The organism is Lamprocystis purpurea DSM 4197, assembly GCF_000379525.1.
Classification (GTDB): Bacteria; Pseudomonadota; Gammaproteobacteria; order Chromatiales; family Chromatiaceae; genus Thiodictyon; species Thiodictyon purpureum.
Window position 1 is genome coordinate 1 of record NZ_KB902492.1, and the last position, 83,160, is coordinate 83,160.

At 64.5% G+C, this 83,160-nt stretch carries 80 protein-coding genes and 1 pseudogene; 41 read left to right on the forward strand and 40 right to left on the reverse strand.

Annotated features, from left to right (window positions below):
- Positions 1-288 (forward strand): annotated as a pseudogene (locus tag A39O_RS42160) (hypothetical protein); the annotation flags it as partial.
- Between the two features lie 13 nt (positions 289-301).
- Here A39O_RS42160 and A39O_RS0112120 read toward each other — a convergent pair.
- From A39O_RS0112120 to dsrA, 15 genes are all read right to left on the reverse strand, one after another.
- Positions 302-1,429, reverse strand: coding sequence for a hypothetical protein (locus tag A39O_RS0112120; RefSeq protein WP_020504922.1), 1,128 nt, complete (start codon positions 1,427-1,429; stop codon positions 302-304).
- Between the two features lie 6 nt (positions 1,430-1,435).
- Positions 1,436-1,750 carry a HesB/IscA family protein gene (locus A39O_RS0112125; protein ID WP_020504923.1) on the reverse strand — a complete coding sequence of 105 codons (315 nt, stop codon included), beginning with the start codon at positions 1,748-1,750 and terminating at the stop codon, positions 1,436-1,438.
- Between the two features lie 71 nt (positions 1,751-1,821).
- Positions 1,822-3,207: a cobyrinate a,c-diamide synthase gene (locus A39O_RS0112130; protein ID WP_026199354.1), complete on the reverse strand. Its 1,386-nt coding sequence runs from the start codon at positions 3,205-3,207 to the stop codon at positions 1,822-1,824.
- Between the two features lie 56 nt (positions 3,208-3,263).
- Positions 3,264-4,511, reverse strand: a complete 1,248-nt coding sequence (gene nrfD, locus A39O_RS0112135) for an NrfD/PsrC family molybdoenzyme membrane anchor subunit (protein WP_020504925.1) — start codon at positions 4,509-4,511, stop codon at positions 3,264-3,266.
- Between the two features lie 21 nt (positions 4,512-4,532).
- Entirely contained in the window at positions 4,533-5,363 is an 831-nt protein-coding gene (gene dsrO / locus A39O_RS0112140) for a sulfate reduction electron transfer complex DsrMKJOP subunit DsrO (protein WP_020504926.1), read from the reverse strand.
- Entirely contained in the window at positions 5,360-5,866 is a 507-nt protein-coding gene (locus A39O_RS0112145) for a hypothetical protein (RefSeq protein ID WP_051088803.1), read from the reverse strand. Before A39O_RS0112145 ends, dsrO begins: the two co-directional genes overlap by 4 nt.
- Before the next feature lie 32 nt (positions 5,867-5,898).
- Positions 5,899-7,863, reverse strand: coding sequence for an NAD(P)-binding protein (locus A39O_RS0112150; protein ID WP_020504928.1), 1,965 nt, complete (start codon positions 7,861-7,863; stop codon positions 5,899-5,901).
- Positions 7,864-7,962: 99 nt separating this feature from the next.
- Complete coding sequence (gene dsrK / locus A39O_RS0112155; protein WP_026199357.1) at positions 7,963-9,540, reverse strand: sulfate reduction electron transfer complex DsrMKJOP subunit DsrK; 1,578 nt, start codon at positions 9,538-9,540, stop codon at positions 7,963-7,965.
- Positions 9,541-9,623: 83 nt separating this feature from the next.
- Positions 9,624-10,355 (reverse strand): respiratory nitrate reductase subunit gamma, encoded by a 732-nt coding sequence (locus A39O_RS0112160; RefSeq protein ID WP_020504930.1) that lies wholly within the window; start codon positions 10,353-10,355, stop codon positions 9,624-9,626.
- Between the two features lie 229 nt (positions 10,356-10,584).
- Positions 10,585-10,923, reverse strand: coding sequence for a TusE/DsrC/DsvC family sulfur relay protein (locus A39O_RS0112165; protein WP_020504931.1), 339 nt, complete (start codon positions 10,921-10,923; stop codon positions 10,585-10,587).
- Between the two features lie 37 nt (positions 10,924-10,960).
- Positions 10,961-11,269 carry a sulfurtransferase complex subunit TusB gene (tusB, locus tag A39O_RS0112170; RefSeq protein ID WP_020504932.1) on the reverse strand — a complete coding sequence of 103 codons (309 nt, stop codon included), beginning with the start codon at positions 11,267-11,269 and terminating at the stop codon, positions 10,961-10,963.
- A gap of 11 nt (positions 11,270-11,280) precedes the next feature.
- Positions 11,281-11,691 (reverse strand): sulfurtransferase complex subunit TusC, encoded by a 411-nt coding sequence (tusC, locus tag A39O_RS0112175; RefSeq protein ID WP_020504933.1) that lies wholly within the window; start codon positions 11,689-11,691, stop codon positions 11,281-11,283.
- 13 nt (positions 11,692-11,704) lie between these two features.
- Positions 11,705-12,097 (reverse strand): sulfurtransferase complex subunit TusD, encoded by a 393-nt coding sequence (gene tusD / locus A39O_RS0112180; RefSeq protein WP_020504934.1) that lies wholly within the window; start codon positions 12,095-12,097, stop codon positions 11,705-11,707.
- A 132-nt stretch (positions 12,098-12,229) separates the two neighbouring features.
- Complete coding sequence (gene dsrB, locus A39O_RS0112185; RefSeq protein WP_020504935.1) at positions 12,230-13,300, reverse strand: dissimilatory-type sulfite reductase subunit beta; 1,071 nt, start codon at positions 13,298-13,300, stop codon at positions 12,230-12,232.
- Between the two features lie 96 nt (positions 13,301-13,396).
- Positions 13,397-14,650, reverse strand: coding sequence for a dissimilatory-type sulfite reductase subunit alpha (dsrA, locus tag A39O_RS0112190; protein ID WP_020504936.1), 1,254 nt, complete (start codon positions 14,648-14,650; stop codon positions 13,397-13,399).
- Between the two features lie 545 nt (positions 14,651-15,195).
- Between dsrA and A39O_RS0112195 the strand changes: the two genes are divergently transcribed.
- The 8 genes from A39O_RS0112195 (at position 15,196) to A39O_RS0112235 (ending at position 22,621) form a co-directional block, all read left to right on the forward strand.
- Complete coding sequence (locus A39O_RS0112195) at positions 15,196-15,387, forward strand: hypothetical protein (protein WP_020504937.1); 192 nt, start codon at positions 15,196-15,198, stop codon at positions 15,385-15,387.
- A 7-nt stretch (positions 15,388-15,394) separates the two neighbouring features.
- Positions 15,395-16,126 carry a hypothetical protein gene (locus tag A39O_RS0112200; protein WP_245561884.1) on the forward strand — a complete coding sequence of 244 codons (732 nt, stop codon included), beginning with the start codon at positions 15,395-15,397 and terminating at the stop codon, positions 16,124-16,126.
- Between the two features lie 83 nt (positions 16,127-16,209).
- On the forward strand, positions 16,210-16,896 hold the full coding sequence (gene cas6 / locus A39O_RS0112205) for a type I-MYXAN CRISPR-associated protein Cas6/Cmx6 (protein ID WP_020504939.1): 687 nt from the start codon (positions 16,210-16,212) through the stop codon (positions 16,894-16,896).
- Between the two features lie 197 nt (positions 16,897-17,093).
- Positions 17,094-17,432, forward strand: a complete 339-nt coding sequence (locus A39O_RS0112210) for a TusE/DsrC/DsvC family sulfur relay protein (protein ID WP_020504940.1) — start codon at positions 17,094-17,096, stop codon at positions 17,430-17,432.
- A gap of 79 nt (positions 17,433-17,511) precedes the next feature.
- A complete protein-coding gene (locus A39O_RS0112215; protein WP_083924646.1) occupies positions 17,512-18,525 on the forward strand; it encodes a polysaccharide deacetylase family protein in 1,014 nt (337 codons plus the stop codon).
- Between the two features lie 266 nt (positions 18,526-18,791).
- Entirely contained in the window at positions 18,792-20,393 is a 1,602-nt protein-coding gene (locus tag A39O_RS0112225; protein ID WP_020504943.1) for an acyl-CoA ligase (AMP-forming), exosortase A system-associated, read from the forward strand.
- Positions 20,393-21,655 carry a pyridoxal-dependent decarboxylase, exosortase A system-associated gene (locus tag A39O_RS0112230; protein WP_020504944.1) on the forward strand — a complete coding sequence of 421 codons (1,263 nt, stop codon included), beginning with the start codon at positions 20,393-20,395 and terminating at the stop codon, positions 21,653-21,655. The genes A39O_RS0112225 and A39O_RS0112230 overlap by 1 nt, the downstream gene beginning before the upstream one ends.
- Positions 21,656-21,664: 9 nt before the next feature.
- Positions 21,665-22,621 carry a glycosyltransferase family 2 protein gene (locus A39O_RS0112235; RefSeq protein WP_051088804.1) on the forward strand — a complete coding sequence of 319 codons (957 nt, stop codon included), beginning with the start codon at positions 21,665-21,667 and terminating at the stop codon, positions 22,619-22,621.
- Positions 22,622-22,782: 161 nt separating this feature from the next.
- On the opposite strand, the gene A39O_RS0112240 is transcribed toward A39O_RS0112235, so the two are convergent.
- Positions 22,783-24,678, reverse strand: a complete 1,896-nt coding sequence (locus A39O_RS0112240) for a SufS family cysteine desulfurase (protein ID WP_020504946.1) — start codon at positions 24,676-24,678, stop codon at positions 22,783-22,785.
- A gap of 120 nt (positions 24,679-24,798) precedes the next feature.
- On the opposite strand from A39O_RS0112240, the gene A39O_RS33230 reads away from it, so the two are divergent.
- The 6 genes from A39O_RS33230 to A39O_RS0112270 all read left to right on the forward strand — a co-directional run bounded on the left by A39O_RS33230 (position 24,799) and on the right by A39O_RS0112270 (position 29,843).
- Positions 24,799-25,890, forward strand: coding sequence for a GNAT family N-acetyltransferase (locus A39O_RS33230; RefSeq protein ID WP_020504947.1), 1,092 nt, complete (start codon positions 24,799-24,801; stop codon positions 25,888-25,890).
- A gap of 74 nt (positions 25,891-25,964) precedes the next feature.
- The gene (locus A39O_RS0112250; protein ID WP_026199360.1) at positions 25,965-26,216 is read left to right on the forward strand and encodes an acyl carrier protein; all 252 of its coding nucleotides are present in this window, start codon (positions 25,965-25,967) and stop codon (positions 26,214-26,216) included.
- A 9-nt stretch (positions 26,217-26,225) separates the two neighbouring features.
- Positions 26,226-27,053 (forward strand): hydrolase 2, exosortase A system-associated, encoded by an 828-nt coding sequence (locus tag A39O_RS0112255; RefSeq protein ID WP_020504949.1) that lies wholly within the window; start codon positions 26,226-26,228, stop codon positions 27,051-27,053.
- On the forward strand, positions 27,040-27,894 hold the full coding sequence (locus A39O_RS0112260) for a hydrolase 1, exosortase A system-associated (protein ID WP_020504950.1): 855 nt from the start codon (positions 27,040-27,042) through the stop codon (positions 27,892-27,894). The genes A39O_RS0112255 and A39O_RS0112260 overlap by 14 nt, the downstream gene beginning before the upstream one ends.
- Positions 27,864-29,123, forward strand: a complete 1,260-nt coding sequence (locus tag A39O_RS0112265; protein ID WP_020504951.1) for a glycosyltransferase — start codon at positions 27,864-27,866, stop codon at positions 29,121-29,123. The genes A39O_RS0112260 and A39O_RS0112265 overlap by 31 nt, the downstream gene beginning before the upstream one ends.
- Positions 29,124-29,435: 312 nt before the next feature.
- The gene (locus tag A39O_RS0112270) at positions 29,436-29,843 is read left to right on the forward strand and encodes a septal ring lytic transglycosylase RlpA family protein (protein ID WP_020504952.1); all 408 of its coding nucleotides are present in this window, start codon (positions 29,436-29,438) and stop codon (positions 29,841-29,843) included.
- A 3-nt stretch (positions 29,844-29,846) separates the two neighbouring features.
- Here the strand turns inward: A39O_RS0112270 and mtnA are convergent, their stop codons facing one another.
- Positions 29,847-30,902, reverse strand: coding sequence for an S-methyl-5-thioribose-1-phosphate isomerase (gene mtnA, locus A39O_RS0112275; RefSeq protein ID WP_020504953.1), 1,056 nt, complete (start codon positions 30,900-30,902; stop codon positions 29,847-29,849).
- 173 nt (positions 30,903-31,075) lie between these two features.
- Here mtnA and A39O_RS0112280 point away from each other — a divergent pair, with 173 nt between their 5' ends.
- Both A39O_RS0112280 and A39O_RS33235 read left to right on the forward strand, forming a co-directional pair.
- Complete coding sequence (locus tag A39O_RS0112280; RefSeq protein WP_020504954.1) at positions 31,076-32,389, forward strand: TRZ/ATZ family hydrolase; 1,314 nt, start codon at positions 31,076-31,078, stop codon at positions 32,387-32,389.
- 191 nt (positions 32,390-32,580) lie between these two features.
- Positions 32,581-34,929, forward strand: a complete 2,349-nt coding sequence (locus A39O_RS33235) for a putative bifunctional diguanylate cyclase/phosphodiesterase (RefSeq protein WP_211211574.1) — start codon at positions 32,581-32,583, stop codon at positions 34,927-34,929.
- Between the two features lie 349 nt (positions 34,930-35,278).
- Here A39O_RS33235 and A39O_RS0112290 read toward each other — a convergent pair whose 3' ends face one another.
- The 10 genes from A39O_RS0112290 to A39O_RS0112340 form a co-directional block, all read right to left on the reverse strand.
- Positions 35,279-36,061, reverse strand: a complete 783-nt coding sequence (locus A39O_RS0112290; protein ID WP_020504956.1) for an adenosylcobinamide-GDP ribazoletransferase — start codon at positions 36,059-36,061, stop codon at positions 35,279-35,281.
- The gene (locus tag A39O_RS0112295; RefSeq protein WP_020504957.1) at positions 36,058-36,654 is read right to left on the reverse strand and encodes a histidine phosphatase family protein; all 597 of its coding nucleotides are present in this window, start codon (positions 36,652-36,654) and stop codon (positions 36,058-36,060) included. The genes A39O_RS0112290 and A39O_RS0112295 overlap by 4 nt, the downstream gene beginning before the upstream one ends.
- Entirely contained in the window at positions 36,651-37,703 is a 1,053-nt protein-coding gene (gene cobT / locus A39O_RS0112300; protein WP_020504958.1) for a nicotinate-nucleotide--dimethylbenzimidazole phosphoribosyltransferase, read from the reverse strand. The genes A39O_RS0112295 and cobT overlap by 4 nt, the downstream gene beginning before the upstream one ends.
- A 284-nt stretch (positions 37,704-37,987) precedes the next feature.
- Positions 37,988-38,533, reverse strand: coding sequence for a bifunctional adenosylcobinamide kinase/adenosylcobinamide-phosphate guanylyltransferase (gene cobU, locus A39O_RS0112310; protein WP_020504960.1), 546 nt, complete (start codon positions 38,531-38,533; stop codon positions 37,988-37,990).
- Complete coding sequence (gene cobO, locus A39O_RS0112315; protein WP_020504961.1) at positions 38,530-39,135, reverse strand: cob(I)yrinic acid a,c-diamide adenosyltransferase; 606 nt, start codon at positions 39,133-39,135, stop codon at positions 38,530-38,532. Before cobO ends, cobU begins: the two co-directional genes overlap by 4 nt.
- Complete coding sequence (locus A39O_RS0112320) at positions 39,135-39,707, reverse strand: hypothetical protein (protein ID WP_020504962.1); 573 nt, start codon at positions 39,705-39,707, stop codon at positions 39,135-39,137. The genes cobO and A39O_RS0112320 overlap by 1 nt, the downstream gene beginning before the upstream one ends.
- Before the next feature lie 342 nt (positions 39,708-40,049).
- Positions 40,050-40,502 carry a hypothetical protein gene (locus A39O_RS0112325; RefSeq protein WP_157640017.1) on the reverse strand — a complete coding sequence of 151 codons (453 nt, stop codon included), beginning with the start codon at positions 40,500-40,502 and terminating at the stop codon, positions 40,050-40,052.
- A gap of 79 nt (positions 40,503-40,581) precedes the next feature.
- A complete protein-coding gene (locus A39O_RS0112330) occupies positions 40,582-41,466 on the reverse strand; it encodes a choice-of-anchor Q domain-containing protein (RefSeq protein WP_169338436.1) in 885 nt (294 codons plus the stop codon).
- Positions 41,467-41,623: 157 nt separating this feature from the next.
- Complete coding sequence (locus A39O_RS0112335) at positions 41,624-43,279, reverse strand: choice-of-anchor Q domain-containing protein (protein WP_157640021.1); 1,656 nt, start codon at positions 43,277-43,279, stop codon at positions 41,624-41,626.
- Complete coding sequence (locus tag A39O_RS0112340) at positions 43,251-44,060, reverse strand: hypothetical protein (protein WP_157640023.1); 810 nt, start codon at positions 44,058-44,060, stop codon at positions 43,251-43,253. Before A39O_RS0112340 ends, A39O_RS0112335 begins: the two co-directional genes overlap by 29 nt.
- Before the next feature lie 250 nt (positions 44,061-44,310).
- On the opposite strand from A39O_RS0112340, the gene A39O_RS40725 reads away from it, so the two are divergent.
- The 3 genes from A39O_RS40725 to A39O_RS33240 are packed head-to-tail and all read left to right on the forward strand — an operon-like array spanning position 44,311 to position 46,229.
- Entirely contained in the window at positions 44,311-44,454 is a 144-nt protein-coding gene (locus A39O_RS40725) for a hypothetical protein (protein WP_157640025.1), read from the forward strand.
- Between the two features lie 18 nt (positions 44,455-44,472).
- Positions 44,473-45,444 carry an SLAC1 anion channel family protein gene (locus tag A39O_RS0112350; RefSeq protein WP_026199364.1) on the forward strand — a complete coding sequence of 324 codons (972 nt, stop codon included), beginning with the start codon at positions 44,473-44,475 and terminating at the stop codon, positions 45,442-45,444.
- Between the two features lie 35 nt (positions 45,445-45,479).
- Positions 45,480-46,229, forward strand: a complete 750-nt coding sequence (locus tag A39O_RS33240) for an OmpA family protein (protein ID WP_020504969.1) — start codon at positions 45,480-45,482, stop codon at positions 46,227-46,229.
- A 3-nt stretch (positions 46,230-46,232) separates the two neighbouring features.
- Here A39O_RS33240 and A39O_RS0112360 read toward each other — a convergent pair whose 3' ends face one another.
- The 8 genes from A39O_RS0112360 to A39O_RS0112390 all read right to left on the reverse strand — a co-directional run bounded on the left by A39O_RS0112360 (position 46,233) and on the right by A39O_RS0112390 (position 53,754).
- Entirely contained in the window at positions 46,233-47,018 is a 786-nt protein-coding gene (locus A39O_RS0112360) for a DUF2189 domain-containing protein (protein ID WP_020504970.1), read from the reverse strand.
- A 15-nt stretch (positions 47,019-47,033) separates the two neighbouring features.
- Complete coding sequence (locus A39O_RS42165) at positions 47,034-47,414, reverse strand: phospholipase D-like domain-containing protein (RefSeq protein ID WP_211211577.1); 381 nt, start codon at positions 47,412-47,414, stop codon at positions 47,034-47,036.
- Positions 47,415-47,438: 24 nt separating this feature from the next.
- A complete protein-coding gene (locus A39O_RS0112365) occupies positions 47,439-47,891 on the reverse strand; it encodes a DUF29 domain-containing protein (RefSeq protein ID WP_020504972.1) in 453 nt (150 codons plus the stop codon).
- A 32-nt stretch (positions 47,892-47,923) separates the two neighbouring features.
- On the reverse strand, positions 47,924-48,277 hold the full coding sequence (locus A39O_RS42170; protein ID WP_020504973.1) for a hypothetical protein: 354 nt from the start codon (positions 48,275-48,277) through the stop codon (positions 47,924-47,926).
- Between the two features lie 31 nt (positions 48,278-48,308).
- Positions 48,309-48,551 (reverse strand): CCDC90 family protein, encoded by a 243-nt coding sequence (locus tag A39O_RS0112375; protein ID WP_020504974.1) that lies wholly within the window; start codon positions 48,549-48,551, stop codon positions 48,309-48,311.
- A 165-nt stretch (positions 48,552-48,716) separates the two neighbouring features.
- Positions 48,717-51,842 carry an efflux RND transporter permease subunit gene (locus A39O_RS0112380; RefSeq protein ID WP_020504975.1) on the reverse strand — a complete coding sequence of 1,042 codons (3,126 nt, stop codon included), beginning with the start codon at positions 51,840-51,842 and terminating at the stop codon, positions 48,717-48,719.
- Entirely contained in the window at positions 51,839-53,035 is a 1,197-nt protein-coding gene (locus A39O_RS0112385) for an efflux RND transporter periplasmic adaptor subunit (RefSeq protein WP_211211575.1), read from the reverse strand. The genes A39O_RS0112380 and A39O_RS0112385 overlap by 4 nt, the downstream gene beginning before the upstream one ends.
- The gene (locus tag A39O_RS0112390; protein ID WP_020504977.1) at positions 53,032-53,754 is read right to left on the reverse strand and encodes a CerR family C-terminal domain-containing protein; all 723 of its coding nucleotides are present in this window, start codon (positions 53,752-53,754) and stop codon (positions 53,032-53,034) included. The genes A39O_RS0112385 and A39O_RS0112390 overlap by 4 nt, the downstream gene beginning before the upstream one ends.
- Before the next feature lie 273 nt (positions 53,755-54,027).
- Between A39O_RS0112390 and A39O_RS0112395 the strand changes: the two genes are divergently transcribed.
- The 9 genes from A39O_RS0112395 to A39O_RS36540 all read left to right on the forward strand — a co-directional run bounded on the left by A39O_RS0112395 (position 54,028) and on the right by A39O_RS36540 (position 64,449).
- Positions 54,028-55,500, forward strand: a complete 1,473-nt coding sequence (locus A39O_RS0112395; RefSeq protein ID WP_020504978.1) for an isochorismate synthase — start codon at positions 54,028-54,030, stop codon at positions 55,498-55,500.
- Positions 55,497-57,278, forward strand: a complete 1,782-nt coding sequence (gene menD / locus A39O_RS0112400; protein ID WP_020504979.1) for a 2-succinyl-5-enolpyruvyl-6-hydroxy-3-cyclohexene-1-carboxylic-acid synthase — start codon at positions 55,497-55,499, stop codon at positions 57,276-57,278. The genes A39O_RS0112395 and menD overlap by 4 nt, the downstream gene beginning before the upstream one ends.
- Positions 57,279-57,416: 138 nt before the next feature.
- Entirely contained in the window at positions 57,417-58,262 is an 846-nt protein-coding gene (gene menB / locus A39O_RS0112405) for a 1,4-dihydroxy-2-naphthoyl-CoA synthase (protein ID WP_020504980.1), read from the forward strand.
- Positions 58,263-58,312: 50 nt separating this feature from the next.
- On the forward strand, positions 58,313-59,263 hold the full coding sequence (gene menA / locus A39O_RS0112410) for a 1,4-dihydroxy-2-naphthoate octaprenyltransferase (protein WP_020504981.1): 951 nt from the start codon (positions 58,313-58,315) through the stop codon (positions 59,261-59,263).
- Positions 59,264-59,291: 28 nt separating this feature from the next.
- Positions 59,292-60,365, forward strand: coding sequence for an o-succinylbenzoate synthase (menC, locus tag A39O_RS0112415; protein WP_020504982.1), 1,074 nt, complete (start codon positions 59,292-59,294; stop codon positions 60,363-60,365).
- A gap of 102 nt (positions 60,366-60,467) precedes the next feature.
- Complete coding sequence (locus A39O_RS33250; RefSeq protein WP_245561885.1) at positions 60,468-60,938, forward strand: acyl-CoA thioesterase; 471 nt, start codon at positions 60,468-60,470, stop codon at positions 60,936-60,938.
- A 476-nt stretch (positions 60,939-61,414) separates the two neighbouring features.
- Entirely contained in the window at positions 61,415-62,620 is a 1,206-nt protein-coding gene (locus A39O_RS0112425; RefSeq protein WP_020504984.1) for an ammonium transporter, read from the forward strand.
- Between the two features lie 312 nt (positions 62,621-62,932).
- Positions 62,933-63,160 carry a hypothetical protein gene (locus A39O_RS0112430; protein ID WP_020504985.1) on the forward strand — a complete coding sequence of 76 codons (228 nt, stop codon included), beginning with the start codon at positions 62,933-62,935 and terminating at the stop codon, positions 63,158-63,160.
- Between the two features lie 89 nt (positions 63,161-63,249).
- Positions 63,250-64,449, forward strand: a complete 1,200-nt coding sequence (locus A39O_RS36540) for a ferritin-like domain-containing protein (RefSeq protein WP_020504986.1) — start codon at positions 63,250-63,252, stop codon at positions 64,447-64,449.
- On the opposite strand, the gene A39O_RS33260 is transcribed toward A39O_RS36540, so the two are convergent.
- The 5 genes from A39O_RS33260 to A39O_RS38385 all read right to left on the reverse strand — a co-directional run bounded on the left by A39O_RS33260 (position 64,433) and on the right by A39O_RS38385 (position 68,451).
- Positions 64,433-65,095, reverse strand: a complete 663-nt coding sequence (locus tag A39O_RS33260) for an ankyrin repeat domain-containing protein (protein WP_020504987.1) — start codon at positions 65,093-65,095, stop codon at positions 64,433-64,435. The genes A39O_RS36540 and A39O_RS33260 overlap by 17 nt on opposite strands.
- A complete protein-coding gene (locus A39O_RS33265; protein WP_020504988.1) occupies positions 65,088-65,720 on the reverse strand; it encodes a DUF4172 domain-containing protein in 633 nt (210 codons plus the stop codon). Before A39O_RS33265 ends, A39O_RS33260 begins: the two co-directional genes overlap by 8 nt.
- A 207-nt stretch (positions 65,721-65,927) precedes the next feature.
- Positions 65,928-66,146 (reverse strand): hypothetical protein, encoded by a 219-nt coding sequence (locus tag A39O_RS0112450; protein ID WP_020504989.1) that lies wholly within the window; start codon positions 66,144-66,146, stop codon positions 65,928-65,930.
- A 922-nt stretch (positions 66,147-67,068) separates the two neighbouring features.
- Positions 67,069-67,419, reverse strand: a complete 351-nt coding sequence (locus tag A39O_RS40730; RefSeq protein ID WP_026199366.1) for a type II toxin-antitoxin system VapC family toxin — start codon at positions 67,417-67,419, stop codon at positions 67,069-67,071.
- A 438-nt stretch (positions 67,420-67,857) separates the two neighbouring features.
- Positions 67,858-68,451 carry a hypothetical protein gene (locus tag A39O_RS38385; RefSeq protein ID WP_083924651.1) on the reverse strand — a complete coding sequence of 198 codons (594 nt, stop codon included), beginning with the start codon at positions 68,449-68,451 and terminating at the stop codon, positions 67,858-67,860.
- A gap of 1,449 nt (positions 68,452-69,900) precedes the next feature.
- Between A39O_RS38385 and A39O_RS0112465 the strand changes: the two genes are divergently transcribed.
- The 12 genes from A39O_RS0112465 to A39O_RS0112525 form a co-directional block, all read left to right on the forward strand.
- Positions 69,901-70,821, forward strand: a complete 921-nt coding sequence (locus tag A39O_RS0112465; RefSeq protein WP_020504992.1) for a response regulator — start codon at positions 69,901-69,903, stop codon at positions 70,819-70,821.
- Positions 70,822-70,834: 13 nt separating this feature from the next.
- Positions 70,835-71,179 (forward strand): circadian clock protein KaiB, encoded by a 345-nt coding sequence (kaiB, locus tag A39O_RS0112470; protein WP_020504993.1) that lies wholly within the window; start codon positions 70,835-70,837, stop codon positions 71,177-71,179.
- Positions 71,172-72,710 (forward strand): circadian clock protein KaiC, encoded by a 1,539-nt coding sequence (kaiC, locus tag A39O_RS0112475; RefSeq protein ID WP_026199368.1) that lies wholly within the window; start codon positions 71,172-71,174, stop codon positions 72,708-72,710. The genes kaiB and kaiC overlap by 8 nt, the downstream gene beginning before the upstream one ends.
- 642 nt (positions 72,711-73,352) lie before the next feature.
- Positions 73,353-74,408: a sulfate ABC transporter substrate-binding protein gene (locus tag A39O_RS0112485; protein ID WP_020504996.1), complete on the forward strand. Its 1,056-nt coding sequence runs from the start codon at positions 73,353-73,355 to the stop codon at positions 74,406-74,408.
- Positions 74,405-75,235: a sulfate ABC transporter permease subunit CysT gene (gene cysT, locus A39O_RS33270; protein ID WP_020504997.1), complete on the forward strand. Its 831-nt coding sequence runs from the start codon at positions 74,405-74,407 to the stop codon at positions 75,233-75,235. The genes A39O_RS0112485 and cysT overlap by 4 nt, the downstream gene beginning before the upstream one ends.
- Positions 75,228-76,055, forward strand: a complete 828-nt coding sequence (locus tag A39O_RS0112495) for a sulfate ABC transporter permease (protein ID WP_020504998.1) — start codon at positions 75,228-75,230, stop codon at positions 76,053-76,055. Before cysT ends, A39O_RS0112495 begins: the two co-directional genes overlap by 8 nt.
- 3 nt (positions 76,056-76,058) lie before the next feature.
- A complete protein-coding gene (locus tag A39O_RS0112500) occupies positions 76,059-77,123 on the forward strand; it encodes a sulfate/molybdate ABC transporter ATP-binding protein (RefSeq protein ID WP_020504999.1) in 1,065 nt (354 codons plus the stop codon).
- Between the two features lie 87 nt (positions 77,124-77,210).
- A complete protein-coding gene (locus A39O_RS0112505; RefSeq protein WP_020505000.1) occupies positions 77,211-77,594 on the forward strand; it encodes a hypothetical protein in 384 nt (127 codons plus the stop codon).
- Between the two features lie 468 nt (positions 77,595-78,062).
- A complete protein-coding gene (locus A39O_RS36545) occupies positions 78,063-80,552 on the forward strand; it encodes a WD40/YVTN/BNR-like repeat-containing protein (RefSeq protein ID WP_169338437.1) in 2,490 nt (829 codons plus the stop codon).
- Positions 80,553-80,915: 363 nt separating this feature from the next.
- A complete protein-coding gene (locus tag A39O_RS0112515) occupies positions 80,916-82,058 on the forward strand; it encodes a PqqD family peptide modification chaperone (RefSeq protein ID WP_157640029.1) in 1,143 nt (380 codons plus the stop codon).
- Between the two features lie 7 nt (positions 82,059-82,065).
- Positions 82,066-82,983 (forward strand): nucleotidyltransferase family protein, encoded by a 918-nt coding sequence (locus A39O_RS0112520; RefSeq protein ID WP_020505003.1) that lies wholly within the window; start codon positions 82,066-82,068, stop codon positions 82,981-82,983.
- A gap of 31 nt (positions 82,984-83,014) precedes the next feature.
- On the forward strand, positions 83,015-83,160 hold a 146-nt coding region (locus tag A39O_RS0112525; RefSeq protein ID WP_020505004.1), incomplete at its 3' end, for a transposase.

Below are 83,160 nucleotides of genomic sequence, written 5' to 3' on the forward strand. Positions count from 1 at the left end.
GCTTATAATCATCTCGGGGAAGCTGATCGTTTACATGTGACGGTGTGTCATACGCCCGGCAAGCGCGTCTGGGCCAGAGATGATGACGGAGACGGCATTCGGGAAGTGCATGTAAATACCAGCGAGGGCTTTTGGACAGGATTGCGCAATTTTCTCCGCCCATTTCGTGGTGTCAACAAGGTCTATCTTCAGCAGTATGTCGCCATTCATGAATGGGCTCACAACATCAAAATATGCTGCATAGAATTTCTCCGAATGCTGTGTGGCGTCACACAGTTGGCCTCATGAGCCGAAATGATGATCACTGCCGCCCGCCCCGCAAGAGCCTGATCCGCTCCATCAGCGGGTCGACCACCGGCGCCAGCCGGCGCTGCATCAGGGTGCCCTGGGTCGTCGGATCGGGAAGCACCGGCCGCATGACCCCAAGGCCCACTCCGGAGAGCACGTGCATCGCCGCCACTTCAGCCGCCAGCGACGGCGACTGGCGCAGACACGCGGCAATCGGGCTGTCGTGTTGCGCCGCCGCGACGAAGCGCTCGGCTTCCGCCACCAACTCGGTAAACACGGCATCCGGGTCGGGTCCCTCGCGCAGTGCGCCGAAATAGGCGCGCAGGCAATCGAAGGCGGCAGTCACCACGTCCTGATTCGGCGGCTTGGCAAGGACGGCAGCCAGGGTCTTGAGCCAGGTCTGACCGGGGCCTGAACAGATCCGCAGAATCAGGCCGGCCCAAGGGTCGCCGCTGACCGCCACGGAGCGCAGTGAATCAGCAACGGCGGGGTCCGGCGCACGTTCCGGTTCCGTTTCGGGCAGCGCATCCGCACCGGCGCGCAGGAATCCGACCAGATAGGTCTGTTTACGCGCGGCCTTTCGCCACAGTTCGGCTCGTGCGGGCGCGTCCAGCAAGCCGGGCTGCAGGATCAGCCGCACGGACTCCATGATCGGCACCGCCTCGGTTTCGAAGGGCAGGTAGTCGAGCAGGTAGGCGGCCAGGACTTGGCCCATGGTGCCATTGGCGATGATCGGGTTACCGAGCATTCGGCGGGCATTCTCCGCGTCCTCCATGGCCCACCAGGCGCTCCTCGCCAGTGCATCCGTGAGGCCTGGCGCACAGACGACCGCGACCACCGCTTCCGGCTCTCCTAAGAGCAGGAGTTGTTCCAGCCGCTCCGCGCGCGCCTGGCCCATCCGGGTCCAGCGGCTGAGGTAAACCGGATAGCCCCCGGGGGAGCCGAGCACGCGGCTGGAGAGCCATTCCCTGACCATGCGAACATAGGTGTCCGGACGGGTATTCGGCGTGAGGCGCACCGTCGCCTCGCCGCGCGGCCCCAGCCCATAGAGGATCAGCTTGCCTTCATCGATACGGATGGCCTGGGGCTGGTTCGCCAGCAGGACATTGAGGCGGAACGTGTCTTCGCTGCTCAGTTCCAATGCGGTTCAGCGCTCGGTTGGCGGCTGATAGTTCGCGTCCTTGGGATTGAGAAAAATGAAGTGGAATTGGCCGGGCTCGATCTCGACATAGTCCATGATGGCCTCATCCAGCAAAGGCACCTGTTCCGGCGTCATGACGACATCGACCCCATCACAGCGCACGCGAATGTCGTCCTCGGTGGCTTCGTCGAACCCCATCCGGTAGTCGATCGATCCGTCGGGTTGACGCCCGGCTGCCAGACGCAATGGCAGGCCCAGTGCGCCCCCTTGCTTTGCCGCCGTGAGAACTTGTTGCGCCGCCGCCGTCGTCAGTTTGAACATCGCGGATCTTTCCCGTTATACATGGTTAAACCGTCGTCAGTGTCATCCCCACGGCGCTTGGGCGGCCACGCTCAAGCGCCCAGGCAACGCCGTACTTGAGTCAAAAAACGTTCGGTCCAGTTCAGGCCGCCGACGTCGCGCAGATGCGCGTAGCTTGCCAACAGGTGACCTTGCACGATTCCGTCATGGCGACCATCGACTCCGACCCCGCGCAGCACCTGATAGGCGTAGGTCCAGTCCGGGTGCGGTGCCACCACGGCCGAATGGTGGAATTCATGGGCCTGGACTGTCCGCCGCCGTGGATCCTTCGTCGTCATTGGTTCAGGCCAGGGAAAAGCAGCGGTCTCCCGCAGACTCACGTAGCCACGGCCTTGAGGCCGCGGACGCATCTCGACCTCCGCATTCAGCGCACCGACCATGACGCGCCGCTCATCGCCCCAACGCAGGGCGTTACATAGATACATGAGCCCGCCGCACTCGGCATAGACCGGGCCGCCGCGGGCGATGAAATCCGCGACGCCCTCGCGCATGGATCGGTTGGCCTCCAGTTCCGCCATCCGGTACTCCGGGAACCCCCCGCCGAAAAACAACCCATCCACCGCCGGCGGCTCGGGATCCGTCACCGGGCTGAATTCAACCAGTTCGGCCCCGCCCCGGGCAAGGGCACGCAGGTCATCCGGATAATAGAAGCCGAAGGCCGCATCCCGCGCGATGCCGATACGCACCGCGGTCGCCGCCGGAACGGCCGGAACCGGTGCCCCCATGGTCGGCCGCGGGGCCACTTCGGCCAACCCAAGCAACCGATCCAGATCAATGTGTTCGGCAACCAGCGAGGCAATGCGATCGATCCAGGCCTCGGCCTGGTCCGCTTCATTGGCCGGCATCAGGCCCAGATGCCGTTCGGCGATGGTCATGGCGGGGTCGCGCGGCAGCACGCCCAGGACCGGGATGTCCGTAAAGTGCTCGACTGCCCGAATCAGGTTATCGGCATGGCGGGTGCTCGCAACCTTATTCAGCACCACGCCGCCGATGTGCAAATCCGGATCGAAGGCGCGGTAGCCGAGCAATAGGGGCGCGATCCCGCGGGCCATGCCCTGGCAGTCGATCACCAGAATCACCGGCGCTTGCAGGTGTTTGGCCAACGCCGCGTTGCTGTTGGCGCCCGCGAGATCGGTGCTGTCATAAAGCCCGACGTTGCCTTCGATCAACCCCAGATCCGCACCGTGCAGCTCCGCCGCGAAGGCCGCGCTGATCTCATCCCGCTCCATGGTATGGAAGTCCAGGTTGAAGCAGGCGCGCCCCGACGCTCGGCCCAGCCACAAGGGATCGATGAAATCCGGTCCCTTCTTGAATGGCTGTACCCGCAGACCACGCGTGCGCCAGGCGCGGCACAGGCCGATGGACAAGGTGGTCTTACCCGATGACTTATGAGCAGCGGAAATATAGAGATGAGCCATGGAAGAGACGAATCGGCTATGCGAGTGGCCGAGGACGCGGCCACCCTTTCCGCTAATCAGGTCCCGGCGAGTTCCGGTGCCGCGTGCCCGAGGTCCTCGGGCGGCAGGTCCGCGTCCGCCAGCGATTCCGGCAGGAACTGAAGCACGCGAACGCCGACCGCGGTGATGAGCATCGCGACCCCAATCCCGCCCAGCCCCAGCAGGACCTCGGGAATGGTCGGCCAGTAATGTGCCGCCTCGCCATTGACTCCGTCGAAGAAACCGGACTCAAGAATGGTATGACCAGGGAACATCTGCAACGGGAACGCTTGGCTGCCGATGATGATGACATACAGGCTCGCCATGCCGCCCAGGATCACCAAGGCGCAGGCGGCCACGATCCAGTTGCGATCCTGACTGAGCACCGGATGATAGATGATCCCCAGGGGCGCCAGGCTGCCCATCAGGATCCAGCCGAACCAGAACATGAAGGAGTAAATTCCGCCATGGAACAGGACCCAGCTCACCAGCTCATAATTCTTGGCACCGTAGACCTTCGTCAAGTAGTAGATGACCGTGAGAAAGAGCACCGCGGCGACGAAAGTCCCGAGCAGATTCATGAGTCGTCCGCGGAGCTTATGACCCAGCGGCCGCCCCTCCTGGTCGAACGTGAACATGAGCACCAGCAGCATGATGGCCAGCCCGTAGGCGAACGACATGACCACGAACATCGGCGCCAGAAAGGCGGTGTCGAAGGCCTGCCGGGCCACCAGGAAGCCGAAGATCGATCCGGTGCCGGCCGTCAGTGCCAGGCGCCAGACCATCGCGAAAATACCGATCGGCTTCACGAAAGGCCCGCCCATCCGATCGGCCATGCTCCACAGATAAGCGATCACAATGACCATGAAGCCGGTATAGAGATAGATATTCCAGGCGAAGATGGAGCGGAAGTTATAGTGGGTGATCGCCACCAGCAGACGATCCGGACGTCCCAAGTCCAGCACCAGGATCAGGAGCCCGCCTACCAGCAAGGCCGACGCGAGCAGCCCGGACAGCCGCCCCAGGGGCTTGTAGGCACCCTTGCCGAACACGGTACCGATGGTGGCGATGTTGAGCGCTCCGGACGCGGAGATGATCAGCATCACCGCGAAGATGTGGGGCATCCCCCAGACCACCGCGTTGCTCATCCCGGTCACCCAATGACCATTGTGCTCCATATGCAGCGCGGCCAGGCCGCCCAGACCGACGACCGCCGCCAGGATGCCGAGCAGGCTCCAATAGCGTTCCGATGGGATACGCCACTCGCGATAAACGATGCGCTTCATGGTCACTCTCCCCTGTTTGGCCTAGACGCCCGCATAACGGACACCGGTATTGAGGTCCAGGTCTTCGCGAATCTGCCGGCTGGGCATCGTCTTGAGGGCCTGACTGATTGCGCTTGCCGGGTCTTTGAGGTCACCGAACAGGATCGCGCGATGACCGAGCGCGGTGCAGGCATCGGCACAGGCGGTTGAATCCAGCCCTTGGTCCCGCCGACTCACGCACAGATTGCAGCTCTCCACGCAACCCTTGCCGCGCGGTACCCGCGTGAGTTGATCTTCGACCACCTCGTGGATGAAGCTGCGCGCCTTGTAGGGACAGGCCATCATGCAGTAACGGCAGCCGATGCAGGTATGCCGATCGACCATCACGATGCCATCGGCGCGCTTGAACGAGGCGCCTGTCGGACAGACGTCCACACAGGGCGGACTTTCGCAATGCTGGCACATCATCGGCAGGTTGGATACGCGGCCGGTGAGATTGTCCTGCAGTTTGACCTTGCGCAGCCAGACCGCTTTCTGGGTATCCCATTCGGCCTCGGATTGGCCCGGCTGCTTGCGCTGGAGATCAAGCCCGTTCTCTTGATCACAGGCTTCGACACAGGCACGGCAGCCGTCGACACAGCGGTTGGTATCGACCAGCAAACCCCACCGGTGGACGTCGCTCACCCGCTCGGCGCGCGGATTGCCGACGGCCTGTGCCTGGAGGACAAACCCCGGAGCAACAACCGCCGCGGTCGCACCCGCGGCGATCCCCAGGAAGGCGCGGCGTGACGGATCCGGGCTTGCATCGAGGCTGGAATCCGGTGGCGAACCAAGACTGGGATCCAGCGGTGCTTCTTGATGCTTCATGGTCATTGCCCTCCCGCGCGACCGGTCGCCGACCCCGGCGTGTCGGACATGATCTGCCCTGCGGATGGCCGCACGCCCGCGGCGGCATCACCATGCGCGGCCAGCGCCGCCGGACTCAATAGTCCGCCGCGCGGCACATTGGCATGGCAGCCAAAACAGTTGACGTCCACGGCGCTGAAGGCATGGCAGGCGCCGCAGAACTGATCGCGACCGTTGATCGCGAGCGCATGCCCCTCCGGACTGACACTGACGTGACAGTTGATACAACCGGCCAGGCTGTGCTTCGTGGACCGAATGCCATGATGCACGGTCGCATCACGCTGGTGCTTGATCAATTCCATGTGGTTGCGGCGCATGAAGTTCGTTTCCTCCACGCAGGCCGCGCTGTGGGCGGCCTGCGACCCCGGCTTCACGTACCGCTGTGCGTCGCCCGCCAGCACGGTCTGAGCGGCCAGCACCCAGACCAAACCAACGGCGACAAGGCTTACTCTAATGACGGCTATAGCCATCGACGCCTCCTTCGGTGCCGATTCGCGACCACTCACTCACCAAGACCCATCTTGATGTAGCCGGTCGGGCAAACGTCGGCGCAAATATGGCAACCGATGCACTTGGCATAGTCGGTAGCCACATAGCGACCCGTCGTCCGATCAGACTTCTCCACCCGATAGACCGCCGTCTGAGGACAGTAGATCACACAGTTGTCGCATTCGAAGCACATCCCGCACGACATGCAGCGCTTGGCCTCGTCGATGGTCTCGGCCTCGGTCAGACCGATGACACGCTCTTTGAAATGACCGAGCACTTCCTCGGAACTCGGCACCTCCTCTTTGCGCAGATTGCGGGCGTGATAATTGAAGTGCCCCAGGAACAACTCATCCTGCCCGATGACCTCGGCGCCGGAGCGATCCTCATAGTTATGGATCGCCCAGTTCCCGGTGGAGGTTCCGCGCAGATCGCCCAACTTGCTCGCCTCGAAGGCGGTCGGGGCCAGATTCGCCTCATTCATCTTCGCCAACAGGTCGAAATGGTGAACGTCCACCTTGGGACGGCGCCGGTGCTCGACCTGCTTGAGATATTCGTCGATCGAATCGGCGGCGATCCAGGCCTGGCCGATCGCGGTGGTCAGCAGGTGCGGACGAATGATATCCCCGGCGACGAAATGACCCGGCTTGTTCGGCACCTGGTAATACTTATCCGAATTGATGAGACCGCGGCCGTTGTCGAGATCCGCAAGGCCCGTCAGGTCCCCGCCCTGGCCGATGGCGGACACGATCAGGTCGGCCGGAAGCACGCGCTCGGTGCCGTCAACCGCGGTCGGTCGACCGTCATTCAGGGTGCAGTCGGCGATCTTGAGACCGGTGGCACGACCGTCGGGTCCCAGCATGACCTCTACCGGCATGACGCCGTCAAGGATGGTGACACCCTCATGGGTCGCATCGTGCACCTCATGTTCCGAGGCGGTCATCTTGTCGCGGGTAAACAGCGAGGTGAGCGTCACCGCGGCGCCCTGGGCCGCCGCGGACATGGCCGCATCATGGGCGACGTAGCCGTCATGGACCACGGTTTCCGGCAGATCGCTGTGGCCCGGCTTATTGATGTGGCCCAGACGCCGCGCGACCGACACCACATCGATCGAGGTATCGCCGCCGCCGACGCAGACCACCCGCTCGGCGGTGACCTTCATCCGGCCTTCATTGAAGGCCTTGAGGAACGCGACGCCGGAGACACAGTTCGGTGTCCCCTGCCAACCGGGCACCGGCAGCCCACGGCCACTCTGACAGCCGATCGCCCACAGGATCGCGTCGAAATCACGCTCCAGGTCGGCGACCTGGACGTCGACACCCACCCTGGTCTTGAAACGGACATCCACCTGGCCCAGGTCCAGGATGCGTTGAATCTCCGCATCCAGCTTGTCACGCGGGACCCGGTAACCGGGAATGCCGTACTTGAACATTCCGCCAAGCGTCTCGTTCGCCTCGAAGATGGTGCAGGCGTGGCCCTTGCGGCGCAACTGATAGGCCGCCGCCAGACCGGCCGGCCCGCCGCCGATGATGGCGACCCGCTTGCCGGTGTCCGCGGGAGCCGCGTCAAACCGGTAACCGTTGGCGATGGCGGTATCGCCGATGAACTGCTCGACCGCGTTGATCCCGACGAAGTCTTCGAGTTCATTGCGGTTACAGCCGTCCTGACAGGGCGCCGGGCAAACCCGGCCCATCATCGACGGGAACGGATTGGCATCGGTGGAACGGCGGAAGGCATATTCCTGCCAGGTCATTCCGGCCGGCGGCTTTTCGGTCTGCCGCGCGATGGCGAGCCAACCGCGGATATCCTCACCCGAGGGACAACTCCCCTGGCATGGCGGGGTCTTGTGCACATAGGTCGGACACTTGTGGGAGGTATCCTGCACAAAAATCTTGTCGGTCCAAGCTTCCCAGGTGCTATTACCGTCCTCGTAACGGCGCCAGGAGGGCTTGTTCTTCTGCTCATTGCCGGGAGTTGCCATCGGATCACTCTCCTTACCAGTTGAACCAGTGGGTTCGATTCAGTTCGAAGACCGGGGCGACGCTGTCGCGTCGCGCCAGTGGGAATTATCGGGTCAGGCTCAGGCCGCCTCGTCTACGGACTCACTGTCATCGTCGTCCAGGGCTTGCGAATCGTCTTCGTCATCGTCATCCTCGTCGTCGTCTTCACGAGGCGTCAACACGATGGCGTTCGAGACCAGTTGATGGAGGCTGACGATCTGGTCCATCTCCATCCCGTAGTAGGGCAGGACCTTGGTGAACTGACTCTTGCAGATGGCACAGATCGCGGCCATGTGCGTCACGCCCTTTTCCTGCATGACATTGTTCAGCGCCTCGACACGCGGTTGCGCACCCTTGACCCGTAACTCCATCAGGTCGTCGGTCAGCAGTCCGCCGCCGCCGCCGCAACAGAAGGTTCGATCACGGATCGTATCTTCATCCATGTCGTAGAAGTGATTGCAGACCGCCTTGATGATGGCGCGCGGAATATCGAACTGACCGCCGGGCTGATCGCCCATCCGCGAGGCCCGGGCGACATTGCAGGAGTCGTGATAGGTGAGGACCTTGTCATCGTTCTGGGTCTTGTCGAAGGTCAACTTCCCCTGCTGGATCAGGTCGTAGGTAAACTCGCAGATATGCTGCGGCACCGGGTACCGGGAATCCAGGAAGTCCCAGGGACCGGCGAGGGTGTTCAGAAAGCTGTAGGCGACGCGCCAGGCATGACCGCATTCACCGAAGATGATGCGCTTGACCTTGAGCCGGATGGCCTCTTCGCGAATGCGCTGCGAAATCCGCCGCATGTTCTCATAGGAGCCGATGAACATGCCGAAGTTGGCCGCTTCCGAGGCATAGGAACTCAGCGTCCAGGAGACACCGGCCTCGTGTAAGACCTTGCCGTAGCCGATCAGGCCGTCCACGTGGGGTTCGGCAAAGAAGTCCGCGGACGGCGTGACCAGCAGGATGTCGGCACCCACCTGATCGATGGGATAGCGCACCTTGACGCCGGTTTCGTCATAGACGTCCTCTTCCAAACCCTCCAGCGTATCCCGCAGGGCGGGACCCGGCAGACCCAGGTTATTGCCGATCGTATAGACCTTGCCGATGATCTCGTTACAGTATTTTTGACCGACCCCGATACTGTCCATGATCTCCCGCGCGGCCATGGAGATCTCCGCGGTATCGATGCCGTAAGGACAGAAAACGGAGCAGCGGCGACATTGAGAGCACTGGTGAAAGTAACTGTACCAGTCGTCCAGCACCTCTTTGGTGAAGTCGGTCGCTCCCACCAACTTGGGAGCAATCCGGCCCACCAGCGTGAAATAGCGCCGATAGACTTTGCGCATCAGGTCCTGACGCCCGACCGGCATGTTCTTCGGATCCTTGGTGCCCAGAAAATAGTGGCACTTATCCGTACAGGCGCCACATTTGACACAGGAGTCCATGTAGACGCGCAGCGAGCGGTACTTGCCCAGCAACTCGCCCATCTTCGCGATCGCCTGCGCCTGCCAGTCGTCCGCCAACTCGCCGGGAAAGCCCAGCGGGGCCTGGAATTCCGGTTTGGCTACAAAGGGCGCGCTGTGAGCCATGGTACCTGGCGTCACCGCCGGTACCTGCGGGTACTGCCGCAGCGCAGGGACTACAAAAGTGGCCTTAGCCATGGTTCAACCTCATGTTCGGACGCCTGCTTACCCGGAGACCCTGATCAATGCAGGTGATGACGAAATGCAATCCGTGTCGGCCATCACCGCTGTTCGAACCGCGCCGCCCAAGGGGCCAGGTGCCGCCGCTCCCTCGGGTTGTCGACCTGATTGCGGGTCGGGCTGAAGAAGAGCCCAGGCGCATGCAGCAGCTTGCTGAAGGGAAAAATGATCATCAGGCCCGCCACCAGCAACAAGTGCAGCAGGAGCAGCGGATCGGCCGGCAAGGGCTTCAGGTCGAAGCTGTACAGACCGAGAAAGAAGGCTTTAACGGACACGATATCCGTATGAACCACGAAACTCATCAGGATGCCGCTACAGCCGATGAGGACCAGCAGCCCGAGGATCAGGTGATCCGAGGGAGAAGAGATGTAGCGCACCCGGTCGACCAGGAAGCGCCGCGCCCAGAGTCCGGCCAGACCCAGCACCATGGCAAACCCGGCATAGATCCCGAACGGCTGGATGAACGCGATCGGTGTGGGGACTGGGTCCATGAAATAGCGAAGATGACGCAGGGTCACGAGAAACAAGCCAAAGTGAAAGATCCAACTGAAGATCCAAGTCCACTTGTTACCGCGGAACAGGCTCTCGAACAGCACCACCTCGCGCGTCATTCGCAACACGACGCCGCTGCCGGTGATCGGGGCTGGCGTCGTCGGTATCTTCAGTGGCGCCGGTGTACGGGCGTACTGCACCACCTTCCAGGTCAGTCCGGCAACCAGAACCAGCGCCGCAAAATAGAACGCGAAGGCGTATAAACCCGTCAGAAACGACATGTTTCCGCTACCTTAAGTGAATCCGGTCGAAAACCGGGGGTGCCGACCGCTGACCCCGAACGGAGCGATCAGCGATCAGCTTGACTGGCACCGCGCTGCTGCCTGGCGAACCCCGAGGGTCTTGAGTCCAGGCTTTAGAAACGCTCGCAAGTCATTGTTATTTTATGGTCGGACGAGCGACAAGACGCCACCGTTGCGCGGCGGAGAGCGCCACCCGCAGGCACTCGGTTCAGACGCAGCCGGTCGGCTTCGGCAGGCCGGCAAAACGGCACGCCTGCTTGGCCGGCCCGTAGGGGAACAGGCTGTAGAGGTACTTGCTGTTGCCTTTGTCCTTGCCCATCTTCTTACCGACCGCCTTGGTCAGCACGCGCACCGCCGGTGCAATCTGATACTCTTCGTAATACTCGCGCAGGAACTTGATGATGTCCCAGTGCTCGTCGGTGAGATCAATGTTGTCCTGCTTCGACATGACCTCGGCGACGCCGGGCTCCCAGTCGTTCAGATTGGCGAGGTAACCCTCTTCGTCGACGGCGATCTGTTTGCCATTGACATCAATTGTGTCGGCCATTGCGATTCTCCAGACAGTTTTTTAAGTTGGAATATAACTACAGCCAGGCCTGAACCTTGGCGTTCTCCGCGGCAAGATCCACAAAACCCGCGTAGTCCACGACGCTGATCCCGTTGATCAGACGCCCCTCGGCAAAGCCCCGCGCCTTCAGGTCCGGGCCGAGGACATAGATCTTAACCCTGTTGAGGGCATCTTTGACCTGATCCTCGGCGCTCGTCCCGGTCAGGGCCGCATAGACGCCGTCCTCGATCAGCAACACGGCGGCGCCCGGTTGGGCAAACTTCAAGCAGGAATCCAGTGAGGTCCGCTCGAACGGAGACTTGTTGACAGTGTGCAGGATACTCATGGCATTCCCCTTTAGAAGCTGAAGACCACGTCGGACGCATCCATCAGCTCGCGGACACGAGCCGTATCGATCACCTCGACGATGTTCTCCACCTCTTCCTCGGTGTCGAAATCTTCCCAGGCGATCTGCACCAGATCGTCCTGCGTCAAACCGCGGGCCGCGAGTGAATCGCGATCAACGTACACATTTTTGACCTCATAGTCGCCCAGGGTACGGAAGGTCGGCGAGAAATTCTTCATCCCGATGCCGCTGGTGTCCTGACCCTTGGTGAGTTGGTAAACACCGTCATCCAGAAAGAGGACGCTCACCTCCTGATCGAAGGCCGCACCGATCAGGATCACCTCCAAGGCCTCCCAGGCGTAGATGGTGCCATACGGGGCTTTGCGATTCAGGTACAGGAATTTCTTCACGATTTCGGACATGACTGAGCCCCTGTTAGTCGCCGAATACAACGAGGCGATCGGACTGGATCGCCGCCTCGACCAACTGCCCCAGACCGGAGATCCGGAACCGGGGGTGGATATTGGTGGCGTCCTTACCGTTGCGTGTCGCCTCGCCCTCATCGACGATCCCGCGGCGCTGCGCCGCGGCCACGCAGACCACCATGTCGAGGTTGTAGCGCTCGGCCAGCTCAGCCCACCGGTTCACGATGTGACGGTCGTCCTGGGGCGGCGTGGTCAGCCGCGTCGCGTTGTTCACGCCGTCGTGGTAGAAAAAAACGCGGAAGATCTCATGCCCCTTCTCCAACGCCGCCTTGGCGAACAGGTAGGCGGTATCCGCCGCCTGATGTTGGTAGGGTCCCTCGTTGATCTGAAGTGCAAACTTCATATCGCCCTCGCATAGCAGTGCCGAAAGAGGATCGCGCACGGCCGCCCCCGGATCAGGCGCCACCGCTGCTGCCGTCCGGAGCGGACCGGCAGGTCGGTGACACGCGGCCCCGGGGACCCCGCGCCCCCGAGCTTAGAAGCGGATGTAAGACGAGCTGTTGAAGCTCGCACGGGCACCGCGCCAGGTATCGATGTGATACTTGGTGAATGGCAGCTCGACCTCTTCGAAGAAGCGCGGCCAGCCGATCCGCTCGATCCACTCGTTGACGCGCTCCCAATCCCGGGCACCTTCCTTGTACGCCTTGAGGATGCGCTTGACGATGGCGGTTGCCTCAGGCCAGCGCGGCGGGTTGTTGGGGATGCCGGCCGCAACCAGCTTCTGGAAGGTCGGCTTGCCGCGGGCGTTGGAGTGATTGCCGCCAACCCAGATCGCCAGCTTGGAGTGCTCGGCGTCATTGATCTGCATGGGCGGGCACGGCGGGTAGCAGGCACCGCAGCAGATGCACTTGCGTTCGTCGACCTCGAGGGACGGCTTGCCGTTGACCATGGCCGGGCGGATGGCCGCGACCGGGCAGCGCGCCACGACGGTCGGGCGCTCACAGACGTTCGCTACCAGATCGTGGTTGATCTTGGGCGGCTTGGTATGCTGGATGTTGATCGCGATATCGCCCTGGCCGCCGCAGTTGATCTGGCAGCAGGAAGTCGTGATGTGCACCCGGTTCGGCATGTTCGCATTGCGAAACTCGTCGATCAGCTCGTCCATCATCGACTTCACCACGCCCGAGGCGTCGGTGCCGGGAATATCGCAGTGCAGCCAGCCCTGGGTGTGAGAAATCATGGCCACCGAGTTCTGGGTGCCGCCGACCACAAAACCCGCCCCTTCCAGAGCCGCGATCAGCGGGTCGACCTTGGCCTGATCCTTGACCAGAAACTCGATATTCGAGCGCAAGGTAAAGTGCACGAAGCCATCGGCGAACTGATCACCGATATCGCACAGCTTGCGCAGCGTGAAAACGTCCAGGATTCGCTGGGTACCGGCCTTGACGGTCCAGATTTCGTCGCCGCTGTAGGCAACGTGACGCAGCACGCCCGCGCGCGGATGTTCGTGGAACTTCCATTGCCCGAAATTCTTGCGCATCACGGGGTGCAGGTACTGCCAAGGGTCTGGGCAGCCGGATTCGATCGGCTCACGCGTGTCTGCCATCGCCTTCCCTCCAGTCAATTATCAGAGTGTTTTGTATTTGAAATCGGGTGCCGGGGCGAGCGGACGCCCGCGGCATCACGGCGTTGATCGAGAAACTCAGCGCCCGGCCTCGGCCTGACGCTCGAACCAGTTTTCCGCGGCCTCGTCCCAACCGTCCAGGCGGATGTAGGAACTCTGACGGGGATGGCTCAGCATGTTCGGGTCCGGATCGACGCCAATGCCGTCAAGGAAGTTGGCCAACCCGATGCGCTCGATCATCTCGCCGCAGCGCTCGTGTTCGAGCCCGTTCTCGGCCCAGAAATCGATGATGGTCTCGGCGAGCTCCACCAGAGATTCGTAGTCTTCCTCGGTATCAAGCTTCTTGAACGGCACCAGCACAGTGCCCATCAGGTCACCGATCTTGAGGGTGCGCTTACCGCCGATCAGAATGGTGACACCCTTATCGTCGCCGGGGTGCAGCGCCTTGGGCATGACGTTCAGACAGTGCATGCAGCGCACGCAGTCGCGGTTGTTGACGTTCAGGGTATCGTCATCGTTGAGCGACAACGCCTGCGTCGGACAACGGGTGATGACGTTGTCCACATAGTACTGACGGCCCTTGTCGGCGATGTAGTTCTTCACCTCGGCCTGGTCGACTTTCATATCGTCGCGCCAGGTGCCAAGCACGGCGAAGTCGGCGCGCTCGATGGCGTTCTGGCAGTCGTTGGCGCAGCCGGAGACCTTGAACTTGAATTTGTAAGGGAGCGCCGGACGGTGCACGTCATCGACGAAGTTGTTCACCAGCATCCGGTGGGCCTTGAGCTCATTGGTGCAGGACATCTCGCAACGCGCCGCGCCGACGCAGGACATGGCGGTGCGCACGCAGGGGCCGGCGCCGCCCAGATCCCATCCGTACTCGTTGATCTCGTCGAAGAAATGCTGGGTGTTGGCGGTGTCGGTGCCGATAAACATGATGTTGCCGGTCTGACCATGGAAGGTGATCAAACCGGAACCGTATTTTTCCCAACTGTCGGCCAGTTGGCGCAGCATGGCGGTGGAGTAGTGGTTGCCCGCCGGCGGCTGCACACGCAAGGTATGGAATTCCTTGGATTCAGGGAACGCCTTACCGACCTCGGAGAAGCGCGGGATGATACCGCCGCCATACCCTAAGACCGACACAGTCCCGCCCTTCCAGTAGCCCTTGCGCGTCTCGTAGGAATGCTCCAACTGCCCGAGCAGGCTGTTGGTCATCTTATTGATGCGTTCATCCGGGTGCTGGTCGCGCAGACGCTTGATACCAGAGATAAAACTTGGCCACGGGCCGGTTTCCAGTTGATCGAGCATCGGGGTGCTGTATTTATCGATCGCCATTGCGCTGTCTCTCCGATCTGGTAGCTTGCGAAAAAGAATCCGATCGCAGTGCGCACACCCGAACACGGCAGCGGGCCGTTACGGGGCGCTACATCGTTGCGAATCTAAAGACGGAGGGATCGGCGATCATTCATATTTTCGCGTGCCGAAATCCCCAGCGTCAGGCGCTACTTTAAAGGCCGGTCCGGGGCGATCCCATCCCTCGGTGGGGAGGGCGATACCGCTCCGACCTACCCCTTTCGGGATATTGACCAACCTGGTGCCGCTGCGGATGTCCTCCGGCATGTCGCGGCGCGGGCGCGTCTTTCGATGACCGGTTGGATGTTACCGATGGGCGGCCGGTCAGTCAACGGTTACTAATATTAGCACATCCTAATGCATACGTGCAGCCTGGGCTGGAAGCGGTCCGGTTCCAGGTCGGCGCGGCGCGGCGCGGACGACACCGTCGACGCTGTGCACGGCGATGCGCGGCACGCTTGCATTTCCGCAGAACGGTCTTCACGTTCGCCACCAGACACAGGCATTCAGGGCGGTCTCATCGAACCATGCTCAAGCTCAGCGATATTCTCGTGACCCATCAAGAGGTCGAGTCCTTCGGCGAACTCATCCCGCTGGTTCAGGACGTCGCCCGCGGCGGTGAGCGTTTCTTCCGGATGGACGTGAAACCACCCTACCCGGATACGCCGGACAATTGGGAAGATCGCCTGGAAGCCGCTTTTAGCGGCCTGGTCCGCTAGTTCCGTGATGCCTACTCCTATGATCAACCCGCTCGATCTGCTGACCGTCAGCTTGACCAATCCGACCGGCGACCCCGAACTCGGTCAGAGTGAACGCGCCGCCCTGGAGTCCCATCTCGACGCGCTCCGGGAACATCTGCGCGAGCTGGAGCGCCGCGACGGACCGGCAAAGGCGGTCGCCGACACCCGTCTGCAGGTCGCACGCACCCTGGTCGGATTAGGGCGCGGGGAAGCGGCTTGGCCACTCGCCCGCGCGGCATTCGATCGGTTCCTTGAGGCCGACGACTTCGAATCCGCGGCCGACGCCTGCGACGTGTTGTTCCAAGCCGAACAACCCGCATCGATCTGCGCTTTGGGTCAGGGCATCTGGCTGGCGGTCACCTGCCCCATCGATCCGGAACTCACCATCGAGTTGCTGGCTCATGTCATCGACGAGACCCCGGACGATGCGGACGGGGCCGCGGTCGCGGCGACCACCGCCCTGTTCCTGGCGGACGTGCGTGCCGAGGGCAAACAGCGCGACGACCTGATGTTCTTCACCACGCAATTACTCGGTGCCGTGGCGCGGCGGCACAGCGGGGTGGAATCACCCGAGCAACTCGACGCCTGGATGGAACGACTGGACCTGACCCAGCCGGAGCACTTCCTGGTGCGCTTACGCAGCGTCGTCGATTGTCTGGTTCAGGGAGACTGGTGGTTCGATCGCGAAGCACTGCAAGCGCGTTTACCCTTTGGCTGAGCGCTCCTGCCTGCCCTCAACAGCGCGCCCGTCCCCCAGGATAGCAGTTGAGGAGGCATGTCATTACCCTGTCGCGAGTATCTATGTACTGGAGTCAAGACGAAACCCTCGACGCCCTGGCCGTCCCCGACACCATTGTCGACTGCCTCTTCGCCATCGATTGTCGCGCCCTGCCGGTCGATCACGCCTATGCGCTGAGCAGCGCGCTGGTCGCCGCCTGCCCCTGGATCGGCGACGAACCGGGGCTCGGCGTCCACACGGTTCACGTCGCCGGCTCCCAGAATGGGTGGGAGCGCCCGGCCCACGGCACTGAGACCCGGATCCAGTTGTCGCGCCGCACCAAACTCATTCTGCGGCTGCCCCGGGCGCGCGCGCCCGAGTTACTCGACGCGCTGCCCGGAACCCGGATCGAGGTCGCCGGCTCGCCGTTGATCGTCGGCGCGGGCAAGATGCGGTCGCTGAGCACAGAGAGCGTGCTGTTCGCCCGCTATCTGGCGTCTGCCGCGGGTCCGGATGAGGAGGCCTTCATGAACAGCGCTGCCCAGGCGCTGGCACAGTTGGGGATCAGTATCCGCAAGGCGCTTTGCGGCAAGTCGAACACGCTGGAAACGCCAAACGGCGCGATCACGACCCGCAGCCTGTTGCTCGCCGGACTGAAACCTGATGAGTCGCTCCGACTGCAACAGCAGGGACTCGGGCTCCACCGCCTCATGGGATGTGGAATCTTCATCCCGCATAAAGGGATCGACGCGGTCGGCAAGACCCCCTGAAGAACTAAGGCGAGAACTCGGGCGATTTCCGTCAAATCCGGCAATCCCCGAACGCGGGGCCTCTGACGGCCCGTGACGACCTCATGAGAGACCGTGACGAACCTATCAGAATATCATAAAATTACGAGGCTTTAATTGGCGCGCCCGCTGGTGTGCGCCATGACCACCCACAGATACAGACGACGAGGAACAAGCACATGGCCATCGAGGTCAATGGCGTAAGCATCGAGACGACCGACCACGGCTACCTGGTCAACCACCTCGACTGGAACGAGGATGTCGCGCGCAAGCTCGCGGAGATCGAGGGGATCACGCTCACCGACAAACACTGGGACGTCATCAACTACCTGCGTGACGAGTACATCAACAACGGTCAGAACCAGCCGATGGAACGCGCTGTTCTCAAAGACATCGGCAAACGCTGGGGTACCAAACCCGCCAGCAAGGACCTTTATCTCCTCTTCCCCTTGGCCCCGACCAAACAGGGTACCAAGATTGCCGGTCTCCCCGAAGTGATGCGCAAAGGCGGCTACTGAGACGGTGCCGCGCGGGGCATCGCAGCGGGCCGGCCACACCTGGGGCCGGCCCGTGCCTTGGCCTGCCGAGCAACCGTCAATGCCGGCCACGCGACCACAACGACCACCGCAAGCAGCCGCCCCCCACCTCGCCCGGTTTGGGCAACGGCTGATACTCAGCACCCTGCACCGGCTGATTCGCGTCGATACGCCACCGCGCCTCGCGGTGCTGATTTTCCATCGCGTGCTGCCCACCCCGGACCTCTTCCTGGCGAGCGACCCGGACGTCCAGGCCTTCACCGCACTGATGCAGCTGATCCGTGAGCGCTTCTCGCCCCTGTCCTTGGCCGAAGGACTGCACCGACTCGCGCGCAACACCCTGCCGCCGCGCGCGGTCAGTATCACCTTCGATGACGGCTACGCCGACAACCTCAAAGTCGCTCTCCCCGTCTTACAGCGCCTGGAAATTCCCGCCACCCTGTTCATCGCCAGCGGCTACCTCGACGGCCGGTGCATGTGGAATGATCAACTCTGTCAGGCGATCCGGCGCTGCCCCGGCACCAGCGTCGATCTGACCGCCTACGGCGCCGGTATCCGGCCGCTGGGCGGACCGCGCGAGCGCGCGATGCTGGCGCAGGACCTGCTTCGTTTGTTCACCTACGAAGCATCGGAGCCGCGCGAACAAGTGGCGGCGGAACTTGCGGCCCGCTATGCACCGGACCTCACCTCACCCATGCTCACCCGCACGCAGGTCCGGGAACTTGGCGACCAGGGGATCGAAATCGGCGGTCATACCGTCACCCATCCGATCCTCGCACGGACCCCGGATCAGACGGCCTATCGGGAGATCGCCGAGAACAAAGAGGATCTCGAAGGACTGCTGGGCCGGCGCTTGCGCTTTTTCGCCTACCCCAATGGCAAGCCGGACCTGGATTTCACCGCGACGCATGCCGCCATGGCTCGCACACTCGGGTATCAGGCGGCGTTGACCACGGGGCATGGGGTCGCCGTGGCCGGCACGGACCCCATGCGCCTCCCCCGGTTCACCCCCTGGGAGCGGACGCCCACGCGCTTCGGTATCAGGCTGCTGTTGAACATGCGGCACACCGCCTAGTCAACGAGTCAAGAACAAGGTAAACACGAATATAATCGTTGTCGTTGTCGTTGTCGTTGTCGTTGTCGTTGTCGTAATCGTAATCGGAGAAGCGATGCCCTGTGGTCATGCACAATGCGATGCTCATGAGGCGCCAGAGGCTCCGCAGCGCTACGATAAACTCGATTACGACAACGACAACGACAACGACAACGATCATGGTGCTAACGGCATTCCCTATCATCCTTAACCGCGCGAGCGACCGGACCCGCTGACACCGCACCGACATGCCCAACATCACACTGGTGCACGAATTGGTTCATATGGCCCTGTCGCGGTCCGCCGATCGGGACGCCCTGATCCACCGCACCGAGACCCTCACTTATCGGGCGCTGTGGCAGCTCATCGGACACTGGCGCGCCGGACTGCTCAGACTGGGACTCGAGGCCGGCGACCGGGTCGGCGTGTACTTACCCAAGGGGTTCGACACCCTGGGGGCGCTCTTCGGTACGGCCGCGGCGGGCGGCTGTTTCGTGCCGCTGAACCCGCTGATCAAGCCATTTCAGGTCGCCCACATCCTGCACGACTGCAACGCGCGCATCCTGGTGACCTCAGTCGAGCGGGCGCGACGCCTGGTTACCGCGCTGACCCAGTGCCCTGACCTGCGGCAGGTGGTGCTGGTCGACGGCTTACCGGCTGACATCGCCGAACCCTTGCGCGCCCGCTGCGTCTGCGCCGCCGACCTCCTGAGCGACACCGGCGGCGGCTCCGCCGGGCACCGCCGCATCGACACCGACATGGCCGCCATCCTCTACACCTCAGGCAGCACCGGCGCACCCAAGGGCGTGGTGCTCTCGCACCGCAACCTGATCGCCGGGGCGCTGAGCGTTGCCGAGTATCTGGAAAACCGGCCGGAGGACCGTCTGCTCGCGGTCCTGCCATTGAGTTTCGACTATGGACTGAGCCAATTCACCACCGCTTTTGCCGCCGGTGCGGCGGTCGTCCTGATGGACTACCTGCTGCCCACTGACGTGATCCGAGCCGTCACCCACTACGGCATCACCGGACTGGCGGCGGTGCCGCCGCTCTGGATCCAGGTCGCCGGACTCGACTGGCCGCAAGCCGCCCGGACCTCGCTGCGCTACCTCACCAACTCCGGCGGGTCGCTGCCCGCCCCCACCTTGCAGACCTTGCGCAGCCGGCTGCCGAACACCCGGATCTATCTGATGTATGGGTTGACCGAGGCCTTCCGCTCGACCTATTTGCCCCCGGATCAGGTCGATGCACGTCCCGACTCCATCGGCAAAGCCATCCCCAACGCCGAGGTCCTGGTGGTGCGGGAGGACGGCAGCCGGTGCGGACCAGATGAACCCGGCGAGCTGGTGCATCGCGGCGCGCTGGTGTCCCTGGGCTACTGGAACGACCCCGCACGGACCCGCGAACGCTTCCGGCCGGCGCCGGGCCAGCCCGGTGGACTCCCCAACCCGGAACTGGCCGTCTGGTCGGGCGATCAGGTCCGCCGCGATGCGGACGGTTACCTCTATTTCATCGGCCGCCGGGACGAGCAGATCAAGACGTCCGGGTACCGCATCAGCCCCACCGAGGTCGAAGCGGTGGTCTACGGCTCGGGGCTGGTGGCCGAGGCGGCAGCCATCGGTGTCCCGCACGGGACCCTTGGCCAGGCGATCCTGGTCGTCGCCACGGCCGCGCGGGATCATGCCGGCCTCGAATCACGGGTCATCGCGCATTGCCGCGATACCCTGCCCGGCTTCATGGTGCCCCAACGGGTCCTGTTCGCGTCGGACCTGCCGCGGAATCCAAACGGCAAGATCGACCGCAGGTTCCTGGCCTCGCGTTTCGAGAATTACTTTCGCGGGGAATCTTCCTGATGGCGGACAACGGGACGGGCACAGTGCCTGACACATCAGGGCACGCCGTCGGCGCGAGCGTTCGCGACGCGCGCGGCGAACTCCTGATCGGCGGTATCCCGGTCAGCCGCCTGGCCGACCGGATGGGCGGCACGCCCTTCTACGCCTACGACCGCGCCGCGGTGAGCCGCCGCGCCGCACAGTGGCGGGCCGCCATGCCGCATCGCCTGCGCCTGCACTATGCGATCAAGGCCAATCCCATGCCGGCCCTGGTCCAGCACCTGCGCGACCTGACCGACGGCTTCGATGTGGCCTCGCTGGGCGAGTTACAGGTCGCGCTGGACACCGGCATCCCCGCCGGGCGGATCAGCTTCGCCGGCCCGGGCAAGAGCGACCACGAGCTGCGCGCGGCAGTTGCGGCCGGCATCACCCTGCACCTGGAATCGGCCGGAGAGTTGGAACGGATCGCCCGCATTGGACACGCCATGGGCGTTCGTCCCGGCGTCGCCGTGCGCGTGAATCCGGATTTCGAACTGAAGTCGTCCGGCATGAAAATGAGCGGCGGGCCGAAACCGTTCGGCGTCGATGCGGAGCAGGTCCCCGATCTGCTGGCGCACCTTGGCACCCTCCCGGTCGGGTTCCGCGGCTTCCACATCTTCACCGGCTCACAGAACCTGAGCACCGCAGCGATCATCGAGGCCCATACCCGAACCCTGGCACTCGCGGAACAGTTGGCGCGGCAGGCGCCAGCGCCCGTCACCTCTCTCAACCTCGGCGGCGGACTGGGTATCCCCTACTTCCCGGGCGAGCAACCGCTCGACCTCGCACCCATCGCCGCCAATCTCGCGGGGTGCATTGCGACACTCGGCCCCGGTCTGCGCGACGCCGAACTGGTGATGGAACTGGGGCGCTATCTGGTCGGCGAGGCCGGGATCTACGTCTGTCGGGTGATCGACCGCAAGGTGTCACGCGGACGCACCTATCTGGTTACCGACGGCGGCCTGCACCAGCATCTTGCCGCCTCGGGGAATCTTGGGCAGATCATCCGCAAGAACTTCCCGGTCATCGCCGCCGCCCGCGCGTCGCCGGTCGACACCCGCGAAAAGGTCACGGTCGTCGGCCCACTGTGCACCCCGCTCGATCTCCTGGCGGACCAGATCGAACTGCCGCGCTGCGCACCCGGCGACCTGATCGCCATCCTGCAATCCGGGGCCTACGGCTACTCGGCCAGTCCCCTGGGCTTTTTATCGCACCCGCCGCCCGGACAGGCACTGGTCGGCTGAGTCAAGACGATGTCCGAGCACACCGTGGCAGTCCCACGCAGACCGGCGGTTTCCGTCGTGATTCCCACGTACAACAGCGCACGCTATATCACCGAGACGATCGGCAGCGTGCTGAATCAAACCTTCGGCGACCTGGAACTGATCGTGGTGGACGACGGGTCCACGGACGACACCCCCACCGTGGTCACGGCCTGCGGTCCACCGGTGCGGCTGGTCAGCCAAGCCAACGCCGGCGTCTGCGCGGCCCGCAATCGCGGCATCCGGGAAGCCGCCGGGCGCTATCTGTGTCTGCTGGACCATGACGATTACTGGTTTGGGGACAAACTGCAGCGGCAGGTGAAGGCAATGCAGGAACACCCCGACTGCGGTGTCATTTACAGCCCGTACATCCCGTGGGCGTCGGATGCCGCCGGCCGCTTTCCGACACCCGACAGCTTCGATCTTGCGGCCTATGGTGATGGGATCGACGCCGCGTTCTCCGGTTGGATCTACCATCAGTTCCTGCTCGATTGCTGCATGCTGACCAGCACGTCCATGTTCCGCCGGGAGGTCTTCGACCACTGTGGCGGCTTCGATGAGGCGCTGCCCTACGGCGAGGACTGGGATCTGTGGTTGCGGATTTCGCGTGATTTCACCTTTGTCAAATTGCGACGACCTGACACGCTGTACCGCCAGCATCCCCAACAGGGCAACCGCATGGTGCGCCCGCACGATTACCGGACATTGCTGTTGCGGCGGGCGATGCGCACCTGGGGCTTGTGCGGTCCGGATGCTCGCTGCGTACCGCGGGGGAAATTCCTCGGCCAGCTCGCCGAGTACCAGTCGGCCTATGCCTTGGGACAACTGCGCGCGGGCCACCGTGGTGCAGGACTGGCGGCCCTGGCCAGGGCCTGGGTAACACGCCCGCGCAAGGTCAAACTGCTGGCCTATCTGGCAGCCGCCCTCGTGGGGTGGCGGCCTAGGTAGGCGACCCCTCACCAAAAAGCTAAACAAGTCTTGAGGAGCGCCGTTGGCGGCTCGGTCGTTGTCGTTGTCGTTGTCGAGGAATAGACAGCGGGCTGCTCGTGCGCGAATTGACTTGCTTCTCCGATTACGACAACGACAACGACAACGATTGAATTTGTGGTTTAACGTCGTTCCGACTGGTTACCAGTGGTCGTCGGCAGACGGGGACCTCGACGGCCGTGTTGCGGCCGTCGGGAATGAGCGCTCTGGGGAGCACTCTGCGCAATGACCGGCCCGGCGGCGACGCTCGCGACCCGCCGCAGGCGTTGGATCACCGCCTCTAATCCATTGCGGCGCGTCAGGCTCAGATGCCCCGCGAGCCCGAGCCGATCGATGAAGGCCGGGGTATCGAACGCCAGGATCGCCGCCGCGTGCTGCCCGGAAAACAACTGCCGCAGCAATGCGATCAGCCCGCGGACGAGTTCCGCGTCACTATCCGCCAGAAATTCAATGATGTCGGTCGTGCCTGGCCTGATCCGCGGGGCCAAAAACACCAGACTTTGGCAGCCGGGGACGAAGTTCTCCTTTGTTTTGAGTGCAGGCGGCATCGGCGGCAACCCATGTCCCAGGTCGATGATCTGCTGATACCGCATCGGCCAATCCGGCAAATCGTCGAAGAGGTCCAGGATGTCCTGCGCCGCCGCCGCGGGCGAAGCGGCCGTCGCGGCTGGATACATACACGTGAGTGCCGACGCGACGGCGGGCTTGGCGTCCTGGCCGGTCATCGCGATCGGTCCGGCGGTTGCAGGTCGCGCCTGCCGGACCTGGTCGACGATTTCCGCGAGTGCATCCGCCAATCGGTCGACCTCCTGCGCCGTGTTGTAGACGCCGAAGGACGCACGGGCGGTTCCCGCCACACCCAAACGCTCCATGAGCGGCTGACAGCAATGATGACCGGTGCGGATGCAGATCCCTTGCAGGTCGAGTCGGGTCCCGATATCCAGGGTCGCGAGCGGGGGGTCGGTGACGACCCAGGACAGCACGCCGGTCTTGCTCGGCGCGGTACCCTTGATCTCCAATCCGGGGATCGCCGACAGCCGGTCTGTGGCCTGACGCAGCAACCGGTGTTCATGGGCAGCGACCCGCTCCAAACCGACCTCCGACAGCCAGTCGATTGCCGCCGCCAAGCCAACGGCGCCGGCTATATGCGGCGTACCGGCTTCAAACCGATTGGGAATGTCGGCGTAGGTGGTATTCTCGAAACGCACGCGCTCGATCATGTCGCCGCCGCCCTGATAGGGCGGCATCGCGGCAAGCAACCGGCGCTTGCCGTACAGGACGCCGATACCGGTCGGACCGTAAAGCTTGTGCCCTGAAAATGCGTAGAAATCGGCGTCCAGCGCCTGGACGTCGGTCCGCCCATGGGCCACCCATTGGGCACCGTCGATCAGTACCAGCGCACCCGCGGCATGCGCGTCGGCGATCATCTCCCGGACCGGGTTGCGGGTACCCAGGGCATTCGACACCGCGGTCACCGCGACCAATCGGGTACGGGACGACAGCAACGCCCGATACTGGTCCAGCCGCAGCGCACCGTTGTCCTCAATCGGGATGACCTTGATCAGCGCGCCGGTGGATTGCGCCACCAGTTGCCAGGGTACAATATTGGAGTGGTGCTCCAGCTCCGAGAGGATGATCTCGTCACCGGCGCGCAGGTTGGCGCGGCCCCAGGCCGCCGCGACCAGGTTGATGGACTCGGTGGTTCCACGGGTGAAGATGCACTCGGCGGGTTCTGCGGCCCCGATGAAGCGGGCGACCCGTGCGCGCGCCGACTCGTACAGCCCCGTAGCCGACTGCGAGAGGTGATAGGCGCCGCGATGGATGTTGGCGTTCCGGCTTGTGTAAAACTCGCCAATGGCGTCGATGACCCGCGCCGGCTTTTGGGTACTGGCCGCGCTGTCCAGGTAGACCAGCGGCTGACCATGGGCCAGGGTCTTCAGGAGCGGAAACTGGTCGCGTACCGCGAGCAATGCAGACGCGGGGTCGGCCATGGCCGGGGACAGAGTGGCTGGTTTCATGAAGGAAACAGTGCGTACCGGCAAGCCAAAGATCAACCTGAGAGTTTTCATGGATCGCTGCTCCGATGACGTCCAGGCTGCGAGCGGGCAAGTGCCGCGCCCAACCGGGGGCGGTTTGCGATGCGCGTCCTGACGCGCACGCAGTTACTGCGCTACGTCCAGGACAAGCACGCGCTTTTCGATGCCGCGGCCGCCCGCGGTAATCCTTTCGCATGCAGCGCCTGGGTACTCAACTTCATCGCACAGGTTGCCGCGGACGACTGGCATTATTATGTCGCCGAAGACCCGTCGCAGGATGAGGGTTGTCTGGTTCTCTACAGTGAGCGCAGATCCCCCCATCGGCGTTTTGCGCTCACCAACTATTACGCATCCTTGTATACCCCGCTGCTCGGCGCCGCTGTCGACCGCGAAGCGTCACTGACCGCCATCGCCGCCGATCTGACACGCTCACGGCCCGCCTGTGCCGCGATCGATCTCGCGCCACTCGCTCCCGAGGATGACGATACCACGGCGCTGCAGCGCGCCTTCGTGTCACAAGGCTGGTATGTCAAACGCTATTTTCGCTTTGGGAATTGGCACCTGCCCTGTGCCGATCTGTCATTCGCCGATTACATGCGTGCACGGGAATCACGCGTGCGCCATACCTGGTCTCGCAAGGTCAAAAAATTCAGCAAGCCCGATGGCTTGGCGCGGATTCGCATCGTGACGGCGCCGGACGAGATCGAGGCGGCCATGGATGCCTACGAGCAAGTTTATGCACAAAGCTGGAAACCCCCCGAGCCTTACCCCGAGTTCATCCGCCATTGGGCCCGAGTCTGTGCGGAAAATGGATGGTTGCGTCTCGGTCTGGCATCGGTGGCTGATGTACCGATCGCCGCACAGTTCTGGTTCACCATGCAGCGTCGGGCCTATATCTTCAAACTCGCTTACGCCCAGGACTATGCGCACTGGTCGGCAGGAACTGTACTGACGGCCCAACTGATCGAACATAGCCTTGAGCAGGACCGGGTCACCGCGATCGACTACCTGAGCGGCGACGATCCCTATAAGCAGGCCTGGATGTCCAGGCGCCGAGAACGGATCGGGCTGATTGCCTGCAACCTGGGCAATCCGCGTGGAGCGCTGATCGCGGCCTATGAATATGCCGGTGCCCTGCGCCGGCGTTGGCGGCACCCGGGCGTCGATCCGACAGCCGCGCCTGACCTGGTGTAGAATCCGGCGCGGCCCGCCAACGGCTTGCTCACCAAGATTCAGACGCACAGGTTTACATGAGAGCCGCACCCGCTATGCTTGCTGTTTCAGACACCATTGGGGTGCTGCGGGACGTCCTGCGGCTCGGCGCGCGCGCTGACGATTTCACCGCGGCCACGCCGCTGCTCGGCAGCATCCCGGAACTCGACTCGATGGCCGTGGTCGACCTGCTCACCGCGCTCGAAGATCGCTTCGCGGTGCGCGTGGACGATGACGCGATCACCGCCGAAACCTTCGAGACGGTCGGTTCCCTGCATGCCTGGGTACTCGCCAGGCTCGCGCTCTGACCGCGGCTGGTGCTGCGCGCGCGCTTCCTGGCAGGCCCCCGCGGGCGGTTATTCAGTGTCGGCGTGCAGCCACCGGAGCAGCCGGGGCCGCACCACTGGGTGCTGGTGATACCGCCGCTGCTGGACGAACTCAATCAGTCACGTCGCACATTGCATCTGCTGGGCCACGCCCTGGCCGCGCGTGGGATCGGCTGTCTGCTGCCGGACCTCTACGGCACCGGAGACAGTGAGGGTGAGATCGGCGATGCGACCTGGGACACCTGGATCGCGGACCTGAACTGCGTCCACGTCTGGCTGCTCGGGCAGGGTGCCGTGCGGGTCGACCTCCTCGCCCTGCGCGGCGGTGCACTGCTCATGCGGGACTGGCTCGCCGCGGCGCCAATCCGCGTGCCCCACCTGATCCTTTGGCAACCCATCATCAGCGGCGCCCAACTAGTCCAACAATTGCTGCGCCTGCGCCTCGCCGCCGGGCTTGTTCGCGGCAGCCGTGCCACGGCCGCTGCCCTGCGCGAGCGCATGGCCCTGGACGGCTGGATCGAGATTGCCGGCTATCGCTTATCCGCGGCGCTCCTGACGCGCATCGAGGGGACCTCGCTTACACCGCCGGACGCCGACCAGGTGGGCATGGTCGACTGGTTTGCGCTCGTCACCACTGATCAGGCCCTAGCGCCCGCGGTCCAGCGCTGCACCCGCGCCTGGTCCGAGGCCGGCCTGCCACTCGGCGTGCAGCCGATTATCGGGGAGACTTTCTGGGCCACCCCGGAGATCGTCGAAGCGGTTACGCTCATCGCGTCGACTGTCAGCCGCCTGGAGCAGGTGCGCGATGCGGTTGGCTGAACCCGAGTCGCCGCTCCTCTTCGACTGCGTTGGCGCGCAACTGCTGGGCATCCTTCATCACGGCGCGGCTGATGCGCGGCGCGCGGTCCTGGTGGTGGTCGGCGGCCCTCAGTACCGGGTCGGCAGCCACCGCCAGTTCGTGCTGCTCGCCCGGCGGCTCGCCGTCGTCGGCATCCCCACCCTGCGCTTCGACACGCGCGGCATGGGTGACAGCGACGGGGAGACCCGCACCTTCGAAGACATCAGCGACGATATCGCCGCTGCCATCGAACGGCTCTTCGGCGCAGTTCCCGGACTCCAACAGGTGGTCCTCTGGGGGCTCTGCGATGCGGCGACTGCCGTCTCCTTCTATGCACCGCAGGACCCACGGGTCGCCGGTCTGGTCCTGCTGAACCCCTGGGTGCACACCGCCGCGGGCGAGGCACACGCCTACCTCAGACACTACTACCCCGGTCGCGTGTTAAGCCGCGATTTCTGGTGCAGGCTGTGTTCCGGCAAGGTCGATCTACGCGACGCGCTCCGCGGCTTGCGCCGGTTCCAGGAGTCCGCCAGGACGCCCGATCGACGGACCGAAATCGCCGGCGCTGCCGCACCCTTGCCGGAGCGGATGCTGCGCAGCCTGCGCCGGTTCGACGGCCGGGTGCTGCTGATTCTGAGCGGCAAGGATCTGACCGCGCGTGAATTCGCGGGGCTGCTGACGACCGAGCCCGCCTGGTCCAACTGGTGCGCGGGCCCGGCCGTCGAGCGGCGCGACCTGCCCGACGCCGACCACACCTTCGCGTCGGATCTGTGGCGCGGACAGGTCGAACAGTGGACACTCACCTGGCTGCGGTCCTGGTGAATTCCGGCCCGCGCCCGCCGACCAGGCCCCGACTGCTGGTCTTCAGCTCGTTGTTTCCCCATGCAGCCCAGCCGGGCAGCGGGCTCTTCGTGCGCGAACGGATGTTCCGCGTCGGCCGGATCCTGCCGCTCTGGGTCGTCTCGCCGCGCCCGGCCTCACCGCTGGACTCCCTGGTGCGCTGTCGCCACCCCCACTATCGCCCCCCGGCCCCAGACACTGAAATCCAAGCCGGATTCACTGTCCGGTTCCCGCGCTTCCCGTCACTCCCCATCCTGGGGCGCGGGGCCGACGGGATCATGATGGCCCTCGGCGCCCTGCCGCTGCTCTACCGGCGGCGGGAGACCTTCGACGTCATCGACGCCCATTTCGGCTATCCGGACGGCTATGCCGCGACCCGGCTCGGCCGCTGGCTCGGCAAACCGGTCACGGTCACGCTGCGCGGTACTGAGGTTCCGCATGCCCGCGACCCCACGAAACGGCAGCGCCTGATCCGCACCTGCACGGATGCCGCGCACCTGTTCGCCGTGTCGGGATCACTGGCACGCCTGGCCGCCGAGTTGGGCGCCGCCGCCGAGAAGATCCAAGTGGTAGGCAATGGCGTGGACCCGGAGCGCTTCCGTCCGCTGGAGCGCGCCGCCATGCGGGCCCGGTTCGGCCTCCCGGTCGACGCTCAGGTGTTGATCTCGGTCGGCGGGCTGGTGGAGCGCAAGGGATTCCACCGCGTGATCGAAGTCCTGCCGGAGTTGGTCCGGGACCATCCGCGTCTGCACTATCTGATCGTCGGCGGCGCCGGCGCCGAGGGTGACTTTGCCGCCACCCTGCATGAGCGTGTCGCGACCCGGAACCTTGGCGCACGCGTGCATTTCCTCGGCCACCTGCCGCCCGAGCGACTCGCCGAGCCGCTATCCGCCGCGGATGTGTTCGTGCTGGCCAGCAGTAACGAGGGCTGGGCCAACTGCTTTCTGGAAGCTATGGCCTGCGGCCTGCCGGTCGTGACCACGGACGTGGGAGGCAATCGCGAGGTGGTCAGTGACGCGATCCTGGGGACCATCGTCCCGTTCGGTGACCCGCGCGCCCTCGCCGACGCCCTGACCGCCGCGCTGCGACGACGCTGGGACAGCAGCGCGATCCGCGCTCATGCGCAGGCCAACACCTGGGACCAACGGGTCGCGACCCTGGTGCAGACGTTCAGACGCATCAACACCGCGACCAGGACCCCCGCCCGATGAGTCCACAGCAGCGCAGACAGCACCGAGCCTTGCGGTTGATGCGATTTTCGTTACCGAACAGCCTATGTTTCGAATCGCCGCGCGGTACCGATCGATCGCGCGCAAGGCACTGATCCAACAAGGGCTAGCGACTCATCACGGGGTGCTGACCACGCGGTACCGGCGTGATGCATTTCACAATTCGCTAATTTAGGGTTTACCCGACATAGGGTTTTCCCGTACCATCCTGGCCATCCGCAAACGACCGGCCGGCGGCGCAGCCCATTTTGGGCATCAGGCAGCCGACCGGCCCGAAACAAACGGTTGGCTCTTATGAACAAGACATTGGTTTCCAGTGCCCTGATCGCCGCGACGCTCATGACCGGACTCATGACCAGCACCGACACTCTGGCCGCATCCCGCGGCGGTAGTACCCAATCCGGTAAGGCGTCCTACTATCACGACCGCTTCCATGGCCGCAAGACCGCGAGCGGTGTCGCGTACAACAAGCACGCGCTGAGCGCCGCCCACAAAACCTTGCCCCTGGGCACGCAGGTCCGGGTGACCGACGCCCGCAGCGGCAAGAGCGTCGTGGTACAGATCAATGACCGCGGACCCTACGCCCGCGGCCGCGTCATCGACCTCTCCCGTGCCGCGGCCCGCGAGATCGGCCTGGTCAACAAGGGCGTCGCCAACGTCAAGCTGGAAATCCTCGGGCGTTCGGGGAAAGGCGGCATCTGAGACTTACCCCATCAACGCCCGCATCTTCGCCGCGTTCGGCGCCAGGACCACACCCCGCTCGGTGACGATGGCGTCGACCAAGGCGGCTGGAGTCACATCGAACACCGGATTGCGCGCCGCACAACCGGCCGGAGCCAGACGCCGGCCGCCGCAGGACAGCAGTTCCTCCGGATCACGCTCCTCGATCGGAATCCCGCTGCCGCTGGCCAGTTCCATGTCGATGGTGGAGGTCGGCGCGGCGACCATCACCTTGACGCCATGGTAGCGGGCCACCACCGCCAGCCCATAGGTCCCGATCTTGTTGGCAACATCGCCATTGGCGGCGATGCGGTCGGAGCCGACGATCACCCAACCGATGCCGCCGCCGGCCATCAGGCTGGCGGCCGCACCATCGGCCTGTAAGGTCACCGGGATGCCCGCATGCATCAACTCCCAGGCGGTGAGACGCGCACCCTGCATCCAGGGTCGGGTCTCATCGGCATAGACCCGCCCGATCTTGCCCGCCGCGTAGGCACTGCGCACCACCCCCAGCGCAGTTCCGTAGCCGCCGGTGGCGATGGCACCGGCGTTACAGTGGGTGATGATGTCGGTCCGCCCGGTGATCAACTCGGCCCCCAGGTCGCCCATCCGGCGGTTGGCGGCGCGGTCTTCCGCATGGATCGCCAGGGCTTCCGCCAGCAGTGCCGGCGCCGGGTCTGCACCATCCAGAGCGGCGATCAGGCGCGCCATGCGGCGCACGGCCCAGGCCAGATTCACGGCGGTCGGACGCGCCTCCCGCAACTGGTCGAGGTCGGGCGTGATCGCCTCCTTCCAGCCCGCACCGGCCGACTGGTAGGCGTCCCGGCCCGCTAACACCACGCCATACGCCGCGGCGACACCGATGGCCGGCGCCCCCCGCACCACCATGTCGCGGATGGCGATGGCGACTGACCTGGCGTCATCCAGGACCAAAAACTCGGCACGCTCGGGTAGCCGGCGCTGATCGGTCAAATAAAGCCGGCCGGCGTGCCAGAGGGCGGCATCATCAGGCGTGGGGGCAGCGGGCAGATTGGTGACCATGGGGTACTCTCGGGTAGGATGTGATACGGAACTGTTTTGAGTTTTCAGTTTTTCGTTTTTCGGCGATGTTGATCAAGTATCGGATTACGAAAAACAAGAAACGAAAAACCAACAACGACGGGTATACCCAGCATTGTCGCCGATTCGCACCCTGCCGCAATAGGACCTGATCCATGCACGCCGACCTCCTGATCCACCCCCAGTGGCTGATCCCAGTGGACCCCCAGGACCGGGAACTCCAGGAACATGCGGTCGCGGTCGCTGATGGGCGCATCCTCGCGGTGCTGCCGTCGGCGCAGGCACGCGAGTCCATCACGGCCGATCGGGTACTGGAACTGCCCGGCCACGCCCTGCTGCCGGGCCTGGTGAATGCCCATACCCATGCGGCCATGACCCTGATGCGCGGACTGGCCGACGATCTGCCGCTCATGGCCTGGCTGCACGCGCATATCTGGCCGATCGAGAAACGCTGGGTCGATCCGGGGTTCGTCGGTGACGGCAGCCGGCTGGCGATCCTGGAGATGTTGCGCGGCGGCGTCACCTGCTTCAACGACATGTATTTCTACCCGGAGGTAACCGCGCAGGCGGCGGCGGACGCCGGGATACGCGCGGTCATCGGCCTGGTCGTGGTGGATTTTCCCACCAGCTACGCCGACAGCGCCGACACCTGTATCGCCAAGGGTCTGGCGCTGCACGCCTACTATCGTGACCACCCGCTGATCCGCGTCGCCTTCGCACCACACTCGCCCTACGCCGTTTCCGATGCCGCCCTGGGCCGGGTGCGGATGCTGGCCGATGAACTGGAAGTGCCGATTCACCTGCATCTGCACGAAACCCGGGACGAGATCGTTCAATCCCTGCGCGACCACGGAGAGCGTCCACTCGCCCGCCTGGACGAACTGGGCCTGATCGGACCCGGACTGATCGCGGTCCACATGACGCAACTGGAGGATGCCGAGATCGAACGGTTGGCCGCGGCCGGCGCCCAGGTCGTGCACTGTCCGGAATCCAACCTGAAGCTCGCCAGCGGGTTCTGCCCGGTGGCGCGACTGCTGGCCGCCGGGGTGAATGTCGCGCTGGGTACGGACGGGGCGGCCAGCAACAATGATCTCAACCTGTTCGGCGAAATGCGCACCGCCGCCTTGCTTGCCAAGGGGGTCGCCGGATCGGCCGCGGTCGTCCCGGCCGCTGTCGCGCTGCGCATGGCAACCATCAACGGCGCGCGCGCGCTGGGTCTGGAGCGCGAGATCGGGTCGATCGAACCTGGCAAGTCCGCGGATCTGGTGGCGGTCGACCTGAGTGATTCCTATACCCAGCCCGTGTACCATGCAGTCTCGCAACTGGTCTATACCGCCGGGCGCCATCAGGTCCGTCACGTGTGGGTCCAGGGTCGACAGGTCATCCGCGATGGAACCCCGACCACGCTGGACCCGCAAGCGGTGATCTGCGCTGCGCACACCTGGTGCGAACGACTTCGCCCTTCCTGAAGATGCCCGATGCGTGACTTGTGATCCACGCCACAGAAATCGGAGAACGAGAAGCACATCACAGAAACGGAAGTACAGGAGATTTACACTGCGCATGAAAATCAGATGGGTATCCGTTATCCAACGGATCGGCCGCACATGCCCGGACGCGTCATCTTGCTGGTATCACGGACCGAGGGACAAGCATGCCCATGCCGATCATCAGTTCAAATGTCGTTTACCTGCGCCCACGGGCCTGGTCATCGAGCACAAGTGCGCAAACGCTGAGTCCCGCAACCCGACTCGGCAGTAGCGTCGCCATGGCGGTCGCGGGGCAACTGGCGCTGACGCGCTGGTCAACGCCTGAGCCGCACGAGGATCCTGACGCTCTGCGGGAGGGATCGCGCTTCCGCGATCTCTTCGAACGCTCGCCCGCCTGTCTGCTGGTGATGGATCAGTCAGCCGTCATTCAGCGCGCCAATGCCACCGCCGCCGCGCTGCTGACCAAAGCACCGACTGAACTCGCGGGCACGAGTCTATTCGATCGCTGCGTGCCATCGAGCCGGCCCACGCTCCAGGCGCATCTTGAACGACTCGCGGCCGACGGCGCCTTCGATTCTTGCGAGATCGACCTGGCGCTCGGTGCCGACATCCAACTGCCGATGTGCCTCGTGACCCTGAACTTGGGCGACACCCCGGAGGGTCCGTTACGGTCTGCTTTGTTCGACGTGTCCGGGTTGCGGGAACTGGAGTCCGGCCTCGCGCTGGCGGCCAGTGTCGTCGAGCACACCTCCCAAGGCGTGATCGTCACCGACGCCGACCACCGGGCCATCGCCGTGAATCCGGCCTTCACTACCATTTCCGGGTATGCGGCAAGCGAGGTGTTGGGCACGGTGCCGACCGTTTTCCGTACCGACGCGGCAAACGTTCGCTTGACCAGACAGGTGATCCAGGCGCTACACAATCAGGGACATTGGCAAGGCGAGGTCTGGAGCCGCCGCAAAGGGGGTGATGCATACCTCGAATGGGTGAGTGTCAACGAGATTCGCGACGACGAGGGCATGCCGATCCGCTACGTCTGCATCGGCTCGGACATGACCAGCCAGGAAGACGCCAGACGCGAACTCATGCGGCTGGCGCACTACGACGACCTCACCAACCTGCCCAATCGCCCTAACCTGCTTGCCCAGTTGAACCGTGCCCTGGTCGAGGGGAAGCATGAGAAATATCTGGTAGGAGTCCTCTTTCTGGACCTGGATGGGTTCAAGGACGTGAATGACTCGTTCGGCCACCAGATCGGCGATCGACTGCTCCGATTCGTTGCCGAACAACTCAAGAGCGCGGTCCGCGCGACCGACCTGGTTGCCCGCCTGTCCGGTGACGAGTTCGCCATCCTGATCCCCGCGCTCAAGAGCGAACAATTGGCCGGACAGATCGCCGACAAGGTGCTGCACCAACTGTCGCAGACCGCGTTCCGCGACAATGGCAGGGAACTCTACGTCGGGGCCAGCATCGGCATCGCCCTCTTTCCCAAGGACGCCGCCAACGCCGAGGAGCTGCTGCGCTGCGCCGATCAGGCGATGTACGCGGCCAAGAGTGCCGGCGGCATCACCTATCGCTTCCACGGCAAATCCACCGACGTCGGGACCTGGGACGGGAACCGGATTGAATCCCAACTGCGCCGTGCCTTGGAACGTCAAGAACTCGGTCTGCACTACCAGCCGCGCGTGAGCATGCGCAACTTCCGCATCCGCGGTTGCGAGGCCGTGCTGTATTGGGAACGCGGCGACCTGGACCAGGTCGCTCCAGAGGCTTTCATCCCCGCGGCGGAAAAATCCGGCCTGATCGTTCCCTTGGAGCACTGGGCACTGCAATCGGTGGCGACTCAGACTCGGGGTTGGACACTCCCGAACCGGCCTCCACCTCGGATATCACTCCACCTGTCGTCCGTTCATTTGCAGCCGGGGCATGTGGAACGCCTGCTGCAGCAACTGGCCGCGAGCATCAGCGCGGGAGGAAATCCGTTCGAAGTGCTGATCGATACCGCGGCAATCAGTGATGCTAAAGACTGGACGATCACCGCGCTGAACCGTATCCATGGCCTGGGGATCAGGATCGCTCTGGACCGCTTCGGCGCCGGCCCGACCCCACTGCGCCAGATCCAGTCTCTACCGGTCAGTCGGGTGCGGCTCGACCCCACCCTGGTTCGCGACCTGGAAACGGACCCGGAAGTCGCCGGCTTCGTAGGAGCGATGATCGCCCTCGCCCATTCATTCCGCATCAAAGTCGTCGCCGGAGGCGTGGTGACGCATGCCCAACTGCAGTCGCTGCGTGCCCATCGTTGCGACGAGGCCCAGGGCGCACTGTTCAGTCCACCCATCCCGCCCGATCAGTTCGTCGCCTTGTTTAAACAGGCATCCCAGTGTGAACACGACGCCGGGTACACCGATCGCACGGTCTCAGAACGCCGGACGCCGGGATTGATCCATACCCTATCCAGCGGCTGGTCGCGGGTCGTCGCCGGGATCCTCGGCGCCGACCGCAATGAGAAGAAACAGTGAGTGTAGGGATTTTCCTACATCGATGCGGGATTTTTCTTCGGGAGCGACGGGAACTATCGCCGTAGGCGGGAACCCTTCAGACGCCTATCCTAATGCTCAAAGGGACAAGGATTCAGGAACCGTATCAGGAAACCGGGCGCGGCAGGATGCCGCGGGGCACGGAGCAGGACGCTAGGAGCGGATCGGGGCAGTTCGATGGAAGCGAGGCCCCAAGGACACCCCGGAAATCGCCCAAGGCGATTTCCGAACAAATTGGTGTAGGGGCGGGTTTGAAACCCGCCCCTAGGTCCCGTTATCACGTCCGACGGCTATACCAGGTCGGTTCAATCGCCGATGACCGGGCGACACCTTAGCCGCTGAAACCAGCCTCGCATCCGAGCGCCGGCAGGAGCAGCACGAGAGCCTCGGTCAACTCCACCAAGGCACCGGCCGTGTCCCCGGTAAAACCACCCAGACGCGCCATCAGGGTGCGCCGGACCAGCCAGTACAGCCCGCCAGCCGCGCTCAAGAGCACAAGACCCGTCCAGCCGAGTGCCAACCCGACAGCACCGGCCGCAAGGAGAATGGCCAGGCGCGAGGCCACAGGAGGCGCAGTCCGGGCCGGGTCCGCGGCCATCCCCTGCGGGCGGGCGTAGGGCGTGGACAGCAGCAGCAGCGGCAACTGCGCCCGCGCGATGAGCGGTGCCCACAGCAACAGCCACGCATCCCCGGCCCCGATCAATGCCTCCAAGGCCGCGAATTTCGCTATCAGAACCAGCACCACAGCACTGACCCCCGCCGGCCCGCTGCTGGGGTCCTTCATGATCGCCAGCGTGCGCTCGCGGCTGCCGAGACCGCCGACCCAGGCATCAGCGGTATCCGCCAGTCCATCCAGATGCAGCCCCCCGGTGGACCACACCCATAGGGCTAGAACCAGGGCCGCGACGACCCCGGGCGGTCCATTCAGCACCGCCGGCCCCAACACCAGGGCGACGGCGCTGATCACCAGCCCCAGCAGCAACCCGATCCATGGATACCAGGGAACCGCCTGACCCAGTTCGGTCGGGTCGATTGCCCCTGGATCCGGGAAAGGAAAGCGGGTCAGGAAGCGCCCGGCGATCCAGAGTGGGCGCAGACCAGGACCCAGCTTCATCGGTCGATCACGCCATGGGCCATGACACTCGGCCGGCCGGGGGACACCGGGATACGCAGTCGCGTCAGGCTCCCAGGCGGGACTTCGATCAGCATCCCCGAGCAATCGTTCATCCCCAACACCTCGGCGAGAATGACCCTTACCACGCCCCCATGGGTCAAGACCAGCGTGTGGGCGGCGCCGGCGGCGGTGAGCTGGTGCCATCCCGCCAGGACACGTTGCCGGAAGTTCGCGAAAGGCTCCGCCGCGGGCGGCGTATAGCCGACCGGGTCATCCCAGAACCGCGTCAGCTCCGCGGCCGGTATCTGGTGGGCAGCCAAGCCTTCCCAATCGCCGAAACAGCGCTCGGCCAAGGCCGGGCGGACGTCCAGCGGCACCCCCCGCTCAGCCGCCAAGGCGCGGGCGAAGTCTGCACAGCGGCGCGACGGTGAACTGACAATCTGCCCGAGGTCGGCCTCCCCACGCACCGCGGCCCGTAATTGCGCCCAACCCGCATCGCTCAACGCATCGTCATGACCGCCGCGAAAGCGCGCTCCGCCCAAGACCTCCCCGTGGCGCAACAGCACGATGAAGCGATCGGCCGGGATGCTCAACTCGAGACTCCGGCCTGCGCGAAGGTCGCCATTCCGGCGTGCAGATCGCAGGCCAGGCGCAGCACCGGCACCGCCATGGCCGCCCCGCTGCCCTCCCCCAACCGCATGCCCAGATCCAACAATGGCGTCGCATCCAGGGCGGCGAGCAAGCGCCGGTGACCAGGCTCGGCGGACCCGTGGGAGAACAACAGCCAGGCACCCAGACTCGGGTTGATCCGGCAGGCCGCCAGGGCCGCCGCGGTCGAGATATAACCGTCCACCAGCAGGGCCACGCCCCCTTGGGCGGCCGCCAGGTAGCAGCCGGCGAGCGCGGCGATTTCGAAGCCGCCGAGCCGCTCCAGCACGGCCAACGGATCCTGCCCGGCAACCGCGTGCCGGGCCAGGGCACGATCGACCACCTGCACCTTACGACGGATCCCGGCGCCGTCGAGCCCGGTCCCCGGACCGACCAGGTCCGCGGCGGGCAACCCCAGGAGCGCGCAACCCAAGGCCGCGGCGGCGGTGGTGTTGCCGATGCCCATTTCACCGCCGATCACCAGCCGGGCCCCGCCCGCGACGGCGCGCCGCGCGGCATCGCGCCCGACCAGCAACGCCTGCGCGAGTTGCGGTTTCGTCATCGCCGACTGCAGCGCGATGTTCCCGGTGCCGGCACCCACGCGCTCGCCGCGAACCCCGGCGATTGCCCCAGGGTCTTCACGACTGCCGCAATCGATGATCTCCAGCCCGGCCCCCAGACTGCGGGCCAGGACCGAGATGGCCGCCCCGCCGCGGGCGATGTTGCGCACCATCTCGACCGTCACCGACTGGGGAAAGGCGGAGATCCCTTCCGCCGTCACGCCGTGATCGGCGGCGAACAGACAAATCTGGACCGGATCGACACGCGGGGTCACGCTGCCCTGCAGTGCCGCCAGTTGGATCGCCACGGACTCCAGACGGCCCAAGGCGCCGCGGGGTTTGGTGAGTTGATCCTGGCGTTCACGCGCGGCGGCGGCGGCGGTTGCGTCAGGGGACGGGCAAGGTTCGGTCAGCCAGGCGAAAGGATCGGTCATGGGAGAGTGGTTAGTGGTTAGTGGTTAGAAATCGCCGAGGGAACCGTTCACGAAAAGGCAAAACTTGTTCATTAGGGCGCCTATGGCGTCTCGGTCGTTGTCGTTGTCGTTGTCGTAATCGTAATCGAGTTTATCTTTCAAACGCTTGGCGGCCTAATACACGCACGCGACGGAGCGAATCGAAGCTCGATCGACAGCGGGCTGCTCATGTCGAAATTCAATCGCTTCTTCGATTACGACAACGACAACGAGTGTGGTCTGGGTTTAACTTGATATCCGACTCATTACCGACTCAGCGCCGGCCCTTTCACGACCAGCGGCAAGCCGGCGACCATGAACAAGACCTGATCACAGCGGGCGGCCAGGTCCTGATGCAGGCGCCCGACCAGATCGCAGTAGCGGCGCGATAACTCGCCCAAGGGAATCACGCCCATGTTGGTCTCGTTCCCGACCAGGATCAGGCGGCCGGGTGCCGCGGCGATCACCTCGGGCAGACGTTCCAGCGCGTGCTCGATCCGTGGGCCGTCGGCTTCCATGAGCAGATTGGTCACCCACAGGGTCAAACATTCCACCAGGACACAGCGCTGCGCGGCCGCCTCGACGCTGATGCGTTCCGCCAGATCGAGCGGTTCTTCGACCAGGCGCCACTGGGCCGGGCGGCGGCGGCGGTGCGCCTCGATGCGTCGCGCCATCTCCCCGTCACCCGCCCGCGCGGTGGCGAGATAGGTCACCGGCAGTCCGCTGCCAAGGGCCAGATGCTCGGCCAGCCGGCTCTTGCCGGAGCGCACCCCACCCAGAATCAGGGTGAGCCGCGGCGGGGCCTCGGTCACAGCTCGATGCCCTTCTGCGCCATCACCCCGGCATCGAAGGCGTGCTTGATGGGCCGCATCTCGGTCACGGTATCGGCGATTTCGATCAATCCCGGGGGCGCGCCGCGGCCGGTCACCACGACATGCTGATGGTCGGGACGCGCGTCCAGTGCATCGATGACCCGATCCAGTGGGACCAAACCGAGCTTGAGCGCGATGTTGAGTTCATCCAACACCACCACCTGAACGCTTGGATCGGCCAGAAAGCCGGCTGCCAGTTCCCAGGCCGCCAGGGCGGCGCGGCGATCCAGTTCCGGGTCCTGGGTCTCCCAGGTAAACCCCTCGCCCATCACATGGTATTCAACTTCCGGAAAACGCCGAAAAAACGCCTCCTCCCCGGTCGCGAAACTCCCCTTGATGAACTGCACCACGGCAACCTTCATGCCGTGACCCAGGGCGCGCGCCACCACACCGAAGGCCGAGGAACTCTTGCCTTTTCCGTTACCCGTATTGACCACCAGGACCCCGCGGTCGATGGTGGCGCCGGCCACGCGCGCGTCGACGATTTCCTTGTGACGCTGCATGCGGCGGCGATGGCGCTCGCGCGCGGTATCCTCGGTCATCAGGAACCGACGCGGCCGGACACCTGACGCGGGTTCAGCGTCAGGTGTGCGACCGCCGCCAGACCGACATAGCCGAAGAGCGCGGCCAGGGTGCCCGGCAGGTAGCTAACCAAGCTATGACCCAGACCGACCAGGCTGGGCTCGAAGCGGCCGGACAGGAGATAGAAACCGCCGCTGGCAAAAGCCTCCGCCGCCACCCCGCCGATCAACAAGACCGCCCCGAGGAGCGGCAGCGTGGCCAGGTCCGGGCGATGACGGGTCTGGTACCAGCGCCCCAGCGCCCACAGGCTGCCGTAAGCCGGAACCAGCATCCCATAGGCCGGGCTGAGGCAATAGCCGCTGACCCCGCCCCACCCGATGGCCGTCAGATCGATGGCGGTGGCCAACGCGAACAGCGCCAGCGGCACCCACCGGGCGCGCAGGTAGAACCCGGCCAGGAAAAAGACGGCGAGCGAGGCATCCGGCAGATGGTGCCCCAGCGGGGCGAACTGCTGACCGCGAGTGGCGGCCATCAGCCCGGCGAGGGCCAGCAGGATCAGGATACGGGAACGGGACTGCGTGGTGTCGGTCATTCAGGGCGGACTCCGGTAAGGATGCGCGGGCGGGCGAAGTTCCGGGGGATCACCCGGATTATCGCCTTCGGACGTGATAACCGGACGTAGGGGCGGGTTTCAAACCCGCCCCTACACCAAGGATCTGCCTGGACATCAGGTACGAAGGCTATACCTCCCATTGTAGGGCGTCGCGCGCAAAGTCACTAGCCGATTCCCGTCCACCCCCAGCGATCCGTGTGGGCGCCGATCCGCATCCCGGCGAGCACGCTCGAATCCCCGGGGCTTGCAGCCACGGAACCACACGGAAGGCACCGGAACAGCAGCGTTCCGGTGCCCTCCATGCAGATCCGCCGACGGGGCTCAGAATTCCAGCCGCCGCAGGGACGCACCGGTCTTGGCATCCTTGACCAAGGCCCGCAGCTCCAGATCCTGACCGCAACTGCCCAGCATGACCAGTTCCTCGGCACCGTTGCCGTTGACATCGGCAATGCTCACCAGGTCCAGCGGGATGCACTCCCGATCGAACCAGACCCGTTTGACCAGCTTGGCGCTGCGGCTGTCGCGAACCTCCGCCGTCACCTGTCCGGTTGCGGCGTTATGACCCAAGAGCGCGTACTCCTCACTGTGGTTGCCGTTCAGATCCGCCACCGCGACCAACCGCACCGGGGTGACGGTCTGGTCGTATCCGGTCACCTTGGCCAACGGCGTATTGGTGGCCGCATCGGCCACCCACACGGTGGTCGCGCCGCTGAGCGGGTCGCGCAGCAACATCGCCACATCCGCGCCGCCGTTGCCACTGCGGTCGGCGACCACCACCGCCTCCCGCAGTTCAAAGGTTCGTTCGTTTCCCCGCGGCAGCAGGCTCTGGACCCGCTGCTTCGTCAGCGTATCCTTAGATGACGACCCGGTCGATGTCGTCCGGCTTCGACAGGACCACGCCCACCTCGGCGCTGCCGTTGCCGTTGAGGTCGGGGAGCGCGAGCACCTGCCGCGGCTCGAATTGCTCCGGGAACACCAGCGTGGTGACAGTACCCCCGGAGACCCCGTCGCGCAGCTCGACCTGGGTCGGGTTCGCGGTGAGCAGGGCGAGTTCCGGGGCGTCGTTGCCGTCCCGATCCGGGAGCACCGCCAGGTCCAGCGGGCGGAAGCGAGCATCAAAGGTCACGCTCCCAAGCCAATCCCCCGTAAGCATCGCAACCTTGTTTGCGACGGTGTAATAGGAATCCGCATCGGAATAGTCGCCGAGCAACACCAAGCCCAGTCCGTCGCCTAGGTCGGGCGCCACCTCGACGTCCACCACACGGGAGCGGCCTGATCTAAAATCCCAAATCAACGCACCATTTGCAGCGTCTTTCACGGTGATCCAGGCAGCATCGTAAGAGTCGCGTTGGACGACACCGATCTCCGGAGTACCGTCGTCGTTGGTGTCGCCAAGGGACCGCAGCCAGGCGCGTCTGGCCGAGACCGTGCCTGTCTGCGACTCGAACGCACCCAAGTCAATGCGCCCATTGCGCACGCGGTCGAAACCCGCGCCGCGCTGGTCCCACCGAGCGCGCCCCTGGAGGTCGTATGCAGCATCAGGATCACCGCGGTCGAGTGCGGGGCTACCGGGCAGCAGGGCCTGCGTCAGCGCCGGCCCGCCGTTGTCTTGCAGAGGACCGAGCAGCGGGTCGACACCGAAGAGATTGGAACCAGGGACACCTTCGGTAATGATAGCATCGCCCAAGTTGCCGACCAGCGAATAGCTCAACTCCACCCATGGGTCAACAACCGACATCGACTGGCTAATTTGGATGTCCGGATTAGTCGCCACTCCGTTTCCTGCAACAATACTGTTGATAATTTGCACACTGCTGTCGTTCATGTCATTGACCATCAGCATACCTCGGCCAGAGACCGCCGCGTTGTCAGTGATTGATGAGAACCCGATCGGTCTAGAAATCCAGCTGCCGCAGGGACGCGCCGGTTTTGGCATCCACGACGAACGCGCGCAATTGCGCCTCGGTGCCGCACCGACCCAGCATCACCAACTCCGCGGCGCCGTTGCCGTTGACATCGCCGATGCTCACCAAGTCGAGCGGCGTAAACTCCCTTTTGAACTGGATGCGTCTCACCAGAGAGGAATTGGCACCGTCCCGAATCTCGGCCGTTACCTCGCTGGTCGCGGTATTGCGGGCCAAGAGCGCGAATTCCTCGACGCCGTTGCGTGTCAGGTCAGACACCGCGACCCATGTCTCCGGCGTAAAGTCCTTGCGGTATCCGACCACCTTCGCCAGTAACGCATTGGTCAATGCGTCGGCGACCCACACCGGGGTCTCGCCAGTCATCGGGTTGCGCAGCAGCAGCGCCACGTCCGCGGCACCGTTGTGGTTCCGGTCGGCGACGACCACCGCGCCCCGCAGCGTCAAGACGCGATAGGCCGAACCCGGCATCACGACCCGGATCTGCCGCTTCGTCAGCGTGTCGCTGATGATAACGCGGTCGGACTCGCCGGTCCCGGACAGAATAACGCCCACCTCGGCGCTGCCATTCCCATTGAGGTCGGGAAACGCAAGCACCTGCCGTGGTTCGTAGCGTGCGGGGAAGGTCAAGCGCCCGCGCAGCGTCCCCGTGAACGCGTCACGCACCTCAACCTGGGCCGGAGCAGCAGTCAGCAAGCCAAGTCCGGCAGCACCGTTGCCGTCCTGGTCCGGGAGCACAGTCAGACCCAGAAGGCGGGCACTTGGACTGAGCGCGAACGACCCAATCACGTCGCCGGAGAGAACGGCCCGCGTGTTCGCAGTGGCGGAATAGGACACCGGGTCCGGGCTGGAACTGGCATAGGAACCCAGTAGCACCAGACGCGGGCCGTCGTCCCGATCGGGCATCACCGCGACGTCCACCAGACGCCCGGACGACGTGCCATCGAACGTGCTGACCAAGGACCCGTCGGCCGCGTCCATCACACTGACCACGTCACGGCCGTACCCATCGCGCTTGACGACACCGATCCCCGGGGTCCCGTCGCCGTCGATGTCGCCCAGCGACCGTAGCCAGGCGCTCCCCTTGAGGACCTCACCGACCCCCAACTCGCAGGCACCCATGTCGATGCGGCCGTTGCGCACGCGCTCGAAGCCTTCCCCTCGCTGGTCCCAGTCGGGAGGCACCAAACCACATGAGTCGGATGACACTAACCACGAGCAGTCGTAGCGAGGAGGCAGCAGCGCATCGGGATCTCCGCTGTCGAGCGCCGGACTGGCGCGCCCCAAGGCGTGGGTCTTGGTCGGGCCGCCGTTACTCTGCAGGAGTCCGAGTTGCGGATCTTCACCGAAGCGGTTGGAACCGGGGATCGCATCGGTGATGTAGGCGTCTCCCGGGTCGCCGATCAGCGAATAGCTTGTCTCCACCGGCAAGATGAATTCCCAAGCGGACGGGGAACCGCTGCGCAGATCCGGATCACTCGTCGCCGCATTCCCCGCAACAATAGTATTGTGAATTCGCGTTTCCTCGATCAACGTATCGCCACCCCAGCCCCATTCGTCGTAGAAGCGCTTAAAAAATCCGCCGCCGCCGACTGCCGTGTTACCGGTAATGGTGCTGCTTTCTATCACGGTGGTTCCGGTATCTGTCGGCAATGACGCTCCCGACCATCTCGGTATCGCCTCCAACAATCACGACGCCAGTTCCGCTATTGCCGGAGATCACCAGGTTTTCGAGCCGGACGGTTCCCCATCCAGTGTAAAGCCAATCAAAAATCTCGATTCCTGCGTCCGCCGTTGCGGTAATGCCGGAGTCGGCAATCGTGATGGCGGTGGCCGCACCGAAACGTCCGCTGATGAGCAGGCCGCGATCCGCATTCTTGAGCGTAACCCCCGAGATCGCGAGGGAACTGTCTGCGCCGTAAAGGAAACTCTCGATCACGGAACTGCCGGCATTGCCGTCGATTGCCAGCCGATCCGCCCCCGGACCGGTAATCACCAGACGATCAGCAACATTTTCGTAATAGTAGCTCGCGAAGCCATCGTTGGTCAGCGGCCCGGACCTGAGAAAAATGGTACCGGTAACGCTCGAGTCGAAGATGATCTGATCGGACCCTGGACTGGCGTTTGCGTCACTGATCGCCTGGCACAGGCTGCCGCCCCCCCGTCGTCGGTGTTGGTGACGGCGAAGGTCGCCGCTTGCGCCGGTGCGACGACACCAAGGGCCGCACCCAGCCCCAGCACACAGATCAGTGGGAGTCGCCTCGGTCTGAGACATTCGGTGATCACCGTCGCCAGTTTCCGACGAGCGGCGCTGAGTCTTTGGGTCGATGGCGGCGATGCGTTGGCACCCGCGGCCATGCACCAATTGTTTCTTTTCGTGTTCGCTCGTCCGCGGCGGTGATTCCGGCAAGCGCGCAATCCAGTGCCGACACTCGACTGCCGCTGCCGACTGCAGGCCAGCGCCACCGGCAACGCCGCAACATGATCAACCTTCCTTAACCAACCTAGGGGCTGCGACTTTTGTCAATGCCGACGACGCGGGGAATTTGTAAACTGCCCGTCAATCCATCTCTGTCCTGCCCGCCATGGCATCCGCGACCGACGACCGGGAGCGCCGATCTTGATCGGTTGCAGCAGACGTACACTAACTGGAGTCCTCTATGTCGAACCAAATGCTTCGCGCCGCTGCACCGCGTCCCGCACCCTCGCGGCGGTCGTCCCTCTGGCCCTGGATACCGGTCCTCTCGACCGCCGCGGCACTGAGCGTCCTGCTGGTACTCACCTCGCCCCTGCCGCTGCACTGAGGCGCGCCCGGAGCCCCCATGACAACGCCAACACAACTCGATTCCCGACTGGAAAACTTCCCCATCTCGTTCTTCGCGATGGTGATGGGGATGTCAGGTCTGACCATCGGCTGGGAAAAGGCCCAGCACATCCTGGGGGTGGATCTGGGGATCACGCCCTGGCTGGTCGGTGTCACCAGTCTGCTGTTCCTGACCCTGGTCATGCTTTACGGAACCAAGCTCGTGCTGTACCGCCAGGCCGTGCTGAGCGAACTGCGGCACCCGGTCAAGCTCAATTTTTTCCCGACCATCTCCATCAGCCTGCTGCTGCTCTCGATTGCCTTCCTGCCGCTGGCGCCGGAACTGACCCGCTGGCTGTGGCTGGCCGGGGCCACGCTGCACCTGGCCTTCATGCTCTACGTGGTGAACGTCTGGATGCACCATGACCACTTTAAAGTGCAGCACATGAACCCGGCCTGGTTCATCCCGGCGGTCGGCAACGTGCTGGTGCCGGTGGCTGGGGTGCCGCTGGGATACATCGATATTTCCTGGTTCTTCTTCAGCATCGGCATGCTGTTCTGGGTGATGCTGATGACCATCATTCTCTATCGGGTGCTGTTCCATGACCCCATCGATGAACGTCTGATGCCGACCCTGTTCATTCTGATCGCTCCGCCTGCCGTCGGCTTCATCGCCTACAGCCGGCTGGTTCCCGAACTGGACGCCTTCGGACGGATTCTCTATTACGCCGGTCTGTTCCTCACCCTGCTGCTCTTCACCCAGGCCGCCCGCTTCCTGAAGCTGCGCTTTTTCCTCTCCTGGTGGGCCTATTCCTTCCCCCTGGCGGCGATCAGCATCGCGAGTCTGGTGATGTTCGAGCGCTCGGGCAATGATCTTTACCGCTATCTGGGGCTCGGCCTGCTTACCCTGCTGACCGGCATCATCCTGATCCTGCTCACCCGCACCGCCAATGCGGTGCGGCAGGGCGGGATCTGCGTGCCCGGTCACTAAGGCCCTTCTGACCCCTTACCCAGACCGGAGATCCCATGTCCGAACCCACACCCGCCGAGCGCCCCTGGCTCCCCTTGGCACCCATCGCCCTGGTTCTGCTGTTTGGCGCCGGGCTGCTGCTTGCGTACCTCATCGACCCCGCGCCGATCGAGCGGCACCCGACACCAGAGACAACGGATGCCCGGACCGGCGCCGCGCTCCCGCCCTGCCGGCCGACCACCGGGGATACCGAATTACCGACCCTCAGACAGCGGGTACTGGACCTCGAGCAGACCATTGCGGATCTCGGAACCAGCCACGCGGCCGCCTTGGCAGCCGCCCGCGGCGAGGCCGCGGCGGCATTGGCCACGGCCGAGGCATCGGTCAACCGCTGTCGGGAGGAGGCGGGGCAACTGCGTCAGACTGCTGAGCTCGGCGCTCGGGTGACCGACCGCGGCTTGCAAGTCACCCTCGCCGAAACCGACTTGCGCTTCAAACCGGGTCAAGGGACCCTGCCGTCCTCGGTGCCGGATGGCCTGAAGCGGATGGCCGCGTTCCTTGAGCAGAATCCGCGCATTCAGGTCCAGGTCGAAGGCCACACCGACAGCAAAGGCGACGCCAAGGCCAACCTGAGCCTCTCGACCCAGCGGGCCGAATCGGTCAAAGCCGCGCTGGCTGCCTTGGGTATCGCCGCGGACCGGATCACGGCCACGGGCAAGGGCGAGACACAGCCCATTGCCGGGAACCAATCCGAGGACGGACGCAGCCGCAACCGGCGGGTCGAGGTGCTGCTCATTGAGCCCTGACCGTCACTCCCGCGCGACCAGGTCCCGATAGGCATGCCAGGTCCCATGGCCGACCAGCGGCACGGCCACAAAGAGCCCGATATAGAAGGTCATGAGCCCGGCACCCCCGATCAGCACCAGGAGCGCGGCCCACAGCAACATGGGCGCCCAGTTGAGGCTGACCGCCCGCACGCTGGTGCGCATGGCGGTGAAGCCGTCCACCTGACGATCGATCAACATCGGGATCGTGATCGCGCTGATGCAAAAAGCACAGACGGCGAAAAAGGCGCCGACCAGGGTGATCACGGTCAGCAACCCCGTGTACTGACCCGACAGCACGACCACCGGGATGAAGTTCTTCCAGGTGGGAAAGGGATCGTGGAACAACATGATGAAGAGAAACACCGACGCCAGTATCCACAACTGCATCGTGATGAACAGAAAACCGGTCGCGACCCCCAACTGGCCCTGGTTGCGGCGCACCGCTTCCAGCGCCTGACAGTGCCGCGGCGACTCGCCCCGTTCCAGATGGGCGCTCATCTGATAGAGACCGATCGCCAGGAGCGGCGCCATCAGAAAAAACCCGGCCGTGAGAAAGGGCACCAGAAAAGTCAGATGACCAAGCACGGTGAGCAGGACGATCAGCGCGCTGATCACCACAATCCCCGCGCCGTAACGCAGGCTGTAGGTTGGCGCAGACTTGATATCCTGCCAACCTTTCGCAAGCCAACGCCAGGGATGACCGAGGGTCACCCGGTTCACGCGCGGGTCCCTCCCGCCGGGGACCGGCGGCATGATCGTCTCGTTCATTACGGATCGTCCTCTTTATTTTGATGGATCAGTGAGCCCATGGGGCTGACCCAGTATAGACCCGCCTGAGCCCGGCGCAGCGGATCCCATCCTGTCGCCTGCTGAAACCCTAGCGGTCACCACGGCACCGACAGCCGCTCCACCACATCGCGACGCGCCAGGACCCGCGAACACAGATCCCACCGCGCAATGTCCTCCGCGCCGCGGGGTATCCTCCCACAGAATCTCGTAGTTCCCGGCGAAGGCGCGCTTGGTCTCGTTGATCGACCCCAGAAAGCAAATCTTGGCGCCGTCCGCCGCCTCGATGACCCCGGCCTTGCCGTGCAGAAAGACCCGATCCTTGGGCACCACCAGAATCTCCACCCGCCCGCTGGTCAGCAGGTCATGCAGTTTCAGCGCTCGGGAACCAGGACCGCCTGTTCATGCCTCGCTGCTGTCGCCAGGAAAAAAATCCGGGGACAGTGACTGCTCCAGGGTATATGGACACTGGCTCGGAAACGTCCGCCGATCGATTCCGGTCTCATCCTCTGCCTTGAGCTTCGCTTTCTCATAAGCCGTCTGGATCTTTTCCGCCACCAGCGGCTGCAAGCTGGGGCTGTCTTCAAGCAGGTCAGCGATGTCCATGCGTTGCGTCAGTATCGTATTGCGCCAACTGCGCGTCCTCTTGGACGCCTGGTACTGCCACTTGAGTAGGTGCATCAGTAAGACGGCGAGGCGATTCAACAGTTCACGCTTCTCGCTCCTCGCCATCGCCTCCAACTCCTCGGCAATATGCTCGACATCGACTTGGTCGAATTGATGGTTGCGCATCAATTGCGCATTCGCGTTCAACCAGCCGAAAAAATCATGGTCGTAACTCTGCGCAACAGTCATGCTTCGACACTCCTAAATACGCTTCAGTTCGCTCATCCGATCCGTTGGTTGAGCACCAGTTCACTCAGCACCCGCGCCGCGCTCGCCTCGTCCGGTCGCAGGGTCTTCTGACTCAAGCCATCGAAGAGACGCTGCACTTCCTCCCGGTCCCAGACGGAGCGCGGCAGCCGGGACACGAGTTCGATCAAGCCGCGCGTCTGGCGAAACTGCTTGGCGATCTCGCCCCAGAAGAAGTGGTTGGGATTGTTGCGACCGGTGAAGGCGGCGATGTCCGCAGTTGCGAAGGCATCCGCGTGGGCCAGGCCGGCGCAGTGGGTCTTGCGCAGCGCCGGATAGTTGGCGAGCAAACCGAAGCCAACGAGGAGGTGCGTCTTGCCGCCGCCCATGGCCTGCTTCAGGTGAAAACTTGACGAAACGCTATAGCAGCTTGACCAACGTGGCGACAATCGCTGCCTGTGCCAACAGCAGACCGGCCATCCATTTCACCAGATCGGCCTTCACGGCCTCAAGGTCGGACTTGGTCGCGAGTTCGCGAATGGCGATGGTCTCTCCGAGCGCCGCCGCCAGCGCCTCGACTTCGGCCTTGGCCTGCTCATCAGAGACACCCCCGGCCTTCAGCCGCTCAACGAACTTCAGCGTATCGAAAGTTATGGTGGTCATCACGAATCCTCTGGTACGCAAACCCTGGGGCCGGGGCGTTCACCCCCGGCTAATCCCGAATCCCCAACTTAGCCTTTGCGGGATCAGGGGTCAACCGGCAGCCGGGAGGCGCATCCCGCGCTCAGCCCGACACACCAAGTGCTACCGGCGTCTGTTCCGCGCGGGCTAGGCTTGGCTCACGCGACCCGCATCCACCGCCGCAGCCGACCGACCGGACTCGGGTCCCGCCGCATCGGCCCCCTGCCGCCGCGGCATCAGCCGCTTGAGCAAACGCAGCAGATCGTCCACATAGGTAAAGACCACCGGAATGACCAGCAGGCTCAGAAAGGTGGAGGTGATGAGCCCGCCGATGACGGCAATCGCCATCGGCGAGCGGAAGCTCGGCTCGGCACCCAGACCCAGGGCGACCGGAAGCATACCGGCCCCCATGGCAATGGTGGTCATGACAATGGGCCGGGCGCGCTTGTGGCAGGCGTCAAGAATGGCGCTGCGCCGGTCCAGGCCATGTTGGCGGCGGGCGGCAATGGCGTATTCGACCAGGAGAATCGAGTTCTTGGTGACGATCCCCATCAACATCAGGATGCCGATGACGGAGGGCATGGAGAAGCTGTTATGCGTCAGCAACAGCGCAATGAAGGCCCCGCCGAATGAGAGCGGCAGCGCGGCGAGGATGGTGACCGGCTGCATGAAATCATGGAACAGCAACACCAGCACCGCATAGATGCACAGCACGCCGATCAGCATGGCGGTCCCGAAGGAGGTGAACAATTCGGCCATCCGCTCGGCATCGCCCTGCTCGATCCGCATCACGGCGGGCGGCAGGTTATTGAGTGACGGCAGGGCATTGGCCTCGTCGAGCACGGCGCCGATCAGTCGCGCGCCCAATTCAACGTCGATATTGACGTTGCGCATCGGATCCACCCGGTTGATCTGGGCCGGACCGCTGCCCAGCCGTAGCTCGGCCACCGCCGACAGCGGCACCGATCCGGCCTTGGCCGGGACCCGCAACTGGGCGATGGCGTCCAAGTCCTGACGCAGCCCTGGGTCCAGCCGCACGCGGATGGGAATCTGGCGCTGCGGCAGGTTGAGCTTGGGCAGATTGACCTTGAAGTCGCCGGAGGTGGCCACCCGCACCGCACTGGCCAGGGCCGCGGTGGTCACTCCAAGGTCGGCGGCGCGGGCGAAGTCCGGACGGATTTGGATCTCCGGACGCTGGAGACTGGCCCCCGAGACGATGTTGCCGACCCCCTCCAGGGTGCGCAGATCGCGTTCCACCGCCTGGGCGGCAGCCGCCAGGGCCAGTGGATCGTCGCTCGCCAGCCCAACCTGGAGTTTGCCGCCGGGTTCGCTGCCGCCGATGGAGATGCGCACCCCGGGTAGGGCCTGCAAACGCTCGCGGACTTCCTGCTCCACCTGGGTCTGGTTGCGGTCGCGGTCGCGGCGATAGACCAGTTTCAGGTTCAGGGTGGCCAGGCGGACGTCTTTGGCGCCGCCCTCCGCCATCGGACCCTGGCCAGCGACGCTGCCCACCGCGGTGAAGCTGCCGGTGATGTCCGTCATGGGTGCCAGCAAGGCACGCGCCCGCTCGGCCGCGAGCCGCGTGTCCGCCAGGGCGCTGCCGGGGGGGAGTTCCAGCTTGACGATGGTCAGACCGCGATCCGCGGCGGGCACGAACCCCTTGGGCAGCAGGGGCAGAATCTGCAGCGAACCGATGAAGAAGAGGATGGCGATCAGCGCCGTGGTCCGGCGATGGTTCAGGCACCAGCCGACCGCGCGCAGATAGCGGGTCATGATGAACCCGTCGTGGTTGCCCTCGGGGTGGGCCTTCAGGAAATAGGCCGACATCATCGGCGTCAACAGCCGCGCCACCAGGAGCGAGGCGACCACCGCCACCGCGGCGGTGATGCCGAACTGAACGAAGAACTTTCCCGGAATACCGCCCATGAACGCCGTCGGCAGGAAGACCGCCACCAGGGTGAAGGTGGTCGCGATGACCGCCAGCCCGATCTCGTCGGCCGCCTCCATCGCCGCCTGGAAGGGCGGCTTACCCATCCGCAGATGCCGCACGATGTTCTCGATCTCGACGATGGCATCGTCGACCAGAATCCCCACCACCAGAGCCAGGGCGAGCAGCGTCAGGATGTTGAGACTGAAACCCAGCCACAGCATGACGGCGAAGGTGGGAATGATGGACAGCGGCAGCGCCACCGCCGCGATCAGCGTGGCCCGCCAGTCGCGCAGGAACCAGAAGACCACCAGGATCGCCAGCACCGCCCCCTCCCAGAGCAGCTCCATGGACCCCCGATAATTGTCCTGCACCGGGTCCACGGTGTTGAAGGCTTCGGCGATCCGGACCTGCGGGTGCAGGGCCCCAAGCCGCGCCACCTCGGCCTGCACGGCGGCCGCGACCGCCACCTCGCTAGCACCCCGGATGCGCGTGACCTCGAAGGCAACCACCGGGGTTTCATCCAGCACGGCGTGCGAACTGCGCTCGGCGAAACTGTCGCTGACGGTGCCCAGATCGCCGATCCGCACCCGTCGACCATCGGCCAGCGGGACCTCCAGATCCGCAATGCCGGCCACGGTGCCCACCGCGCCCAGGCTGCGCACCGACTGGACCGCCCCGCCGATGTCGCCGCGCCCACCGGAAGCATCCTGCTGGACGCGCTTCAATTGCGCCGAGATATCCCCGGCGGTCACCCCCAGGGCCTGCATCCGGGCGCTGTCCAGATCGACGTGCACCTCGCGGTCCACCCCGCCGAGCCGCGCCACCCGCCCCACGCCCTTGACGGACAGCAACGCCTTGGAGATCTCGTTGTCGACGAACCAGGACAAGGCCTGCTCGTCCATCCGTTGTGAGGCGACCGTGTAAGTGGCGATGGCCGAGCCGGAGGTGGTGACCTTGGAGACCACCGGATCGGTCAGATCCTGCGGGAGATCGGCGCGCACGCTGTCCACCGCGTTGCGCACCTCATTCAAGGCGACCTCGGAATCCTTGTCGATCTGGAACTCGACCCGGATGGTCGCGGACCCGTCGGTGAGGGTGGTGCGGATATGCTCGATGCCGCCCAGGGTGGCGACCTGATCCTCGATCTTACGGGCGACCTCGGTCTCCAACTGCGTCGGGTCCGCCCCTTCCAGAGCGGCCGTGACGGTGACGGCGGGCAATTCGATATCCGGGAAATTCTGAATCCCCAGACCGTGAAAGCCCATGATCCCGATGACGGTCAGCAGCGCGAACAACAGGATCGCGGGGACCGGGTGACGAATCGACCAGGAGGAGACGTTCATTGTGGTGTTGACGAGAGGGTCGATACTGAATCAGGAGGTAACGGGGTGAGTCCGTCCGCGGCGTCCGGTGCGGGCGCGGGCTCGACCCGCACCCGGTCGCCGTCGTTCAGAAAGGCCCCGCCGCTCGCCGCCACCTGGGCACCCGGCGTCAGACCGCCGAGGATCTCCACCCGACCCTGGGCGCGGCGCCCGGTCTCGATCTTGCGCTGGGCGACGCGGCCATCGGCGAGGACCTCGAAACTGAAACTATTGCCGTCGCGCAGCACCACGGCGGACTCCGGCAGGCTCAGCGCGGCCGTCACCCCCAGGCGGATACTGCCCCGCGCGAACATCCCCGGCCGGGCCGGGCTGTCCGGCGGAATGTCGACATAGACCAGCCCGTAGCGGGTGTTGATATCCAGGGTCGGGGCCGCGATGCGCACCCGACCCGACACCTGCTCCCCGCCGGGGAGTGTGAGCGCCGCTTCCTGGCCGGGCACGACCTGCGCCAGTTGCGCCGCGGTGACCTCGGCCCGCCACTCGACACGGCCCTGACGCACGATGCGAAACAGCTCGGTGCCGGGTTGGACCACGGTTCCCAGCGTCACGCTGCGGGCGGTGATCACGCCATCGTCGACCGACAGGATATGCGTCTGTTCCAGGCGAATCCGCTCCATGTCCCGCGCCGCCTCGGCCGCCGCCAGATTGGCCTGGGCCGCCTCCTCCCCGAGCAGATACTGGGTGCGCTGCTGTTCCGGCATGGCCCCCCGATCCTTGACGGTGCGCGCGCGGTCGGCGTTGGCGCGTGCCTCCGCCAGACTGGCCCGCGCCTGGGCCACCTTCGCCTCCTGCTGGGCCAGTTCAGCCTTCACCGTCTCCTGGGCCAGACGCGCCAGTTCCTGGCCGCGCCGCACCCGGTCCCCCACATCCACCGCCACCAACACCACCCGCAGGCCGCCGGTCTCAGCGGCGATCACCCCCTCCTGCCAGGCAAAGAGCCCGCCGCTCGCCTCGATCTCCCGCGGCCAATCGGCCGCTTGCGGGGTGACTAGGGTCACGGCCAGGGACGGACGGGGTACCGCCGCGCGGGGCGGTTCCTGCACGGCCCCGTCAGCGGCCCGGACCGGACGGGGCAGTCCCACGGCCGCAAGCAGGCCGGCCGCGATCAGCACGGCTGGAACCGCCCAAGGGGATGACGTCGGTATGATCCTCATATAACGACTCCAGGGTCGGCGGGCGGATGGTCTCGAGGTTCCAGTCCGATCGCCCGGTTGATCAGGTCGATGACGGTGCGGGTGAGCAAGTCCAGGCGCGCGGGGGTGTAATCTTCCCAGTCGACCTGTCGCCACAGAATCGGGCGCGAAAAGACCAGATGGCCCACCTGCCCGTAGAGCACATTGGCGGTGAGCCGCACGGACTCCGCCTCGGGTGCCAATCCTTGGGCAGCCCCGACCACCCGCGCCAGCAGATCCAGCAGGGGGGCGGCCCGGCGGCGGTAGAGCAGCTCGAAAAGTTCGCCGGGAAAAGCGAGCTCCCGCGCCAACAGCACACTGAACCAGCGGAAATTCTCGTACGTGGAAATCCGCCTCACCATCCCGCCGGCCAGGATCTCGACCGCGGCCGGCAGTTGCGTCCGATCCACCACGGTGTGCCCCAATAGCCGGGCGACCTTGGCCAATTGCGCCGCGAAACGCGCCTCATCGTCGTCCAGAACGGTCTCGAAGATGGTCCGATAGAGCCCCTGCTTGCCGCCAAAATGGTAATTGACGGCGGCGACATTGACTTGCGCCGCGGCGCTGATGTCGCGCACGGACACGCCCCGGAAGCCATGCTCGGCAAAGAGACGCAACGAGGTATCGATGATGCGCCGCCGGGTCGCCGCGGTGCGGGGATCGGGGGCGCGCAGGTGAGTCGCGGGATGGATCTCGGGCATGCGAATACAATCGTTGTCTTTGTCGTAATCGGAGGGGATCGGGCGCGGAGTTGAGTCAAGGAATGGATCTCGGGCATGGGCCGCCGCGGGCAGAGATCTGGGAACCTAGTCTAATCCGAACGCCCCATTTTTTCAAACAGTCGTTTGACATCTTTCGCGATACGCGCGGCGGTCGACTGGAGTGTCATCAAGGGTTGACGTTGCGTTAGACTGACACCCCATCAGCCGTCCCATACCGCCGATGCCCAATCCTGGGATCAAGGCCGCGGCACCATGCGCACGGCGTTACGCTTCCGCCAGGTAGGTCACCAGATGCTCGCACCCCTTGCGCTCTTGGAGCAGTTGCAGGCCCGACTCGACGAGGCGATCGGGCTCATCCCGACCGACCGGACCCCAGGGTTCGCCTCGCTTGTTCTCGAACTGCCGGAGGCGATCACACTGCCGCCCGAGTTGGACTGCGCGAGCTTCAGCTTCTCGCATGGCCAGGCCGGTGAACTGCGCGCGGGCTACGGGGTGGCGGCACAGTGGACCGCTCAAGGATCGGACCGCCTGCGGGTGTTGAGCGCCCGCGTGCGCGATCTCACCCGCCACTGGCAGCACCTCGACCCGGATGAGACCGGGTTTCTCGGCTTTGCCATGCTCGGTTTCGCCGCCGCGCCCCATCCGGCGTCCACGCCCGTCCCGGCGCGCCCGGCGGACAGGACCGCGGACGCGTCAGCGGATCTGCCCGATGCCCTGCTGTGGCTCCCGGAACTCGGACTCTGCACCCGCCGCGGCCAAGCGGCGCTGGTGCTGACGACCCGACTGCCGGCGACCCACGCCGACCTGCGTCGGCGCTGGCGCGACTGGCTGGCGCGACTGGTACCCGCGCTCGATGCCCCGCTGCCCGAGCCGCTGACCTCCAGCACACTCACCAATCTCGGCAGCCTGCCGGACCTGCGTGACTGGCAGATCCTGGTCGAGTCCGCCCTGACGGCGATTCGCAGCGGTCCGCTCGACAAGGTCGTCCTATGCCGCCGCATCGGGCTGCGCGGCCGCCGGCCCTTCGACCTGCGACGGCTGCTGGCCGCGCTCACGTACCTCTTTCCGTCCTGCCAGGTCATCAGCATCGAGCGCGGTGAGACCCGTTTCGTCGCCGCCACACCGGAACGTCTGCTGCGCGTCCATGGCCGGCAGGTGGAGGTCGACGCCATCGCCGGCACCGCGGCGCGCTCGGCCAGCGCACCGCGTGACGCTGCACTGACGGCCGCACTGCAGGCCTCCCGCAAGGACCAGCGGGAGCACGCCATGGTGGTGGAGGCGGTGCGCGAGGTGCTGGATGGCTGCTGCGACGCGGTCCAAGTGCCGGCCGTCCCTCGGGTCATGCAGTTGCACAACGCACAGCACCTGTGGAGCCCCGTGAGCGGTCGACTGCGCGATGCGACCGACCTCTTTACCCTGGCCGAACGCCTGCATCCGACCCCGGCGACCAACGGCAAGCCGCAGTTGGAGGCGCGGCAGTGGCTGCACCGCATGGAGCCCCTGGAGCGCGGCTGGTATACCGGCGTCGCGGGCATTCTCGAGGCGGGCACGAGTCCCCAACTGGACGGCGAACTCTGGGTGCTGCTGCGCTGCGCGCAGATCCAAGGGGATGAAGCACAACTCTACGCCGGGGCGGGGATCGTACTCGGCTCGGATCCCCTGGCCGAATGGCGCGAGACGGGACACAAACTCGCCGCCATCGCCACCGCCTTGCAGTTCGCATGACCGGGTCCCCATCCCCATCCGTCGCTGACCCGGCCGCCGCCGATCCGGCTGTCGGCGGGGTGCGCTGGTGCCTGGCCCTGCTCGACGGCCTGCTGGCCGGCGGGGTACGGGACCTGGTGCTCTCTCCCGGCTCACGCTCCACACCGGTGATCCTGGCCGCCCAGCAGCGCCCCGGGCTGACCCTGACGCCGATCCTGGACGAGCGCAGCGCCGCCTTTTATGCACTGGGTCTGGCGCGCGCCCAGGGCCGACCGGCGGCGCTGCTGGCCACCTCCGGCAGCGCCCCGGCGCATTGGTATCCGGCGGTCATGGAGGCGAGCGAGTTCGGCATCCCGCTGATCCTGCTCTCGGCGGATCGGCCGCCGGAGCTGCGCGGCTGGGGGGCCAACCAAACCACGGATCAGACCCGACTGTTCGGCACCCAGGTGCGCGAGTTCCATGATCCGGGAGCACCGCTGGACAGCCCCGCCGCCCGCGCGGCACTGACCGCGCTGGGACGACGCGCCGCCGCGGTGAGCCAGGGCCGACGGCCGGGGCCGGTGCACATCAATCTGCCCCTGCGCGAACCGCTGGTGCCGCGCGGGAGCGGTGCTGCGGACGCTGTTGGCGTGGATCTGCCGCCGCCGGGGGACCGCCCTCCCGACCGCCTGAGCATTGCGGCCATCCCGGCGGCACTGCGTGAGCGCCTGCACGGCCGCGGTCTCATCTATTGCGGCCCCGACATCGACCGACCCGGTTTCGCCGCGGCAGCCCAGCGCTGCGCCCTCGCCTTGGGGGTCCCGCTGCTGGCCGATCCATTATCCGAGGTACGCTTCGGTCCGGTGCCCGCGGCCGCCCCTCAGGGCCACAGCCCCCGCATCACCCGCTACAAAACACTGGCACGTAACCCGGCCGCCGCACAAGCGTTACGACCGGACTGGATCCTGCGGTTCGGTCGCGCACCGATCTCCAAGACCGTGCTGGAATGGCTGCCGGGCATCACCCTGATCCTGGTCGACCCGGCCGAGCGCTGGTCCGATCCATCACACGACCTGGCCCGGGAGCGGTCGCTGCATCTGGCGGTCGACCCCGGCGCACTGTGCGACGCCCTGGCCGCCGATCCGCCCGGCCGCGCGGATGCCGGCTGGCTCGCGCGCTGGGTGCAGGCCGAGCAGCGACTGGCGGTCCTGGCCGCCGACTACCTGGCGCAGGCCCCCTGGTGCGAGGCCCAACTGATCACCGACCTGGTAGCCGCCCTGCCGGCCGGTGACGGGCTGCTGTGCGCCAACTCACTGCCGATCCGCCAGTTCGAGACCTGGTCCGGCACCCGCGCGGCGCCGCTGCGCGTCTTCGGCAACCGCGGTCTGAGCGGTATCGACGGCCAGCTCTCGACCCTGGCGGGCCTCAACGCCGGGGGAGTACCCACCACCGGATTGCTCGGGGACCTGTCGTTCCTGCACGATCTCTCCGGCCTGCTGCTCGCGACACGGCTCGACCGGCCCTGCATCGTCCTGAATAATGGGGGCGGCCGCATCTTCGATTATCTGCCGCAGTACGGCCTGCCGGATTTCGAACGGCTGTGGCGCACGCCGCGCCCGGTTGATCTCGGCGCCCTGGCACGCACCTTCGGGCTGCACCACCAGCGAGTCAGTGACGCCGCCGGCTGGCAGGAAGCCTTGGCCTCGGGACTTTCCGGGCGCGGCGGCCAACTCATCGAGGTCATGATCGACGCCGACCGCAGCCGGGAGACCCATCTGGCGTTCCGACAGCGGATCGCGGAGGCGGATCTGCTGGGTTAGGAACGGCAGTCGTCGCTTAGGGCCACCGGCCGCTGGAGCGGCCGGACGGCATTCCCACGCTGGAGCGTGGGAACGAGAAATTAGTGCTCATTCGCGGCTAAATTTTCTTCTCTGAAATTCTCTCCGGAGTCATCTCTAATGCAGCAGCAAGGCGACCAGCCGGCCGTCCACTGGGAAACACCGCCCGGACCGGTCTATGGTGATATCCTCTATCAGCACTGGACCGGCGTGGCCAAGATCACCATCAATCGGCCGGAGGTCCGCAATGCCTTCCGCCCCGAGACCGTGCGGGAACTCATCGACGCCTTCCACCGCGCCCATCTGGACCCCTCGATCGGGGTCATCGTACTCACCGGCGCCGGCGACCTGGCCTTCTGCTCCGGAGGAGATCAGCGGGTTCGCGGCGACGAGGGCTATCGCGACGGCGCGGGGGTCGAACAACTCAACGTCCTGGATCTGCAACGCCAGATTCGCACCCTGCCCAAACCCGTGGTGGCGATGGTGGCGGGTTACGCCATCGGCGGCGGCCATGTGCTGCATCTGATCTGCGATCTCAGCATCGCGGCGGACAATGCCCGCTTCGGTCAGACCGGACCCCGGGTCGGGAGCTTCGACGGGGGCCTCGGCGCCGGACTCATGGCCCGCACGGTCGGCCTCAAGCGGGCCAAGGAGATTTGGTTTCTGTGTCGACAATACGACGCGCAGGAAGCCCTGCAAATGGGGCTGGTCAACACCGTGGTGCCGCTGGCCGACCTGGAGACCGTGACCCTGGACTGGTGCCGGACCATGCTCGCGTTGTCGCCCACGGCCCTGCGGATGCTGAAAGCCGCCTTCAATGCCGACACCGATGGACTGTCCGGTATTCAGGAACTGGCAGGCAACGCCACCGCACTCTTCTACACTACAGAGGAGGCCCAGGAGGGGCGCGACGCCTACCTGGAGCGCCGTCCGCCTGACTTCGGCAAGTTTCCGCGGCGGCCCTGATCAGCGATGGTCCGCCAGGCAACGCACGTGAACGCGACTGTAACAACACGATGCAACAAGATACCGACACCTTGACCGTGCCGCTCGACCTGGAACCGACCAACCGGGCCGATGCCGGGGCCTCGGCCATCGGCCGTTGGGTCGCCGCCGCGCGCCCCAAGACCCTGCTGCTGGCCGCCACGCCGGTGCTGGCCGGCATCGCCCTGGCCGCCATCACGACCGGGACCCTGGCGCCCCTGGTCGCCGCCGCGACCCTGCTCGCCGCGCTCGCCATCCAGGTCGGCACCAACCTGCACAATGACGCGGCCGACTTCGAGCGCGGCACCGACACACCGGAGCGGGTAGGCCCGCCGCGCGCCACGGCCCAAGGCTGGTTCACCGCCCGCCAGGTACGCACCGCCGCCCATCTGACCTTCGGACTTGCTTTCGCGCTCGGGCTGCTGTTGGTGGCGCGCGGCGGTTGGCCCATCTTCCTGGTCGGTGTCGCCGCCCTGGCCAGCGGCTATGCCTATACCAGCGGCCCCCGGCCCATCGCTTACGGCCCGTTCGGCGAACTCTATGTGCTGGCCTTCTTTGGGATCACCGCGGTCGCGGGCAGCTATTACCTGCAAACCCTGACGCTGGACCGACCGGCAGTGACGCTCGGCCTGGCCCTGGGTCTGCCGGCGGCAGCCGTGCTGCTGCTCAACAACTATCGCGATCTGGAAACCGACGTTGCCGCGGGTCGCCGCACCCTCTGTGACGTGCTGGGACGACCGCGGGCACGGGTCCTGTACGCACTCCTGATGCTGCTGCCCCTGCCGCTGCTGCTCGGCGCCGGACTCCCCGGGGCGACCTGGCTGACCCTAGGTGCCCTGCCCCTGGGACTGCTGCTGATCGCCCGTCTCTACCACGGCGCCCAAGGCGCCCAAATCAACCCGATGCTCGGCCAGACCGGGCTTTACCAGGGCCTGCTGACCCTGCTGATGATCGTCGGGTTCGCCTTCGGAGGCAGCGCATGAGCAGTCCCCGCGTCCCGTGGCCCGAACCATGACCGCGCCCCTGATCGAGCGCGTGGATTTGGTGCCCTACCGACTGCCGCTGTCCCGGGTCTGGGCCAGCGCCCGCGGCAACTTCCGGGAGCGGCGCGGCTGGCTGGTCAGCGTGAGGTGCGGGGATCTGCGCGGCTATGGGGATTGTGCCCCCTTGCCCGAGGCGGGCACCGAAACCGCCGAGGCGGCGGCGCAACGTCTGCCGGAGCAACGCGCCAGGCTCACCGGCATGGCACTCGACCAGGCCTTGGACACCCTGCTGACCCACGCCGATCACCGCACCCCCGCCGCCGATTTCGCCCTGGACTGCGCCCTGTCGGACTTGCGCAGCCGACTCGCCGGGACCAGCCTGCGCTGCTGGCTGGCGGCCGATGCGCCCGCCCAGGTACCGGTCAACGGCGTCCTGGGGCCGCTGGTGGAGACGACCCGCGCCGATCTGGAGCGCGCCGCCCGCGCCGGCTTCCGGGTGGTCAAACTCAAGGTCGGGATCGCTGCACCGGACCGCGAACTGGAACGACTGGACACACTCGCCGCAACCCTGCCCAAAGGGCTTGGTCTGCGTCTGGATGCCAACGGCGCCTGGGAGCCGGGGACCGCCACCCGTGTCCTCAGCGCCTTGCGCGGGCTGCCCGGACAGCCCGTAGAATCGCTCGAAGAGCCTTTGCGGGAACCCGACTGGGCGACGCTGGCGCGGCTCCAGTCGATCGCCGGGTTCCCCCTGGCCTTGGACGAATCCATCCCGCTGTTGGGCATCGACTTCGATCCCGCCGGCTTCCCGGTCCGGCGCGCCGTCCTCAAGCCCGCCGCCATCGGCGGCCTGCGGCGCACCCTGGCCTTGGCCCGGCGCCTGTCGGCGGCGGGGATCGAGGTGGTGGTCACCAGCCTGATCGAATCCGCGGCCGGTCACTGGCCGACCGCGCAACTCGCCGCCGCCATCGGCAGCCAGATTCCCCAAGGACTGGCCACCGCCGACTGGCTGGCCGAGAACCTGGGTCCGCCGCCCCGCCCGGTGGCCGGCTACCTGCGGCTGCCCGATACGGTTGGCTCCGGGTTTGCGCCCTATGCCACCTGATAGCGCACGTCGTTGTTGTTGTCGTTGTCGTTGTCGTAGTCGGATAAGCGATTCAGGGCTCCATAAACTCGATTACGATTACGACAACGACAACGACCAATGGTGACGCAGCCCCCCCCTCTCGAATCCCCGGCGTTCTTTACCCATGACCTGCGCATCCGCCTGCACGATACGGACGCGGCCGGGGTGCTGTTCTACGGTCATCTGTTCCGGCATGCCCACGATGCCTACGAGTCCTTTATGGAGCACATCGGGTTTGCGCTGCCCGCGTTGATCGGGCTTGGGCCAACCCCGCTCCTCCCGCTGCCGATCATCCAGGCGCAGGCACGCTACCTGCGCCCGCTGCGCCACGGCGAGGCGGTCCGGATCGAACTGCGGGTCACCGAGGTGCGCGACCGCTCATTCGCCCTGGATTACCGCTTTTGCGACACCCAGGGGCGCGCCTGCGCCACGGCAAGCACCGTGCATTGCCTGGCCGATGCGCAGATGACCCTGCCCGCGGAACTGCGTCGTGCGCTGACCGCCCGGATCGCGGACCTCGATCATCATTCCAGCCGGGTGGACAAGCGCTAGCCCAGTCCACCAAATCCCGCGCCACAACGCGTCGTTGTCGTGATCGGAGAAGCGATTCGATTCGAGCATGAGCCGCCCGTGCAAGTCGCGTAGCGAGCCCGTGGGAGCGGCGTCCCGCCGCGATGCGGTGCCGCGGTGCCCTCTAACGCCGCGGTGACGCGCCGGTCCCGTCGCGGCGGGACGCCGCTCCCACAGGGCACTGTCATCTGACCAAGTCGGTGCGCGACGCACCACACCACCCACAAAACGCCCTCGCTTGGTGCGTCGCTTTTCGTAGGACCACAAGCCGCTCCCGGCAGGTAACGTCGGCTCGGCAAGCAAGAACACCTGACTTCCGGCCGCTTGACAGCCCGCTGCCCCATCCAGCCGTGCAGCCCCCGCGACCAACCCTCAGTGCCGCATCCGCCCGGCATAGTTCGTGCTTAGCCTTGCACCAATTTCGCACAAGACAACCCAACGACACGAGGTGATTTTCGATGGAAACACTGCGGGACGGTACTGACGTCCTCTTCATTTTGATCGGCGCCGTGATGGTACTCGCCATGCACGCCGGCTTCGCTTTCCTGGAGTTGGGGACGGTTCGCGCCAAGAATCAGGTCAATGCCCTGGCCAAGATCATGAGCGACTTCGCCGTCTCCACCCTCGCCTACTTTTTTGTCGGTTACTGGATCGCTTACGGTGTCAACTTTTTCTCGAATGCCGCCTCGCTGCAGGTCGAACATGGCTTTGCTCTGGTCAAATTCTTCTTTCTCTTGACCTTTGCCGCGGCCATTCCGGCCATCGTCTCCGGCGGCATCGCCGAGCGCGCACGCTTCTACCCCCAATTATTCGCCTCACTGCTCATCGTCAGCCTGCTCTATCCGTTCTTCGAGGGCATGGCCTGGAACGGGAATTTCGGCATGCAGGCCCTCATCGAAAGCACCTTCGGCAAACCCTTCCACGACTTCGCCGGATCGGTGGTGGTCCACGCCGTCGGCGGCTGGATCGCCCTGGCCGCCGTGCTCCTGCTCGGGCCGCGCCAGGGACGCTACCGGGCCGACGGCGGCGTGACCGCTCACCCGCCGTCCTCGATCCCCTTCCTCTCGCTCGGCGCCTGGACCCTGACCGTCGGCTGGTTCGGCTTCAATGTCATGTCGGCCCAGACCGTCGAGGCGGTCAGCGGGCTGGTCGCGGTCAACTCGCTGATGGCGATGGTCGGCGGCATCCTGGCGGCACTGGTCATCGGCAAGAACGACCCCGGCTTCCTGCACAACGGACCGCTGGCCGGCTTGGTCGCGGTGTGCGCCGGTTCGGACCTGATGCACCCGATCGGTGCCTTGGTGACCGGCGCCGTGGCAGGCGGCCTGTTCGTCTATGCCTTCACCCTGACTCAGAACAAGTGGCGCATCGACGACGTGCTGGGTGTCTGGCCCCTGCACGGACTCTGCGGACTCTGGGGCGGCATCGCGGCGGGAATCTTCGGACTCACGGCGCTGGGCGGCGTCGGCGGGGTAACCTTCGGCGGCCAGGTGGCAGGGACCCTGATCGGGGTCGGCATCGCCTTCGGCGGCGGCTTCCTGATCTATGGCGGGATCAAGCTGCTCATGGGGCTGCGGCTCAGTCAGGAAGACGAATACATCGGCGCCGACCTGAGTATCCATAAGATCACGGCGCAACCCGACTACAATCGCGGCGAAGTCTGACCGCGCCTGCCCGCGGGGCGCGCCCGGCCGCGCCCCGCACCCCGCCCACCATTGCTCCGGACCTGTGGGAGCGGCGTCCCGCCGCGATGAGGTCGGGCGTGTCACCGCCGTTCGAGATCACCGCGGCACCGCATCGCGGCGGGACGCCCCTCCCACGGGGGCCATACATCGTCCGGAAGAGTGCCGGACCTTGCGTCTGACCGGGCATGCGCGTAAAGAATGCGGCCTCTTTGTCACCGCAACCGCTGGCCCTGAAGGCCAACGCACCCAGGTCGGCGCCACCTCCGACCGTCCAGCGAGGGCGCTCCTATCATGCGCGGCCTTTACCCACTGCACCCGACCGCCGAGTTCCTCGATCCGGTCACGCTGCTGTATCGCGCCGCAAGAGTGGTCTATCAGGCATTCCGCTGCTTTCGTGCACTGATTGGCGGGGACAAAGCGATCGTCTTCCGGGAGTGCCACCTCCTGGCGCTCGCGCTCGTACTTGTCGGCGCCGTCCTTCTCGTCGCGGTGCTGACCGATGTGCTTGATCCCGCGTAGAATGCGGCGAGTAGGTGAGGACGGCGGGATTTCTCTCCCCTTTGCCACCCCATCATTCGTTCGCCATAGCCACCCGGACGGAGGTCTCCATGTCGCAGTCGAATCGGAATTCCGATCGTTCCGTTCCCTCGCTTCAACAGGAAATCATCCTCGCCTTGGCGGCTATTGCGACGGTGCTGCTTGGATTCGGCCTGGTCACGGACATCCGCACCGAGGGGCCCGGGACCCTTGTGCTCTTCATCGGCTTCGCACTGAGCACCGTCGCGGGCGCAAGCGCCCTCCGCATCGCCCGCGAGCGTCCGATGGGACGCAAACTCTGGGCGGGACTACTGGGCGTGCTGATGCTGCTGTTCGGGCTCGGAGGGGCATTGTTGCTGCTGGTGCTTCTCTTCCTGGCCTTTAATGGGGGCTTCGGTGTCGGGGGGCGCCCGCTGCGGGCACAAGGTCGCCGCCTGCTACCGGAACTGCGCGTCGGCAGCGACTGGACCCGCGGCGAGCGTCCGGACACCTCCGGTCTGGACAGGGCGACCCGGTCCGCCCTGGAGACACTGTGGCTGCAGGACGCACAAGCGGAGCACGCGAGCATACCGGCGTTCGCGCGGATCAGTTGGCTGCTGGCCGCGACCGGGGCTCCGCCGAACCTGATGGAGCGCGCCCATCAGGCCGGCCTGGAGGAGATCGACCATGCCCGGCGCTGCTTCGCCCTGGCGGCCGGCTACGGCGAGCGCTCCCACAGCGTCCGACCGATGCCGGACTTGCTGCGCGGTATCGTGGATGTCGCCGGGGACCCGCGGGTGACCCTTGCAGTGGAGAGTCTGCGGGATGGCTGCCTGCTGGAGGGCTTCGGCGCCGATATGGCCGCGGCCGCTGCCGTCGAATGTCGGGACCCGGCGGTACGGGACCTGTTGGAACGGATCGCCCTGGAGGAGCGCTCCCACGCCGCATTTTCCTGGGACCTGCTGGCCTGGGCACTGCAAGCCGGGGGTGAGCCGGTACGCGCGGCCGTCGCCGAGGCGGCCCAGGGGCTGATGCGGATACGACGGCCCATCGCCACCAGCGCGCAGACCACGATCCTGGTATCCGCGGCCGACCCTCGGCGCCTGCGCGAGCACGGGCGACTGCCCGATACCGAGTGGGTCCCGTTGTGGGACAAGCGCCTGGCCGAGACCGCCGCCCGGGTGGCGGGGCTGCTGCACGCAGAAACTGAAGAGGAAAAGAGGGAAAAGAGGGAAAAGAGGGAAAAGAGGGAAAAGAGGGGAGAAGCGGCCAGGCTCAACGAAATCGTTTGAGCGGATAGCAATAAGGTCTCAATCCCACTACAGTGTTGGAGCCCACATCGCTGACCTCGATACCGTAGAGCAGATCCCATCGGTCGAGCTGGTGGATGATGGCTTCGGTTTCCAGGTCAAAGTTGCAATCATTGGTTCCTGCCTTCACGACTGAACGCAGCTTGGGGTTGATCTTGCGTATCTTCGACCTGCCGGCGCCTTCCATGCCCGGAAAGAGCCGCTCCAGCCATTTGACGAGATCCTTATGGCCATTCGCCTTTGCAAGAACGATCAGCGTGTGTTTCGGCTCTCCGCCGAAAAGATGGGTAGGGTCGGCCCCGGCCTCCAGCAGGAGCTTGATGATCTCAATCTGGTTGTGTTGCACGGCACTCATCAGGGGGGTGTGCCGCGGGTCGTGCCCTTCCGCATTGGCGCCGTGCAGGAGTAGAAATCGCACCATGTCGGCGTCATGCCCGATCACTGCCAGAGACAGCGGACAAATCATCAGGTGGTTGATGTCGATGCCATCGGCAAAGAGTTGCAGAAGACACGCACGATCGCGTTCGAGTACCGCCTTCTTCATCCGCAGAACGCGTTCATCGCCGCGATCGGCTCCGTATTCGCTTAGCAGATTTTCCTGGTGACACCGCTCCGCGGTGTCACCCATGTCTCGGCCGCTCTGCGGCCCGCGGCGTCCTGAAAGCCAAGCCGGGCGGGGTATGCCCCATCAACTTGATGGCGGGATCGGTCGCGTTGTACCAGGCCAAGAATCGGGCCATCTCCTGCGGCACCCGAGATGCCGGTGGTGCTTCGTAATGCACCCGCTGTTTACCGATGTAACCGGAGACGATCAGCATCGGCGCGTCGCCGCGGCGAAAGACGCCCCGCTCCAACGCATGGAACGGGCGCTCCGGGATCGCCATGGTCTGCCAGGTGCCGAGCAAAGCAGCGTCCAGCGGCCGGGCAACGTTGTCGCGGACGGACACCATGAGGGCAGCGATCCCGTCGGCCCGCGGGTCTCGGGACAGGGTGTCTTTCGGAGTCAGTCCGATATAGGCTTTGATTGAGGAGCGTACCGACGCACGATCCAGTTGCTCGCCTTCGATGGCACTGGTCTTGATTGCCTCTGAAACGAGCAGGTCCACCAGGGCTTCCCAGCGGTCATCGACGGCTAATTGCGACACGGCACCCGCGAGCGCCTCGGCCCGACGCCGATACTCGGCGACAGCCGAAGCCAGGCGGCTCGCATCAAAACTGAAGGTCGGCCAGTCAGGCCGTTGCCGGATCCACATGAGCCGATTATAGGCCCTATTCGGCTCAGCTCGGCGCAATGGCACCCAGCGCCCCACGTGTAAACCCGGCCGTTTCGCGATCTGCGCGGTCGTCGGTCCGCGTAGCGGACCCTACGGGTCGTCGGTCCACACAGCGGACCGTCCGCGGCCGAATACCTATTGGCAAAGCTCGAAAGCATTTCCAGACGCTCCGAGTTGCTTTTGATATCACAGCTTATTCGGGTCCAATTCTGTTGTCATGCCTTGCTCTTCCTCCCGCAAAGCTTCGGCAGCCAACTGAGCCAAGACGTCTTCCGATTCCGAGAAAAGCTCATCCCATTTCTTTTCTAATTCGATCTCGTCAAGAAGCGATCGTTCTAGAATATTTTGCTTTAAGACGGGGAGCTTTGATGCGACATCAAAGGCTTTCTCAAGCAAGCTGGTCATGGCGCGCTTCCTCTTCTATCTTTACATCTATATGTTGAAAGTAACGAGAAAAGTGTGAGGGATGGGGTCATTAGGGATGGGGTCAGATCTTTCCTACTTGCCTGATCGGAGGCAAAAGTCAAGACCTGATCCCATCCCTCATTTATTGCGCAACGGCAGCAGGCCGAGCCCCTTCGATTATCCATTTTCCCGTCCGAAGTTGCTCGTTTAAGCAGGCTGAGCAAACGTTAATTTGCGTTCTATTAGGCACCGTCCAGACCGCGGTGATGGGGGCGGCCTCTTTAGCAACGCATACGCTCGTTTGCACGACGCAGGTCCCGAACATGACAACGCCGCTTGGTTCGACTTTCATACTCTTTCTCTCATCAGAATGATGGCGATGTAGCGGACCAAGCTAACCCGCGTATCAGTCGGTCTCTGGCATCCTCGACCAGGTCTTCACGGTCTCGTCGACCAAGGACTCGATACGAATAATGGGCCAGGCTCAATTAAATCCGGCAGGAGGAGGAGAAGAACCTAATTGAGCCTAGCCCCTTTTACCGTGGCCCCTTTTACCGAACAAACCGACGCAAAATCCCCTGATCGCGGCGGTGATGCGGCTCGTGGCTTAATTGAAAACAGGAAACTTCAGTGATTTAGTTGAGCCCCTTTTAACCGGATGGCGCTTCTACGAGCACTGCTAGCCGCCCCAGTAGCCGGTACGGTGACCAATGCCTCTTCATCGTCCGTCTGGCTTTCGGGTTAGGCCGCCTTAGGGGTAGAGAGAGGTTTACGTGGGGGTAGAGATACCAAAGCCTTCTTGGTTTGGCTCTGACGCTTAAGAATATCCTCAAAGATAGCGTCGGGGTCGTGATTGAACCTCTGCGCATATAGCTCTCGAAGCTCGCGCGTTTCTTTAACTATCGGGTCTTGCCACATAACATCAGCCCTCCATACCATGCACTGCCGCAACGGCAATGTGGTAAGAATCGATTTCCGCTTTAAGCGGTAACGCACCCCGGGCAATTAGCGCCTTACCAAGAATCCTAACTTCTTCCGTAGTTGTAAGTTCCGAGATGTCTTCTAGAGCGGTCATGCGGCGGCGGGCAGCGTCCGGATGACCGAGCCCCGCCTCAGCCAAAACAAATTCCGAAACGAACAGATCAAACATAGTGCGATGACTTTCCCACCACTCAACAGTTGCATTTTGGTTTGCCGCAACTCGAATGTCATTGCTCGGCCGCGATGTGAGATAGCTGACAATTGAGGTTTCCAAATAAACGGTTGGCTTCAAGAATCACCCCATTAATTTACTTTACTTGTCGCCCGATCTTAGCATTCCGGCGCTAAGCCTGAGGGCGCGCCTCGTTAATCAGACGATGGTCCAGCTTTTCTTTTCCAGAAAGGAAACCGTGGTCTGTCCCTTATTGTCCCTCTTATTGTCCCTCTTATTGTCCCTCTTATTGTCCCTTGGTCTGTCCCTTATTGTCCCTTCCTCCTTGTGTGATTAGCGCCCACGCCATTGTGCAGTATTCGATCTGAGTCTCGGTAAGGGCAGATGTATTTCGTGTTGGGAACATACTATCAAGCCAGACTTAGCAATACAGTACGAATAAGGCGAATAAGGGGCCAGGCTCAATTAAATCCGGCAGGAGGAGGAGGAGGAGGAGGAGGAGGAGAAGAATCTAATTGAGCCTGGTCCCTTTTACCCCGGAACTCACCGGAACTCTATTCATGCTTTGATTTCAACGCCGGCAGCCTTTATTAGCTGAAGCATTCGACCAATGTTGGTATTAGCAAGCGTCGTTGTCAATTTTGGCAAGACGGCAGCCAAGAGTTCTCGCATGTCGAGAACCTTTATTGGATTGCCGCCAAGTGCCGCACGAAAGGCAGAATTGGTTTCCCAGAGGGACTTATCGCCATGGATCTTCGTGACTGCTGTAATATAAGTGAACTGCCTTGTGCCTGTAACTTCCTCAAGTCGCTCAATAAACGCTGCCGACCACTTTGGACTTACAAGTTCTCTGAATGGCTTCCATCTCTCTCGTCCAGCGACTATTTTATTTTGGGCGATTGCTTCAATTTCAGCTTTAGGGTTGAACCCTCCTTGCCAACTCTTGCAACTTACGGCGACTACCTTGTCCAAACCTATTCGTAAAGGGTGGATCCCGACAACATCAATGTCACTGTGATTCGAGTCCGATTGCTTTACATAACCGTCATGGGTCTCGTTTGGCCGGAACTTTATGTTGTGCTGAACAAAGTAGCCCTCGTGAAGCAAGTACTCTTCCACAAGTTGCTCAAGTATGTCTTCCTTGGTAGACATGGCGCGGTGCGAATATTTGCGGTCTAACGTGCAGCCTAAAGCGGCGCGCGCCTCTGATGAGCTAGCGAATTAGCACGACGCCTGTGGCGCGCGCTCGCTTTTTGGCGTATGTTAGCGCTTTTCATGCTGAAGATAGGACATTAAGTCTTTCGCAATATTTGTGCATAACGTCGGCGTCCTGATTATCGAGGGATCGGGTACTGGAGCCGATTAGCCACGGAGCGGTCCATGGCATCCAACCGGTATCACATAGTCTGTCCGTCCAAGACAAGTCGGGCCAAATTGGATTAGGATGCAAATACTCGAGATAGCATTAGGATGCTAGTGCTCTACGTTGCGTTAGTAACGGTTCAATAACAAGGTGAACAGGTATTTTTTTCGCAAGCGACTGTTTTATCTAGCATGTGGTTAATTGATGCATATAACCTGTTCTTGAGCCGTCACTTAGGACGTTAGTGGTCTAGACTGCACCCGGTCTAGCACTCAAGTATCCTATCGCACCCGCACCGCGCCGCCAAGAGGGCGGCTCGCCGATTTGTGTCCACTCCCCGTACGTTACCCTCGATCATCGCTCCGACCACAACGGCTCTCATGGGATCGGGTCAGCTCGGTAAGCGGCGCCAAGGCGTTGATCATCGTTCCGGCGGCCTTGATCGTAATCCCGGCCAGCGGCGTGCGTCGTCAGGGCTTCCAGCCCTGACGGTGTCAGGCCAGGATGGCCTGACGACGCACCCGGCAAGCCCAAGTGACCTGAATCTTGATGTAGGCAATTCCGGCCAGTTTCCGCCGAGGCCCTGGGGCGGAAAGTTATCCACAGACGAACACCGATGTTTTTCTTCATCTGTGAACATCTGTGACATCTGTGGACAATTCCGAGCAGTCACTTTGGCCGAACCGGCGATCATGGCCCACGCCAAACACCCACTGGGCGCCGTGCAGTTCCTCCCCGACAGGATGGTGAATCGGCAAGCCGTTGATGTACCGATGCTGCGGTTCGTGCCTGACACTGGCGGCGGATTCTCCCGACCGCGGAGTCTGGAAAGAACGTGTCTCACGCCAAGGCGCCAAGCACGCCAAGCACGCCAAGAAGAGCGCAATCCTGCAGTGACCCCGTCACCCCGCGAGCGCCTCCGGTTTCGATAGCGCTTTGAAGAACCTTGGCGTCTTGGCGCCTTGGCGTGAGACATTCCGGATCTGAGCCAAGCCGGTGCGGCGGATACGCCCGTTTGAGCGCACTTCGCCACCAGTGTCCGTGCCTGACCGCATCGTACAGAACAATGCACGGCGCCCGGAGTCCTCATCGCAACCGCGCCCGTCAACGGCCTCACACTCTGTTCCACCGCTTCCGGTGTAGGCTGTTAGAATCCCTGACCCGGTCTCGGGTCACCTGCACCTCAGGCTGACCGAAAACGCCAAACACGACCGCCACCGACCCCGAGCCCTCCGTTCATGAGCGAACCCCAACCCGCGTCGACCGGCGTTCTTTCCGCCGCGGCGCCGACCGATCGCCGCCCGCGCGTGCTGGTCATCGTTGACCGGGCGGCAGGTACCGACACGCCGGTGCCGACCGCGGACGCGCTGAGCGCCGACGGGTTTCGGCTGGAACCGGCGCGCGGCCTGCCGGATGGGTTGACCGTGCTCGCTCAGGAACAGGTGGACTGCGTCTTGCTGGACCTGCCCGGTGTCGATGCCCAGGGGTACGAGGCCCTGGCCCGGCTGCGTACGCAGCGCCCGGACGTGCCGGTGGTGGTGCGCACACCCGACTCCGGCGAGGATCTCGGTCCGGCACTGATCGCGGCGGGTGCCGAGGATGCCGTGTGCCGCGGCGATGGCCAGGCGCTCGCGCGCGCCCTGCGCCACGCGATTGCCCGCCAGCGGGCGCGGCAGCGGACCGCGGCGGCGGAACTCGAGGTGCAGGGGGCGCGCGAACGGCGCGACGTGGGACGTCTGCTCGACCCGAACCGCCACCCCGGAGAGGCCGCGCGCATCTATGGTGCCGCAACCCTGCGCGAGACCGACCCGGACCTCTTCGATGAGATCGTCGGTGACTATGTGGAGCTGATCAAACATACGGCCGAGGGCCAGGTCTACCGCACCGAACCCGCAACGGTCCGCAGCGCCCGGCCACTGGCCGAACACCTGGGGTTCCTGGGGGCCGGCCCGCGCGATACCATCGAGATTCACACCGAAGCCCTGATCCGCCTGGACCGGGAACTCAGTACCGCCAACCAACGCCAGATTGCCCTCGAGGGACGTATCGTCGTCCTGGAACTTATGGGGTATCTCGTGAGCTACTATCGCCGTTATTATCTGAACAGCATGCCCCGCGCGCACGACTTGGGCGGCGCCGTCGAGCGTCAGCCGGACTAATACCGGACCGCGCATGACCAACCACACCGGACTCACCAGCACCATGTCAAGCACCATGGGTAAGTATCTCCTCAAGCTCTATATCACCGGGCGCACGCCGCAAGGGAACCGTGCCATCGCCAACCTGCAACGGATCTGCCAGGCCGAACTGGACGGGCAGTATGAGATGGAAGTCATCGACGTGATCGAGGACCCGCAGGCGGCGGAAGATGCCCGCATCATCGCCACACCCACCCTCATCAAGGCCCTGCCGCCACCGCTGCGACGCATCATCGGGGATCTGTCGAATAAGGAAAAAGTATTGATTGGATTAGATTTGTCGTCTCCTGGAGACGAGGAGGGGCACCGCCGTGGCTGAACCCGCACAGCGACCTTCGGTGACCAAGTCGCCGACCGGCATCGAAGGTTTCGACCATATCAGCCTGGGCGGCGTACCGACCGGACGCACCACCCTGGTGTCGGGTTCCGCCGGCAGCGCCAAGACCATCTTCGCCGCCCAGTTTTTGGCGGAGGGCATCCGCCAGTACGACCAGGCCGGGGTCTTCGTCACCTTCGAGGAGTCCGCCGCGGATATCCGCGCCAACGTGTCCTCGCTGGGTTGGGACGTGGCCGACTGGGAAGCGGCCGGCAAATGGGCCTTCGTCGACGCCGCTCCCCAACCAGGGGATGAGGTGGTCGTGAGCGGCGCCTTCGACCTGGGTGCCTTGGTGGTCCGGGTGGAGGCCGCGGTGCGGCGCACCGGGGCGGCACGCGTCGCGATCGACTCGCTGGGAGCGGTCTTTTCCCGCTTCGAGAACGAGGTGATCGTCCGCGCCGAGCTGTTCCGGCTGGCCTCGGCGCTGAAGGGTATGGGTGTCACCTCGGTGATGACCGCCGAGCGCACCAGCGAGTACGGTGAAATCAGCCGCCACGGGGTCGAGGAATTCGTCACCGATAACGTGGTGATCCTGCGCAACGTGCTGGAGGGCGAGAAACGCCGCCGCACGGTCGAGGTCCTCAAGTTCCGCGGCACCATCCATCAGAAAGGCGAATACCCGTTCACCATCATGCCGGATCAGGGGATCGTGGTGATCCCGCTGTCCGCCATCGAACTGGATCAGCGCTCCTCCTACACCCGCATCTCCTCCGGCAACGCGGAGTTGGATGCCATGTGCGGCGGCGGCTTCTTCCGCGATTCGGTGATCCTGGTCTCCGGGGCCACCGGCTGCGGCAAGACCCTGACCTCCACCGAGTTCATCGGCGGCGGCGTCGACAACGGCGAGCGTTCGCTGCTCATGGCCTTCGAGGAAAGCCGCGATCAGTTGAGCCGCAACGCCTCGGGCTGGGGCCGCGACTTCGACCGTTATGAACGCGAGGGTCTGCTCAAGGTGGTCGCGCTCTACCCCGAGTCCGCCGGGCTGGAGGACCATCTGATCCGCATCAAGCGGGAGATCGACTCGTTCAAGCCCAACCGGGTGGCGGTCGACAGCCTCTCCGCCCTGGAGCGGGTCAGCAGCATCAAGGGTTTCCGCGAGTTCGTCATCAGTTTGACGAGCTTCATCAAACATCAGGAGATCGCCGGGCTCTTCACCGCCACCACCAACAGTCTGATGGGCGGCGAGTCGGTGACCGAGACCCACATCTCCACCATCACCGACGCCATCATCCTGCTGCGTTATGTGGAAATGTTCGGTGAGATGAAACGCGGACTCACGGTGTTGAAGATGCGCGGCTCGGCCCACGACAAGGAGATCCGCGCCTTCACCATCGACGGCACTGGGATGCACATCGGCGCCGCCTTCCGCAACGTGACCGGCATCCTCGCCGGGCACCCGCGTCATGTGCCCTCCGCCGAAATCGAGCGGCTGGACCAGCTCTTCCGCCCGGAGGGGCCGCGCGGCAGGGACTGAACCTGGACCCTGAACCTGATATCCAGACAGACCCTTGGTTTAGGGGCGGGTTTGAAACCCGCCCCTACACTGCCTGCCCAATCTCAGAACCCGCAGACAACCAAGTGCCTGTCGGCGTTTTTCCAGGATATAACCTAGCGTTATGCTAAGTAATGACCATGTATTGAACATAGGATTCCTTGTAACTGCCTTGGTCTGCATCTATCCTCTGGTCCGTAGGAGAATGGGAAAGAAGAACGAACAGCTCGTGTCTTGACGATCGCGGCGCCGCCGCGGGATAGACCTCAAGACGCCACTATTCGAACTGATTTTGTCCATGACGATACCGTTCAAAAAACTCGACAGAGGTGATTGCCATGAGCGAACAACGCATCCGTTCCACGACCCGCTGGGCGATCTGGCTTGGAGTCGCAATCATGCTGGTGCCGCTGGTGCCCTACGCCTTGCGGGGCGGGGGCGCATGAACTAGCCGCACCGCCGAGGAGGTTGGAGAAGAATAGAAACGGGGCCTGACGGCCCCGTTTCATGTATTGAGGCCGGATTCCTGCGAAAATGGCGGGCGAACGGCGACGCGCGGGCAGGTGCCCGACCAGGCGGCGCCGCACTCGGATACCCCGACCCGATTCAGCTCAGGAATCAAGCATGCACCGCTCACGACGCTTATCTGCACTTGCCTCGCTGGCCCTCGCCGCCGCGACCCTGGTCTACGGTTGCGGAGACACGACGCCCGACGCCGGCACGGGCGCGCCGGTGCGCACCCTGACACTCGGCGCCTACACCACCCCGCGGGAGGCTTACGGCAAAGCGATCATCCCGGCCTTCCAGCGGTACTGGCACGCCAAGACCGGCGAGGACGTGCGCTTCGAGGAATCCTATCTCGGCAGCGGCGCCCAGGCCCGGGCCATCGTCGGCGGTTTCGAGGCGGATGTGGCCGCCTTATCGCTGGAGGCGGACGTGGAAACCATCGCCCGCGCCGGCCTGATCACGCGGGACTGGAAGGCCGGCCCCCACCAGGGGATGGTCACGCGCTCCATCGTCGTCATCGCCGTGCGAGCCGGCAACCCGCACGGCATTCGCGATTGGGATGATCTCGCCCGGCCGGGTCTGAACGTGCTCACCCCGAACGTGCGCACCAGCGGCGGCGCCATGTGGAACGTCTGCGCCATTTACGGCGCCGCACTGCGCGGCGGCACCGCGGCACCCAAAGGCGACCCGGCGGCGGCCGAGTCGCTCCTGGGCGGGGTCCTGCGCAACGTCAGCATCATGGATAAGGGGGCACGCGAGTCGATCGTCAGCTTCGAGAAAGGTCTGGGCGACGCGGCCATCACCTACGAAAACGAGGTCCTGGTCGGGCGTCAGGCCGGCCGGACCTATGATATGGTCGTCCCCCGCTCCACCATCCTGATCGAGAATCCCGCGGCGGTCATCGACACCTATGCGGACAAGCACGGTAACCGCGATCTGGCCGACGCCTTCGTCGCCTTCCTCACCAGCCCGGAGGCGCAACGGTTCTTCACCGACTTCGGGCTGCGTCCCGTGGAGGCCGGCGTGGCGGCGGAGATGAAAGACCGCTTCCCCGCGGTGACCGATCGCTTCAGCATCAGCGACTTGGGCGGCTGGCCGACGGTCACCCAGACCCTGTTCGCCACCGGCGGGGTCTATGACCGGGTGATGACCTCACTGCAGCCGCAACCGTGAGCCGACCCGCCCAGATCACCGGCGTCCAGCGCGGACGCCTGGCGCTGCGCTCCGGAGTCATGATCTATGTCGGGGTGCTGGTGGTCCTGCCGCTGGCCGCCCTGGTGCAGCATGGCCTGGCCGACGGCCTGCTGGGTCTGTGGCGCGCCGCCGTGACCCCGGTCGCCCTCCAGGCGCTGGAATTGACGCTCTGGACCGCCGCCCTGATGGCCGTCATCAACGCCGTCATGGGCACCCTCACCGCCTGGGCCCTGGTGCGCTACGAGTTCCCCGGCCGCGGCCTCCTGTCCGCGCTGGTGGACCTGCCTTTCGCCATCCCGACCCTGGTCACCGGCGTGATGCTGGTCATCCTGCTGGGACCCCAATCGCCCCTGGGCGGCTGGCTGGCGGCGCAGGGGATGCCGATCGCCTTCGCCCCACCCGCCATCGTGCTCGCCTTGCTCTTCATCACCGTGCCCTTTGTGGTGCGGGCGGTCGAACCGGTCCTGCTGGAACAGGACCCGGCCGAGGAGGAGGCCGCGCGCACCCTGGGCGCCGGAACCTGGACGGTGTTCCGGCGCATCCTGCTGCCGCCGATCCTCCCTGCCCTGCTCTCGGGCACCATCCGCTCCTTCGCCCGCGCTTTGGGCGAACTGGGGTCGGTGATCGTGGTCTCCGGCAACATCCCCTACCGCACCCTGACTGCCCCGATCTATATCTTCGGCGAGATCGAGAGCGGGCAGCCTCAGACCGCGGCGGCCGTTTCGGTGGTGCTGCTCGCGCTGGCGCTGGTGCTGGCCTTCGCCGCACGCGGTATCGAGCACGCGACCGGGGTACACAATGGCTAGGCGCGCGCGGACCCGTCAACTGACCGGCGCCCAACGACTCATCGTGCTGCTGGTCTTCGCCTACCTGGGGCTGATCCTGGTGCTGCCCCTGGGCGCCATGGTGATTCGCGCCCTTGAAGAAGGGCCCGGCATCTTGCTGCTGACCCTGACCGAGCCGGCAGCCCTCCAGGGACTGCTCCTGACCCTAATGGTGGCGGCCATCTGCGTGACGGCGAACGGCATCTTCGGGGTCGCCGGCGCCCTGGTGCTGACGCGCCACCGCTTTCTCGGACGACGCGTGCTGGACGCCCTGGTCGACCTGCCGCTGGCGGTCTCCCCGGTGATGACCGGACTCGCCTTCCTGCTGATCTTCGGGCGCGGCGGCTGGCTGGACGGCCCGCTCGACCTGCTGGGGCTCAAGGTGACCTTCGCCGTCCCCGGCCTGGTGCTGGCGACCCTGTTCGTGACCTTCCCCTTCACCTTGCGCGAGGTCGCTTATGTTCTGGAGGAACTGGGCACCAGCGAGGAGCAGGCAGCCATGACCCTCGGCGCCTCGCCCTGGCAGACCTTTTGGCTGGTCACCCTGCCCAACATCCGCTTCGGCCTGGGCTATGGGATCGTACTGACCCTGGCGCGGGCGCTGGGCGAGTTCGGGGCGGTACTGGTGGTCGGCGGTGCCATCTCCGGGCGCACCCAGACCGCGACCACCTTCATCTATAACGCCCTGGAAGAGCGCCAGGAGGCGGCGGCCTACGGCATGGCCCTGCTGCTGGCGGTCATCAGCGTCGCCCTGCTGGTGGCGATCGAGTGGCTGAAACGACGACGCGAACGAGGGGAATGAACCATGGGCATCCGCGTCGCGGGTCTGACCAAACACTTCGGCGAGTTTCTCGCCGTGGACAACGTGAGCCTGACGGTGGAGTCCGGCGAACTGGTCGCCTTCCTCGGCCCCTCGGGCGGCGGCAAAAGCACCATCCTGCGCATCATCGCCGGTCTGGAGACCGCCGACGCGGGAACCGTCTCCTTCAACGGACAGCCGGCCGATCACCTGCACCCGAGCGCCCGCGGCGTCGGCTTCGTCTTCCAGCACTATGCCCTGTTCCGCCACATGACGGTGGCGGCCAACATCGCCTTTGGTCTGCGGGTGCAAGGGGCGAGCCGCCGACGCCAGGCCGAGCGGGTGACCGAACTGCTGGAGCTGATGGGGCTTACAGGTCTGGGCCACCGCTACCCGAGCCAACTCTCAGGCGGCCAACGTCAGCGCGTCGCGCTCGCCCGCGCGCTGGCCCCCGAACCCAAGGTGCTGCTGCTCGACGAACCCTTCGGCGCGGTCGATGCCAAGGTGCGGGAGGAACTGCGACATTGGCTGCGCAAGCTCCACGATGAGGTCCATGTCACCTCGATCTTCGTCACCCACGATCAGGAAGAAGCCTTCTCGGTGGCCGATAAGGTGATGGTGATCCACCGCGGGCGGCTGGAGCAGTCGGGCACCCCGGATGAGATTCTGGATCATCCGCGCACCGAGTTCGTCGCCCGCTTCATCGGCGAGGCCAATGTGTTCGAGACCAGGGTGCAAGGCGGCGCGGGCCCGGTCGGCGCACTGCGCATCCCGGTGGAAGGGATCGCCGACGGCACCCCGGTCTGTCTCGTCGTGCGCTTCTATGATCTGAAGTTCTGGCGCGACGATCAGGGCTGTGCGCGCGTGGTGCGCATGACCACCCTGGGCGATCGGGTCAAGGTGGAGGCGCAGATCGACGGGGCCGGCCGGATCTTCTCCCAGTTCCCGCGCCGCAGCAGCCTGCTGCACGGGATCGAGCCGGGTTGCCGCATCCATATCGAAGTGACGCTGTCGCGAGCCTTCATGACCGGGACTGAGGACGGCGCGATCGAAACTGCTGCGGATTGCTGACCACGCTTCGAATCAGCGGAAAATGATCGTCGAATCTCGTAAGATGCTGGGACTCCTCTCAGCAAGCTTTCTGAAGGAACCGATCCCATGGGTTCTGTCGTCGCACTCTACGAAGCCCTGGCCAGTGCTCAGGACGAGCGGGCGCGCGCGCGGGTCATCGCCGAGGCCTTCGAGCGACTCGAAGAACGCTACCCGAACCTGCCGGAACTGGCCACCCAGGAGCATTTGCGCGAGGGCGAACTGCGGTTGCAGAAGGACATCGAACTGGTCCGCGCCGAACTGAAGGAAACTGAACTGCGGTTACAGAAGGAAATCGCGCAGGTGCGCGCGGACCTGACGGTCCAGATCGAGCAGTTGCGCGGGGAGGTCAGAACCGCCATCGAGCGCAGTCGCAACAGCCTGTTGTTGTGGCTCATCCCGCTGATGTTCGCCCAAGTCGGCGCCATCGCGGCTTTGGTGAAATTGCTGTAGGCCTGGCAGGGGATCAGCGCCGAATGGCCCTGACTGACCCGAGAGCCTGTCCGTCGCGATCCTCAATCGCGGCATCCAACCCGCGGAACGGACCGGCAAGCAGGCATTGATCACGGTTCCGGCCATGCGGCATCGTACAGCCGCGCCGCCGACACGCGACTGACGGCGGCCAGCCGAATCTGGAACCGCTGAACCGAGCTTGTTTGACTGGCGCGAAGTAGAATTTAGGTATAGTGTTAGTGGGGGTGTCTCCCGGAAATTGCCTCGGCTGTTCGTGCGGGGCGCTGGATGTCATCACGATCCTGCGATGCCTCGTCCGCCCTGGGTGATCCGCTTGGGCATGGCAGACATAAAGAATCAAGAGGCTACGGTGCCGCGATGTGCGCTGCTGGGCCGGGATTTTACTCGGGCGCCGCGGGGCTTGCGGTCGGCGCCGAGGCAACTGGTGTGGTGTGTTGGGAGGCGATGATGGGCACGGAAAGTTTGCGTGTAGTGCGGTTGGCGGTGCAGGGGCGGCCTAGAGAAGGCAGCGCAGGGAAGAAGGGGCTCCGGATCTCTCTCGCTCGTTTTGCGAAACGTGGCCTGAAACCTGTTGTTTTGCGATTTGGGCGGTATGCGACAGCCCTCGCGACGGGGTTGATGATGGTCATCTCATCATCTTCGATCCAAGCGACGGTCCTCTGCGACGGCTATACTGGCTTCAACCCTGATGGGACTGTGTTCGAAGGGCGCGGCGTTGCCTGGTCGGGGAGTTTACTCGTAGCGGTGGGTAGCGCGGGTGTGATCAAGACCAGCCCAGACGGTTATAGTCTCGATTGGACCGAGCAGACCTCCCCCACCACGAATCAGCTCAATGCCATAGTATGGTCGGGCACTCAATTCATCGCCGTGGGCGAAGCTGGCGCGGTGGTGACCAGCGACAAGAGCGCGACGAGTTGGAATCTCGCCACCATCGGTGACGGTAGCGTCGCTTTTTATGGAATCACCTGGGGAGGGGGCCAGTTTGTCGCGGTGGGTACCGGGGGCGCTATTTATACCAGTGCCGACGGTAGCAATTGGACTTCCCAGACCTCCGGCACGGCGCAAAACCTCTACGGCGTCACTCGTTCGACCGATAAATATGTCGCCGTTGGTACCGCCGGCACCATCCGCACTAGTGCGGACGGGGTCACCTGGACCGGCGTCACGTCCAATGCCACGACGCAACTGGAGGGGATCGCCTGGTCAGGCAGTTCGTTCGTGGTGGTAGGCCAAAATTACATAGCGAACAATTGTCCAGGCACCCCTACGACGACCCTCGCGTGCAACACCATTCTGACCAGCCCGGATGGCACCACTTGGACCCGTCGGCGCGTGACGAATCCGGTGCGAAACCTTCACGCGGTCACCTGGAGCGGCGGCAAATTCAATGTCGCGGCGGATGGCGGCGTCATTTTGAGTAGCGCCACCGGAGCATTACCTTGGACGTCCAGCTTACTGAGCGTGGGTGGTGAGCGCCTGCAAGGCGTCACCTGGACCGGATTCAACTTCGTGACCGTGGGCGCCACCAACCGGTTCGGCTACAACGACTGCCCCTGGGGCGATGGGATGTCGCTTGCCGCCGACCGGTGGACCCAGATCGGCCTGCCGGCCGCGCCAGAAAATTCATCCGTCTACGGTGTGTTCCAAACCAACCAGGCTCAACCTTACTCAGGCCTGGCGGACGCGAGCAACTACACCGTGCCCGCCGATGGGTCGGAGTCTACCTGGATCGTGCAAAAACGCGATGCAAGCACTGGCGCGTATGTCCCTTTAGCCGATACATCAGTACCGATGAACCAGACCGACGGCTATTGGATCAAGAGTTGGGGCGCCGGTTATGACGTCGCGCTCGACTATGCCATGGAGAGCGGCACCATCCCAGCCACGGCCACCCCCTTGGTCACGACGAATGCCAACTGCCCATCGACCGTCGGCTGCTACGAAATCGCCCTCACCGCCCCGGCCAGCGGCGCCGACCGCGCCAACCTGGTCAGCTTCCCGCTGCCCTATCCGGTCCTGTGGTCGGATGTGCGTTTCGAAGTCAACGGCGTCGCCTATACCCCCTCTGAGGCCCAGACCGCCGACTTCGCGCGCAAGACCTATTACATCTGGAATGGCACAAGCTACGCGAGCTTCGACGACTCCACCGCCGGCCTGATCGGCCAGTTACAACCCTGGCAGGGCATTTGGGTGATGGTCAAGCCGGGCGCCTCCGGCAAGAATCCCAAGCTTTTGATACCCGCCATTCCGAAGGTGAGTCAAGTTGCGCCGGCCTCCCAAAGCTGGATGGCTCAGGTCCTGGATTGGCTGATAGCGCCAGCCGCCGCCGCTTCTCAGATCCCCGCCGAGCCGCGGGTTCCGGCCGAGCCGGCGCCCGCCAAGGCAACAGCCCAGGCGGCGCAAGGATGGGCATTCGGTGCAACGGCAGCCCAAGGCTTAGAGGCCCGCTCGGCCAGCTTGGGTGCCGACGCCAGCGCGATTGACGAGGGTAGCAACTGGTATGTGCGGATCGTGGCTTTCGAGCCTGTTGAAAACATGCTTGACCGCAGTAATGTGTTTGGACAACTTGATGGCACCTCCATAGGCTACGATGATCACGATCTCTCCGCCATGGCCCCGATCGGGTCGCCCTATCTGGATCTGGTTTTTTCCCATACCGATTGGGGCGCCCAGTCAGGCATCTATAATTCCGATTATCGGCCTGTTGCCGCGGGCAATGGAGCGGATCAGTGGCGATTCCAGTTACGAAGCGATATTCCCCGCCAAGTGAGGCTGACCTGGGAAGGCCCCAAGGAAGTCCTCGATCGTTCCGTGCTCGTCAATGATCGTACCGGCCAGCAATTCTCCCTCAAAACGCCAAACATCCAGCTTTACGGCGTCTTGATCACGATGAAGAAGCCTACGGAGTCTTTCACCTGGCGATATCTGGGACGCTGATACGGTAAATTTATGCCCAGGCATCCTTCAGGTGCCTGGGCGGCTCTTCAAACATTACAGACTTACGACCAACATGAGCGAATCAAAGACTTCTCCAAGTCCCCCTTCGGCCCCTTCGGCATCCATGGTATCGCCTGAAGGCGACCCAGACCCTGGCCGACGTGCCGCATTGGGGAAACTGGCCCTGTGGACGCCGCCCGTCATGCTGACGCTGATGATGTCCAGTCGAGCCAGCGCGGAAAGTTGTGGTGATGACCCCCTGCCGCCGTGCCCGCCGACATGAGTCACATGAAATCCTGAGCTTTGTATTCCGCAGGTTCCGCGGACCACACCCTTCCTCGCCTTTGCGTGCTGAGTGCCCCGTTGGCGGGCGGTAGGGTGCTGGCCCGCCATGCGAGTGAACGCCTGTTCGTCCTCAACCCGCCCGCCGCCGCCCTCTGGGATCTCTACACTGGCGGGCTGGACCCGGAGGCCATTGCGGCTTTGCTGAGCCGACGGTATGGGCTGACTGAAAACGCCGCGCGCGCCCAGATCCAAAGTCTGGTTGACGCGTGGCGCCAAGCGGGATTGGTCGCCGACCGACAGCTTCCTCCGGCCCCTCCCGCGGCGGACGCCAACGGTTTTTTGGCAGGCGAGCGCCCTGCCTGCGAGCGGGCGTTCAGTCCGCCGCCACAGGCGGAACTGACGTTGGATGTCGCCGATCGACGGATCGGCCTGGATATCGATCTGGTTGCGGCGAAGCAGCCGCTTGCCACGCTCTTACACTCATTGCGCAGTGCCGCGGACGGCCCGCTCACCGATTACCTGCACCTGTCCGGCACCGCTGCGGATTGGTTACTCCGCGTCGATGGCGCGGCCCGCGCCAATGGCCGGGGTACGGATGCCGCCGTGGTGGGAACCCTCAGCGCACTGATCGACCTCGGCTGCCGCCCGCATGAGCGGCTGCTGGTCATCCATGGCGCCGGTCTGGCCCTGGAAGACGGCCGCGGCCTGTTGTTGATCGCCCCCGGCGGCTCCGGCAAGACCACCCTCGCCGCGGCGCTGAACGCCGGGGGGTTTGGGTTGTTGAGCGACGACGTGGTTCCGGTGACGCCGGACGGTGCGCTGGTGGGTCTGGGTATGCCGCTCTGCCTGAAGTCGGGGAGTTGGCCGGTGCTGGCGGCCTGCCGTCCGGAGTTGGCGGCGATCCCCGTGACATGGCGTCACGGTCAGGCCGTGCGCTTTCTGACCCCGCGCGGACCCCGGGTGGCCACCCCGCGTCCCCTAGGACTCATGCTGTTTCCCCGCTACGCGCCTGGCTCCGCCCCTCGCCTCGATGCCATGGATCCCGTGGCCGTGCTCCAAGGCGTGGTCGAGGCCGAGTCGGTGATCCGCGACCTGACCCAGGCCAAGCTCACGGCCATCACCCGCTGGGTGAGCGAGGCGCCCGCGTTTGCACTGACCTGTCCGGACCTGGAGAGCGGGCTCGAGCTGGTGCGGCAGGCCCTGACCAGGGTGCGACCATAATCCGATAATGAAGAGCGCAACGCCACTAGCGCACCTGCGTGCCTGTCTGGCGGTGGGTGATACCGCCAGTCCGACCTTGGTTGCCGCCATCACCGGTCGGCAAATCGATTGGCGACAGGTCTGCTGGCAAGCCGGCACGCACCTGGTGACCCCCAGTCTCGCCGGGGCGTTGCGGCGCAAGGCACTCATACATCTGCTGCCATGCGAGGCGCGAAGCTATCTGGATGAGATGCAGGCCCTGAATCAGAACCGCAGCCGGATGCTATGCACCGCGCTGGGGCAGATTGCCGACAGGCTAAACCGGATCGACATCGCGCCGCTCCTGCTCAAAGGCGCCAATGCGCTATTGCCGGATCAATACGACGGCGCCGAGGATCGGGTGATCGGCGACCTGGATCTCTTGGTGCCGGAAAACCGGATTGAGCCGGCGACGCAAGCCATACGGGATTTGGGCTATCGCCAAGTCGAACAGGACAACCTGCTGCCCGGGGAGGGCAAAGACAAGCACCATAGCTCCCCGCTGCTGCACCGATCACTACCCATCAAAGTGGAATTGCACCGCCGCATCCAGAGCGACCAGCGGGATGATGCACACCTGATGCGTGGCCTGGAATCAAAAAGAATCACGCTTCCCGATGGGCCGATGATCCAGACTCCGGACACCGAGACGCGTTTGCTGCATAACTTCTTGCACGCCCAGATCTCCGATCGCCAGCGTCGCCGTCGCCTTCTCAATCTCAGGCAGTTGTTGGAATTTGCCGCCCTGGCACAGTGGCAGGCCGAGACACTGGATTGGTCGGCCATGCGTCAGCGCCTGCGGCCAAGTCGCCGCCAGGCGTTTGCGGAGTATCTTGCGCAGGCGGAGTGTTGGCTTGGCCTGGCCTACCCGGCTATAGTGGACCCTGAAAACCGGACAGTAATTTAAGCTCGCGTCGAACCAAAAGGGGCATATCATAATGGGCGAAGCGAAGCGCAAGACGTACACGGCATCCTTCAAGGCCAAAGTCGGCCTGGAGGCGATCCGCGGGGTCAAAACGACGAACGAGATCGGACAGGAGCATGGAGTCCATCCGGTCCAGGTGGGGCAGTGGAAAAAGGAGAT

Bases quoted from the DNA above. Each gene is read 5' to 3' on its own strand.
- A39O_RS0112390 (WP_020504977.1), bottom strand. From the start codon at position 53,754: ATGCCCGAGATCCATCCCGCGACTCACCTGCGCGCCCCCGATCCCCGC.
- dsrK (WP_026199357.1), bottom strand. From the start codon at position 9,540: ATGGCTAAGGCCACTTTTGTAGTCCCTGCGCTGCGGCAGTACCCGCAG.
- dsrA (WP_020504936.1), bottom strand. From the start codon at position 14,650: ATGGCGATCGATAAATACAGCACCCCGATGCTCGATCAACTGGAAACC.
- A39O_RS0112130 (WP_026199354.1), bottom strand. From the start codon at position 3,207: ATGGCTCATCTCTATATTTCCGCTGCTCATAAGTCATCGGGTAAGACC.
- A39O_RS40725 (WP_157640025.1), top strand. From the start codon at position 44,311: ATGTCGAACCAAATGCTTCGCGCCGCTGCACCGCGTCCCGCACCCTCG.
- A39O_RS42170 (WP_020504973.1), bottom strand. From the start codon at position 48,277: ATGGGCGGCGGCAAGACGCACCTCCTCGTTGGCTTCGGTTTGCTCGCC.
- A39O_RS0112290 (WP_020504956.1), bottom strand. From the start codon at position 36,061: ATGAAGCTGGGTCCTGGTCTGCGCCCACTCTGGATCGCCGGGCGCTTC.
- A39O_RS33260 (WP_020504987.1), bottom strand. From the start codon at position 65,095: ATGGGTGACACCGCGGAGCGGTGTCACCAGGAAAATCTGCTAAGCGAA.
- A39O_RS0112365 (WP_020504972.1), bottom strand. From the start codon at position 47,891: ATGACTGTTGCGCAGAGTTACGACCATGATTTTTTCGGCTGGTTGAAC.
- A39O_RS0112450 (WP_020504989.1), bottom strand. From the start codon at position 66,146: ATGACCAGCTTGCTTGAGAAAGCCTTTGATGTCGCATCAAAGCTCCCC.
- A39O_RS0112465 (WP_020504992.1), top strand. From the start codon at position 69,901: ATGAGCGAACCCCAACCCGCGTCGACCGGCGTTCTTTCCGCCGCGGCG.
- A39O_RS0112210 (WP_020504940.1), top strand. From the start codon at position 17,094: ATGGCCATCGAGGTCAATGGCGTAAGCATCGAGACGACCGACCACGGC.
- A39O_RS0112125 (WP_020504923.1), bottom strand. From the start codon at position 1,750: ATGTTCAAACTGACGACGGCGGCGGCGCAACAAGTTCTCACGGCGGCA.
- mtnA (WP_020504953.1), bottom strand. From the start codon at position 30,902: ATGGTCACCAATCTGCCCGCTGCCCCCACGCCTGATGATGCCGCCCTC.
- tusD (WP_020504934.1), bottom strand. From the start codon at position 12,097: ATGAAGTTTGCACTTCAGATCAACGAGGGACCCTACCAACATCAGGCG.
- A39O_RS0112380 (WP_020504975.1), bottom strand. From the start codon at position 51,842: ATGAACGTCTCCTCCTGGTCGATTCGTCACCCGGTCCCCGCGATCCTG.
- A39O_RS0112270 (WP_020504952.1), top strand. From the start codon at position 29,436: ATGAACAAGACATTGGTTTCCAGTGCCCTGATCGCCGCGACGCTCATG.
- A39O_RS36545 (WP_169338437.1), top strand. From the start codon at position 78,063: ATGGGCACGGAAAGTTTGCGTGTAGTGCGGTTGGCGGTGCAGGGGCGG.
- A39O_RS0112240 (WP_020504946.1), bottom strand. From the start codon at position 24,678: ATGAAACCAGCCACTCTGTCCCCGGCCATGGCCGACCCCGCGTCTGCA.
- menC (WP_020504982.1), top strand. From the start codon at position 59,292: ATGACCGCGCCCCTGATCGAGCGCGTGGATTTGGTGCCCTACCGACTG.
- A39O_RS0112260 (WP_020504950.1), top strand. From the start codon at position 27,040: ATGCGGTTGGCTGAACCCGAGTCGCCGCTCCTCTTCGACTGCGTTGGC.
- A39O_RS0112250 (WP_026199360.1), top strand. From the start codon at position 25,965: ATGCTTGCTGTTTCAGACACCATTGGGGTGCTGCGGGACGTCCTGCGG.
- A39O_RS36540 (WP_020504986.1), top strand. From the start codon at position 63,250: ATGTCGCAGTCGAATCGGAATTCCGATCGTTCCGTTCCCTCGCTTCAA.
- A39O_RS0112500 (WP_020504999.1), top strand. From the start codon at position 76,059: ATGGGCATCCGCGTCGCGGGTCTGACCAAACACTTCGGCGAGTTTCTC.
- A39O_RS0112160 (WP_020504930.1), bottom strand. From the start codon at position 10,355: ATGTCGTTTCTGACGGGTTTATACGCCTTCGCGTTCTATTTTGCGGCG.
- A39O_RS0112280 (WP_020504954.1), top strand. From the start codon at position 31,076: ATGCACGCCGACCTCCTGATCCACCCCCAGTGGCTGATCCCAGTGGAC.
- A39O_RS0112215 (WP_083924646.1), top strand. From the start codon at position 17,512: ATGCCGGCCACGCGACCACAACGACCACCGCAAGCAGCCGCCCCCCAC.
- kaiB (WP_020504993.1), top strand. From the start codon at position 70,835: ATGACCAACCACACCGGACTCACCAGCACCATGTCAAGCACCATGGGT.
- A39O_RS0112385 (WP_211211575.1), bottom strand. From the start codon at position 53,035: ATGAGGATCATACCGACGTCATCCCCTTGGGCGGTTCCAGCCGTGCTG.
- A39O_RS33240 (WP_020504969.1), top strand. From the start codon at position 45,480: ATGTCCGAACCCACACCCGCCGAGCGCCCCTGGCTCCCCTTGGCACCC.
- A39O_RS0112425 (WP_020504984.1), top strand. From the start codon at position 61,415: ATGGAAACACTGCGGGACGGTACTGACGTCCTCTTCATTTTGATCGGC.
- dsrO (WP_020504926.1), bottom strand. From the start codon at position 5,363: ATGACCATGAAGCATCAAGAAGCACCGCTGGATCCCAGTCTTGGTTCG.
- menA (WP_020504981.1), top strand. From the start codon at position 58,313: ATGCAACAAGATACCGACACCTTGACCGTGCCGCTCGACCTGGAACCG.
- A39O_RS33235 (WP_211211574.1), top strand. From the start codon at position 32,581: ATGCCGATCATCAGTTCAAATGTCGTTTACCTGCGCCCACGGGCCTGG.
- A39O_RS0112375 (WP_020504974.1), bottom strand. From the start codon at position 48,551: ATGACCACCATAACTTTCGATACGCTGAAGTTCGTTGAGCGGCTGAAG.
- tusC (WP_020504933.1), bottom strand. From the start codon at position 11,691: ATGTCCGAAATCGTGAAGAAATTCCTGTACCTGAATCGCAAAGCCCCG.
- A39O_RS0112150 (WP_020504928.1), bottom strand. From the start codon at position 7,863: ATGGCAACTCCCGGCAATGAGCAGAAGAACAAGCCCTCCTGGCGCCGT.
- menB (WP_020504980.1), top strand. From the start codon at position 57,417: ATGCAGCAGCAAGGCGACCAGCCGGCCGTCCACTGGGAAACACCGCCC.
- A39O_RS0112395 (WP_020504978.1), top strand. From the start codon at position 54,028: ATGCGCACGGCGTTACGCTTCCGCCAGGTAGGTCACCAGATGCTCGCA.
- A39O_RS0112195 (WP_020504937.1), top strand. From the start codon at position 15,196: ATGCTCAAGCTCAGCGATATTCTCGTGACCCATCAAGAGGTCGAGTCC.
- cobT (WP_020504958.1), bottom strand. From the start codon at position 37,703: ATGACCGATCCTTTCGCCTGGCTGACCGAACCTTGCCCGTCCCCTGAC.
- nrfD (WP_020504925.1), bottom strand. From the start codon at position 4,511: ATGAAGCGCATCGTTTATCGCGAGTGGCGTATCCCATCGGAACGCTAT.
- cobO (WP_020504961.1), bottom strand. From the start codon at position 39,135: ATGACCGAGGATACCGCGCGCGAGCGCCATCGCCGCCGCATGCAGCGT.
- A39O_RS0112230 (WP_020504944.1), top strand. From the start codon at position 20,393: ATGGCGGACAACGGGACGGGCACAGTGCCTGACACATCAGGGCACGCC.
- A39O_RS0112360 (WP_020504970.1), bottom strand. From the start codon at position 47,018: ATGAACGAGACGATCATGCCGCCGGTCCCCGGCGGGAGGGACCCGCGC.
- A39O_RS0112235 (WP_051088804.1), top strand. From the start codon at position 21,665: ATGTCCGAGCACACCGTGGCAGTCCCACGCAGACCGGCGGTTTCCGTC.
- A39O_RS33265 (WP_020504988.1), bottom strand. From the start codon at position 65,720: ATGTGGATCCGGCAACGGCCTGACTGGCCGACCTTCAGTTTTGATGCG.
- A39O_RS0112430 (WP_020504985.1), top strand. From the start codon at position 62,933: ATGCGCGGCCTTTACCCACTGCACCCGACCGCCGAGTTCCTCGATCCG.
- A39O_RS0112320 (WP_020504962.1), bottom strand. From the start codon at position 39,707: ATGACCGACACCACGCAGTCCCGTTCCCGTATCCTGATCCTGCTGGCC.
- A39O_RS0112225 (WP_020504943.1), top strand. From the start codon at position 18,792: ATGCCCAACATCACACTGGTGCACGAATTGGTTCATATGGCCCTGTCG.
- A39O_RS0112350 (WP_026199364.1), top strand. From the start codon at position 44,473: ATGACAACGCCAACACAACTCGATTCCCGACTGGAAAACTTCCCCATC.
- A39O_RS0112505 (WP_020505000.1), top strand. From the start codon at position 77,211: ATGGGTTCTGTCGTCGCACTCTACGAAGCCCTGGCCAGTGCTCAGGAC.
- A39O_RS0112200 (WP_245561884.1), top strand. From the start codon at position 15,395: ATGCCTACTCCTATGATCAACCCGCTCGATCTGCTGACCGTCAGCTTG.
- A39O_RS0112165 (WP_020504931.1), bottom strand. From the start codon at position 10,923: ATGGCCGACACAATTGATGTCAATGGCAAACAGATCGCCGTCGACGAA.
- menD (WP_020504979.1), top strand. From the start codon at position 55,497: ATGACCGGGTCCCCATCCCCATCCGTCGCTGACCCGGCCGCCGCCGAT.
- tusB (WP_020504932.1), bottom strand. From the start codon at position 11,269: ATGAGTATCCTGCACACTGTCAACAAGTCTCCGTTCGAGCGGACCTCA.
- A39O_RS0112485 (WP_020504996.1), top strand. From the start codon at position 73,353: ATGCACCGCTCACGACGCTTATCTGCACTTGCCTCGCTGGCCCTCGCC.
- dsrB (WP_020504935.1), bottom strand. From the start codon at position 13,300: ATGGCAGACACGCGTGAGCCGATCGAATCCGGCTGCCCAGACCCTTGG.
- A39O_RS0112495 (WP_020504998.1), top strand. From the start codon at position 75,228: ATGGCTAGGCGCGCGCGGACCCGTCAACTGACCGGCGCCCAACGACTC.
- A39O_RS33230 (WP_020504947.1), top strand. From the start codon at position 24,799: ATGCGCGTCCTGACGCGCACGCAGTTACTGCGCTACGTCCAGGACAAG.
- A39O_RS0112520 (WP_020505003.1), top strand. From the start codon at position 82,066: ATGAAGAGCGCAACGCCACTAGCGCACCTGCGTGCCTGTCTGGCGGTG.
- A39O_RS0112330 (WP_169338436.1), bottom strand. From the start codon at position 41,466: ATGTCGGTTGTTGACCCATGGGTGGAGTTGAGCTATTCGCTGGTCGGC.
- A39O_RS38385 (WP_083924651.1), bottom strand. From the start codon at position 68,451: ATGTCTACCAAGGAAGACATACTTGAGCAACTTGTGGAAGAGTACTTG.
- cas6 (WP_020504939.1), top strand. From the start codon at position 16,210: ATGTACTGGAGTCAAGACGAAACCCTCGACGCCCTGGCCGTCCCCGAC.
- A39O_RS0112145 (WP_051088803.1), bottom strand. From the start codon at position 5,866: ATGGCTATAGCCGTCATTAGAGTAAGCCTTGTCGCCGTTGGTTTGGTC.